A 113,562-nucleotide genomic window follows, 5' to 3' on the forward strand; every position below is an offset into this window, starting at 1 on the left:
CAAAACTCTATGCCTGTCTTTTTTCACCCGCCCATTACTGGGGATTCCTCAGCGCGCTGGCGGGCTTTTTTTCGCCAAAAGAGATCGGCGCTGGCTGATTATTGCTCAACCACGCGCGGCAATCGGCATCTGGCAAGAGAAAATTATGCAGCGGGTCGTGATGAGGACTGAAAGAGTTTATGGCAGTAGGGACAAATGAGTTGCGCACCTTTTTGGACTCGGCTGAAGCTGTGTTCTGAATCCTGGGAGCAGTTAGGGCAGGAGCATTTAACGAGATAATTACGGCGAGTTTTAGCGTCTTTGCGTTCTGACATATGATATTTCCTGATTTAAGAGCGTATGACCATACAGCATTCTACAGAAAATAGCTCTAACTCATTCTTCGCAGCGGTGGTTCAGGCTGTGAGCGGCAGGACGAAAAAAAAGATCCAGCGGAAGCGTGCAGGAGAGGATTTTTCCCCTTTTTTTGTGATTAACATCACTCTTTAAAATAAAATCAATTTATATCAATTAATTAGCGATCATCGATTTTGGCGCGTAGAGAACGTTTTTCTCCATTTTTCCCGGAATAGAGTGAAAATAGGCAAAATTTTCTTCCTCGTCTGATATACATTTTAATAGTGATTGAAGGGCGCAAATCACGCTGTTAATGATGAAATAGCTATTCCTTTTTGGCTATTAAACGGAGTTTTGGCTGTTGTTTTATTCGCCAGCTTCGCCGAAGGCGTCAATAAAAAATAACGATCTTTTATGTCTAATAATAATTTGAGTGTACTCTATGAAAACCAAAACTAAAGATATTGCAACTCTGGCGGTACACGCTGGAAACCAATCCGATCCGGTAACTAACGCTATATTTACGCCGATCGTCACGGCCAGCTCATTTATTCAACCTAATCTTTATGAAGGCGGCGATTTTTGTTATTCCCGGGTCTCTAATCCAACGCGTCAGGCTTATGAATCGGCGCTTGCCGAGCTGGAAGGCGGCATTTACGCCACCGCCACCGCATCGGGAATGGCGGCCACCAATATCGTGATGGAACTCTTGCCCAAAGATGCCCATATTATCGCCATGAAAGGCGTCTATGGCGGAACCTGGCGGCTGTTCGAAAAATTAAAAACGCATACCACCGGCGCCACGATTTCCTATATCGATTTGAATGATGAGCAAAGCCTGATGGCCGCTATTCAGGAAAATACCGCTTTAATCTGGATTGAAACGCCGACCAATCCCTTACTGGAACTGGTCGATATCGCGAAAGTGTGCCGTATTGCTAAAGCACGCGCCATTACTACCTGCGTCGATAATACCTTTGCCAGCGCCTGGAATCATAAACCGCTTGAAATGGGCGCGGATATGGTCATGCTCTCTACCAGTAAATATGTCGGCGGACATTCAGATTTAATTGGCGGCGCGGTAATCACCAATAATGAAACGCTGGCATCGAAGCTCGACTTTATTAAAACCACCATCGGTTCCATTGCCTCGCCATTCGATGCCTATCTTGCTCTGCGCGGTATGAAAACGCTGGATCTGCGCATGGCGCGTCAGTGCGGCAATGCGCTGCGGGTGGCTGAATATCTGGAAAACCATCCGGCGATTGCCAGCGTCTATTATCCCGGCCTGCCGTCGCACCCGCAGCATGCGCTGTGCAAAAAGCAAATGCGTTCAGGCGGCGCGGTGGTAACCGCAACGCTGAAGGGGGATATCCAGAGTCTGAAACGCTTCATCGGCGGTCTGCACTATTTTGTGCTGGCGGAATCGCTTGGCGGGGTGGAGAGCATGATCAACCATTCGGCTTCTATGTCCCACGGGTCGATGTCAAAAGAAGAGCGGGAGGCTATTGGGATTTACGACACGACGCTACGTTTCTCCGTCGGTATTGAACATATCGATGATTTGCTGCAAGACCTTGACAGCGCCTTCGCCGCGATGGGCATCGCACAGGATAATCATCATGCATGACTATGGCATCTGGACGATTATTACCCCGCTGGTCACCATTATTCTGGCTATCCTGACTCGCCAGGTGATCCTTTCCCTGCTCACCGGCATTTTCGTTGGCTACGCGGTGATTAACCACAGTATTATCCAGGGCGTTGGCGCCACCCTGAACGGGATTATCGAAACCTTCGCTTCCGCCGGTAATGCGCGAACGATTGTTTTTATGGTGATGATCGGCGGTATTATGCGGCTGATTGTGGTGACCGGCGGCGTGCGGAAACTGGTGCAGTTTCTGTCGGAAAAAAACGATTTCGTCACCAATAAAAAATCGGTCCAGCTGCTGGCGATGCTGGTGACATCGTTGATTTTTATCGAGAGCTCGATAAACCAGCTGATCGCCGGGGCCTCGACGAAAAACCTTGCCCGACGCTATAAAGTCTCACCGGAAAAGATGTCCTATATTATCCAGACATCCTGCGTCTCCGTCTGCTCGTCGGTGATGATCAACGGCTGGGGGGCGGCGATGATGGGCGTTATCGGCGTACAGATTGCGCAGGGGTACCTGACCGGCGAGCCATTTGAAGTCCTGGCAAGCTCAATGATCTGGAACACGATGGCCTGGTTTTCATTAGCCTCGGTGCTGTTTTATATTCTCTCCGGCTGCAGCTGGGGGCCAATGAAAAAGGCGGAGGTGAAGTTTGAAACGATCCAGACCGAAATAGAACAAGAGCATGGCGAAGAGGAGGCGGACTCGGTAATTGACCATCCGGCCTGCAATTCATTGCTGAACTTCTTCATTCCCATTCTTTCCACTGTCTTAATGGTTCCGGTTGTTCTGTATATTACCGGCGACGGACAATTCTCAAAAGGCAGCGGCTCGATGTCGGTCTACTCCGGCGTTATGTTTGGTACCATCGTCTCTTTTATCTGGTTCCGCGCGCGCGGTATTCTGAACGTTGAGAACTTTTTCAAAGAGCTGTATATCGGCTACGCCAGCATGGTTAAAATTAGCTCAATCATGATCCTGGCTTTCCTGATGGGGCATATTTCAGCGGAGCTGAATACCGGGCAGTATATCGCCTCCATTACCTCCGGCGTTATTCCATCCGGTTTCGCGATCGGCTTTATCTTTCTGATTGCCGCGGTGATGTCGCTGGCCACGGGCACCTCATGGGGGACCTTCGCCATTATGATTCCGATTGGCGTTCAGCTGGGCGTCTCAATAGGTATCGACCCGCACTTTATGATCGGCGCGGCGATTTCCGGCTCAATTTTTGGCGACATGACTTCCCCTATCTCCAGCGATGCCATCGTGGCCTCGATGGCGACCAGCTGCGACCATATTGAGCATATTCGTACCCAAATGCCTTATGCGCTGGTGACGGGTAGCCTGGCGCTCGTTGTTTATTTAATTGTCGGTTTTACGCTTTAACCTACAGATTTAAGGACGCAGGGCGCGCAGGGAGGCGCCCGACCGGTAAAATGGGCGTGTTAAAGGCGTTTTTATGTCCGTCCCTGGAGAGAGGCAGGTAAAAAAACCGGCAGAGCTGCCGGTTTCGTCGTTAGATCTTACAGGCGTCGCCGCAGTCATCGTCGGCAACAACGGCCTGCGCTTTTTTATCGGCCTCTTCAAGGCGCTCAGCGTTGCGCTCTTGCGCTTCTTCCAGCCCGCTAAAGACGAGGTTATCGAGATCAATTTCCATACGTTACCCACTTAAGTTCAGTTTTGACCGTGAGCAAGTATAGGCAAAACGCCGGGGGGATGCACCCGGTGTGAACCCGTGTAGCACATAGCGATAAGTGCGGGTGTGTTATTGCGTGCTGTCGGGAGCGAGCGCGGGTCGGGATCCTACTAATAATAATAGTTGAAAGCATGTTTTATAACCTGCCGGCGATTATTATAGTCGCGATCAAATTATTTATTAAACGAATCGACAACGAGCGCTGGGTTAGACATTGACTTGTATAAAATATGCTAATATTGACCGGCTTATGGATGTATCTATGGATTATGGTCAATGGTCTCGACAACAGCAGTAGCCGCTATCAAAGAATGGCGGAAAACTAATAAATTTATTTGTCACGTTAAACTCAACTATAAAAAGGTATTGCGGAAATGCAGAGAAATATCTTTAATAGGAGGAAAATATAAGGAATATCAGACGTTATGTGAAAATTACGCTTGCGCAAAACTAACAGGAGCAACCGAGGGGCTGGTTAACTTTGAAGATAAACCCTTTAAGGCCTATTTAAATAAAAAGATGTCAAAAAGAGCGAAGCTCAATATTGCTCATGGCGCTTTGAATTTTATAGAGAAAACCTTTCTTCACGAGGCGTTGCCGCAGCTGTACGATATGAAAGCATTTGGTCGTTCGCTAATCACTATTGCGCTGAAAAACGGTACCTGCATTGATGTGAAGCTGCTGGCATCGCCTTTTCAGGAGGAGGGGGAGCTGATGCTATTAATGTTCCTGGGTGATAAACGCGTCTACAGTATCTGTTTTTCCTGCACCGAAGATGGCCGGGCCTGGATTGGCGGCATCCAGGGTGGGAAAGACATTGATAATGAAGAAGTGAAAGCGCTGACCAAGGAGCTTTACGGCATCCGACCTAAGAACTTAATTATCACGCTGCTGTACGGTTTTTTGTCGCATTTCAATATCAAGGAGATCTATGCGATCGACAGCCATTACCATGTTAAAAGCGACAGAGTAAAAACCAGCTATTCTGAGCTTTGGCTGGAAATTGGCGGTGAGAAGCATCGTCGCGGCTGGTATAAATTACCGGCGAACGAGATAAAGAAAAGCCTGGAAGAGGTTAAAAGCAAGCACCGGAGCCAGTTTATCAAGCGAGAAGGCTTGAAAGAGCTGGCCCAGCTGGATATGGCCGCCGCGCTACGCGACATTAGCGTGGATCGTCACTGCTGATTATCCTCGTTTCGCATTTGCCGGTGGGCAGGGGGCTGCCCACCGGCAATGGCGGAGTCAACGCAAGCTGAATGCGGCCGGCGCCTTCATCGCGGTGGCCGCTCGGCGAAAGACGTTATTCACTAAGCTTTAGGCTGGGAGGCAGTTGATTCATCGTCACCAGAATCCCTCGATGGAGCTGAATAGCGCCCAGCTGTTTTAATTTGGCCAGGGTTCTCATGACCCCACTGCGCGACAAGAAGGTTCTCGACAGAATATAATTGGCGGCGGTGATTTTATTTTTGATCGCTTCCGGTTCATTATTTAATTCTATAAGCTGATGAACGATGATTTCATAACAGGAAAGTTTAGAAACCTTAAAGCAGTGGGCGTAGACTTTGGCCGACGAATATTCCAGAAGTCGTGAGACATTTTCCCATAATTGCTGTTCGGCGATGATCTTATGCGCCTCGTTAATTGATATCAGGCCAATAGAAGATGTTTCCTGGGTGCGCAGGTAAATATGCCGAGAATAACGTAGCTGACTATTCATGCCAAAGATGAATGGACTCGTTTCGGAGTTGATGATGAGTCCATCGTTGTTGCGATATAAAGACATCGTGCCACGGAACAAAACCAAGCATTGATGCTGGTTTTCTTTTACTATGCCGATGTTTCGTCTCCCATCCATTAACATTTGGTTACATTTGGGTGCCAGGCAGCGAATGAGTTTATCAATGTCGTCTATGGGTTTGGTGATGGTCCGGAGCAGATCTGTGTCATGTTGCACACGAGGGATTGTTTCCATGCTTATGATTTCCTTATAAAAAAGAGAACTCCCAAAAAACAGCAAACTGTAGCCAAAACATTATCGATGACGCTGAGGGGGCGAATAAACCCCCAATGAGTCTACACATAGACTTAAAAAAACTTGCCGCCTCATCAGACTTAAGATAAATATTAATAGCATAAGCTTATAAATCTCCTTATTTACATAACAGCTAAATCTATTTGGTTTTAATTTTATCGATGTGGCATTTGGGCTATTCCTGATATTTGATATTATTGGGCGGTAGCGTTTATGACTATTAACAGTGTTCAGGACTTGCAGTTATCAAGGATTGCTCGACAGTGGATTGCCAGTAGCCATGAGCAGAGTCAATACAGGAGCCGAATCTCAGGGGCTCCATTGAAGAAACCGTCAGGTTGGCTATGAAAAAACGAAAATATTTAAGTAAAAAAGAGGTGCAGGCATTAATTGATGCTTCGCAGCAGCAGGATGGCTCGCTGCGTGATTATTGCATGCTCCTCATGTGTTTTATTCACGGACTGCGCGTAAGTGAATTACGTTTTTTAAAAGTGAGCGATATTGATTTATCCAGCCAGCGGATCGCCATTCGGCGTTTAAAAAATGGCTTTTCAACTATTCATCCTCTTCAGCCCCGTGAACAGCTGGCGTTAAGCCAGTGGCTGGTTAAGCGCACGAGCTGTTTAAACGCCGATCTTCCCTGGCTGTTCCTGTCGCGAAAAGGCACTCCGCTTTCCCGACAGCACATTCACGTTATGATGCGAAATTATGGCGTGCAGGCCGGCATTGCCGTTCCGGTACACCCGCATATGCTGCGCCACGCCTGCGGTTATGCGCTTGCGGAAGAGGGCGTTGATACACGCCTGATTCAGGATTATCTCGGCCATCGCAATATCCAGCATACCGTCTTGTATACGGCGAGCAATCCGGCGCGCTTTAGCTCGATTACCCTCTGAAGCCGGAGTATCTGGCTCGATAAGAGCCAGATACCCTTTAGTTATAGGTAAAGTTCATAACGACCATCGCGCTGATATGACCCGCGGTGGCGTCCCCTGCGACGCTAAATACGCGCGCGCGCATATCGAATATGGCCTGACGGTTATTATCGACGTCGACGGCAATAGATTTTCCGCTGCCTGCATTAATTGAACCGGTTATACGCTGAAGTTCTATCGCGACATTGCGTGAACTGTCCGGGCTGCTCACGTTGGCATATAAATCAGGGTCAGCTCCGTCGACAGGGCCTGTAAAGTGAGCGGTAACGCTTGATGTTCCTACAGGGCAGTGGCTCAGCGTGACGTAAAATTCTTTCCACTCGGAGTAAGAGTTGGCCGCGCTAAGCCGGCGGCTGGGAATATTTTGTCCGAGATCGATATTATAAATACCGTTGTTTTCGACGGTGCAGGAAGACGCAACAATATCGCCGTTGATATAAAGAGTGACATCCGCAGCATAAGCGGGTAATGACGACGAAATCGCCGTAAATAACGTTATGACGGCCGGGCTGGCGATAATTCTCATTATCGACTCCTTAAGTAAGCAGTGAGAAACGAGAGCGGGATAAACTCAGTTGTACATCATCGTTAAGGTGGCCACCGCGTTGGCGTGGCCGGGATGGATCTCCGGCGTGTTCTGGTAATAGCGAAAGGTGAGCGGCAGGGTTATCGATGCGCCAGCCTCAGGGATGGTGCCGACCGGGAAAAAACGATCGAACTGGACGGGCGAGCCGTTATAAAGCACCTGAACGCCGACCCCCTGGGCTACGCCGGTTTCATTGCTTAAGGCCACTACGCCGAGCGTCGGGGAGAGATAACCTTGACTGCTTATTGACGTATTCACGGCGACCTTATCGTCGCACCGCACCGGAATTGACAAACTCTGCTCGCCGCTGGTGCTGCCCGGACCAGAGAATTGGCCCACCGGAACAGCACCCATGTTGACAGTTAACGTCGAGGGGACGGTGCAGCTTACCGCTTTATAAACAATATCTCCGGCATAGCCGATATAGTTTTGCTGCCCCTGGCTGCCGATGCCCAGACCGGTATCATAGACCCCCATACCAAATTTGGTTTGCGCGACATCGAGAGTGCCGCTCGTTGCCGTATCCCCCGTTTTTACCAGCGTTAGTGTGACCGTATATCCAAAGGTCATGCTGGCGTCGCGGGAGATATACCCCAGCGCCTGCGCGCGCGTATCGCAATCGCTGCCGATACCACTCACCCTTTGGCCGGCGCTATTTTGCAGCGCAATACCGATGCCTTCGACGCCGGTTTCATAGACCCCCGGAAACCCCGCGACTTCTTCGCCGCTGCCGTAATAGCAGGCGATAATGGGGTGCCCCGGGGTGACATCCGCCCAACCGCTGCGGCCTTTGCAGTTTCCGTTAAAGGTGAAGACCCGCTGCGTGCCGGGAATATCGCTGCCTACCGGCAGCGCCCGCGATACCGCGATCTGCGCGAGCTGCTGGGTAAACGGCGTGGGCGGAGAACTGGGACAATAGTTGTTCTCCGCGTGGGCAGCGCTGGCGATCAGAGTAACCAGCATAAGGGGGACGTTGACTCGTTTCATATCGTCATGCTCCTGCTATAAACACTGTGCATTAAGGTTGATGATCCCGCTGGCGCTTTGCGTCAGGCTGTAATTCACTCTGCACCGGCCATCAGGGTCGTGACTCCAGCTAACCTCCAACTGACCCGCGTCTTTTAGCCCCGTCAGATAAACCTGTCCTCCATCGCCTACGATGAAGCTTTTTGGCGTCGGGGAGGCGGGATCGATAACCGTTGCGCCGAACGGTACCGACGCGCCGTTGCGTTTTCTCAGGGTCATCAGGACCCGTTTACCGAGGCTGGTTTCATAGCTGGCCTTCACCAGCGCGCCGCGCGTGGGGATGACCGTCTGCGTTGCCAGCGCCAGTTCGGCATCATCGGCCAGGGTTTCGGTATTCAGCGTGAGATCGTTTTTGCGATAGGGGCTGAGGTAGGGGACGACGGTATAGCCGAAGCGATCGGTTTTGACGCCTGACTGCCCAAGCACCGCTACGTTTTGTGCGCCGGGCGCGGCGATCAGCGCCATCGTTTCGCCGAGGGGCTGGCTAAAGGTGAGGCCGTTGCGATGCGCCACGATCCCGCCCTGCAAGCCATAGTTAACGCGTTCGCTGTAGCGATCGCGGGCGTAGCCGACGAGGGTCTCGGCGTAAGAGGCGCGCCAGTCGGCATTAATCCCGCTATTGCTTCCCTGGCCCTGAGAACCATAGCCCTGCATGACGCTCCAGCTCAGATTGTTATCGGCCAATAAGGTACCGCCCAGGCTCAGATTATTGGTGGTATTCCCCTGCTTACTGGTATTCATCATGTAGCTGACGTAGGTGGGATGGCCGCCGAATAATTTCTCCAGAGGAATACTCATGGTGAGCGCAAACAGCCCATCGCGGTCGTAGATGCGCCCGGAGCGCTGGCCGTAGCGTTCCGCAGAGTGAATGTTATAGCTGTAGCTCAGACCGAAACTGATGCCTTTATACGAACCGTTGTAGCTCGCGCTATATGACTCCATGCGTTTGTTTGTATCCCAATAGTCTTCCACGATGGCGCTAAGCGCGAGGTTGCCTGGTATCTGAAACAGGTTCTGGCTGACGGTTAACTCGGCGCGGTTGCGCCTGCGTTCCGGCATCACGTAGCGCCGCCCATCGCGCCAGGTATTAAGAACGTCCTGCATATCCCAGTAGCCGCTGGTGGCATAGCGATAGCCCGCGAAGGTGAAGTTAGTCCCGGTCTGCACCAGGTTTTTGCTGTAGCGAATACGCCAGGATTGGCCTTCTTCTCGCGGTCGATTTTTTTGCTGCGACCAGGCCTGGGTGATATCGGTGGATAGGGCGCCAATGGAGCCCAGGTTTTTACCTATGCCCAACGCTAACGCCTGGTATCTGTTACTGAACTGGCCGCCGCCGTATACGGTGTAGCCGGCGGGAAGGCCATAAATCGCCGTGCCGGCGGCCAGCGGGGCTTTATCGATGCCGTTGTCATAGGCGCGGTAAACGCCGGTGGTCATGGCGTATTTTAACCGGCCTTCGCGCTGCAGCACCGGGACCGAGGCGTAGGGCACCACGAGGAATTGTTCGCTGCCGTCAGACTCTTTGATGGTGACGTACAGATCCCCGGAACCGCCGGTGGGGTACATATCGGTGATTTCGAAGCTGCCGGGCGAAACGTAGGTCTGATAAATGATGTATCCGTTTTGTCGGATCGTGACCTGGGCATGGGTACGGGCGATCCCCCGCACTACGGGGGCATAGCCGCGCAGGCTCTCCGGCAGCATATCGTCGTCAGACGCCAGCTGGCCGCCGCGAAACGGAATACTGTCGAAAATATCGGAAGGCGTGGTGCTATCGCCCAGCGTCAGCCGGCTCTTCAGCGAGCGTATATCGCGCTGGGCGTAGGTATAAACGGTATCCCATTTTGTTGAGGTGCCGCTTTCACCGTTCTGGCTGTTGCGGTTCCAGGTGGTGTAATTACGCAATCGCCAGGGACCGATATTAAGACCGGGGCGTAAATTAATGTACTGCGCGTTTCCGCCGCCGCCGCCGCCTTTTTTGTCCCGGTTGTTGGCGCCGCTGACGCTGTAATTGACCAGCGCCGCCGGAATGCCGTCATCCCACCGCGCCGGATCGACCCAGCCGCGCGCGGCGTTGGTAAGGGAAGATTGGGGAAAACTTAACAGCAGCTGCTGGTGCGAGAAACGAAAGTCGGCGCTGGCCTGAGGAATCGCCGACAGCCTTGCGCAGCTGGCATCGGGCTGGCCTAACGTCGGATAACGCTGGATCATGACGCCCCATGAGGCCAAATCGTTCAGGGACAGGCAGGGCTGTAATGTGTTCTGTCCCTGCGCGTTTTGCTGTATGCGGAACTCAACGTCCCGGGTATCCACCTTGCTGTCATTGACATAAATATCCACCCTGTAGCGTCCGGGCTGCTGCCCGCCATGCTCCTCGAAGGCGGAGAGATCGGTGGTGGCCAGCCCGCCTGCGCCGGTTTCCAGATGGGCGGGGTTGAACCGTTCCCGGGCGTTAGCTGAGGGGCTTATCCCCACAATCAGGGCAATCTGGGTGGCGATAAGGTAAGCTAAATTCAAGGGCGAGTCGCTTGAGGTTCTTTTGTTCATCCTGAAATGCTCCTTAGCTGACGGCAAATCGCCGCAGCGCAAACCGTCGGCAGCGGCGGGTTAGCGAACCTGCGTGTGGCTTTTTCCCACGCCGCCAAAGTCGCTAATGATTTTCCATGACACCAGGCCGGTCACCTTGCCAGGGGTAGCAAACGTGGCTGAGCTCATTGGTGCGACAAAGGTGGCTTCGGTAATGGGATGATTGCCCACCGTGACCTCGTTGAAATTCATGTAAAACGGCGTCGGATTCGATACCGTTAGCCTGCTGCCCGTCAGGCTCCATTTCAGCTTATGGGTCACCTCTTCCGGGATACCCTTCAGCGTTTTGGGACGATAAATAAGCTTGAGGCGCGTTCTTACGGCGATTTGCAACGTGTTCGCGTCTTCCGGGGCGGTATTTGTCGGAATAGCTTTGACGTTTAGCCAATAAAGCGACTCGCGATCGGTAGGGAGCTGGCCGCCGGTATTGACGATCCGCAGCAGGTTTTGCTGATTGCCGTCGAGGCGGAACAGCGGCGGGGTAATAATAAACGGCGGCCTGGCCGGATCGTTATTGCGCGGCTCCACCCACGACTGGATCAGATATGGGCCGGTATCCGAATTGCTGACGCTTAAAGAGGCCTCTTTTTTGCCGCCGTCAAAAATCAGTCGCGTGCCGCCAATTGTGACGCCGCCGCTTTCTGTCGCCGCCGCTAATTCGCTCGCCAGCACCAGGAGGAGAAGGGGAAATATTCTATATCCTTTATGCATGATAGCTATTGACTCCACAAATACGAAAAGGGACGGACCGGCCGCTGCCGGTCCGCGGAAATAACGCCAGCGCAACAGAAATACGCCGACGAAATATCCGTTAGTTGTAATTGAGGGTAAATGTGCTGGTAGAGTTAGCGAACCCTGCGTTTACGGTGCTTGATGTCGCATAATAGCGGGCGACGAAAGCGAGACTATTTCCGCCCGGCTGCAGCGGGTAAGCGGACGAGGCGGTATATAATGGAACGACGACGTTTTTATTATCCATTAACTGGATCCCGACGCCCTGTGCCACGCCAGGCTCTTGGGTGAGCGCCAGAATAGTGCCGACGCTGCTATCCGCCGTGCCGTCGAATTTTACCGTGGCCGACTTAGCGGATTTCGGGCAATCTTTCAGGGCAATAATAAATTTGGTCGCCGAGGCCGTGGAGCCCGCGCCGTTGAAGGCTTTGTTGGAGACATTCCCCATCATAACCGACAGCGGGTTGGTCATATTATTGATCACGGTACAGGCGCTATCGGTGATGGAGCCGTAAAAATTAATACGGCCATCATCCGCGAATACGGAGGCGGACATGACACCGGCTAACAGACCAACAGCAATAAGACTCTTGTTCATAAGGTAGTCCTTATATGCAATATAGAAAGGTAATAGCTTCACAGAAATAAATTTCTCATGAGCCTTTATTAATCTGATAGCCAGATGTCGTGCTGAAATAGATTCAGTGACGCTGAGGTTTATTTCTGCAGAAGACATTTTGTATCAAAGTGTCATGTTTAGTTTTATCTATTTTGTTTGTTGATTTTTTAGATGTAGATGCCAAGGATGGCGATTTTTGCAATATTAAAAACCATAAATTCAGGATTGGATGGTAAATAATCTGGTGTTTCGGAGGGTGACGTCTGAGGTTTGGGGTTGCTGGAAAATGCGCGTTAGATTCTAATCTATTGATAATTAATGTTTTTAATTTTTCGAGATGCGAAAAACCTTACGGGTTGACAGGTTATTAGCGATTTATTATGTTAGTGACAATCTGATACATTATGTCAAGTAAGAAATATATTGGTTATCGCGTCACCATATATTTTTAAATCTTGCAGCATTGCTCGCAGTATAAAGCACCGTATGCTGAATATTTCTGTGACCGAGATAATCCTGAATTAGCCGGGTATCCATGCCCTTATCGGCCAGCGAAAAACCGCAGGCGTGGCGCAGCATATGCGGATGGGCCGCAATCCTTAAACCCGCACTTTGGCTATAGTGGCTAATCAATACGTGGATCCGCTGACGCGATAGCGGCGTTCCTTTTTGCGAAAGAAATAGCCAGTCGCTGTCGCTGTTGCGATAGTTTTTACGCACCGACAGCCATTCACGGATAAACGTCATCTCGCTGGAAAAGAGAGGATGCGTTGTGGAAAACCCATTTTTAAGCCGTTTGACGTAAATTGAGTGGTTATGCAAGTCAAGGTCAGATAGCCGCCAGTGGCGAATTTCGCTGACGCGGCAGCCGTGAATGAAGCACATCCAGATTAAACAACGATCCCTCTCCGGGTTCGCTCCCTTATACGCCTCGTTGATGATTTTTTTTATCTCAGTTTCGGTGAGATATTTTCGTTTATTCATGTTTACTCTCCTGAACAGCCATGAAATTTTTCCCCTTCAGGTGTCAAGGCGAATGGCTTCGCCCGATGTAAGCGGTCAAATGAACGCGCCGGGTATGATTAAACAGCGGGGGGAGGATAGCAAGACGATCGGACTGATTCGCCTGGATCGAAACGCGCTTAACAGCGGATGCAACGCGGGCTTTGCGGCTTTCGTTATAACCCATCATTCGTTCAACTTACTTTTATAAATTAAAAAATTTTAAACATTTAATGCCTGATAGTTTTACATTATTTTTACAAATACATATAATTCCTTACGTTCTTCGCTCTGTCCGAGAGCGTCCAACCAACATGATATGCGGTATGCGCTTTTATTGGTCTGATAACGCGCTGTTTATATGAGATGTTTTGGTTTTTTCGACTGACGTCGTATGGGATGAAATATGGACGAACAACAAGGTAGCGGTAGGGGCCTGTTCTTTACCGTTTACCGGGTACTTTTTGCATTACTGAGCTTTGGCACTGGACTCTTTTTCACTATCTGGGGGGGCAAACTCCTCTCTCTCGGCGGCAGCGCCTGGTATCTGTTAGCCGGTCTCGCTTATCTGCTTATCGCCGTCGGCTATCTTGTCCGCAGCCGCTATGTCCTGCCTTTTGCCATTCTGACTTTCCTGTTGACCCTTTGCTGGGCGCTGTATGAAGTGCAGCTCAGCTATTGGGGCCTGATCCCCCGGCTGGTCGTTCCCGCGCTGATGCTGATGCTGGCGCTGTGGCTGGCGGCGACGCTGCCGATCCCGCCTGCGCGCAGACGCTACGCCAACTGGAGCGCCTCGGCGATTTTTCTCCTGCTGCTGGCGACGCTGGTTTCCGCCTTCTACCCGCACGGCGGTATTCATCACGGCGTGGTGAAAGCGAGCGACGACAGCACGCCGACCCTGGCTGCCAAAAGCGATAACTGGGCGTTCTTCGGCCGCGATGCCTCCGGCACCCGTTTTGCGCCGTACGATGAGATCACGCCGCAAAACGTCAAAAACCTGAAAGTCGCCTGGACGTATCACACCGGCCGCCGGCTAACCGGCGCCGGGATTGGCGTCGATGAAAATACCCCGCTGCAAATTGGCGACACGCTGTACTCCTGTACGCCGCTGAACGTGGTTACGGCGCTGGATGCGGATACCGGGAAAGCGCGCTGGCGTTTTGACCCGCACGCAAGTACCGCCGAACACGTCACCTGTCGCGGGGTCGGCTATTACGATGTACAAAGCGATGATTCGCTGAGCGCAGAAGAGAAGGCCAGCCCGGCGCTGCAGCAGTGCCCGCAGCGTATCCTGGTGTCTACCGTCGACGCCCGTTTGATCGCCCTGAACGCCAAAACCGGCGAACTGTGCGATGACTTCGGCGATCACGGTAGCGTCGATCTGAAACAGGGTATGGACAATACCGAAAACAGCAAACGCTACCACCCGACCTCAACGCCGGTGATTATGGGGCATATTGCGGTGCTCGGCGGCTGGGTGCGCGATATCGTGCACGGTGAACCGTCCGGGGTGGTACGCGCGTTTGACGTACGTAACGGAAACGTGGTGTGGGCGTGGGACGTCGGCCAGCCGGAAAACGTTACCGACCCGGTAAAAGGTCGCGTCTATACCCTCGAAACGCCGAACGTCTGGACGGTGCCGGGCTTTGACAAAGAGCTGAACCTGATTTATCTGCCGACCGGTAACGGTCCGCCGGACTACTGGGGCGGCGATCGCAACGCGGCCAAAGAGAAATACGGATCTTCCGTGGTGGCGGTGGACGCCAGCAGCGGCGAGACGAAGTGGGTCTTCCAGACCGTGCATCATGATATCTGGGACTATGACCTGCCGTCGCAGCCGGTACTGTTCCATATGAAAAACGAGCGGGGCGAAGAGGTTCCGGTTCTGATCCAGACCACCAAAACCGGGCAGATTTACGTACTCGACCGGCGTACCGGTAAGCCGGTGACCCGCGTGGAAGAGCAGCCTGTCGCCCATGACGGCGCGGAAGGCGAGCATCTCTCCGCCACCCAACCTTTCTCCACGGGCATGCCGCAGCTGGGCGTCGAGCCGCTCACCGAGAAATCGATGTGGGGCGTGACGCCGTTCGATCAGCTGATGTGCCGTATCGACTTCAAAGCGTCGACTTATCTTGGCATGTACACGCCGCCGTCAGAGAAGCCGTACATCGAGTGGCCAAGCCTGCTGGGCGGCATGAACTGGGGCGGTATCACTATCGATGAGCGCACAGGAACGCTGTTCGTCAACGATATGCGGATGCCGTTGAGAATGTCGCTGGTGCGCAAAGAGGATATGGCGAAATATAAAGTCTCCACCGACGAGGTGCCCGGCTTTATGGGAACCGTGCGGCCGCAAATTGCCGGGCCATACGGCGGCGTGCGGATCGATATTTTGCAGTCGGCGCTGGGCGTTCCCTGTAATACCCCGCCGTTTGGCACCATGAGCGCCATTGACCTCAACACTCGCCAGCTGTTGTGGCAGGTGCCGATGGGGTCGGTGGAGGATACCGGTCCGCTGGGGCTGAAAACGCACATGCATATCCCGCTGGGTATGCCGACGCTGGGCGGCCCGACGTCAACCGCTTCCGGACTGGTGTTCTTCGCGGGAACTCAGGATAACTACCTGCGCGCGCTGGATTCCGCCACCGGTAAAGAGCTGTGGCGCGCTCGTCTGCCGGTTGGGGCAGTGGCGGCGCCGCTGATCTATAAATCACCGAAAAGCGGTAAAGAGTACGTGGTGATCTCCGCCGGGGGCGCCAGCCACTCGCCGGACGTGGGCGATGATATTATTGCCTTCGCGCTGGAAGAGTAGCCGCAGCCGTTTCGCTCTTGCGCAAGTAACCGCCCCCTGTGGGCGGTTTTTTTATGGTCCGAAGGCTGGCCGGCGCTAAACCGCGTGACAGGCGACGTGGTGGCCGTCGGCGACCTCCCTTAATAGTGGAATATCGCGACGGCAGCGGTCGCTGGCCTGCGGGCAGCGGGAGGAAAAGCGACAGCCGGAAGGCGGCCGGGACGGGTCGGGAATTTCACCTTGTACCACCGCGACCGGCTCGCTGTCCGGATCGAGGGTCGGTACCGCCGCCAGCAGCGCCCGGGTGTAGGGATGCAAAGGCCGGCTGAATAGCGCATCGCGGCTGGCGGTCTCCACCAGTTGCCCGAGATACATCACCGCCACGTCATCGCAGAGATGTTCTACCACCCCGAGATCGTGGGAGATAAACAAAAACGTCACCCCATGATCGTCGCGCAGATCGGAAAACAGATTAATAATCTGCGCCTGAATCGACACATCGAGGGCCGAAATCGGCTCATCGGCAATAATAAAATCCGGGTTTAAGATCAGCGCCCGGGCAATGCCGATGCGCTGACGCTGGCCGCCGGAAAATTCGTGCGGGAAGCGGTTGTAATGCTGCGGCGCCAGCCCGCAGATGCGCATCACCTCAAGGGTTTTATCATACAGCTCCGCCCGGCGACAGAGCTTGTGCTCCAGCATCGCCTCGCCAATAGCGTCGCCGATGCGAATGCGCGGGTTTAACGAACTGTAAGGGTCCTGAAACACCAGCTGGATTTTAGGCCGCAGCGCGCGCATTGCCCGCGGCGGCAGTTCGGCAAGTTCCTGACCGCGAAACTTGACGCTGCCGGCGGTCTTCTCATACAGCCCCAGCAGCGTGCGGCCAACGGTGGTTTTCCCGCTGCCGGATTCGCCCACCAGGCCAAAAATCGTTCCCCGGCGAATCTTAAAGCTCACGCCATCCACCGCCCGCAGTACGCCGGTCTGCTGACCGAACAGCCCATCGCGCAGCGGGAAGTGTTTTTTCAGCCCATCCACTTCAATCACGTATTCATGACTCATGTCACGGACTCCGAAAGTTCACTGTAAAAGCAGGCGGCCTGCCGGTCTTGCCCTGACAGCGGCGGAATGCTCTGTCGGCAGCGCGCGGTGGCTTTTGCGCAGCGCTCGGCAAAGGCGCATCCGGCGGGAAGGGCGGCGAGGTCCGGCACCTGGCCGGGGATTGAATAGAGGCGTCGGCGCCGCGCCCCCGGCACCGGCCGCGAGGCAATCAGCCCCTGGGTATAGGGATGCTGCGGGTGACGCAGAATCGCGGCGGTCGCGCCCTGCTCGACGATACGCCCGGCGTACATCACCACAACGTGCTCGGCCATCTGCGCGATAACCCCGAGATCGTGGGTAATCAGCATCATCGCCATCCGGTTGGCCCGCGCCTGGTCGCGCAGCAGGCGCAGGATCTGCGCCTGCACGGTGACGTCCAGGGCGGTTGTCGGCTCATCGGCAATCAGCAGCTTCGGCTGGCAGCTCAGCGCCATGGCAATCATCACCCGCTGCAGCATGCCGCCGGAAAGCTGATGCGGATAGCTGGCCATCAGGCTATCCGCGCGCGCCAGCCCGACATCCGTCAGGCGCTGGGTAGCGTGCTGCCATGCGGCCTTCGGCGGCTCGCCGCGGTGGCGAATCAGCGGTTCGCAGAGCTGCTCGCCGACGGTGAGTACCGGATTCAGGGCGGTCATCGGCTCCTGAAAAATCATCGCCAGCTGATTGCCGCGCAGGTCGGCCATACGGGCGTTTTTCAGCCGCAGCAGGTCCTGGCCCTCAAAAAGAATTTCCCCGCCGTCAATGCGCGCCGCCTGCGGTGGCAGCAGACCCATTAACGACATGGCGGTGACGCTTTTGCCGCAGCCGGATTCGCCGACCACGCCAACAGTCTGCCCGGCGCGAATAGTGAACGACACATCCTGTACCGCGCGTACCCGGTTTTTGTCGGCGGCAAAAGAGACCGAAAGCTGATTAAAGGTGATTAATGCGCGACTCATTTCAGCCTCTGTTTCATTTTAGGGTCCATGGCGTCGCGCAGGCCGTCGCCCAGCACGTTAATGGCGATGACGGTGATAAAAATGGCGATCCCCGGCGGCATCCACAGCCAGGGCCGGCGCTGAAAGTCGATCAGGCTATTAGCGGCGTCCATCATATTGCCCCACGATGGCGTCGGCGGTACCACGCCAAGCCCGAGGTAGCTGAGCGCCGACTCGCTGAGGATGGCGTTCGCCACCGCCATGGTCGCCATGACCACCAGAATCGGTACCGTATTCGGCAGCAGATGACCAAACAGACGGCGTCGCGCCGACAGTCCCAGCACCTGGGTCGCCAGCATAAAGTCGCGCTCGCGCAGGGAGAGACACTGCCCGCGTACCAGACGCGCCAGCTTCGGCCACTCCAGCAGGCTCAGCATAATCACCACCATATAGATGCGTGAGTCCGGTGAGAAATCGAGCTCCGAGAGCATCGCGCCCGCGACAATCAGCAGCGGCAGGCCGGGGATAGTCATCACCAGATCGGCAAAACGCATAATAAGTTTATCGGTCAGGCCGCCGGCGTAGCCCGACAGCGCGCCGAGCAGATAGCCAAGGGTGACCGACAGCAGCATGGTCAGCAGGCCGATGATCAGCGAAATGCGCCCGGCCAGCAGCAGGCGGGTGTAAATATCGCGACCGAGAAAGTCGGTACCCAGCCAGTGTTCCGCGCCGGGCGGCCTGTTAATCATCAGCGCGTCGGTGGCATCGTCTTTCCACGGCGACCACAGCGGCCCCAGTATGCACCAGAGGGCCATTACGACCAGCAGCAGCAGGCACAGCATCGCCAGGCGATTGCGGCGCAGCGCCTGCCAGGCCTGACGCCAGGGGGATGGGGTCACCTGCGCCAGCGCCGGGATTTCCGCCTTGCGCAGGCGTCGGTTAGCAGAAAACAGAGAGCTGAGCATCAGGACCTCACGCGAATGCGCGGGTCGACCCACGCGTAAAGCACATCGGCAATCAGGTTGCCAAGAATGGTCAGCACCGCCAGAAACAGGGTGAAACCCATTAACACCGGGTAGTCGCGGGCGGCCAGCGAATCGATATGAATATGCCCGGCCCCCGGCCAGTTAAACACTTTTTCGGTGATGATCGCCCCGGAGAACAGCCCCGGCAGCTCGAAGCCGAGCAGGGTGATGATCGGCAGCAGGGCGTTACGCAGGGCGTGCTTGAGGATAACCGTGCGTTCGCGCAGCCCTTTCGCGCGGGCGGTGCGGATAAAATCCATTTTCACCACGTCGAGCATGCTGGCGCGAAAATAGCGGGTCAGGCTGCCCGCCTGGAGCATCACCAGCGCCAGTACCGGCAGCACCAGATGGGCGGCGACCTGCAGCACATACCCCCAGCCGCTGTCGTCGCTGCCGGTATTAGTCATGCCGCCCACCGGCAGCCAGTGCAGGTCGACGGCGAACCACTTGATGAGCAGCAGACATAGAAAAAAGGTCGGGAAAGACATGGCGGCGAACACCGCGACGCTCACCAGATGATCGAACGCAGAATTGGGCTTCAGCGCTGAGACCACGCCCACCGTCAGGCCAATTCCCCAGTAAAATACCAGCGCCACGCTGGCCAGCAGGAAAGAGTTCCAGATGTACTGGTTGAGCAGCTGGCTGACCGGGATCTGGTACTGCAGCGAAAACCCGAGATCGCCGCGCAGCAGCTGGCCGAGCCAGTGGATATAGCGGGTGAGCAGCGGCTGATCCAGGCCGTAAATGGCTTTCAGTTCGGCGGCGCGGGCGGCGGTGAGGGTGATATTGCCGTCGATAAAATCGCCCGGCGTTTTGGCAAACAGCATAAAGATAATAAAGGAGGCCAGCAGCAGCATCGGCAGCGTTTGCAGCAGCCGTCTCAGGATGAAATTTCTCATGACATTCTCACGTCAGCCGCCGGTCATCCCGGCGGCCGGGGATTTACTTAACGATTTCGACATCCGGCAGGCTGCCGGTCAGGCCGTTGTAGATATCCGGTTTGAAGCCGGTGACCCGGGCGCTGCTCGCCGAGAGAATTTCACGGTAGCCGAGAAGGATCACCGGCGGGTCCTGCGCCAGTACCTGATACAGCTGGTGGTAGATAGGCTTACGTTTCTCGACGTCGAGCACCGAGTTACCTTCGGTAATCAGCTTATCGACCTGCGGGTTGTTATAGCCGGACTCTTTCGCTTCCGCGCTGTAAAAATCCCACACGCCATCATGCGGGTCGTTAAGGGTGCTGGTGCTGAACGACGCCAGATCGTAATTACCCGACTTACGCTGCGCCATCAGGGCGTTGAAATCGACGACCTGCGGTTTTAACAGGACGCCAATCTGCTGCCAGTTCTCTTTGGCGATGGGGATCAGCGCATCGTTGAGCACTTTCTTGCTCACCAGCAGCGTTAACTCCAGGCGTTTGCCCTCTTTAACGCGGATACCGTCCGGCCCCGGTTTCCAGCCGGCTTCGTCAAGCAGCTTTTTCGCCTGCGCCGGGTCATAGTGATACGGGTTTACCCCGTCGGCGTTCCAGGCCCAGGAGATCGGCGCGATAGGCTCAATCGCCACCTTGCCGTAGCCCTGGTAGACCACATCAATCAGCTTCTGGCGGTCGAGGCCGTAAATCAGCGCCTGGCGTACCTTCACGTCCTTCAGCGCCGGGCGGCGGACGTTAAATTCCACCTGGCTGTAGTCGCTGGAGCCGTAAAGGTTGATGTTGGCAAAGCCGAGCATTTTCAGCTGTTCGATATCGTCAGGACGCGAGGTAAAGGCGTCGTAGTCGGTTTCGCCCGTCTGGAAGAGCTGGAAGTTGGTTGACGGGTTGGTCACGCGATAGATAAAGCGCGGGGTGGGCGGCGTACCGCGATAAAAATGGCTGTTGGCGTGGAAACGAATCTCCTGGCCGGGGATGTATTTGTCGTAAACGTAGGGACCGTTGCCCAGCGGTTTGCCGTGCAGGGTGCGCAGATAGTCGAGGTTGCCGCGCTGGTAGCCTTTGCCGTAATAGGCTTTGGAGAGTACCGGACCGCCAATTTTTGCCAGCGTCGTCGCGCCCGGCTGGGTGGTGGTCACCTGCAGCGTTAAGGGGTCAAGCACTTTCAGACCGCTGACGCTATCGGCTTTCGCCGCTTTGTACTCCGCGCCGCCGGCAATATTGGCGAGCGTGATATCGGTATCGCCGTCGTATTTCGGATCCAGCAGCACGGTAAGGGTAAAGGCGACATCGTCGGCGGTCAGCGGCGAACCGTCGCTAAAGGTCAGGTTGGGGCGCAGCTTGATGGTGTAGACCTTGTTATCCGGACTCACCGTCCAGCTTTCGGCGAGGCCCGGCACAAGATTGCCGTGGCTGTCCCAGTCGATCAGGCGAGAGAAAATCACGTTGGTGACGTTCTCATCCCAGCCGTTGACGAAGAAGTAGGGGTTAAAAATGCCCTGCGGCTCGGAGATGCCGGCCACGACGGTATCTTTGCGCAGCTTCGCGGCGGCGGGGATCTGGCTGGCATCGCTGGCCGGGGTGATCCCTTCTTTTAAAATGTCGTCGGCGATGGTGACCGAAGAAAACGCCACCGCGCCGCCGAGCAACGCGATTTTCAGAGCAAGCGCGAACCGCGTCTGTTTGGTTTTTAACCCGTGCAGTAGTCTGGACAAAAGTGCTCCCTCATCAAAGAATTGCGTAAAATATTTACAAATCATGACGAAAGATAAGAGGCGCACCGCGCACTGTCTAACACCGAAAAGCTATGGCTTATAGCGATTTAGCATTAGCAATAATTCAGCATTAATCTGTCATTTTTGCGCTAAGCGCCAGCATTCTCTGCTGTTTACGGGGTGAAGGGCTGCCATCCGGCCGCAATGCCGCGGTAAGCAGTATGTAGCGTGCGGCGATCGCGGGCAGCCCCGTGACGTAAGCCAAATGTTTATGGCGTCTGCCAGAGGGTCTCCGGCTCGGCGAACCCCTCTTCGACTCGGGCAAAGAAGCGGCTGGCGTGCAGGCCGTCAACAAAGGCGTGATTGAATTTGCCCGCCACCGGGATAATGCCGTTTTTCAGCTTGCCCCAGGTGAGGGCGGGCACCGCCGCGCCGACGTAATACTCCGCGTGAGTGATGGCGCTGAAATGCAGCCACGGCAGGCAGCTGGCGCAGAAGAAATTCTCGCCGTTGACGATAAGCGGCGCCGGCGCGGTATGTTTCGCCGCTTCAATGTTCGGCGTGGCGGCATGGCTGAAGGCGGCAAAATCGGCGGCGTTGTCGCACCAGACCTGGCGAAAGCCTTCCTGGGCGGTCATCACCGGCGTCATTACCGCCAGCTGGTCATATTCGATAATATCGTCGCCCAGCAGCCGCTGTTTCAGCTGCGGCACCCCGTTCGCCGCGCGAACCAGGGCGTAGAGCGCCAGCTGGAAAAACGAGACGCCGCGATCTTTCGCGCACTCATATAGCCGCTGCGCCTCGACAGGAACGCAGAGATTAAAGCTGGGGTTGGCAAAACCGCGATAAAAATCAAAATGATCTTTTCGCGGCCAGTTTTGTTTGTCGATTACGCGATAGTTGGCCACGGGCGTCTCCTGTTGAGTCAGTGCCTGATACTATGCGACGATTTCAATCAGGTTGCCATCGGGGTCTTTAATCACCGCTTCATAATAGCCATCGCCGGTGGTCCGCGGCGGCGAGACCAGAATCCCCTGCGCGGCGGCGCGGTTTGCCAGCGTATCGACCTTTTCAGCGCCGCCAACGGTAATCGCCAGGTGTACCCAGCCGGTGTGGTTGTTATCCGCCGTCTGCGCGACAAGCCCCGGCTTGGTCATCAGCTCAATGGCAATGCCGTCGCCAATCTTGACAAAAAAGGACTCAAAGCCCGGGTTGGTTTGGCTGCAGTACTTCTCATTAATCTCGCCGTCGAAGAAGGCCACCCAAAAGCGGGCCTGTTGCTCAAGCTGGCGGGTCCATAGGGCGATGTGGGCAATTTTCATAGCAAACCTCTTTATAGGGTGTATTGACAGTCAGGGTCTGAATGCACGATCATGCACTTTGTTGCTCGATAAAGATTTTATCAGGAGTTATTTGTGCTCGATTATGCTGCTTTTCCTAAACAACGACAAGCGCTTATTTGCCAGATCCTGCAGGAGAACGGCAGGGTGGTTTGCGCCGAACTCGCCAGCCGCCTTAACGTCTCCGAGCATACTATTCGCCGTGATTTACATGAACTTAGCCGCGAAGGGTACTGTAAAAAGGTCTACGGCGGCGCGGTGATGACCCTGCCGGAGGCGGGGGACTATAGCGAGCGCAAAGAGAAAAATACGGCGACAAAAAGCAGGATCGCGCAGAAGTGCGCAAAGCTGGTGAAGCCCGGCGGCTGCATTTTTATCGATACCGGCACCACCAACCTGGCGATGGCGGAAGCGCTGCCGGCGGAGCTGGCGTTAACGGTGGTCACGAATTCTCCCGAGATCGCTGCCGTACTGCTCAAAAAACCGCTGTATGACGTGGTGATGCTTGGCGGTCAAATCCAGCGGGCCAGCGGCGGCTGCGTGGGCGCCTCCGCCGTGGCGCAGATTCAGGGCATGCTCTTCGATCAGGGATTTATCGGCGGCTGCGCCATGGCGCCTGAGTCCGGTCTGACGGGCTTTGACTACGCCGACTGTGAATTTAAAAAAGCGGTGATAAAACAGTGCAGCGAAATCATCGTCGGCCTGACCTCGGATAAAATCCCGGCGGTGGCGCGCTTTGTGGTGGTCGAAAGCAGCGCCATTGACGTGCTGGTGGTCGAGGAGAATATCAGTCGCGAATATCGCGACGCGTTTAGCGAACACGATATTCGTATTTATACCGTTTAAACGGTTTGCTGGCCTACTTTGACAGCGAAGTGGCAATCAGGCGTAGGCCGAGCGCGCCCAGCACCGTGGCGGTGACGATATCGATCTTACGCTTCATGCGCAGGTAGACGCTGCGCGGACGCGCGGAAGAGAGCACCAGGGCCACCAGCGAATACCAGCTGACGTCAATCAGGAAGCTCATCAGCGGCACGATATAGTAAAAGGCCAGCGGGATACGCTCCGGCAGCAGGGCGGTAAAAATAGAGGCGAACACCAGCGCCGTTTTTGGGTTGCTGAGCTGGGTATAGAGGCCATCGCGGAAGGTTTTCAGCAGGGAATGTTCCGCCGCCATGCCGCCTGCCGCAAAATCCATCGGCTGCGCCGCGCCGCGGTAGATTTTATACCCCAGCCAGAGCAGATAGAGGCCGCCCGCGACCTTCAGGCCAATAAACATTTCCGGCACTGCCGTCAGCACTTTTTGCAGCCCCATCATGGCCATAATCGAAAAGATAGTCGCCCCCGTCCCGGTTCCCAGCGCGGTGACCAGACCATGCATCCTTGAGCGCGCAACGGCGTTGCGGGCCACGTAAATAAAGCTTGGGCCGGGGCTGATCACGCCCATGATGAGTACGGCGGCAATGGCCATCAGGCTGGATAAAAACATAAACGCTCCTGGTTGATGTTGAGCGCTAAAGTCGCATCCGGCTCCCGCTCATGATTGTTTCACCGTCAAAAAATAAACAATCTTTAGCGCGCTGTCACCCGACTTTACGGCGCGATGTTTCATCGCCTGTTCGAATAACGATTCCCATTTCGCGCGTCGGTGATAAACTGGCTAAATGTGATCTTTGTCATATCGTCATTAAAACAGAGAAAAGAGACACTGCTATGCAACATATCATTGAGGGCTTCCTCAACTTCCAGAAAGAGATTTTCCCGCAACGTAAAGAGCTCTTCCGCAGCCTGGCCTCCAGCCAAAATCCTAAAGCGCTGTTTATCTCTTGTTCCGATAGCCGCCTGGTGCCGGAGCTGGTGACCCAGCAGGAGCCGGGCCAGCTGTTTGTGATCCGTAATGCCGGGAATATCGTGCCCTCTTTCGGTCCTGAGCCGGGCGGGGTTTCCGCGACGATCGAGTATGCCGTCGTGGCCCTGGGTGTGACCGATATCGTCATTTGCGGCCACTCCAACTGCGGCGCGATGAAAGCCATCGCCACCTGCCAGTGCCTGGACCCCATGCCTGCCGTTTCCCACTGGCTGCGCTACTCCGATGCGGCGAAAGCCGTCGTGGAGAAGAAAACCTGGGCCAACGAGACCGATAAAGTCAACGGTATGGTGCAGGAAAACGTTATCGCCCAGCTGAACAATATTAAAACCCACCCGTCGGTTGCCGTGGGTCTGCGGGATAGCACGTTGCGTCTGCACGGCTGGTTCTACGATATTGAAAGCGGTGACATTCGCGCTCTGGATAAAAACAGCAAAACCTTTGTGTCGCTGTCGGAAAACCCTGACGTTTATTTCGAATAAACTTCTCTTTCAGGGCACGGAAGCCCTGAGATGCTCACCTCCTGCCATAAATTCCCTGTCTGCCATACTCATTACGGCTCCCTGAATGATTTCTTAAGGAGAAGTGATGATTAAGCTGTGCGCAACCTGCGGGACGTCCTACGATGATCGCGGCAACACCCTGAACCATTGTCGTATCTGTGAGGATGAACGCCAGTACGTCCCGGCCAGCGGGCAGGTCTGGATCAAGCCAGACGATCTGACCGAGACGCATACGAATACGTGGCAGCAGCATAACGATCGGCTGTTGAGCGTCAGGACGGTACCGAAATTTGCAATCGATCAGCGCGCGTTTCTGCTGCTAACGCCGCAGGGGAATATTCTCTGGGACTGCATCGCCAATCTTGATGCCGCCAGCAAAACGCTGATTACCGCCCTGGGCGGGATAAACGCGATCGCCATCTCCCATCCTCATTACTACACCACGATGCAGGACTGGGCCGACGCCTTTAATGCGCGAATTTATCTCCACGCCAGCGATCGCGAATGGATTATGCGCGATAGCCCGGCCATCACGCTATGGGAAGGAGATGCGCTGGAGATCCTCCCGGCGGTGCGGCTGCTGCGCCTGGGCGGCCATTTCGCCGGAGGAACCGTTCTGCACTGGGCGAAAGATGACGGTATTATGCTGGCGGGCGATATTATCCAGGTGACGCCGGGGGCGCGCGCTGTTTCGTTTATGTGGAGCTATCCCAATTTGCTGCCGTTGGCGGCCGCCAGCGTGGAGAAGATCGTTGAACGTCTGGGCGATACGCCTTTCGGGGCGCTGTACGGCGCCTTTAAGGGGCAGAACGTCCCCAAAAATGCCCGGCAGATCGTTCTGGACTCAGCGCAGAAATACCTCGCCTGTCTTAAGACGACGGCGCACCGCTGAGAGGCGCGCCGCCGCGCGGGATTTACAGCACGCCGTCGCCGCCGTCGGAGCACCATACCTGGCCGGAGGTGAAGGAGCAGGCATCAGAGGCAAGGGTAACGTACAGCGGCGCAATCTCTACCGGCTGCCCGGGACGCCCCAGCGGCGTATCGGCGCCGAACTGACGCACCTTCTCATCCGGCTGGCCGCCGCTTGACTGCAGCACCGTCCAGTAGGGACCGGGGGCGACCGCGTTTACCCGGATACCCTTCGGCCCCAGCTGTTTGGCCAGCGATTTCGTGAACGCCACCAGGCAGGCTTTGGTTTGCGCGTAGTCCAGCAGGATGGGGCTCGGCTTAAAGGCCTGGACGGATGAAGTATTAATAATCGCGCTGTGTTCTTTAAGATGTCGCAGGGCGGCTTTGGTGATCCAGAAGGCCGCATAAACGTTGGTTTTGAAGGTGGCGTCAAAGTCGGCGGTGGTGAGTTCTTCCAGTGATTGGCAATATTGCTGGCGTCCGGCGTTATTGACCAGAATATCCAGCCCGCCGAGTTCGCTGGCGGCCTGTTCCACCAGGGTTTCGCAGAAGGATTCGTCGCGCACATCTCCCGGAATCGCGACGGCTGTACGTCCTTCGGCCTGAATCAGGGCAATCACGGTTTCCGCATCGGACTCCTCTTCCGGCAGATAGTTTATCGCCACATCGGCGCCTTCGCGGGCGAAGGCGATCGCGACCGCGCGCCCAATCCCGGAATCGCCGCCGGTAATCAGGGCGCGTTTACCGGCGAGCCGACCGGAACCGACATAGCTCAGCTCACCGTGATCCGGCTGCGGCTTCATCTCTTCGGCAAGACCCGGAGGCGATTGCGGCTGGTCAACAAAGGGGGGACGGGGATACTTCGCGGTATTGTTAGCGTTGTCGCTCATACTGACCTCCTCGTGTTAAAAGAGTAAGCGTAGTTGCCTGGTCAGCCTGCCGTGGAATATTGAAGAATAATTGAACGGCTTCGCTGTTATAATTTTGGCGCTTTGATTCCTCTCCCATCGGTAATTTACTGATTGCCGGGAAACTTTTCAAAATGAGAGGCGCCAGCGGCGTTTGGCATTTTAGGATTATTCTATCGCAAGCCTGACGGTATATTTAGCGCCTTTTTAATGCTGCCCGGCGCGCATATTTACGCGGGCGGTGAAGTCGTAAAAAATATTTCCCGGGCGATTCATCAGGTACGGAACTTGTGAAAATGAACATCAGCAACCAGACTTATTAAGACAAGACAAAAATATGCCGGAGGTATGGTTGATGAAAAAATTACTGCCCGTTATTTTCTGTGCGCTGATGGCTCAGGGCGTTTATGCCGCGGACGACGGGGGATTTAAAAAAGATGCCGCTCCGCCGCCGCCGCATAAAATTGACGATGGCTACCGCGGGACGGAGGACGGGCGAATTATGACCGTGCGCCAGGCCCTGGAAATGCACGATGGGGCAACCATCTCATTACGCGGCAATCTTATCGAGCAGCACGGTAACGACCGCTACAGCTTTCGCGATAAAACCGACACCATCGCAGTGATTATCCCCGCCGCGGTTTTTGATGGCCGCGAAGTGAAGCCCGATCAGATGATCAGCATCAACGGCAGCCTCGATAAAAAAATGACGCCGCCGGTAGTGCGGGTGGACCGGATCCAGAAATAACCGCTCAAGCAGGAGGAATTGATGTCCGTACAGCATCCAGCCGACCCGGATAAGCGGGGCCGTCATCCGTCGAAAGAGGACCCGCGCGAGCAGGGGGAAGTGCCGCGTAAAAGAGACGACAGCGAAGATCATAAAAAAGATCCCTGGCATCCCCAGCCTGAAAAGCGTTAAAAATAGCCGCCCGTCAACGGGCGGCTATTTTTCTTTCCTAAAGATCGAGCGGGGATAAACGCCTGCGCGAGCGGCTTGCCGGCTGGGATATCGCTTTCGCTATCGCCGCGCCGATCTCCGCGCAGGCGGTGATACCCTGAACGAAAGGCTGATCGTGCATCAGCCAGGGAATGGCGGCGAACGCGATGCGCCCGCGTACTTCGGGCGGTTCCCGCAACGTATAGTCGTCTCCGACCTCAGGAATCTCTTCTCCGGTCGCCAGCAGCTGCTCCCTTAAATGCGGGAAGGGAAGATCTTTATTTTTCAGCGGCTTTTGCCCTCTGGCATCAATAAATACATCAAACGTATAGCGATTTTGTTCGCTGGTAATCACCGTTTTTTCCTGCTCTACCGCCATCTCATAGTCATGCCCTAAGGCGAGAATACTGATGACGCCCGCTTCGCGCAGCGCCAGCAGCCGGCGGATAGACTCTGAAGGAATGGCGGCATAGCAGTCGATAAAGACCCGCGCAAGACCATTTTTGAAACGCTCCCGGTCATGGTCATTAAGGTGAGGCACCATCGCCTGAACGGCTTCATGCAGCCGCAGGATCGCGTAGCGCCAGGGAACCGTATATCGCGCGCGTTTGTTGCGCTCAACCTCTTCAAGGTTATCCAGCGCCCAGTGGAACGGATTATGCTGCTGGCGTTTAGCAAACCACGCCTCGCTGAAGCTGTCGGCGTTAAGGCTGTGAAGGGCGATATTTTCGCTCCATAGGGGGTCGGCAAGCGTGATTTCCTGCGCCACCAGCTCAAAGACGCGATCGAGCAGACCGTCGCTGCCCGCGGCGATGGCTTGTTCCATCGCGCTTTCGCTGACGATGCTCAGCGGCTCCCAGGGAATGGGGCAGTAAAAATCCGCTTCCGGCAAAATGCCGGAGCGCGACATCAACGTGATGCTTAGCGCCTCGCTTGCCTTGTCCAGCCTGAAGGCGAGGGCGTCATCGTCGGACCCGATAAACCGACCGTGCTGGACGGCGACGGCCATCGCGGCGTCAATTCCGCTTAGCGAGGTGCCCATAATGCCCACCCGGCAGGGGGGAATGCTGGCCTCCATGAGGCCAGACCACGGGCTGGGAAACCAGGTGCGGGTCGACTCTTCTTCATCGGGCCAGACGTGTCCGGTGGCGATTACCGCGAGGTCAAAGGCTTCGGCGACCGGCTCATCCTCAACCCACAGTCTGACCCCTTCTTCGGTCGCCTGCAGGTCGCTGACCCGACAGGACTCATTGACCCGGATGCGAAAGCCCTGCTCCCTGGCCTCTCCGACCAGCGCAAGAAACTGGTCGCGAAAGTATTCACCCAGCAGGATGCGCGGTAAAAATTGACGATCGTGCAAAGCGTCATAATCCACGCCGTAGCGCGCAAGGCGCGTACGGCTCTGGGCTTTCAGCCAGTCGAGATAGCTGCTCTGAATGGGGGGGATTTCAATGCTGGCGATATTGGCCAGCATCTTGCGCGAATTCTCTTCATCGCTGTAGGGCATGCCCACGCCCGCTTCCTCGGCCTGCTCGTAAATTGACACATCCAGCGGCTCGCCCTGTTTGAGTAGTGAGAACAGGGTATAAATTCCGGTTGGACCTGCGCCGATAATGGCAATTTTCTTCATAATGACTGACCCGCCGTTGTTGTTATCACATTTGTTGTCGGTGGCCTTCCGCCAGTTGAAAAGCTCCACGATAGATCATTTCCGGGTAACGGAAATCTGGCCCAATAATTGTGGTTCAAAATGAGGAAGAGGGCCAATTGCTGGCGCGCCTCTTCCTCGGGGTTAGTCAAAGAGGCAGGCTTTCAGAACCAGGTTTCGAGCTGGGCGCCGAAGAATAGCGTCCCCGCGCTATGGTATCCGGCGCTGCCGAAGGTGTCCGTCGAGGAGTAGTCATCCAGCGATTTGTCCCAGCGCATCCAGGTGGCAAAAAAGCGGATTTCCGGGCGTTCAAAGAAGTCCGTCACGTTCTGCATCTTGAAAGTAGGGGCAAACGTCAGCTTGTAATAGCTGCCGCTGGCAGCTCTGTTGCCATTAAAGCCTTTCGGATCGATATCCATATACTGATAGCTGGTTTCGTACTGCAGGGCGAAGTTCTGATTAATCTGCTGAATTATTCTCGCGTTCAGGGTCACCCAGTCGTAATGGTCTGAATCGATATAGCGGCTATTGCTGCTTTGGGCGACGATCAGCGGCGCGAAGCTCAGCCTGTCGGTGAGGGACGTTGTCCCGTAAGAGGCAAACTTGACGGTCCATGCCGGGTTTATCAGATAGCCGTCGGAGCCCGGGCCGCGAACCTCCGCTCCCAGCGCGCGGCCATAAAGCAGGGCCGTTTTGGTACTGCCGGGACGCAGGCCGTAGAAGCTGTCGCCATGGTACGCCAGCATGGTGTTGAACCCCTGCGAGGCCGCTTTATCCGACGCCAGGCCATCGTTAATGCGTTTATCGTTGTCCTGCGAGTATAACCCGTTGAGCATCCACTGCCAGCTGTCCAGCCGGTTATTCAGCGAGAAGGTGTAGTTTTGAATATAGGTGTTATCCGCGCCGGTCATGTTGTTATATTCAACGTTGTCCATCGTATCGATATCGTTGAAATTACGCCCGTATACGGCGAGATTGGTTTTGATATCGCCCCACAAGTTCACGTCATAAATACCGGCGCCGGTACCGATTAAATTCATCATATCGGAATCAAGCCAGTGAATATCAAAGTTATCCCGGTCTTCACGCTTGCCGGCCCACAGCGTGGCCTGTTTAAATGCGCCGCTAAACGAAGGCATATCGCTCATTTCGACAAACGCCTGCCGTACGTTCATCTGACCGTTGAATGAACTGTCGGTATTATACGTTTTATCCCACTCGGCGATTTTCATGTAATAACGCAGCTGGCTGTTATTATCATATTTTCGCCGGTAGTTGATATCGGCGGTTACGTAGGTATCTGATTCATTGCCCAGGCGCCCGACGCTGCCGCCGGTACTGCCCGCAGGCGTCAGAGAGGGGCCTACGGTGCTGGTGGTGCCTTTGCTGGTCAATATTCCGCTGCGCGCGTAGCCGCCGAATTTAATCTCCCGATCCTTCTCTTGTGCGATAAGAGGCTGCGACGGTTTGCTTTTTATTCGCGCCAGGTCTTGCTCGGTTTGCTGTTCGACAAACTGTAATCTTTCTTGCGCGCGCGCCGCGTTTTTTTCGGCGCTGGCCGCTCTTTTTTCCGCAGCGTCTATTTTTCGCGTCGCATCCTGTAATTGGATGCGCGACTGTTTTAATTCGGCCTCAAGCCTTTCGAGTCGGGCGTTAATTTCATTCAGGGTCGTATCCGCCGCAGCGGCGGATGCTGGCAAAGCCAGCGCGCAGAGCGTAAGCATATAGGCTTTCATCATTAATACCTGTACAGGGGTAGCTGTGCTCTGGACGCGCGGGCGCAGAGCACAGGTTACTGTGCCATTAAAATGGGATGTTTATTGGGGTGTTAAATTAATAGTTGGGCTTTATTTTTTTCAGGCCTCTTTGGTCGCTTTATCGGTTTTGACAAAAATGAACGTGATAATAAAGGCAAAAATAAAGACCGCGAGTCCGACGGTAATATAGGTAACAAACTGATAGCGATCGTAGAGATACATCAGCGGCGACAGAAGGACCGCCAGACCGTATGAGTTCGCTTTTATCGACAATAGCGACAGCACCATGCCGCCCAGCGCCGAGCTGGTGAGCATCACCATTATCGCCCGTAGCCCGGATTGCATCACGATACCGAATAAAGCCGGTTCCGAAACGCCTAATAGCTGAGTAATGGTCGCGGAAATCCCGGCGGTTTTAAACGCGATATTTTTCGCCTTTAGTGAAATAGCCAGACATACGGCGGCGTTGGCAAAGCCGTACATCGCGCACACCGTAATTAATGGATTAAACCCGGTACCGGCAATCAACGAGGTTTCAATCATAATAAACATATGATGCATCCCGGTCATCACGGCAATGGGATAGATGAAGCCGATTAACAGACCGCCAATACCCGCAGGCAACGTCAGAAATTGCTGAATAGCCATCACGGCATAATGTTCAAACGCATGCACCAGCGGCCCTAAAACCAGTAAAGCGATGGCCACCGCAATCAGGATGACGATAAACGGCGTAAAAATCAGATCCATCGAGTTGGGCATCACCCGGCGGAAAAAAATTTCCAGCTTAGCGCCGATAATGCCGGTGACCAGGGCGGTCAGAATAGACCCCTGATAGCCGACCAGAGGAATAAAACCCAATACATAAATCGGGCTGCTGTTGCCGTACGCCACGTCATAGGCGTTCGGCAGCGCGGGGGAGACCAGCATCAGGCCGATTAAGAAGCCGATAATTGGCGTACCGCCAAATTTCTTAAACGCCGACCAGCAAATAAACGCCGCCAGAAAGGCGAAAGCGGTGTCGCAAAGCACCGTGGTCAGCGTTTGCAGCGCCACTGGAACCTGATGAACGCTGCCGCCAAACCACGCCTGGACGGTATCGTTAAAAATGACCCCCTTCAGGCCGAGAAACAGGCCGGTGGCCCCGAGTACCGGGACAATTGGTACAAACACGTCCGATAAATTGCGAATTCCCCGCTGTAACCGGCCCGTACTCTGCTTCGTCATTTCATCCTTGCTGATTTCGGCAACCTGGAATTCGTTAACAAACGCCTGGTAAACCTTATTGACGATCCCGGTTCCGAGGATTATCTGATACTGGCCAGCATTAAAAAATACGCCTTTGACTTCGCTAATATTGCGGATTTTATCATCATCAATTTTCTGTCGATCTTTTACCTGTAAACGTAAACGGGTGGCGCAGTGGGTGGCTGAGGCAATATTTTCCTTGCCGATGATATTCACGATCTCAACGGCGATATTTTTATAGTTGTTCATATTTGACTCATTCCTTAACGAGAAGGGTTTGATAGGGTTTCAGGGGAGTCTCAGCGTCGGCATAATTATTGAGGACAATCTCACCCGCCGGGAGCGTAAAGGGCAGAGGCTGTGCGCTTAAATTGGTTATCGAGATAAAACGCTCGGTCGCCGTTCTCCGTTCGTAGGCAATGATGCGATCGTCAACGTCTTCTATGGCGGCGAATGAACCATAGATCAGCGTTTGCGGATAGTGCTTATTTCGCAAGGCGATCATCTTCTGGTAAAACGCGAATACTGAATCCGAATCGTTTATCTGGCTTTGCGCGTTGACGCTGAAGTCAGCTGCGGAAAACGCCAGCCAGGGCCGCGCGCCCCGGTTAAATCCGCCGTTGGCGCTATCTGACCACGGAAAGGGCGTTCGCGAATTGTCCCGCGAGCGCTGGTTGATAAAGCCTAACGCCTGCTGTTCAGAGAAACCTTCCGCCAGGGCGCGGTGGTAGTTATCAATACTGGAAATATCGTCAAATTCCGCGATCGATTGTCGGCGGAAATTTTTCATCCCCAGCTCCTGGCCCTGATAAATAAACGGCGTTCCGGCCATAAAGAAGTACATCGCGGCCAGCGCTTTGGCACCGATGTCATTTTGATAATCCGCGTCGCGGATAAGCTTGGACAGCGCGCGGGGCTGGTCGTGGTTTTCAATAAACGTCGTTCCCCAGCCGGCCTGGCAAAAGGCCCGTTGGCTGGCAAATAGCGCCTCCCTGAATTCGCGAACGTTCCAGTCGCGCTGCTTAAACCATTCAGAACCGTTTTCGACATCAATATCGGCGGCGTGAAAATCGAAAATCATATTAAAGTAGCCGTCTGGCCCAATATAGCTGTCGTACTCTTCCAGAGGCACGCCCGGCGCTTCGCCCACGGTTACGCAGCGGTGACGACGGAAAGTGCGCTCTTTTAGCTCATGGAGAAAGCGCTCGATGCCCGGACGGTTGCGCGATTTCGCTTTAATCGATGCCAGACCATCAATACCGTCTGCGGGCAGAGAGGCGTAGTCCTGATCTTTTTTAATAAAGGTAATTGCATCGATGCGAAAACCGGCGATGCCTTTATCCAGCCACCAGTTAATCATGGCGTAGATTTCCTCGCGCAACTGCGGGTTTTCCCAGTTGAGATCCGGCTGCTTTTTATGAAAAACGTGCAGATAGTAGCACTCCTCGCCAGCGACTTTTTCCCACGCGCTGCCGCCAAAAATCGATCGCCAGTTATTGGGCGCGCCGCCCGCCGCGGCGGGTTTAAAGATGTAATAATCACGATATTTCGATTGAGGGTCGGCCAGCGCGGCCTGAAACCAGGGGTGTTCATCGCTGGTATGGTTAACCACCAGGTCGACCATTACCTCAATGCCCAGCTCGCCAGCCTGTTTAATCAGGTTATCAACGTCCTGCATCTGGCCTAAATCGGGATTCACCGCATAGTAGTCCGCGATATCGTAGCCGTTATCTGCTCCCGGCGAGCGGTAGAACGGCGAGACCCAAATCAGGGTGATGCCCAGCGTTTTCAGATACGGCAGTTTAGCGATAATACCCGGGATATCGCCAACGCCATCGTTATTGCTGTCATAGAAGCTTTTTGGGTACACCTGATAAATAACCGATTCTTTCCACCATGCGCTTTGTTGTGATTGATTCATCATTTCTCCTGAGTATGAAATCGATACCATATTGAGTGAAAAAAAATTACGCCGAGGCTCTGATAACCAGTTCCGATTTCAGGTCTTCCTCGTCATAGCGATACTGCGTGTGGTTGATCAGGGACAGCAGGCGTTCTACAGAGATGCGGCCCAGCTGCTCAATGGGCTGGCTAACGGTAGTGAGCGGAATATGCACCATCTCCGCCACGGGAAGGTTATCAAAGCCCATGACCGCCAGTTCGCCGGGAACGCTGACGCCGTGGGCCGATAGCGCGGAAATCAGGCCGCAGGCGACCTCATCGCTGCCGGCGAAAATCGCATCGGGACGTTCGCTTTTCGTCATCTGCAGAATTTGCTCAGCCAGGCGCTGCCCGTCGCGCCAGGTGTGGACATGACGAAAAATAAACCGCTCGTTAACCGCCTGCTGTCCGTCTTGCATAGCGGCAATAAAGCCGCGGTTCCTTCTGCTGCCGTGGCCCTTTTGCTGGAATGCGCCACCGGTGGAGTAGGCGATTTTTTTATACCCTTTGTTAAGCAGCCAGCTGACGGCGTTATAGGTTGCCAGTTCATCGTTCATTCTGACGACGGGCAAAGTGGTATTATCTATGCTGGTGTTGCACAGCAGGATAGGGCCATATTTCTGATATTGCTCAATGACGTCTTTGTCACTCTCAACGGCGCATAAGATCAGCCCGTCGATGATTTTTTTCTTCAGCAGATCGAGACAGTTTTCTTCTTCGCCCGCGCTATTGTGGTTCTGGACGATCAGCACCGAATAGCCGTTTTTTCGTGCCGTAACTTCAAGGGCGTCGACCAGGCTGGCAAAAAAAGGGTTGGTTATCCTTGAGATAAGCACGCCAATCCGGTGGGTTTTCACCCCGCGCATCTGCTGCGCGACGGTGCTCGGCTCGTAATCCAGCTCTTTCATGGCCGCGAGGATTTTTTCCTTTTTATCTTCAGAGATATAAGGATGATTGTTGAGGAAGCGGGATACCGTCGTGACCGACAGGCCGGCTTTTACAGCGACGTCTTTTATGGTTGCCATGGTTCTTATGAAATCGATATCACATGGGCATAAAATATTTTCGCGCAGGAGCCGGGTCAACCTCATTTTTATAAAACATGACCTGACTCACAATAAAGTTAACGACACGCCTGCTGAGCGGTACGGATGTTGTCGCGGGCAACGGCCTAAGCTCGAGACAACATCCGTGCACCCGCCGCGCTAAATGGAAACATCTTCCTCCGGATGGAGGCGGGGGAGATGCTCAACGAATAACAAGCGAGATGTCCCGTTTAGCTATTATTCCGGCTTTGGCGCGACGAACTTGACATATTAAACCGGGTTGCTATTTCTTAAACTGGCGCTCCGATAATAAGCGCAACGGTGAGGTGAAAAATGGCAAGTGAAAAAGAGAGGCTGCCCGGGATTAAAGAGAACGAATTTTTTCTTAATTTTGAATGCGCTGCCCGCCAGATAGGCCTCGGAATATTATTGGCGATCATACTGGCAGCCCTTTTGGGACTCTTTTCTGGAGGATATTTTAGCACTGCCGAAAAAACAACTGCGCAGCGCAATTTAACGGTGGCCTATGACCGCTTCGGTCGTTTACAAACTGAATTCAGGCTAAAGATTACCGCCCATCCGCGGGTCGCGGATAAATATATTTTTAGCCTTGGGGGGGATTTTACCTCTTCTTTTGAACCAGGCAGTATCTGGCCCCGGCCAGACAGGATGTACAGTCAGAACGACCGGCTCTTTCTGGTCTATAATGATTTGAAAAGCATGAATAATTTTTCTATATGGCTCTACGTTACGCCCACCCGCCCAGGTAAGTTGAACCACTCTTTGCAGCTAAACGGCGAACCCGAAATCCGCTTCTGGCAATTTATTTATCCTTAGGAGGATGCGATGGAGATGGTCTTGCGTGCGTTAGCGATATATTTAATTTTGCTGGTGGTGTTTAAAATCGCCGGCCGCCGGGCACTATTACAAATGACCAGCTTTGATCTGATTTTATTACTTATTATCAGCGAGGCTACCCAGCAGGCGCTGCTGGGGAACGATTTTTCGGTGACCGGCGCAATGCTGACGATTATGACGCTGGTGGTCGTGGATATGCTTTTCGGATTAATGAAGAAATATTCCGCTGGCGCAGAGTCAGCGCTTGATGGTTGCCCGGTGATTTTAGTCGAAAATGGCGTGCCGTTAATTGACAAGCTGAAAAAAGTGGACGTCTCCTGTGATGATATTCTGGTCGCCGCGCGGCAGAATCAGGGTATTACGGAATTAAGTAAAATCAAATATGCCATACTGGAACGGAATGGCCACATTTCTATTATTCCTGCTGAGAGTTAAAAAGGTCTTTTTATGTCAAATAACCCTTATAACCAGGCGAAAACCACCGGCGAGTTGACTAAACAGGTCGCCAGCGCGCTGATTGACCGTCGTTTACGCTTAACCACCGCGGAATCCTGCACCGGCGGTAGCCTGGCGGCAGCGCTGTGCGCGGAAGCGGATACGGCCGCATTCTACGATATTGGTTTAATCACTTTTAGCGATCGGGCGAAACAGCAGCTTCTCGACGTCAACGCCTCAACGCTGGAAAAATATAGCGCCGTCAGTCGGCAGACCGTTGAAGAGATGTCCACCGGCGCGCTGGCGCGTTCCGGCGCGGATATCAGTATCGCCATTAGCGGATACGCGGGGCCGGACGGCGGCGATGACGGGACGCCTGCGGGGACCGTCTGGTTCGCGTGGAATTTTCGCGGCAGTATCGACGCGCATAAAACGCTGTTTTCCGGCGAGTGCCAGGATGTTGTGGAGAAAGCCGTACGCTATTCACTGGCGATGCTCATCGAGAAACTGCCCGGCTGGCAGAGCGCATAACGCTTTTATTGCGGAGGTTTATATGGCAGTCATGGCGATCACTGGCGGTACTGCGGGAGTCGGTAAAGCAACGGCCCTGCGCTTTGCACGGGCAGGCTATGACGTCGGCATTATTGCCCGCGATGGCCGAAGCCTTGAGGCGACGAAGCAGGAGCTCCTTCGTTGCGGCGTTCGGGTGCATACCGTGCAGGCCGATGTGGCAAATGCCGATGCGCTCTTGACCGCCGCCGGCGAAATCGAAAATCGACTCGGAGCTATCGAGGTATGGGTCAATAACGCGATGTGTGCGGTGCTGGCGCCTTTCAGAGCGATGACCCACGACGAATTTAGACGGGTAACCGAGGTCACCTACCTCGGCTACGTCAACGGGACTCGCGCCGCGCTGGCGCTGATGACGCCCCGCGATCGCGGAGTGATTATCCAGGTTGGCTCCGCGCTCGCCTATCGCTCCATTCCGCTACAGTCCGCCTACTGCGGGGCAAAGGCCGCGATTCGGGGTTTTACCGATGCGGTGCGTACGGAGTTGATGCATGAAAATAGCGGCGTGAGTATTGCGATGGTACAGATGCCGGGGCTGAATACGCCGCAGTTCGAGTGGGCGCGCAATAAGTTTGCCTGGGCGATGCGCCCGGTGCCGCCGGTATTTCAGCCGGAAGTGGCCGCCCAGGCTATCTTCAACGTCGCGCGCCGGCCCGTACGCGAACTCTGGGTAGGGAGCAGCACGATTCAGTCCATTATTGGGCAATTTCTTTTCCCGGGCTTCCTTGACCGGCTGATGGTCAAAAAAGCGTGGGAAGGGCAAATGACCCGGCGCTTGAATGCCGACGACCGTCAGGACTATCTCGAACAGCCGGTCAGCGGATTGCATAAAACGCACGGGCGTTTTTCCTCTGAGGCGAAATATCGCGCCACCGCCATCACTTCCGGCGTGCCGGGAAAAGCGCTGCTGGGCGGCGCGGCAGCGGCGGGGTTACTTTTAGCAAAATGGTTTATCTCGCGTAAAAAACGCTAACGCAGCGCGCTACTGTTGGTCCAGAACCATCGATAGCCATATGCGCTAATCTCCAGCTTAGCGTGCTTACCGGGAGTGAGCGCGTCCGCGTAGGTTTTGTCGGCCAGGCAGGGCGTCCACACCGCCGCATAGATCCCTTTCGCGGTAAAACGCAGCGGTTTATCACTGAAATTAAGAAAGGCGATGACGCTGCGCTCGTGGTCATCGTAGCAGATTCCGAGAATCGCCTGCCGATCGGTGCTAATGATGCGGAAAGGCGCAACGGCGATTTCCGGGAATTCTGACCGCGTATTGGCGATATCAATAATACGGTGCAGGAGAGAATGGCGGTGCAGCAGAGAATCAGCGACGTTGACTTTCTGATAGCGAAACGGTCCCCGGTCGATCATGGGAGCCACAAACGTCTGCGGATCGGCTGCGGAGAAGCCGCCGCCCGCTGAACCGGCCCACTGCATCGGCGTACGCACCGCGTAGCGCTCTTCCAGTGCCAGGTCGTCACCCATGCCGATCTCATCCCCGTAGCGCATGATCGGTACGCCGGGCAGTGAAAAAAGCACGGCATGACAGAACGCCAGCCGCCGCCGGTCGCCGTTCAGCATGGGCGCCAGCCGACGGCGAATACCGCGCTGATAAACGTTCATCTCCTTATCCGGCGCGAAGGCATCCAGCACGGTCTGCTTGTTCTTGTTACCGATCCCTTCAAGATCCAGTTCATCGTGGTTGCGCAGCCAGTTTGCGAAGCAGCAGGCGTCAGGAGGCACCACCATTTTCTTGATGGCGTCGATCAGCGGGTGGGCGCTCTGGCTGGCGAGGCTGACGTAAAAATATTTGTTCAGCCAGAAGTTAAGTACCATATTAAGTCGGTTATTATCGCCAAAATAGTCGCGATACTGCGCCACCTCAACGTCGACTTCGCCGAGCAGTATGGCCTGCGGATTATGTCGTTCAACCAGCCGACGCAGATGTTCCAGGAGCCATAGCCCGCGTTTCTCCTCGCCGCGTCCGGCCTGTTTCGTCAAATGCGAGGCGGCATCCAGACGAAAGCCGGAAACCCCCAGCTTCAGCCAAAAGATAACGATATTTTCGACCTCTTTGATCACCGCGGGAGAGGCCAGATTGAGATCGGGTTCATGGCGGTAAAACATATGGCGAAAATATTGCCCGGCGTCGTCATCCCACGACCAGATGCTCTCTTCGACGCCGGGAAACATGGGCGGCGTATCGTCATCATCGCTATCTGCCCACAGATAATAGTCGCGGAACGGCGAGCGACGGCTGCGCCGCGCTTGTTGAAACCAGGGGTGAGCGTCGGAGGTGTGCTGGATCAGCAATTCAATAATAACCTGCATGCCTAATTCGCGGGCCTGCTCGATAAAAGCAATGATATCCGCCAGTTGGCCAAATCGCGGATCGACCTGCAGATGGTCGCTGACATCGTAACCCTCATCCAGAAACGGCGTCAGGTAGAAGGGCGTTATCCAGATCACCGTCGCGCCCAGCCGGCGAATATAGCGCAGCTTCGCGGCGATCCCGGCGATATCGCCGCAGCCATCGCCGTTAAGATCGTAAAACAGCGCTGAATCAATCTGATAGATAATGGCCCGCGTATGCCAGTCAGCCATAGCCCACCTCAGTGATAGCCTTCATTTCCGGAAACTTTGCCGCGGAATACGTAGTAGCTCCATGCGGTGTAAACCAAAATCACCGGAATGATAAGCAGGGTTCCTACCAGCATAAATAGCTGGCTGGCCGGCGGCGCGGAGGCTTCCCACAGCGTGATATGCGGAGGGATGATATTGGGCCACAGACTGATGCCCAGGCCGCTGAAGCCGAGAAAAATAAGCCCAAGCGTCAGGAGGAAAGGGCGGGCGTGGCTCGCGGGATGAGCGCTCAGGCGCCAGATCCACAGGCTAAAGACGAGTACCAGAATGGGAACGGGCACAAACCAGTAGAAATTAGGCAGGGTAAACCAGCGTTCAGCAACGGACGGCCAGCCCAGCGGCGTCCAGACGCTGACCACGGCGATAACCGCCATCAGCGCCAGAAGCGTGTGACGGGTCAGCTCACGCATGCGCTGCTGCAGCGCGCCTTCGCTTTTCATGATAAGCCAGGTGGTGCCGAGGAGCGTATAAGCCACCACCAGCCCTAAGCCGCAGAACAGGCTAAAGGGCGTCAGCCAGTCCAGCGCTGAGCCGATGAACCTGCGGTCGGCAACCTCAAAGCCGCTGATGACCGCGCCCACGACTATCCCTTGGCTAAAGGTGGCCAACAACGAGCCGCCCACAAATGAGTAATCCCAGAATTTTTGATGAGAGGGGGTGGCCTTAAAACGAAATTCGAAGGCGACGCCGCGAAAGATCAGGCCAATTAACATGGCGGTGAGCGGAATCGTTAGCGCATCGGTGATGACGGCGTAGGCCAGCGGAAAGGCGCCGAATAGCCCCGCGCCGCCCAGCACAAGCCATGTCTCATTGCCGTCCCATACCGGGGCGACGCTGTTCATCATCACGTCGCGCTCGTTGGCGTTGGGCACAAAGCTGAAGACGATTCCGATGCCGAGATCGAAGCCGTCCATAACGATATACATCAGCGTGGCAAACACTATGATGACAAACCAGATAACGGGGATATCGATGCCCATTAGCGAGTCTCCTCTTCAGGCACAGCCTCTGCGGCGGAAAGGGGGCGAGCCGGCGTACCGGAGGTTGTCGATGTCAATTCGCTGACGGGCTGAGGCCCTTTCTGAATCAGCCGGATAATGTAGTAATAACCTACGCCAAACACCGAACAGTACACCACGATAAAGACCAGCAGGCTGACGATCATTTGCGCTGTGCTGTGGAGAGAGACCGCATCCCGGGTGCGTAATAAACCATAGATGACCCAGGGCTGGCGTCCCGCTTCGGTCGTGATCCATCCGGCCAGCAGCGCCAGCAGCCCCGCCGGCCCCATCGCCAGCGCAAACCACTGAAAGGCGCGGGAGTGAAAAAGACGCTGCCGGTAGCGAAGCCACAGGCTCCATACGCCGAGGGCAATCATCAACACGCCCATGCCGACCATGATGCGGAAAGACCAGAAGACGATAAGGGAGTTTGGCCGATTCTGCGGCGGAAAATCTTTCAGCGCCGGGACCTGCTTGTTCAGGCTATGGGTGAGGATCAGGCTGCCAAGCGCAGGGATTTCCAGCCCGTATTTGGTGCGCTCTTCATCCATATCGGGCACGCCAAACAGCAGCAGCGGGGTGGCTTCTCCGGGTTTGTTCTCCCAGTGGCCTTCTATGGCAGCGATTTTTGCCGGCTGATGTTCAAGCGTGTTGAGCCCGTGCATATCGCCAACGATAGCCTGGACCGGCGCGACCAGCAGGGCCATCCACATCGCCATGGAAAACATTTTACGTATGGCCGGCGTATCATTGCCCCGCAGAAGATGCCAGGCGGCGGAGGCGCCGACGAACATCGCGCTGCTGAGAAAAGCGGCAATCGCCATATGGGACAGACGATAGGGGAAAGAAGGGTTAAAGATAATCGCCAGCCAGTCCTGGGGAATGACATGACCGTTTTCAATGGTAAAACCCTGCGGCGTCTGCATCCAGCTATTTGACGCGAGGATCCAGAAGGTTGACATCAGCGTGCCCAGCGCCACCATGCAGGTGGTGAAGAAGTGCAGGCCGGGAGGAACTTTGTTCCAGCCAAAGAGCATAACGCCTAAGAAACCGGCTTCGAGAAAAAAGGCGGTGAGCACTTCGTAAAGCAGCAGGGGACCGGTAATACTACCGGCAAACTGTGAGAAACCGCTCCAGTTGGTGCCGAATTGATAAGCCATGACCAGGCCTGAAACCACGCCCATCCCGAAATTAACGGCAAAAATTTTCAGCCAGAAATTATACAATGAGCGCCAGACGTCATCTTTTGTCCGCAGCCACATCCCCTCCAGCACCACCAGATAGCTGGCCAGTCCGATGGTAATCGCCGGAAAAAGGATATGAAAAGAGACGGTAAATGCGAACTGCAGCCGAGCCAGATTAAACGCGTCGAGTTCAAACATATTCCGGACCCCATCACAGAACCCCCCCCGAATTGAGCAGGGGGAAGTGATTAACAGCAGGTTATCGAGGACCAGGGCTTTTCTTGCCTGCGCCGAGCTCTGCGCCGGTCAGAGGATCGCCATCCGGGTCGGATTGGGTTCGTTCCGCCATGGCTTTGGCCAGGGCCTTTTGTTTGGCCGTTAGCTTAACGCTGGCGCCACCCTCTCCGCCATCCACTGCAGGCTGTGGATTTGCCACATATTCGAAGTGCCTATCGCTATTCCAGCTACCGCGAATGTCGTCGCCCTCTGACATATTGTAGTAGGTGCTGGCGTATTCAGGGACGGGCGGTAATTTTCCCGGCGGATAGTTATTTCTGATGGACTGGAGCGCTTTTTCGAAAGAGAGCTGATGAGCGGCTTCCCGGGTCATCAGAAAGGCCAGCGCATCCTTCACTCCGGGGTCATCAGTGACGTTGATCAGGCGCTCATAAATGATTTTGGCCCGCGCCTCGGCCGCCACGTTGGAGCGTAAATCCGCGGTTGGCTCACCAATCGTATCAATATAGGCAGCGGTCCAGGGCACCCCGGCGGAGTTGGTCAGCGGCGTGCCTGCGCCATATAGCAAAGAGGTGATATGGCTGTCGTTACCGTTAGCGGTAAGCGAGCGGTACAGGTCGGCTTCGTTTTCCGCGCCTTCCGCCAGGGCGCCTTTGGCCCCTTTATTGAGCATGCCAACCAGCGAGCCGATAATTTCAAGGTGGCTCAGCTCTTCGGTGGCAATGTCCATCAGCATATCTTTACGGCCCGGATCGTCATCGCTCAGGCCCTGAGTAAAATACCGGCATGCGGCGGCCAGTTCGCCCTGGGGACCGCCGAATTGTTCCAGAAGAAGGTTCGCCAGTCCCGGATTCGGCTCGGCGACCCTTACGGTATACTGAAGCTGCTTAACGTGTCGGAACATAGGCTCTTATCCTTATTGCTTATTTTTTCGCTTCAACGCCTTCGGCTTCAGAGCGCAGAAGGAACTCTTCCGTTGTTTGCGGAATATGTTTCAGCAGCCAGTCGGCCATGGCCCGCTCTTCTGCCAGAATCGATTCGATGGCGGGGATTGAGGCGGTGTCGCCGGCTTTATTCGCGGCGGCAAGCAGGGAGGTATAACAGGCAATTTCAAACTGCTCAAATACATAACCGCTAATTGACCCTTTAACGATTTCATCGGAAGGGAACATCCCGCCAATGGATTGGCCCAACGCGGCCATTTTGCTCATGGAATCCTTCAGCACCGAGCGTGATATATTATTACGATCCAGAATCTCCTCCAGTACCGTAATTTGGCGTTTGGTTTCAGTTACGTGCTGTTGAATTCTGCTGCGCAGGTCAGGATAATTATCGATGCGGCTCGCCATGGATTCCAGCATAGATTCTGCCTGCTTTTCCATTGCATGCGCATCGCGTAGCCAGTCGTGATAATGTTCAAGATAATTCATAATCAACTCCTTAATATTGGTTTACCATCTGGCTATTTATTTTGGGCGTCTTTATTAATATTGCCGACCGCCAGGTCAGTTAATTTAAGGTCGGTTGATTTTTCTTCTTCTAACGTTTCCGCTAAAAGTTTAACCGCTTTTTTATAGCCAAGCTGTTCTGCTAAAGTGGCGAGAGTGCCGTAGCTGGCAATTTCATAATGTTCAACCTTTTGCGCAGCGGCAATTAATGCCGCATCCCGCACTTCATTTTTCTCCGTGCTCTCAATAACTTCGTTAGCTTCTTCAATCAGCCCCTCCATCGCCACGCATTTCATCCGTTTAATTTTGATATCAGGCTCTTGCTCGACAATTTGATCGATACGTTCAATTTGCCCCTGAGTCTCCTCCAGGTGGGCCTTGAACGCGGCGCTAAGCTGTTCGCTGGACGCCGCTCTGGCGAGTTTCGCCAGGCCGCGGGTTAATTGTTTTTCTGCGCTATACGTATCCGATAAAAGATGAATAAAAACGTCTTCTATGCTCTTCATATTCATATTAATTACCTTTATAAACGGAGAATAACTGCGAGTCCGCAGACTCGCAGGTTACTCTTTTAGTTACAAGAGAATGAGGCGATTAATATCAGGAATTATCAGATTTACGCCCGCCGCCATGGCTATTTTGGCCGCCTTTCTTACCGGCCTCAGATGCGCGCTGCGGATCGTTTTTAAAGTTACCACCGCTGTGCTGACCGCCTTTACGTCCTGCTTCAGATGCTTTATCACGGTCTTCAGCGAAATTACCGGAACCACCACGATGTTCTGCCATATTTTCATACCTCTGTTGTTGAGTTTATGTCAGGAAGATACGCTTCAGGTACGTATCCGTTGTCGTTCAGAAATTAAATTTAGTCGTTATTTTTGAACAGTCAAACCAGTTTGTGGTGATATTTTTTGAAATACTCTGAATTGCGCTGCTTTTACCGTTTCGCTTGTTTTTAATGAATGTCAGCATAACGGGTTATGATCTAACGAAAGATTTTTATTCGCGAGGGAATATAGGCGGGGCCGCTGCGTTAATAAATGCAGCGTAGACGCGGCGCAGGGCTTTACGTCAATTTACATAAGCGCAGGAAATAAGTTGTCGGGATGGTGAAAGATATTAAGGACACGACCGGGAAAAATCAGAAAATAGCGTATTGCCAGTGCTGAGAGTAATTTTCGGATATTTCAATGCGGGAGATAAAAGGCACCAGATCACGAGGCTGTGAAATGGTGCGTCCGAGTGGACTCGAACCACCGACCCCCACCATGTCAAGGTGGTGCTCTAACCAACTGAGCTACGGACGCATTATGGTGCGTTTAATTGGACTCGAACCAACGACCCCCACCATGTCAAGGTGGTGCTCTAACCAACTGAGCTATGAACGCAATGTTGCAGTGGCAACGGGGACGCATATTAGCGGGAGGGAGGGGTTGTGGCAAGAGGCAAACGTCACTTTTCTTCCAGATTTCTCACGATCGCAGAAGTTTTATCCATATTGGTTATATTTTACTGATGCAAAAGAATATTTCTTCACCAGCTTGAGAAAACGGCGCTGAATCAGCGCCGTTGGATAGCGACTTCTCTTCCGTGACGGGCTAGCGCGCCGCGCGTTGTAAAATGACGCTGGAAGGCTGACGCTGCAGGAAACGCATGCGCAGCATCATCATTACGGCGGCGGAGGTGAGGCCAATAATAAAGCCGCACCAGAACCCGGCGGGGCCCATGCGCGGTACCACGATATCGGTCAGCGCCAGCAGGTAGCCGCTCGGCAGTCCCAATACCCAGTAGGCGGTAAAGGTGATAAAGAAGATGGAACGCGTGTCTTTGTAGCCGCGCAGAATCCCGCTGCCGATCACCTGAATGGAGTCGGAAATCTGGTAGATCGCCGCCAGCAGCATCAGCTGGGACGCGAGGGTAACCACCTCGGGATTATCGTTATACAGCAGCGCGATTTGCTTGCGCATCAGAATGGTGAAAACCGCCGTGAAAACGGCCATGCACACCCCGACGCCGACGCCGGTTCTGGCTGAGGTCTGGGCCTCCAGCGTGGAACCCTGCCCGAGACGGAAACCGACGCGAATGGTCACCGCTGCCGCCAGCGAGAGCGGTAAGACGAACATCAGCGAGCTGAAGTTGAGGGCTATCTGATGCCCGGCGACGTCAACGATCCCCAACGGCGAAACCAGCAGCGCCACGACGGCGAAGAGCGTCACTTCGAAAAACAGCGCAAGCGCAATCGGCAGGCCCAGCTGTACCAGACGCTGAATGACGGCGAAATCCGGTTTGCTGAAGCGCTCTGTGTGATGAATATCGCGCATCGAACGCGCGCGGCGCACCCAGAAGAGCATGCTGAAAAACATAACCCAGTAAACCGATGCCGTCGCCACGCCGCAGCCGATACCGCCGAGCTCCGGCATACCAAAGTGGCCGTAGATAAAAATGTAGTTCACCGGAATGTTGACCAGCAGACCGATAAATCCCATTACCATACCCGGCTTGGTTTTCGCCAGGCCTTCACACTGGTTGCGAGCGACCTGAAAGAACAGATAGCCGGGCGCGCCCCATAGCAGCGCCCGCAGGTAGCCGACCGCCTTCTCTGCCATCGCCGGGTCGATGTTATGCATTGAGCTGATAATGTAACCGGCGTTCCACAGCACAACCATCACCAGCAGGGAGACGAAGCCAGCCAGCCAGAACCCCTGGCGTACCTGGTGAGCGATACGCTCGCGACGGCCGGAACCATTCAGTTGGGCAATAACGGGCGTCAGGGCCAGCAGCAGGCCGTGGCCAAAGAGGATCGCCGGTAGCCAGATAGAGGTGCCGATGGCGACGGCCGCCATGTCGGTGGCGCTATAGCCACCCGCCATCACGGTATCGACGAAGCCCATGGCGGTTTGCGCCACCTGGGCGAGTATAACGGGTATAGCCAGTGCTAATAACTGACGCGCTTCAATAAAATACTTCTGCACGTAAACACCTTTATATTGTTGTTATTGGAGGACTAAAAAAGCCGCCATATGTGGCAGCAAGAAGAAAAGCAGAGGGATTTGCCAGACTATTGTAGCGAGGATTAGCCATTTAGCCAGTGAAAAAATTCCACTGCACGTTGTGCGCTGGCAACCTGTTTTGCCACCTGTTATTGTTCGTCATAGCCTAAAACGGTACTGATACCGTCACGAATTTATACAGGAGCAAAATATGTTTACCGGTATTGTGCAGGGGACCGCCAAAGTGGTGGCGATCGATGAAAAACCTAACTTTCGCACCCACGTCGTGGAGCTGCCTGAGCATATGCTGGCGGGGCTCGAAACCGGGGCTTCCGTGGCGCACAACGGCTGCTGCTTGACCGTCACCCATATAGACGGCGCGCGAGTGAGTTTTGACCTGATGAAAGAGACCCTGCGTATAACTAATCTGGGCGAGGTTGGCGAGGGCGACAGCGTTAACGTTGAGCGCGCGGCGAAATTCAGCGATGAAATTGGCGGTCACCTGATGTCCGGCCATATTATGACCACCGCGGAAGTAGTGAAAATTCTCACCTCGGAAAATAACCGCCAGATCTGGTTTAAGGTTCAGGACCCGACGTTGATGAAATATATCCTCTATAAAGGCTATATCGGCGTAGATGGGATTAGCCTCACCGTCGGTGAAGTGACGCCAACCCGCTTTTGCGTTCATTTAATTCCGGAAACGCTGCAGCGCACCACGCTTGGGGTGAAAAAGCTGGGCGATCGGGTGAATATTGAAATCGATCCGCAGACTCAGGCGGTCATCGATACCGTCGAGCGCGTGCTGGCGGCGAAAGAGGAGGCACTGAAAACGGCGGCCGAGTAAAAAATATCCCCGCCGATGCGGGGATATTTTTAGCGGGCCACGCGCAGGCCGTGTTCGGCCCCGCGAGAAAAAACCACCTGCCAGAGCTGAATATCGCGCGCGCGGAAAGCGCCAGCGCAGGCATTCAGATAATAGCTAAACATACGTTTGAAGCGTTCCGAGTAGTTGTCGGCGATTTCCGGCCAGCTGGCGAGGAAGCGCTCATACCAGGCCATCAGCGTCGTGTCGTAGTCGGCACCAAAATTATGCCAGTCTTCCATAACGAAATGCGATTCGCTGGCTTCGGCAATATGGCGCACCGACGGCAGGCAGCCGTTAGGGAAGATATATTTGTTAATCCACGGGTCAACGCTATGATCGGTTTTTTTCGAACCGATGGTATGCAGCAGGAAACGACCGTCGGGTTTCAGATTACGATCGACCACATCAAAATAGGTGGCGTAATTTTTAGGCCCGACATGTTCGAACATGCCGACGGAAACAATACGATCGAAGCTTTCGTGCAGGTCGCGATAGTCCTGGAGCAGGATGGTAACGTCGAGGTCCGCGCAGCGCTGCTGCGCCATTTTCTGCTGCTCTGCCGAGATGGTCACGCCAACCACGCTGACCTGGTAATGTTTGGCCATGTAGTAAGCCAGCCCGCCCCAGCCGCAGCCGATATCCAGCACCCGCATCCCTGGCTCAAGCTCAAGTTTACGGCAGATCAGATCTAATTTTGCCTGCTGCGCGTCATCGAGAGTCTGCGCGTCTTTCCAGTAAGCGCAAGAGTACTGCATATAGGGGTCGAGCATGCGGCTGAAGAGATCGTTACCTAAATCGTAATGCTCTTTACCGACAATCCAGGATCGTTTTTTACTTTGCAGATTGAATAAGCGTGCGCTGGCGATACGCAAGGTATCTTTGAAATGATGGGGAAGCTGATTTTCCAGACCGGCGCGTAAAACTTTATGGAAAAATATATCCAGCCGCTCACAATCCCACCAGCCGTCCATATAGCTCTCGCCTAACCCCAGCGACCCTTCCTGTAAAACGCGCTTAAAAAAGAGAGGGTTTTTAATTCGCAGGTCGGAGGGAGCAGGACCATTAATTTCAATGCCCGCACGGCCTAATAATTCAGCTGCAATTCGGTACCAGTCATCATTTGGTACACTTACTTCTTCTATACACGATGAACTCATAGCTTCTCCATCACGCCCAAGTGATCAGAACCTTAAAACAGCGTAGACGCTTTTTTGGCTTTGTGAGAAATCTCACGGATAATCCGTGAGGCTGCTATCCGACGTAGAACAGAGGAAGGGAGATAACCCTTGCCGAAAGGCCTTCCATGGTGAAACGGGATGCATCCTGCTCCCGTTAAAATCAATTAGTTTTCTATTTATGTGACGCCGGATCCAGTATAGGCCGCTAAAAACAGGCTTTCAACAAAAATATCTTAGCAAGCTAATTACTGGATCTTAGCACTATCAGCACATTACCTTAAGCATGTGACGATTTTGTTGCCAGATGCGCGGCTTTGTGCTGCATGCGGTAGCCCATCCCGGCCAGCACGATGGAGACCAGCATCACGCTGGTGGTCGTTTGCAGCGGGGTGGCAATCAGCGTCGAGACCAGCAGGCTGGTAAGGAAACAGAGGCCAAGCTGCAGGGTGTTTTGCAGCGCAGCGGCGCGACCGGTCGCCTGCGGGAATGGCTTCAGGGCCTGCGCGACGACGATAGGGTAAATACCGCCATTTACCACCGCCATGGCGCAGAACGGAATCATCAGACCAACGAGCGTGGCGTTTTCCCGCAGGCCTACCAGCCAGGTAGCGGCGACGCTGAGGGCGAAAATAGCCAGCAGCCAGGGCAGAATTTGCTGGCCCTGCCATTTTTGCAGCGCCGCGCGGCAGCCATAACCGCCCACCAGAAACGCGATAGTTTGCGGAACGTAGCTCAGGCCGATAACGGTCGGGCCATAGCCCATTTCATGAAGAATAAACGGCGACCCCGTCAGCCAGGCAAAAAAGCTGGCGGAACAGGCGGCGTAGATGAGCACGTTACCGCTATACTCGCGCGAGCGCAGCAGGGTGAGAAACGTGAGCTTCTGCTGGGCTCTGGCAACCGGTTTGTTCGCTGGCTTCAGGCGCAGGGCGGGCAACATCAGCAGCAGGGTAATCGCGAACAGCACGGCAAAAATAGCCTGCCATTCAAAATGGACCAGCAGCCAGCTGCCGAGCAGCGGCGCCAGCGCCGGCGATAAACCGACCAGCGGCATAATGGCGGCGAAAATCCGGTTGGTTCTTTGCGCTGGATAATAATCGGTGACCATCGCCTGCCAGGTCACCGCGGCGGCGCAAACCCCCAGGGCCTGAATAAATCGCAGCGCGAGCATCAGGTTGGCATCGCGAACCCACAGCATCCCCAGACAGCCGATAGCAAAAATGGCCAGCCCGCTCAACAGCACCGGCTTGCGGCCATAGCGATCGGAAAGGGGCCCCCAGAAAAGCTGGCCCAGCGCAAAGCCTGCCAGGAACAGGCTCAGGCTGGCGCTGACGGAGGCCGCAGAAGTGTTCAAATCTTGTTGCATGGCGGCGAAAGCCGGAAGATACATATCGGTCGCCAGAAAGCCCAGTACGCTGAGTCCAGCCAGCCAGACTAAAAATCCTTTCCCAGGTTGTTGCATCATCTTCTCTTTTTATTGTTGCAGGTACGATGGCGCAGAGTGTAGGGAGTGCATTAAGGCTTGTGAAACGCTAATATTTGTCAGGTGAATTCAAAAATTTTGCAGGCAGAAAATGTGGTCCGAATACTCGCTTGAAGTTGTCGATGCTGTCGCCCGTAACGGCAGCTTTAGCGCCGCAGCGCAGGAACTGCACCGCGTACCCTCGGCCGTCAGCTATACCGTGCGTCAGCTGGAGGAGTGGCTGGCGGTACCGCTGTTCGAACGCCGTCATCGTGATGTGGAATTAACGCCGGCCGGCGTCTGGTTTTTACAGGAGGGGCGTTCTGTTATCAAAAAAATGCAGATCACCCGCCAGCAGTGCCAGCAGATAGCCAACGGCTGGCGCGGGCAGCTCTCTATTGCGGTGGATAATATCGTTAAACCCACGCGCATGCGGCAGATGATCGTTGATTTCTATCGTCATTTTGATGACGTCGAACTGATTGTTTTTCAGGAGGTGTTCAACGGCGTCTGGGATGCGCTCGCCGACGGTCGCGTGGAGCTGGCCATCGGCGCGACGCGCTCAATTCCGGTAGGGGGCCGCTACGCCTTTCGCGATATGGGAATGCTGAGCTGGGACTGCGTCGTCGCGAGCCACCATCCGCTGGCCAAAATGGCCGGGCCTCTGAGCGATGACGTCCTGCGCAACTGGCCGTCGCTGGTCAGGGAGGATACCTCGCGCTCGCTGCCGAAGCGGACCACCTGGCTGCTGGATAACCAGAAGAGGGTGGTGGTGCCGGACTGGGATGCCTCAGAAACCTGTCTCTCAGCCGGACTGTGCGTCGGTATGGTACCCGGGCATTTAGCGCGCCCGTGGCTTGATAGCGGCGCATGGACGGCGCTGGAGCTGGAGAACCCCTTCCCGGACGCCGCATGCTGCCTGACGTGGCAGCAAAGCGATGCCTCGCCGGCGCTGCTATGGCTGCTGGATTACCTTGGCGATAGCGAAACGCTAAACCGGGAGTGGCTGCGGGCGCCGGAATGACCGACGCCGCGGGAAAGGTTAACGGCGATAATCAACAAACGGGCCATCGGCCACGGAACGGCGCTCGACCAGGCGAGGGTGGACTTCAATCGACTGCGAGATTTCACGCTTATTAACGATGCGGTCCAGCAGCATGTTAAACGCCGCTTCGCCAAGAGAGTCTTTAGGCTGATGAATGGTGGTCAGCGCCGGGCTAAAGTAGCGGGCGTTGCGCACGTTATCATAACCGATCAGCGAAATATCCTGCGGCACGCGCAGACCCATTTCATCCGCCGCGCAGATGGCGCCCATCGCCATAATATCCCCGCCGCAGAAGATGGCCGTTGGGCGAGGGTGCTGGCCGAGAATCTGCTGCATGGCGCGGTAGCCGGATTCCGGCTCAAAATCGCCCTGCACAATCCAGTTTTCCGGAACGCTAATCTGCGCCTCTTCCATCGCTTTCATAAAACCTGCCAGCCGGCCTGCGCCGGTGTTACGCTCCAGCGGGCCGGGGATCACGCCGATATCGCGATGCCCGCGTTCAATAAGGTAGCGCCCGGCGATATAGCCGCCTTCAAAGGCGTTATCGACAACCGAGTCGGTGAAGTCGGCTTTTGCCTCGCCCCAGTCCATCACTACCATCGGAATATGACGATACTCTTCCAGCATGCTTAACACCGACTCCGGATATTCGGAGCACATCACCAGCAGGCCGTCTACGCGTTTCTGCGCCATCATTGACAGATAGGCGCGCTGTTTCTCAGGGTCGTTCCACGCGTTGCCGAGGATCAGGGTGTAGCCCTTCTGGAAGCAGCTCTTCTCGACGGCTTCGATAATCTCAGCGAAATAGGCCGCTTCGCTGCTGGTTGCCAGCAGACCAATAGATTTGGTGTGATTGACCTTCAGGCTGCGGGCAACGGCGCTGGGGGAGTAATGCAGTTCTTTTATTGCCGCCCACACCGCATTGCGCGTCTCTTCCGCAACGAATCGGGTTTTGTTAATCACATGTGACACTGTTGTAGTGGAAACGTTTGCGCGCTTCGCTACATCTTTAATAGTTGCCATTACTTCTCACTCCAGACCTTGACCTGATCGTCTGTTTATCGGTACGTAAACGTTTGCCTGTACACACCCTGGCGCCAAAATTGAGCATGGCATCACGTCGGGAAAACGACACAGAACGACAGGAAGGGGTCAATGGCCGATACGCTTTCAAATTAGCGTGGGATTTTGTCCGATCTTGGGGCAAAGGGGAAGAGCAAAAATGTGCATCACTCTAAATCTCGGAAGATTTTTACGCTATTCTGTGTAAAAATGAGCAAGCTCACTTTTCATGTGGGGATAATCAGGGGGAAAAATTGATGGATACAAATTTAAAGTTTTCGCTGACGACGACGATTATTGTTCTTGGTTTGATTGTTGCCGCAGGTTTGACCGCCGTACTGCACTAATTATGCGATAAGGGAGGGGCCGCTCTCCCTTTCTCTCCGCCATTATTATCATTTTCGCAAAAATCTTTTGCCATTTCGTTCACTTTTGTTTTTCTGTGATTGATGTCATGCTTTTGACTTCTGAAGAGATGCCGTCGCGGAAGGCGGCCTGATGGAGTCCCTGCATGAAAATCAATTTTCCCCTGCTCGCGCTGGCGATCGGTGCCTTTGGTATCGGCACAACCGAGTTCTCCCCGATGGGGCTATTACCGGTTATCGCTAAAGGCGTGGACGTTTCGATTCCGGCGGCGGGAATGCTGATTAGCGCCTATGCCATCGGCGTGATGGTCGGCGCGCCGCTGATGACTCTGCTGCTCTCCCACCGCGCGCGCAGAAATGCGCTGATCTTTCTGATGGCGATTTTTACCCTCGGTAATGTACTCTCTTCCATTGCTCCGGATTACACCACGCTGCTGCTGTCGCGCATTATTACCAGCCTTAACCACGGCGCCTTCTTCGGCCTGGGTTCGGTGGTGGCGGCGAGCGTTGTGCCAAAACACAAACAGGCCAGCGCGGTGGCGACGATGTTTATGGGGCTGACCATCGCGAATATCGGCGGCGTTCCCGCGGCGACCTGGCTGGGCGAAACCATCGGCTGGCGGATGTCGTTCCTTGCAACGGCGGGGCTGGGCGTGATCGCGATTATCGGTCTGTGGTTTTCTCTACCGAAGGGCAGCGCCGGCGAGCGCCCTGACGTCAAGCAGGAGCTTTCCGTGCTGATGCGTCCGCAGGTGCTGTCGGCGCTGCTGACGACGGTACTGGGGGCAGGGGCGATGTTCACGCTTTATACCTATATTTCTCCCGTTTTGCATACCATCACCCACGCCTCCCCGCTGTTTGTGACCGCCATGCTGGTGCTGATTGGCGTCGGTTTCTCGCTGGGTAACTACCTTGGCGGTAAGTTTGCCGACCGTTCCGTTAGCGGTACGCTGAAGGGCTTTCTGCTGCTGCTGATGGTTATCATGCTGGCGATCCCGCTGCTGGCGCAATCGCAGGTGGGCGCGGCAATCAGTATGGTGGTCTGGGGTGCGGCGACCTTTGCGGTGGTGCCGCCTTTGCAGATGCGCGTGATGCGCGTCGCCCACGAAGCGCCGGGGCTGTCATCATCGGTCAATATTGGGGCTTTTAACCTCGGAAATGCGCTGGGCGCGGCGGCGGGCGGCGCGGTCATCTCTGGCGGCCTGGGCTATGCCTTTGTCCCGGTGATGGGGGCGATTATCGCGGGCGTGGCGCTACTGCTGGTGCTGTTCAGCGGCCGGGCGCAGCCGGAAGAGGCGTTCGCCAACCGTTAATATTGCGTGAAGTCATACAATAACCGCAGAAGCTGAAAGGCTTCTGCGGTTTGCTTTTATGCAGCCAGATTAGCAGCAACAAACTTCCAGTTTACCAGCGCCCAGAAGTGCTCCAGATAGTTCGGACGGGCGTTACGGTAGTCGATGTAATAAGCGTGTTCCCAGACATCCACGGTCAGCAGGGGAGTCGCGTCGCTGGTCAGCGGCGTACCGGCGTTGCTGGTGGAGACAATGGCCAGGCTACCGTCGGCGTTTTTCACCAGCCAGGTCCAGCCTGCGCCGAAGTTTTTTACCGCTGCGTCGGTGAATTTGGCTTTGAAATCAGCGAAGCTGCCGAAGGACTTAGCAATAGCCGCCGCCAGTTCGCCTTGCGGTTCGCCGCCGGCGTTCGGCGCGAGGCAGTTCCAGTAGAAGGTGTGGTTCCAGACCTGAGCGGCGTTGTTAAAAACGCCGCCATCGGAAGAACGCACGATCTCTTCCAGGGTTTTGCCTTCAAACGGAGTGCCTTTGATCAGGTTATTCAGGTTGGTGACGTAGGCCTGGTGGTGTTTACCGTAGTGGTATTCCAGGGTTTCTGCGGAAATGTGCGGCGCCAGGGCGTCTTTTGCATATGGTAATGCAGGTAATTCGAACGACATTGCTACTCTCCTTTTTATAGTTTGCCTGCGTAATAACCATGTATTACGCAGGGTAATAATAGTAGCAAATTAAAAGATGTGGCAAAAGAGAGAGTTACCCTGCCGCCGCAGCGACAAGGCACAATTAGCGAATGGTTTTCGGCGTCATGACGCGACGCGCGCCAACGTAGTGGCGTACCCAGTAATCGTCGCTTAATGAGGTGATCTGAATATCGCGGCCGGTACGCGGAGACTGGATAAATTTGCCGTTGCCAACGTAAACCCCGACGTGATCGGCAGTGCCGCGCCCGCGGGTGCGGAAGAAGACGAGATCCCCGCTTTGCAGCTCGCCGCGATCCACCGGACGGGCGTCGCGCAGGTGATACATCTCATTGGCGGTGCGCGGAATGTGAATTTTAACCAGGTCCTTATAGGCGTAATAGACCAGACCGCTACAATCAAACCCGGTACGCGGAGAGGTGCCGCCCCAGCGATAGGGTTTGCCAATCTGATCCATCAGCTTGGACATGGCGGTGCTTTGCGCCTTTTGTACCCGAGCTTTATGCGCGTCGGCGATGGTCAGCTGCGGCTCGTCGGCAACCGGTTTGCAGCGGGTTTTATAGCCTTTACGCACTACGCACTTTTTCTGCACGCTTGCGGTTGCCATCTTGTTTTCCGCTATCGACCTTGTCGAGCTGGCGCACAGTTTTTTATAGCCTTTGCGCAGAACGCATTTTTTTGTGGCGCTGGCAGTCTGGCGTGACGCGGTTGATTTGCTGCGGCTGGCGGTCGACGTTTTCTTGCTGGGGGTTTTGGCGGTGGTTTTACTTTTAGAACTGGCTGCTTTTTTCTTACGCTCTGCGGTCGTGCCCTTGGCCGGATGCGCTTTTGGCGTGGCCGAAGCGTGCGTATGCCCGGAAGCATGCGCCAGCGGCGTAAGTGAAATAGATGTGAAAAGTAATGCACAGAGCGAAATCGCGATTTTGTTAAGACGCGCCACTGAGCAATCCCCTGATTAAATTACAGACATATACAGATGCCTGACGATGAATGACAAACCGCATCGATTCTAAAGCATAAAATCGTGGAGAGTTACTACTCTTTTGTATCTAACGTCTCGTTTGGTTAACATTTGCAAAAAAATGCTTCCGTCAGCGGTACCCGCGCGTGAAAAACGCGCAACGCGTTGCCGCGTATAGCAATAAAATGATATTTTTAAGGCAACTTATGCCGACAGAAGATAAAATGTGGCAAGTGAAAAAAATGTTATTATCGGTCCTGCGCCCAGGGCGCTACAATGACAAATTACTGCCGTAAAGAAGTTTAAGGAAGCACGACAATGAGCACGACTTTAGAAAAAATCCAACGTCAAATCGCTGAAAACCCGATCCTGCTGTACATGAAAGGGTCGCCGAAGCTGCCAAGCTGCGGTTTCTCCGCTCAGGCCGTTCAGGCGCTCTCCGCCTGTGGCGAACGTTTTGCCTACGTCGATATCCTGCAAAATCCGGACATCCGCGCAGAGCTGCCGAAATACGCTAACTGGCCGACCTTCCCGCAGCTGTGGGTTGACGGTGAACTGGTCGGCGGCTGTGACATCGTGATTGAAATGTATCAGCGCGGCGAACTGCAGCAGTTGATCAAAGAAACGGCCGCGAAGTACAAGACTGACGAACCGAAAGCAGAGTAATTCGGCTGCCAATAAAAAAGCGACTTCCGGTGAAGTCGCTTTTTTTATCGCTTACTCTTCGGCCACGGGTAATGGCCAGCCGCCGAGGCGCTTCCAGCGGTTGACGATTTCGCAGAACAGTTTGGCGGTTTGCTGGGTATCGTAAAGCGCCGAGTGTGCCTGGGTACCATCAAATGCCATTCCCGCGGCAATACAGGCTTTCGACAGCACCGTTTGACCCAGCGCCAGGCCGCTCAGAGCCGCGGTATCGAAGGTCACGAACGGATGGAAGGGGTTACGTTTCAGGCCAGCCCGCTCTGCCGCCGCCATGGTAAAGCTGTGATCGAACGTGGCGTTATGCGCGACCATAATCGCGCGGCTGCAGTCGCTCTCTTTCATTCCCTTGCGGACCATTTTAAAAATCGCGTGCAGCGCATCGTATTCGCTCACCGCGCCGCGCTCGGGATCGTTAGGGTTAATACCGTTAAAAGCCAGCGCTTCGGGCTGCAGGTTGGCGCCTTCAAAAGGCTCAACATGAAAATGCAGCGTTTCGTCCGGCATCAGCCAGCCTTCCTCATCCATTTTCAACGTAATAGCGGCGATCTCCAGCAGGGCGTCGGTTTTGGCATTAAACCCGGCGGTTTCAACATCGATTACCACAGGATAAAAACCGCGAAAACGGTCGCACAGACCATTAAGTTGAACGTTCTCGGACATCAGATTCTCTTAGCTGGAAAAAAGTAGCGCGCATTATGGCAAATTTTGCCGCGGCTTGCAGCAGGAAGGGGATAAAACAGCAGGCACCGCGGGTGCCCGCAGCCGATTAGTTGCCGAGGCCTTTTCCGGCGTCTTTCTCTTCAATCAGTTCAATTTTATAGCCATCCGGATCTTCGACGAAGGCGATGACGGTGGTGCCGCCTTTGACCGGGCCGGCTTCACGGGTCACGTTGCCGCCGTTCTGGCGGATACGCTCGCAGGCTTCGGCCGCGTTTTCAACGCTGAGCGCGATATGGCCATAAGCGCTGCCGAGATCGTACTTATCAACGCCCCAGTTATAGGTCAGCTCAATCACGGCGGTATCGCTCTCTTCGCCGTAACCCACGAATGCCAGCGAGTATTTATACTCAGTGTTTTCGCTGGTGCGCAGCAGTTTCATGCCCAGCACGTTGGTGTAAAACTCAATAGAACGTTGCAGGTCGCCAACGCGCAGCATGGTGTGAAGTAAGCGCATAATGTCCCCTATGCAGTTTATTTTGATACATCAGAGCGTTGAGTATAGCGGCGATAACCCGCCGCTATCAATGGAGGGATTACAGGGTAGGGTAATCGGTATAACCTTCCGCGCCGCCGCCGTAGAAGCTTTCCGGACGCTGCGGATTCAGCGCGGCCTTCTTCTGCAGGCGCGCGACCAGATCCGGGTTGGCAATATAGTCGCGACCGAAGGCCACGGCATCGATCAGGCCTTTACCGATCAGATCGTTTGCCTTTTCCACCGTGTAGGCGCCAGCGCCGATAATAGCGCCCGGGAAGCGGTCGCGGACTTTCTGACGGAATTCATCGCTGTACGGTTGGCCGCCAGCCCAGTCCGGCTCGGACATATGCAGGTAAGCAATACCGCGTTTGGCCAGCGCTTCGATGAGATAGAGCGCGTCGGCTTCTTCATTCGGGCCATTATCGACGTTCTGGAAGCTGCCGATAGGCGAGACGCGAATCCCGATACGGTCGGCGCTCCACTCTTTACTCGCCGCATCAACCACTTCCAGCACCAGGCGAGCGCGATTTTCCACGCTGCCGCCGTACTGGTCAGTACGATGGTTGGAAGAAGGGGAAAGGAATTGGTGCAGCAGGTAGCCGTGCGCGGAGTGCAGTTCGACAAGGTCAAAGCCGGCATCGCGGGCGTTGCCTACCGCCTGGCGGAAATCATCAACGATCCCCGGGATCTCGGCGGTTTCGAGCGCGCGCGGCATCGAGGTGTCTACGCGAATAGCGTGGCCGTTTTCATCACGCAGCGAGGTACGGGTGCCCGCGCTAATGGCCGATGGCGCAACCGGCGCGGCGCCACCCGGCTGGATGCTGCTGTGGGAAATGCGCCCGGTGTGCCACAGCTGAACGGCAATACGCCCGTTTTCAGCGTGTACGCCGGCGGTGATTTTTTTCCATGCGGCAATCTGCTCCGGGCTGTGCAGGCCCGGTGCGCCCGCGTAGCCTTTAGCCTGAGCGGAGATCTGGGTGGCTTCGGAAATAATCAGACCTGAGCTGGCGCGCTGGCGGTAGTATTCGCCCATCAGCGGGGTAGGAATATCGCCCGGTTCAATGCTGCGCAGACGCGTCAGCGGAGCCATAAACACGCGATTCGGTACGGTTACCGCACCCACTTTCAACGGGGTAAACAACTTTGATTCTGACATAATGACTCCTGAGTAGACCGGTCGTCTTGAAACGGGGTAAATAAAAACGCCTGTTAAACGGCAGGCGCAGCAATAATACGTTTGGCGTGGGCAAGGGCGCTTTCCAGCGGCGTTGCGCTACGCGTAATTTTAGCCTGCAGATTCGCCCCCAGCCACAGGGAGTAAAGCACCTGCGAGAGCGTTAAGGCGTCGCCGTCAAACGCAAGGCTGCCCTCCTGACGGCCTTTCTCCAGCGCATCGCCGAGGAGAACGATGATCTGGCTGGCGCCTTTATCCATCGCGGTGCGCATATCTTCCGACAGATCGCAGACCTCTGCCGACAGCTTCACCGTCAGACAGCCGCTGATGATGCCCTGCTGGCAAAACTGCGTCAGCGTATGCTGATAGTAGGCCAGGAGGCGATCGCGATAGTTCCCCTCGCCGTGGTCAAAATGATCGACCAGGCGCTGAAGATATCCGGCGTAGTGATGGTCGAGCAGCGCAACGCCAAAGGCTTCTTTAGAGCGAAAATAGTGATAGAAAGAGCCTTTCGGCACCTCCGCTGTTTTCAGCAGTTCGCTCAGACCCATACCGGTAAACCCCCGATGCATGCAGAGCTGCTCGCCGGTGGCCAGGATATGTTCGCGGGTGTTACATTCACTGTGCTTGTTCATGGCGCTCACTGTAATAGACCGATTGGTCTAATGCAAGTCATAATTAAAAATGCCGCCTGGCGCAGAGGCTGATGAACAAAATTTGCGTACGGCGGATGAAACGTCTTCAATAAAGAAAGAGATGAGCGGCAGGAGAGGCGAAGTGGCTGAACAACTGGAATTCTTCCCGGTACAGAGTCCGTGCCGGGGGATTTGTCAGTCTGATGAACGCGGCTACTGTCGGGGGTGTATGCGTAGCCGCGACGAGCGTTTCAAGTGGCAGAAAATGAGCGATGCGCAAAAGCAGGATGTTTTGCGTCTGTGCCGTCAGCGGCTACTGCGCAAATTACGCGCAGCTAAGCAGGATAGTGCGGAAGAACCGCAGCAACCCTCACTGTTTTAAGCCTAAAATTGCGTATACTCAGGGCACTTTTTTATTGAGGAAGCTGTTATGGTTCAGCGTATTGCTATGGCTCCGCAGGGGCCGGAATTCTCTCGTTTTGTGATGGGCTACTGGCGTCTGATGGACTGGAATATGTCCGCTCAGGCGCTGGTGGGCTTTGTTGAGCAACACCTGGATCTGGGCATTACCACCATCGATCATGCCGATATTTACGGTGACTATCGCTGCGAGGCTGCGTTTGGCGAAGCGCTAAAGCTGGCGCCGCATCTGCGCAGCAGGATGGAAATTGTCACCAAGTGCGGGATTGCCACGAAAGCGCGGGCGGAAAACACCATCGGCCACTATATTACCGACCGCGACCATATTGTTCTCAGCGCGGAGCAGTCGCTGCGTAACCTTGCCACCGACCATATTGACCTGCTGCTGATTCATCGTCCGGACCCGCTGATGGATGCGGATGAAGTGGCGGAAGCCTTCCTGGCCCTTCACCATAGCGGCAAGGTTCGTCACTTCGGCGTATCGAACTTTACCCCCGCCCAGTTTACCCTGCTGCAGTCGCGCCTGCCGTTTACCCTGGCGACCAACCAGGTGGAAATTTCTCCGGTTCATCAGCCGCTGCTGCTTGACGGTACGCTGGATCAGCTTCAGCAGCTGCGTATTCGCCCGATGGCCTGGTCCTGCCTCGGCGGCGGTCGTTTGTTTAACGACGACAGCTTCCAGCCGCTGCGCGATGAGCTGGCGCGCGTTGCTCAGGAGCTGAATGCGGAGAGCATTGAGCAGGTGGTGTATGCCTGGATCCTGCGCCTGCCGTCGCAGCCGTTGCCGATTATTGGCTCAGGGAAAATAGAGCGCGTGCGTTCCGCGGTGGTGGCCGAAAAGCTGAAGATGTCCCGCCAGCAGTGGTTCCGTATCCGCAAAGCGGCGTTAGGTTACGACGTTCCGTAAACCCCATCACCTCCGCAATGGCCTACACTTAGTAGCGACAGAGCCATTAAGGAGGTGTTATGCAACGATGTATTCTCGCCATACTTACCCTGGCCGCGTGCGCAGGCGCGCAGGCGGCCAGTGAAAGCGTCGATATCAATCTTGTCACCAGCCAGAGCGTCGGTCAGGCTATCGGTAGCGTTAAAATCAGCGAAACCGCGAAAGGCCTGGAATTTACGCCAGACCTGAAGGCGCTGCCTCCCGGCGAGCACGGCTTCCATATCCACGCCAACGGCAGCTGCCAGCCCGCGATTAAAGAGGGTAAAGCCGTCGCCGCTGGCGCAGCAGGCGGGCACTACGATCCGCAAAAAACCGGTAAGCATGAAGGTCCCGACGGCGCCGGTCACCTCGGCGATCTGCCGTTCCTGGTGGTCAATAACGATGGTAAAGCAACCCAGCCGGTGGTCGCGCCGCGCTTAAAAACGCTGGATGAGGTTAAAGGGAAGGCGCTGATGATTCACGTGGGGGGCGACAATATGTCCGATAGCCCGCAGCCCCTTGGCGGCGGCGGCGAGCGGTTCGCCTGCGGCGTGATTAAGTAGTTCTTTCCGTTAAGGTGCCGGCAATGGGCGCCTGCTCCAGCTGCGACAGCGCGCACCACAGTCGCCAGATAACCGCCGCCAGCTCTTTGGCCGCCGGTTGGTGGTGGTGATTAAGCGCGTCGCAGATGCGCTGCAGCTCCTGCAGCGTCGAGGCGAGTGGCCGCTGCTGTACCCCGCGCTCGCTCATCACATCCCGCAGCAGGCTGATGCATAAATCGCGCACCTGCGATAGCGGGTCGGAACGGGTTTCCCACTCGCGAAGCTGCCACACCACGTGGGAACAGTTGAGCAAAACCACGCCCCAGCGCAGCAGCCAGCGGCGCGCCAGCGCATCCTGGCTATTGCTGAGCTGGCTGATGTGGTGATAAACCAGCGATTCAAATTCATGCTCGCTATGCTGCGGGCGGCGGCTTAGCTGGTCGACAAAGTGACGCCGTAACGCACGGATATGACGGCGGCTTTTACGCGCGTCTGAACCCGGGCTGATGATGGCGAACGCCAGCCAGGCAAGGCCGACGCCGATGATTTTGCCCAGATTATCGTTAAGAAACGATGCGTAGTCGTAGACCGGCGGGTTGGTCACCGAAATAAACGACCCCATAAAGACAATCAGCTGCCCCCACAGTCCGGCGAGCTTAGGCATCTGGAGTTTCAGCAGCTGCATGGTGGTCAGCAGGGGAAACAGAAACAGCAGGAACTGCCATAAATCGGTTATCTGCACCATCAGGCCAAACTTCACCACAAAGCTAAAGAGTGAAAGCAGGATCAGGGTACGCATCAGCAGCGTTAGTGACTTAAACGGCGAAGGAGAGACCGAATAGAGCACGCAGCAGATCGCCGCCAGGGTCAGGGCTGCGGCGCAGGCCTGCCATTGGGTGCTAATTCCCCAGGCGCCGACCATCACCAGCGCGCAAAAGGTGCGTACGCCGTTCCATAAGGCTTCGGCCTGATCGGTATGGCGAGCCAGCGCTGGCGCGGAAGGTACGTTAAATTCGGTTATCGCGCTGGCGTTTTCGATGCGCCTGAGCCAGCGGCTGCTCTCCAGATAGAGACGACAGAAGTAGCGCAGACGCTTCCAGAAGGCGATATGCCGGTAGTCAGCGTCCGCGGGGGGCGCCAGCGGAGCGATGATGCGGGCAACGCTCAGGGCGTCGGCGTTGGCATGAGATAACTCGTTGAGCAACGACTCCAGTATCTCGCGGGTGCGGGCGGGCGCGGTGGGCCAGTTGAGCAGCATTCGCCGCAGGCTCGAAATCACGCTGGTCATTCGCAGCTGTTGATGCAGCAGGTAGTTCAGCAGCGGATTTTGCCGACGAAAGCGATAGTGGCTCCAGAAGGCCTGAATGCGCAGCAGATTCATGGTCAGGATTTGCCCGATCACGCTCTCGTGCGCGGTGCGAATGGCATCGGTCGTTTCCGGCACCCACAGCAGGCTGGCGTGTTCCAGCAGGCGCGCATGCATGTTTTTCAGCGCCGTCAGCAGCGTAGCGCCATCGGAGGTGCTCGGTAAGATCATCATCATCAGCCCGCCGCACAAAATACCGACGATGACTTCGCAGACGCGCGACTGGGCGATGGTCCACAGTTCGTTCGCGTCGGTGATATTGATAACCGGGAAAGCGATAATCGCGCAGGTGTAGCCCGCAAGCTGGAAAGCGTAGGCGACGTTATTGGTAAACATCGCGCAGGCCCACGTGCAGAGGGCTATCCACGCCGAAATGCTGAACAGAAACAGCCACGGATCGTTGAGCGTATGCCCGGCCAGCAGCAGCGCCGCGCAGGCGCCGAGCAGGCTGCCGGCAATACGCCCGAAGCTTTTGCTGATCACCCCGCCGACGGTGGGAAAGCTGACCACCGCGGCGGAGGTCATCGCCCAGTAGGGTTCGTCAAGATTCAGCCAGTAGGCGACGCTCAGCGCCAGGCACATGGCAATCCCGTTACGCAAGGCATAGCGCCACTGCGGACGGCTGGCCTTAATCCACGGGAGCGAGCGCCACGTCAGAGCCTGCAGCTTCATTATTGCGCGCCGATGGCTACGGTGCAGGTGGTACCGGAGACCAGGATGGTATCCGGCGGCAAATGATCAAACTCAATACGCACCGGTACGCGCTGGGCAAGTCGGACCCACGGAATATTCGGTTTAATGTTCGCCACCAGATCGCCGCCGCTCTCCACGCTCTGGTCGACGATGGCGCGTCCGATGCTGCTCACGTGACCCTGTAACTTCTGCTTGCTGCTATAAAGAATGATCTGGGCGCTGTCGCCGGGACGGATATTGCGCAGTTTCGTTTCTTCAAAATAACCCACCACGTAGAAGGAGCGGCTGTCCACGAGGGCGAAAACCGGGTGGCCAACGGCGGCGTAGTCGCCAACCCGGGTTGAGAGATTGGTGACCCAGCCGTCAACCGGCGCTTTTATTTCCGTCTGCGTGAGCTGCCATTGGGCGTGATCGAGGGTGGCCTGCGCCACGCCAACCACGGCCTTAGCGGCTTCGAGGTTGGTCGTGGCGGTATTCAGCGCGGTGTTGGCGTTTTCTAAATCTTCTGCCGAGATAAAGTTCTGTGAAAGATGACGCCGACGGCTGGCATCGCTGGCGGCTTTTTTCTGTTCTGCCTGCGCGCGGGCGACTTCCGCTTTAGCTTTAGCAAGCTGCGCCCGGGCGTTGAGCAGGGCGATTTTATAAGGCGTGTCATCGATTCTGAACAGCACGTCTCCCGCTTTAACCAGCTGGTTGTCGCGCACGTTGAGCTGCAGGATGCTGCCGGAAACCTGGGGCGTGACGCCAACCTGCTCGGCGCGGACCTTGCCGTCGCGGGTCCACGGGGATTGCGTGTAGTAATTCCAGACCAGCCAGGCGGCAATAATAGCCAGCGCGGCGACCAGCAGCGTGGATAAGTATTTTAGTTTCTTCATGTAATGAACATTACCAGATAGTCAGTAAAACCAGCGCCAGACAGACGGAGAGCGCAAAGAAGGAGAGGTCCATTAGCAGGGGATGCCAAATCTCGCCTGCATACATCCAGTCCCGCAGCTGGCGGTGGATAATCAACCAGATAAAAAAGCCCAGCAAAACGGCTTTAAAGACGGGAGGGAAATAGACAGAAGCGCCGAACACCAGGTCCTGGAGCGACAATCCGGCAGTGTTAAGACTCAGTTTCACAAGCAAAAATCCTTTGCCGTTGCAGGAAGAATGTTCAGGTTATGCGATTATTCACATTGTAAATCATTGTTCTGATTTTAGTGAATCGGGTAATTCATTTGTTTTGGTAATTTAAATGCTGCACACTATTCTAAAATCAGTATAATAACTTAGCAAGCTAATTATAAGGAGATGAAATTGGAATCGCCACTTGGTTCTGATCTGGCACGTTTGGTGCGCGTCTGGCGCGCGCTAATCGACCATCGCCTGAAACCTCTGGAGTTAACGCAGACGCACTGGGTCACGCTGCATAACATTCACCAGCTGCCGCCTGAACAGTCGCAGATTCAGCTGGCGAAAGCCATAGGTATTGAGCAGCCGTCGCTGGTTCGCACGCTCGACCAGCTGGAGGAGAAAGGGCTTATTTCTCGCCAGACCTGTGCTAACGATCGGCGGGCAAAACGTATCAAGCTTACCGAAAAAGCCGAGCCTCTGATCAACGAAATGGAAGAGGTTATCGGCAAAACGCGTGATGAGATTCTGGCCGGCGTATCTAAGGAAGAGGTGGAAACGCTGCTTAATTTGATTCGTAAACTTGAACACAATATTCTCGATCTCCAGGCAAAAGATTGACCTTAGCGAGGCCTTGAGGACTCTCAAGGCCTCTTTTTTGTTTATTCACGCCAGACCACTACGCGGTTACGCCCGCTGTTTTTCGCTTCGTACATCGCGGTATCCGCGCGCTTAACGCACTCTTCTGCCGAAACGTGCGCATCCTGCGTGGTGAACACGCCCATACTGATGGTCATTCTCTCCGGTAATCCCTCCTGCTTCTCGCTGACCGACAGGCGGATACGTTCGGCGATTGCCAGCGCTTCGTTGGCGCCGATATTCACCAGCAGCACGGCAAACTCTTCCCCGCCGATACGCGCGGCAATGTCCTCCTGGCGCACGTTGTTCTGCAACACGCTGGCAGCAAACTGAATCATCTTATCTCCCTGCACGTGACCGTAGGTGTCGTTGATGCGCTTAAAGCGATCGAGGTCGCAGACGATGACCGACAGCGGCTGTGAAGCGGAAGCCTTCGACAACCGCTGAGTCAGGGTGTCATAGAAATAGCTGCGGTTATACAGCCGGGTCAGGGGATCGCGAATCGAGTTCTGGTAAGAGCGGACGTATCTTTCGTTTGATTCACGATAGAGTATAAAAACGTCACCAAGTAGAATTAAAATCAGAAACAGGGTGCTCAGCGTTTCAAAAAGCCGCGCCTGGTTCCAGGAGTGAGCGTTACCGCTAACCGTGGAGAGCAGCACCAGCAGCGTAAAGATATAGGCGGTACAAAAAAAAGCGCCGCTGTACCAGAATATATTACGCAGCCGAGTCAGGCCGATCAGTAAAATCAGCGTTAATGACCATATTATAATTAATAGCCAGCCAATGCGATTATGCCATAGTGGCGTAAAGGTGTAGGTTAGATTGTCAATGAATTCAATGCTTAGCAACGGCGAGTTGCTTGAATGAACCCACGATAATATGAGCGTTGCGCTGATAAAAATAAAACAACTACTGAGCACCGCACCGTGAATTTTTCTTGAGTGGCCGGTAATGTGTCGGATTCGATATAAAACAATTGAGGTTATAAATAAAACAGCCATCATCACGTTGCGGAAAAAATAAAAAACCAGCGCGTCATTTTGATTGATCTCGCGCCCCTGAGCACAGACCAGCCAGTCGGGATAGCTGCCTATCGTTCCCAGCATCAGCAGGGCCGAGCAGGTAAACGCGAAGGCTATCGGGGCCAGGTACAGTTGATTTTTATCACACAGATATTTCATGCCCATAAAGCAGGCAATCATAATATGAAAGCCCATCAGTGAAATAGTCAGCACGGGGAAAAGCATGGATGATGTTGTAGAAATACGATGAATTAATGAGGTGGTAATAAAATTAACCACAGCAATGGAAAGACTGCACGCGATAGCGTAAATAAATATCCGATAGGGTAAGCTTTTTATATTAACGCGCATAGTCAACATCCCTGAAAAATGCGAAGGTAAAACGACAAGATAGTCGTGAATGCTTTTAAATAATACTGACTGGAGAATACGTGATGGTGGCGGGCAGAATATTGCGCGGGCGCAAATTAGTGTGTGTATAAAAGAAAAATATAAATATATATGAATTATTTATTTACGCTGGGAAAATAATGCGTATTTTATATCAATAAGCGGCCCGTCCGGGCCGCAGAGAGAAGATTTAGCGCGGGGAGACCGTCACCTGGCTGCCGCTGCCGGCAATGGCTACGCGCTGGCCGACGGAGAACGGCGTGCTGCCTTGCTTCTGCACTACCATGATGGTGTTACCGTCATCTTTGCGGATTTCCAGCTCAACGCCCTGAGTTTTGTTCATCGCGCCCTGTACGCCCTGACCGGCTACGCCGCCGGCGACAGCGCCTGCCGCCGTTGCCAGGGAGCGACCTGTGCCGCCGCCAATGGTGTTACCGAGGAAGCCGCCGAGCACCGCGCCGCCGATAGCGCCGATGGCGTTGCTGTCATCTCCGCCCTGAATCTGCACCGCACGGGTATGCACAATGGTGCCGTAGGTCACGCTCTGGACCTGTTTGGCTTCAGATGCGGAGTAAACATCGCCGGACAGGCCGCTGCTGCTGACGCAGCCTGCAAGCGTAAAACCAATCATCGAGACAGCCAAAACACGTAAAATCATTTATGAATCTCCTGTTCACCAAGAAGCGTTCTGTTGAACTTCCTTGTAGCCAATTATATGGCATTTAAGCGTCTGCTGGCATAGCAGATGCAACGACTATACAAAAAATAATAATCAGAGTCGTCTCAACCTAAACTAAACACAAGTTCTTTACCCTAAGAACCGGCAGCGCTGCTTGTATTGTTAAAAAGTATTATAGCAGCGTAGCTTTGCCCCCTCGTTTATGATGGAGTGTGGGGATATACGAGAGTCATGGAATGAAGGAAAGCGTATGAAATCAGGCCGCTTTATCGGCGTTATGTCCGGCACCAGCCTTGATGGTGTTGATGTTGTTCTCGCAGCAATTAATGAAAATCTGGTTGCCCAGCAGGCCAGCCTGACCTATCCCATCCCCATCGCGATTAAAGAAGATATCCTGGCCATCTGCCAGGGGCAGCCGCTGACTCTCTCGCAGCTGGGGCGGCTCGATACGCGCCTGGGACGCCTATTTGCCGATGCGGTTCTGGCATTGATGGCTCAGGAAAAGCTCAAGGCGGCGGACATCATCGCTATCGGCTGCCACGGCCAAACGGTCTGGCATGAGCCAGCAGGCGATGCGCCGCATACTCTGCAGATTGGCGACAATAACCAGATTGCCGCGCATACTGGCGTGACGGTGGTCGGGGACTTTCGCCGTCGCGATATGGCGCTCGGCGGGCAGGGCGCGCCGCTGGTCCCGGCGTTCCACCACGCGCTGCTGGCGCACCCGGTTGAGCGTCGAATGGTTCTCAATATTGGCGGGATCGCCAACCTCTCTTTGCTGGCGCCAGGTCTGCCGGTGCGCGGCTACGACACCGGCCCGGGCAACATGCTGATGGATGCGTGGGTCTGGCGTCAGTGCGGTAAACCCTTCGATAAAGACGCACAGTGGGCCAGCGAGGGTAAAATTGTGCTGCCGTTGCTGCAGGATATGCTAAGCGATCCGTGGTTTGCGCTGCCGGCGCCAAAGAGCACCGGTCGTGAATACTTTAACTACGGCTGGCTGTCGCAGCATCTGGCGCGTTATCCGGGGCTTCGCGCCCAGGACGTTCAGGCGACCCTTGCGGAGCTGACCGCCGTCAGCATCAGTGAACAGGTGCTGCTCAGCGGGGGATGTGAACGTCTGCTGGTATGCGGCGGCGGGGCGCGCAATCCGCTTCTGATGGCCCGTCTGGCGGCGCTGCTGCCGGGAACGGAAGTATCGACGACCGATGAGGCGGGGATCAGCGGTGATGATATGGAGGCGCTGGCTTTCGCATGGCTGGCGTGGCGGACGCTTGCCGGACTACCCGGCAATCTCCCTTCCGTGACCGGCGCGTCGCAAGCTTCCGTGCTTGGCGCGATTTTTCCCGCCAATCCGCCGCAAAATCAGAGTTAACTGAAATCACCCGCGCCGGTTTCTTCGTAAACTGGACAGCGTTGAGGGAGGGCGTTATGCCTTCCCGGACCGGGAAAGTCGAAGGCAAATTGATGAAAAAAATTCTTATTCTTGCTGTACCTTTTATGCTGGCGGGCTGTAGCTATTACAACCAGTTTGTCGAGCGGATGAATACGGACACCCTCGAGTATCAGTGTGACCAGAAACCGTTGACCGTCCATCTCAATCATACTCGCCAGCAGGTCAGCTTTATTTACGATAATCAGCAGCTCAATTTACAGCAGGGGCTCTCCGCTTCTGGCGCGCGCTATACCGATGGCGTTTACGTCTTCTGGTCGAAGGGCGATAGCGCCACCGTCTATAAACGGGACCGTATCGTGCTGGAAAACTGTCAGCTGCAAACCGCCAAACGTTGAGATTTCAGCCATGGGGGCGCACAATAACGCTACCCTTTGATTATTTTCTCAATTGCCATGTCTGATAACGACGAATTGCAGCAAATCGCGCACCTGCGCCGTGAGTATACCCGTGGTGGCCTGCGCCGCCACGATCTTCCCGCCGAACCTCTGGCACTCTTTGAGCGCTGGCTGCGTCAGGCCTGTGACGCAAAGCTCGCTGACCCAACGGCGATGGTTGTCGCGACCGTCGATGAAAACTCGCAGCCTTACCAGCGCATCGTGTTGCTCAAGCACTACGATGAGAAAGGCCTGGTGTTCTATACCAACCTCGGCAGCCGCAAAGCCCATCAGATTGAAAAAAATCCCCGCATCAGCCTGCTTTTCCCATGGCATATGCTGGAACGTCAGGTGATGGTTATCGGTAAAGCGGAACGCCTTTCAACGCTGGAAGTGGTGAAATATTTCCATAGCCGTCCGCGCGATAGTCAGATTGGCGCATGGGTGTCGCAGCAGTCCAGCCGTATCTCGGCGCGTGGCATCCTTGAGAGTAAGTTCCTCGAGCTTAAGCAAAAATTCCAGCAGGGCGAAGTGCCGCTGCCGAGCTTCTGGGGCGGATTCCGCGTCAGTATCGAACAGATGGAGTTCTGGCAGGGCGGCGAGCATCGTCTGCACGATCGTTTTCTCTACCAGCGGCAAAACGGCGGCTGGCAAATCGACCGACTGGCGCCATAAAGGACGCAAAAATGTTGTGTTAAGCGCTGGTGCATCGTGGCCCGGCGCTTTATTCTATACGCTTCATTTTTCAAGCTGCATCTTTGTTAGCTGCGCCTGCCTGGCTCTGTCGCTTACCTGAGTAAGTTCCCTGGGCTTTCACATGCTTGCCGCGGCGACGCAGCTTGAATAATTTTGCGTAGATATTTTTTTCGCGTCTGGCGAAAAGTCGTGTACCGGCAGAGGTGCAGTCGTTTTATAGATGGAGAATTTGATGGCAAGCAGTAACTTGATTAAACAATTGCAGGAGCGGGGGCTGATAGCCCAGGTGACGGACGAAGAAGCGTTAGCAGAGCGACTGGCGCAAGGCCCGATCGCGCTCTATTGCGGCTTCGATCCCACCGCTGACAGCTTGCATTTGGGGCATCTTGTTCCATTGTTATGCCTGAAACGCTTCCAGATGGCCGGCCATAAACCGGTTGCCCTGGTGGGCGGCGCGACCGGTCTGATTGGCGACCCGAGCTTTAAAGCCGCGGAGCGTAAACTGAACACTGAAGATACCGTGCAGGAGTGGGTAGATAAAATTCGCAAACAGGTCGCGCCTTTCCTCGACTTTGATTGCGGTGAAAATTCTGCCATTGCCGCCAACAACTACGACTGGTTTGGCAGCATGAACGTGCTGACTTTCCTGCGTGATATCGGCAAGCACTTCTCGGTAAACCAGATGATTAACAAAGAAGCGGTGAAGCAGCGTCTGAACCGTGACGACCAGGGCATCTCTTTTACCGAGTTCTCCTACAACCTGCTGCAGGGTTACGACTTTGCCTGCCTGAACAAGCTGCACGGCGTGGCGCTGCAAATCGGCGGTTCTGACCAGTGGGGCAACATTACCTCCGGTATCGACCTGACCCGTCGTCTGCACCAGAACCAGGTCTTTGGCCTCACCGTTCCGCTGATCACCAAGGCGGACGGCACGAAATTCGGTAAAACCGAAGGCGGCGCAGTGTGGCTGGATCCGAAGAAAACCAGTCCGTACAAGTTCTACCAGTTCTGGATCAACACCGCGGATGCCGACGTTTATCGCTTCCTGAAGTTCTTCACTTTTATGGACATGGCTGAAATCAATGCCCTGGAAGAAGAAGACAAAAACAGCGGTAAAGCACCGCGCGCCCAGTATGTGCTGGCCGAACAGGTGACCCGCCTGGTGCACGGTGAAGAAGGTCTTGTGGCGGCAAAACGCATTACCGAGAGCCTGTTCAACGGTAACCTGAGCGATTTGAGCGAAGCCGATTTCGAACAGCTGGCGCAGGATGGCGTGCCGATGATCGAAATGGATAAAGGCGCCGATCTGATGCAGGCGCTGGTGGATTCTGAACTGCAGCCGTCCCGCGGTCAGGCGCGTAAAACCATCGCATCCAATGCGGTGACCATCAACGGCGAAAAACAGTCCGACCCGGAATACGTATTTGTTGATGCCGACCGTCTCTTTGGTCGCTACACCTTACTGCGTCGCGGTAAGAAAAATTACTGTCTGGTCTGCTGGAAGTAATTGCGTAAAGGCAGGGGCGTGGGAAACCGCGCCCCTTATTTTTTGCTCTCAGGTAATCAAGATGAAGAATATCCTCGCCATCCAGTCCCACGTTGTGTTTGGCCATGCGGGCAACAGCGCCGCTGAATTTCCGATGCGCCGCCTTGGTGCCAACGTCTGGCCGCTTAATACCGTACAATTCTCCAACCATACCCAATACGGAAAGTGGACCGGCTGCGTGATGCCGCCAGCGCATCTGACGGAAATTGTTCAGGGGATTGCCGATATTAACCAGCTGCAGCGCTGTGACGCGGTATTAAGCGGATACCTGGGATCGGCGGAACAGGGCGAACATATTCTTGGCATCGTGCGTCAGGTGAAAAGCGCCAATCCGGCCGCGAAATATTTCTGCGATCCGGTCATGGGGCACCCTGAAAAGGGCTGTATCGTAGCGCCCGGCGTCGCGGAGTTTCATGTACGCTATGCGCTGCCGGCGAGCGATATTATTGCGCCAAACCTGGTTGAGCTGGAGATCCTCTGCGGGCATCCGGTGGCGAACGTTAACGAAGCGGTGCTGGCCGCGCGCGAGCTGATTGCACAGGGGCCGGAAGTGGTGCTGGTGAAGCATCTTTCGCGGGCCGGGCTGAGTATGGATCGTTTTGAAATGCTGCTGGTCACCGCGCAGGAAGCCTGGCATATCAGCCGTCCGCTGGTGGATTTTGGCATGCGCCAGCCGGTGGGCGTCGGCGATGTCACCAGCGGGCTGCTGCTGGTTAAGCTGCTGCAGGGCGCGGGACTGCGCGATGCGCTGGAGCACGTGACCGCCGCGGTGTATGAAATCATGCTGGCGACAAAAAATATGCAGGAGTATGAGCTACAGGTTGTGGCGGCTCAGGATCGCATCGCGCAGCCGGAGCACTACTTCAGCGCCACGCAGCTTTAAGAGGCGTGAGAACAACTTGCCCGACCTGCGTCGGGCAAGCATCGGCTTCACTTCAGCCCTTCAGCCTCGAGGGCGGCGGCTACCGCAGGCCGCGCGGCAACGCGCTTCATCCAGGCTGCAATATTGCTATAGCCTTCCATATCCAGCTTCACGGCGTACGCCCAGCGCAGCACGGTAAACAGGTAGCCATCGGCGATAGTGAAACGGTGCCCGTTAATCCACTCTTTATCTTCCAGGCATTCGTTCACGTACTGCATTTTTTTGTCCAGCAGCGCGCGAGCGACAGGTTTGTAATCCTCCGGCGTATCCGGGCGAAACAGCGGGGTAAAACCTTTATGCAGCTCCGTCGCCACGTAGTTTAGCCACTCCAGCGTCTGATAGCGGGCAATGCTTCCCACCGGCGCCAGCAGCTGGCGGTCCGGCACGCGATCGGCGATATATTGCATAATGGCCACGCCTTCCGTCAGCAGCACATCATCGTCCAGCAGCAGCGCCGGTACCTGACCCTTCGGGTTGATCTGCAGATAATCATCCCCGTTTTCGAGACGTTTTTTCATCACGTCAACGCCCTGCAGGGTGAAGTCCAGCCCGCTTTCGCGTAGCGCAATATGCGAAGCAAGAGAACAAGCGCCGGATTTGTAGAACAGTTTCATCGGTAACTCCTCGTGGCTGCGGTTTCCTGTATGTTAGTCCGCTCAGGGGTAAAAAAAAACCGCTAACAGCGCGTTAGCGGTTTAAATTTATGGGTTTTCCCGGGGAGCTTAAGCCGTAGCGGTATCGCTGGCTTTTGCCGTTTTATCGTCGTCCTGGGTCATACGGTTCAGCTTCGGCGCCGTCATGAGCATCAGGATGGCGATAATGCCGGTGGCGACACCGATATGCAGGAACACGCGACCGTAAACTTCCAGCGACATCAGCGGGTCAGTCACGTTATCCGGCACCGCCATCATGTTCGCCACGTAGCCGCCGATCAGGTTGGCGCCAGCGGTAGTCAGGAACCAGCTACCCATAATGAAGCCCATCAGGCGCTGCGGAACCAGCTGTGCCACCATCGCCAGACCCAGACCGGAAATCATCAGTTCACCGATACTCTGCAGGCCGTAGCTGATCACCAGCCAGCTGACGTTTACGATGCCCGCATCGCTGGCGAACTTAGCGCCCAGCGGCAGGACAAGGAAGGCGCCGGAGCACAGGACCATACCAATAGCAAACTTCATCGGCATCGGCAGGGTATCGCCCATCTTGTTATAAATGGCGGCCAGAATCGGGCTACCGATAATGATCCAGAAAGGGTTCAGCGCCTGGTACTGCTCAGGCTCGAAAGCGATGCCCAGCAGAGAGTGTTCAACGTTGCGAATCGCAAAGAAGTTGAGGGAGGTTGGCATCTGGCTGTACAGAACGAAGAAGATAATCGCCTGCAGCATCAGGATGAAAGCGACGATCATTTTGCGACGGGCCGCGCCCTGCATCGCGAAGGCTTCTTTAGCGAAAATAACGATGATGCCCAGCGCAACCACGCCCAGCGCCATACGTGCAATACCCTGGTTGTGCAGCAGCCAGGTTGCAATCGCGATGAGAACCACCACGCCAACGATAGTCGCCAGCAGCTTGCCTATCTGCAGCGGGGCGAAGTCAGGCTTCGAGCCGTACTGTTTAACCCAGCGCTGGCAGAAAGTGAAGTTGACGATGGTGATCACCAGGCCGACAAAGCTCAGGGCGAAAGCGACGCTCCAGCCGAACTTCGCCGCCAGCCATGGCGTGGCCAGCATAGAGAAGAAAGAACCGATGTTGATGGACATGTAGTACATGGTAAATGCACCGTCCAGACGCGGGTCGTTCTTTTCATAGCAGGTTGAGAGCAGGGAAGAGGGGTTAGCCTTAAACAGGCCGTTACCGACGGCAATCGTCGCCATACCTATATATACGATGCCTGCATCTTGCCCTGACCACGCCACCAGGCCGTAGCCGATAGCCAGAACGATTGCGCCGAGCATGATGACGCGCTTAGTGCCAAGCACCTTGTCGCCCAGCCAGCCGCCAATCGCCACCAGACCGTAGACCAGGGCGCTAAAGGAGGAGAACAGAGTAATAGAGTCCGCTTCTGACATACCCAGCTGTTTAACCAGGTAAACGGCCATGATCCCTTGCAGGCCGTAGAAACCAAAACGTTCCCACAGCTCAATAGAGAAGATGAGATAGAACGAACGTGGTTGTTTGAAAGCGTTTAAACTTACGCTTTCTGTTGGTTTATTGTTTGCAGTCGACACAAATACCTCTTTTTTTACATCCCATATTAACGGGGGGTGTTCGGGGCGCAATCTTCTCAGACCGCCGCCTTTATAGTTATTCTGGAGGGAAAACGGCAGGTAATGTTCACTATCCTGCCCCTTCAGGCAATAGCTTTGCAATAATCTGTTACACATATTCCATGCGGCATAATACACCGCCTACTCAAATGTTATTCAGAGTTAAATTTCAAGGTTTAGCCAAAGGGAGAGTTTTTATCTGTTGGAATCCGAAGTTTTTCGCATAATGGCGATATGTTCGGCTGTATGCGCTTGCATCCAGTGATATAGCCCGTAATCCTAAAAATTGATGGGTTATTGTTTTGGTATTTAACTTAAGGGTATTTGAATCAGCAGGTTTGCACGCAAAAGCGTTAACATTAAATCAACAATAAATTGACCAGGTGATCTCGATCACAAATGTATAGAAATTTTGCCTCTAAAAAAAATGAATAAGCTGGCCGATGATTATATAACCGCATAATCACCCGCAACAGCGCGAAAATGATGGCGTGAATGTCGATGAAGGCGGGGGAAAAGCAGCGTCATCACCCTGATGGATAATGACGCGATGCGTGTTCAGAGATCGACCTTCTCTTTGTACTCGCAAAGGTCTTCTATCAGGCAGGAGCCGCAGCGCGGTTTGCGGGCAATACAGGTATAACGACCGTGCAGGATTAACCAGTGATGGCAGTCGACTTTAAATTCCGCTGGAACCACCTTTAACAGCTTTTCTTCGACCTGTTCAACGTTCTTACCGGGCGCAAATTGTGTACGATTGCAAACGCGGAAGATATGCGTATCGACGGCGATTGTCGGCCAGCCGAAGGCGGTGTTGAGTACCACGTTCGCGGTTTTACGGCCGACGCCGGGAAGCGCCTCAAGGGCCGCCCGATCTTCCGGCACTTCGCCATTGTGCTGCTCAAGCAGGATACGACAGGTCTTGATGACGTTTTCTGCTTTGCTGTTAAACAGGCCAATAGTCTTGATATACGACTTCACGCCCTCAACGCCCAGCGCCAGCATGGCCGCCGGCGTGTTGGCGACCGGGTAGAGTTTTGCCGTCGCTTTGTTGACGCTGACGTCGGTGGCCTGCGCCGAGAGCAGGACGGCGATCAATAATTCAAACGGCGAGTGAAAATTCAGCTCCGTGGTGGGGTGCGGGTTGTTATCCCTGAGCCTGGTGAGGATCTCCAGGCGTTTACTCTTATTCATTCCAGGCTTTTCCCGTCACATCAGACGGCGCAACGACATCGGCTTGTACCGCTTTAGCTTTGCGCTGTTTGCTACGTTCATCGATAAGGTATTTTACCGCCAACATCATACCGAGGCCAATAAATGCCCCCGGCGGCAGCATCGCCAGCAGAAACGGCGTATTGGTATGAAATACTTCAATGCGCAGAACTTTAGCCCAGCTGCCGAGCAGGCTATCGGCACCGTCAAACAGGGTACCGTTGCCGAGAATTTCCCGCATTGATCCGAGCACAAACATCGCACAGGTGGCCCCCATGCCGATGGAAAAACCATCCAGCGCCGACAGCGCCGGGCCTTTTTTCGCGGCAAAGGCCTCAGCGCGCCCAACCACGATACAGTTGGTGACAATCAGCGGGATAAAGATCCCCAGAGACTGATAGAGGCCGAACGCGTAGGCGTTGATCAGCATCTGCACGACGCTCACCACCGAAGCGATGATCATGACGTAAATCGGAATACGGATTTCCGCCGGCGTCCAGCGGCGCAGGCTGGAAATGGTCAGGTTCGTCAGGGTGAGCACCAGCGTCGTCGCCAGCCCAAGGCCAAGGGCGTTGGTGGCGGTCGAGGTCACGGCGAGTAGGGGACACATCCCCAGCAGCTGAACCAGCGCGGAGTTGTTTTTCCACAACCCCTGAACAATAACGTCTTTTACTTCGCTCATGATTTAGTCTCCACAGGGAGTGAATGCGGAAATCTGCGCGGGCAGCGTTTGTGCGTACAGGCCGGCGCGCTTGACGGCATTGACCACCGCGCGCGGGGTAATGGTGGCCCCGGTAAACTGGTCGAAGTCGCCGCCGTCTTTTTTCACGGCCCAGTGGCTGTCGTTTTGCCCATGAATCACTTTACCGGCAAAGAGGGTGATCCAGTCGGAAATTCTGAGTTCGATTTTATCGCCCAGCCCCGGCGTCTCATGATGTTCGGTGACGCGGGTACCCAGCACGGTACCTTTAAAATCGGCGGCCACCAGCAGCTGAATGGCCCCGGAATAGCCGTCCGGTGCGGTGGCTTCCATCACCGCAGCCACCGGTTTTTCGCCATCCTGAGCGATCCAAACCTTGTGCTGGCCTTTTCCCAGCGCCGGGGCGGTAACTTGATAACAGCTTTTCAGCAAGTCGTTGTTATAAAGATTAGCCGGCATAACCTGGTCAAATAAGGCTTTTTGCTGCTGGGCAGCCTGGTCTTCAATGGTGCTTTTGGTCAGCTCGTTAATCGCGGCCGTCAGCCCGGTAGACCCCGCCGCAAAGAGGGCCAGCGTGATGCCGTGTTTACGCATGCTTTGTAACATGTTCGGGTCCTCAGCGGTGGCCGTACGCGCGCGGGCGCGTATAGTAATCGATCAAGGGAACGGTAATATTGGCCAGCAGAACGGCAAAGGCCACGCCATCCGGATAGCCGCCAAAGCTGCGAATTAGCCATACCAGTAATCCCGCCAGCGCGCCGAAGATCAGGCGTCCGCGATTGGTGGTGGAGGCGGTTACCGGATCCGTCAGAATAAAGAACGCGCCCAGCATGGTGGCGCCGGACAGCAGATGAATCAGCGGCGAGGCGAGGCTTTCCGGGGAGAACAGCCATCCGAGGGTAGCGCAAACGGCAAGGCTCAGCAGAAAACTGACCGGAATATGCCAGCGAATGGCTTTCTGCCATAACAGGAACAGACCACCCGCCAGATACGCCAGGTTAACCCACTGCCAGCCGAGGCCGGCGAGCGCGCCGCCGTAGACAGGATACTGGAGAATCTCTTCAACCGCGTGACCGGCATGAAGCGAGGTTTTGAAGGTATCCAGCGGCGTGGCCTGGCTGATACCGTCAATGCCCATTCGCAGGCTGTTCATGTCTCCACTGCTCGCCGTATGGCCTGTGAAAATCATCCGCAGCGCGTCGCTAAATCCGGGAACATTGGCGGCTATCTCATGCGGCGGGAGCCACGAAGTCATCTGGACCGGGAAGGAGATGAGCAGGACGACATAGCCGATCATCGCCGGGTTAAAAGGATTATGACCCAGACCACCGTAGAGCTGTTTAGCGATGATCACCGCGAACGCGGTCCCCAGCACCACCATCCACCAGGGAGCAAAAGGCGGAATACTGATGGCCAGCAGCAGGCCGGTCAGCAGCGCGGAGTTATCGGCGAGGATCGCGGGAATATTTTGTTTGCGCAGTTTAAGGATGGCCGCTTCGGCTCCCCACGCCGTGATGGCGGCAAAGATAATTTGCAGCACGGTACCCCAGCCGAAAAACCAGGTCTGAACCGCGATGCCGGGCACGGCGGCGAGCAGCACCAGCAGCATAATCCGCGAAGTCTGGCGCTGATTGTGGGTATAAGGGGAACTTGCGATTCTGAAAACCATTTAATCCTCGTTAACTGCCTGCCGGGATGCTTTCCGGGCCTGAACGCGGGCGATTGCTTCAGCGACTGCCGCTTTGCGGGCGTCATCATTGGCTGCCGACGGGGGAACTGCTTGTTGCTGTTGTTCTGCTTTACGCGCTTTAGCCCGGGCGATGGCGGCCTCAACGGCGGCCTTGCGCGGGTCAACGGCGGCGGGCTGCTCCGCTGGGGCGTCTTCCGCAGGAACCGCCTGCTGTTGGGCTTTACGCGCTTTAGCCCGGGCGATGGCGGCCTCAACGGCGGCCTTGCGCGGGTCAACGGCGGCGGGCTGCTCCGCTGGGGCGTCTTCCGCAGGAACCGCCTGCTGTTGGGCTTTACGCGCTTTGGCCCGGGCGATGGCGGCCTCGACGGCGGCTTTGCGCGGATCAACGGCGGCGGGCTGCTCCGCTGGGGCGTCTTCCGCAGGAACCGCCTGCTGTTGGGCTTTACGCGCTTTGGCCCGGGCGATGGCGGCCTCGACGGCGGCTTTGCGCGGGTCACTGGCGGCGGGCTGCTCTGCTGGGGCGTCTTCCGCAGGAACCGCCTGCTGTTCGACTTTGCGCGCTTTGGCTCGGGCGATGGCGGCCTCGACGGCGGCTTTGCGCGGGTCAAGGGCGGCGTCAGATGACGGCCCGGCGACGTTGCTTTGTGCCTGTTGCTGAGCTTTGCGTGCCCGGGCCTCGGCCTTGCGGGCTTCGCGGGCGGCAATGGCTTCGCTGTTATCCGGTTTGGCGCCGGAGAGCACGATAATCGGCTGCGCCGCGTCACGCTGCTTTTCCCGTACCCGGGCAAGGGCGGCGTTAATCGCGTCCTGATCTTTCGCCGCGGGCTGGACCGCGGCCTGCTTATGCCGTTCAAGACGCGCGGCTTTATCGCGCTCAAGACGCGCCTGACGGGCCTCAAAGCGTAATTTCGCCTCCGCCGCGCGTTTCTCTTCCTGAGCAAGCGCGTAAATCTCCGCTTTTTCCTGGCGGAAGTACTGCACCAGCGGGATATTGCTTGGGCAGACCCAAGCGCAGGCGCCGCACTCAATGCAATCCGCCAGGTTATGGCTGGTGGCTTTGTCGTGCTGCTGGCCTTTGCTGAACCAATAAAGCTGCTGCGGCAGAAGATCGGCCGGGCAGGCGTCCGCGCAGGCGCTGCAGCGGATGCAGCCTTTTTCCTCTTCCGGCTCGCCCATTTCGCTCGCCGACGGCGCCAGCAGGCAGTTGGTGATTTTCACGACCGGCACGTCGAGCCACGGCAGGGTGAAGCCCATCAGCGGCCCGCCCATAATTACCATAGGATCGCCGCTTGGACAGAAACCGGCATCGTTGAGCAGATGGCTGACCGGAGTGCCGAGGCGCGCCCAGACGTTGCCCGGACGCGAGATCGCTTCCCCGGTCAGGGTGACGACGCGCTCGGTCAGCGGCTCGCCGTCGATTACCGCGCGTTTCACCGCATAGGCGGTGCCGACGTTCTGCATCAGCACGCCGATGTCAGAGGAGCGTCCGCCGTGAGGCACCTGCTTGCCGGTGAGGATCTGCGTCAGCTGTTTCGCTCCGCCGGAGGGATATTTCGTGGGGATCACGCGCAGGGAAATACCGTGCGTGTCGGCTAATACCGCGCGCAGCATCGAAATCGCCTGCGGTTTATTATCCTCGATGCCGATCAGTACCTGAGCTGGCTGCAGAATATGGGCAAGGATGCGAATACCCTCGACGATCTGCGCCGCGCAATCCTGCATCAGACGGTCGTCGGCGGTAATATAGGGTTCGCACTCGGCGGCGTTGATAATTAGTGTGTCGATTTTGTCGCCGCCGCCGCGCAGCTTGGCGCCGGTCGGGAAACCCGCGCCGCCCAGTCCGGCCACGCCAAACTGGTGAATACGCTCAATCAGCGCTTCGCGGGATTTATTCTGGTAATCGTTCCAGCCATCGCGTTCAATCCAGCGGTCTTCGCCATCGGCATCAATAATCACGCTCATTTCCGCCAGCGCGGAAGGGTGGGCGGTAGAGTGGGGAGCAATGGCCGCCACCGTACCGGACGTCGGGGCGTGCACCGGCAGCATTCTGCCCCAGCCGCGCGTTAACGGCTGGCCGCGCAGGACGCGATCGCCAGGCTGAACGCAGAGCTCACCTTCAGCGCCAATATGCTGTTTTAGCGGAATGACAAAACGCTGCGGCAGTGAAACCTGACGCAGCGGGGTACCGTTGGACTGGGTTTTCATTTCTGGCGGATGGATGCCGCCGTTGAAGTCCCAGACTTTATCTTTGCGAAAAGCGGAAAATAACTTAAACATGTTGTTCCACGGGAATAATGCGTACCGGGATGGTCTGAAGATCCCATTTCCAGGTTTCTGTCGTCGGCGCCACCGGGCGCAGTTCAATACATTGCGTCGGACAAGGCGCGACGCAAAGATTACAGCCGGTACAGAGATCGCTCATCACCGTATGCATGGCGCGCGTGGCGCCGACGATGGCATCGACGGGACAGGCCTGAATGCATTTTGTGCAGCCGATGCAGTTCGCCTCGTCGATCACCGCCAGCATTCGCGCCGGTTCGGCTTCCTGCGCATCGCCGTCTGTCGGCTGCGGATCGACGTTCAATAGCTCGGCGATTTTCAGCATCACCGCTTCGCCGCCGGGGGCGCAGCAGTTGATTTTCTCGCCCTGGGTCCCCACCGCTTCAGCGTAGGGACGACAGCCAGGATAGCCGCACTGGCCGCACTGGCTCTGCGGAAGCAGGGCATCAATTTTTTCCACCACCGGGTCATCTTCCACCGCAAAGCGGCGGGAGGCGTACCCCAGAATTAAGCCGAAAATTAGCCCCAGCAGGCTAATGGCGACCACGGCTATCCAGACAGCGTTCATTACAACTTCACCAAACCACTAAAGCCCATAAAAGCAAGGGACATTAAACCTGCGGTGACCAGTGCAATCGCGTTACCGCGAAACGGCGCGGGAACATCCGCTACCACCAGTCGCTCGCGAATGGAGGCGAAAAGCACCATAACCAGCGAAAAACCGACCGCGGCGGCAAAACCGTACAGCGCCGATTGCAGGAAATTATGCCCAAGGTTAATGTTGAGCAGCGCCACGCCGAGCACCGCGCAGTTGGTGGTGATCAGCGGCAGGAAGATGCCCAGCAGGCGATACAGCGCCGGGCTGGTTTTACGCACGACCATTTCGGTAAACTGCACCACCACGGCGATGACCAGGATAAAGGCCAGCGTACGTAAATAGACCAGATCCAGCGGGATAAGGATCCAGGTATCAATTAACCAGGCGCAAATAGATGCCAGCGTCATCACAAACGTGGTGGCAAGCCCCATCCCCATAGCGGCTTCCAGCTTTTTGGAAACCCCCATAAACGGGCACAGTCCAAGAAACTTCACCAGCACGAAGTTGTTAACCAGGACAGTGCCAACAAAGAGCAGTAAATAATCAGCCATCATTCGACCTGAAATAGAAAAAGCCGTCTATTATCGAATAAATCGATACCGGCGACAACAGGTTAACTGTGTGGTTATTACGGATTCACAAAGGTCCGCTTAACCCGTTGAGAACGCCTGAAATAGGGCGCAAGCAGCGCTGCGGCGAGGAGAGGGAAAAGCAGCTGGCGCAGCGCGAGCGCGTCGGAAATAGGGGAAAAGGCAAAGGCTTTTACCGCCAGCAGAAGCGTGATCAGCAGCCAGATAATGTAGTGCTTCGGTACCCCTTTCCGCCGTTTAAAGAAGGCGATGGTCAACCACAGCGTGTAGTACCACATGGCGATCGCAAAGGCTAAGGAGGCGATCCACAGGGCGAGATGTTCGATACTCATCGCGCTCAGCAATGTGTAAGTCTGGGAAGACATCAGGGCATCAGCAAAAAACAGCAGCGACAATGAGGCGCTAAGCAGGGCTACCAGGAGCCATGCCAGCGGTGCCAGAAGCCATCCGCCAATACGTTCCACAGAGTCAGAAGACATTATTACTCCAAAATTCAACGCCAGTTATAAATAAAAGCAGGGCGGAAGTATAAGCAACTGGCGTGAATGATGACAGTCTTTATTGCACGTAGCGCCAGACGGACTTGGGCACTTCGCCGATGTTGAACAATTTGCCGCCAGAAACCAGCTCCGCCCGGCGATGGTCGGCCGCGCGATACATGTTGACGATCTCTTCGTTATCGGTCAGGGAATAGTTAAGGTGATCAAAAAGTTTTTCCAGACTTTCCAGCGAACTGATTTTACGAAATTTTAATAAGTAGTCCTGAACGGTCATTTGCGTATCCATTTTATAATCGGAATAAATTAAGTTGAATATACCCATACTGAGTAAACCTGTTCTCAACCGGCAGTTCCTTTCTAAGATAAACTGTATGCAATTATTTCGGTTGTAAATACCGGTGACAAGAACAGATGATGTTTCCGGCCTGGTAAAAAGAAATTTAAGAGTATTCCAGAACTGAATCAGGCGCCGGAAGGCGCCTGGGAGAGAAGATTAACGCTGTTCGCCTCGGCTGGCAATAACGTTTTGGTACCAGAAAAAACTCTTTTTCCGTTTACGCGCCAGATTTTGCTGGTGATCGACATAAACGAATCCGTATTGTTTTTTATAACCGTTCAGCCAGCTCAAAAGATCAATAAAGGACCAGGGGTAGTAGCCGCGCACGTCGGCGCCCTGTTCCAGCGCTTTTTCCAGCGCGGTAATATGGCTACTGAGATAGTCAATCCGCGGGTCGTCGACGATTTCGCCATTGATAATCGGGTCTATTGCCCCCAGGCCGTTTTCGGTGATGTAGATCGGAATATCACCGTAGCGCGCTTTAATCATCATGATCCCGTCGGTTAAGCCCTGAGGCCAAATTTCCCAGCCCCATTCGGTATAGGTGCTTTGCGGGTTACGCACGAAGTGGAAGAGCCCATCCACGCCCGGCTCGCCGCCGGTCGGTACTTCAGGAGGCTGCGCCGACACGGTTTCACGGCGATAGTAGTTCAGGCCGATAAAGTCACAGCGGTTGTCACGCAGCAGCGCGTCGTCTCCCGGTTCAAAGACCGGAACCCCCCACAGCGCCCGGGTCTGCTGCAGTAGCTCTGCGGGATAGCCGCCTTTTAATACCGGATCGTAGAGCCAGTGGGTATGGATGGCGTCCGCCATCTCTGTCGCCCGCTTATCTTCCTCACTGTCGGTTAATGCGGTGTGCGGCTGCAGCACGTTGACAAACCCTATCTCCCCCGCCACGCCCATTTCACGAAACGCTTTCACGGCCAGCGCATGGGCGATAAAGACGTGATGGCAGGCCTGAATGGCGCGCGCCGGATCGCGCACCGCAGGAGGATGGAGGCCGTTAATGTAACCGTGGCCGATAAAGACGATAGTCTCGTTAAAGGTTGCCCACAGTTTGACCCGGGAGCCAAAACGTTGATAGCACAGGCGAGCGTACTCAGCGAAGGCTTCCGCGGTACTGCGCGCCTCCCAGCCGCCTTCATCCTGCAGCGCCTGGGGAAGATCCCAGTGGTACAGGGTAATCATCGGTTCAATGTTATGCGCCAGCAGTTCGTCAATCAGGTCGCTGTAGAATTGGACGCCAGCCTCGTTCACTTCACCGCGGCCGCCAGGCAGCAGGCGGGGCCAGGAAATAGAAAAGCGATAGCTTTGCAAACCCATTTCCGCCATCAGCGCTACGTCTTCGCGAAAACGATGGTAGTGGTCAACGGCGACGTCACCGGTCGTCCCCTGATAGGTGGTGCCCGGAAGGTGGGAATAAATATCCCAGATAGAAGGGCCTTTGCCGTCGGCATCGTGACCGCCTTCAACCTGCCAGGCCGCTGTCGCGGCGCCCCATAAAAAGTGTTGCGGGAATTTGGACATGAAGAAACTCCTTATCGATTGATAAAGAGAGTGTAATAAAGGCATATGCAACTATGCAACCGGTTTCAGAAACCGGTTGCATAGTTGCGAAGCGGGTCACTGTTTATTTCGACAGCGGCTTCGTCTGAACAGCATCAACGGCAGGCGGGGACTGGTAGTTATCAATATGATGAGCGATAACTAAAAGCAGGGCCGAAACGCCCAAAACAATCCAGCCAATAAGTTCTACAATACGGTTAAAAACGTTTTCCATAACTCTACGGCAAATGGTGAAACCAGACTGAAATGGTACTCAACGACTGAAGTAACGCAAGTGTTACATGATCTTAGCTGCGCAAATGGCGTAAAGCTGAGCAACCGGTGCAGGGGCAAACGCGTCGAAGATGCGTTCAGAATCGCGGTGTTAGTGCGGCTGCGACATTTCGTTAAGGGGGCAGAAAAATGAGTGACCCTATCCGGGTAGGTTTAATCGGGTACGGCTATGCGAGCAAAACCTTTCATGCGCCGCTGGTCAGCGGTACGCCGGGGATGACGCTGGCGGCGGTCTCGAGCAGCGATGAAACGAAAGTGCTGGCCGACTGGCCTGCGGTGAAGGTGGTGACCGCACCGCAGGCGCTCTTTAGCGACCCCGATATCGATCTGGTGGTGATCCCCACGCCCAATGATACCCATTTCCCGCTGGCGAAAGCTGCGCTGGAAGCGGGCAAGCATGTAGTGGTGGATAAACCGTTTACCGTGACACTGTCACAGGCTCGCGAGCTTGAGGCCATTGCCAAAAGCGAGGGGCGACTGCTGTCCGTGTTCCATAACCGCCGCTGGGACAGCGATTTTCTGACGGTGAAGTCGCTGATTAACGAAGGCCTGTTAGGGGAAGTCGGCTATTTTGAGTCGCATTTCGACCGCTATCGACCGCAGGTACGGCAACGCTGGCGCGAGCAAGGTGGGCCGGGCAGCGGCATCTGGTACGATCTTGCCCCGCATCTGCTGGACCAGGTGGTAAATCTCTTCGGTCTGCCGGTGAGTATGCAGGTCGACCTGGCTCAGCTACGGCCTGGCTCCCAGTCCACAGACTATTTTCATGCGGTGTTGGCCTGGCCGCAGCGTCGCGTGGTGCTGCACGGAACCCTGGTGGCCGCGGCGGAAACGGCGCGCTTTATCATCCACGGTTCGCGGGGAAGCTATGTGAAATACGGCCTTGATCCGCAGGAAGAACGGCTGAAAAGCGGCGAGCGCCTGCCGCAGGAGGATTGGGGGTACGATATGCGCGACGGGCTGCTGACGCGTGCCGAAGGCGAGGAAATCACCGAGGAGTCGTGGCTGACGCTACCGGGCAACTATCCGGCCTATTACGCCGCCATTCGCGATGCGCTTAACGGCATCGGCGTTAACCCGGTTCCGGCAAGCCAGGCGATTCAGATTATGGAGCTGATTGAGCTTGGGCTGGAGTCGGCCAGGCATCGGGCGACGCTGTGCCTGAATTAGGCCGACCTGACGAAACGCGCTGGCCAGGCGCTGATTGAGCTTCCCCCCGTGCTGGCACGGGGGAGAAACATCAAGCCTGCTGCACGCGCTGGATCAGCGCCGCTTTTTCCTGGGCGCTTAAAAAGGCGAGCTCCAGACCGTTTCTCTGCGCCTGGCGAATTTGCTCGCGGCTTAAACCGGCTGCCGGGGCGGCGACGGTGTATTCGTGGATAATATCGACGCCCTGAACGGCGGGGTCGTCGGTATTGATGCAGGCCAGCACGCCGTGTTCAAGGAATGTTTTCAGCGGATGCTCGGCCAGGGATGGCACGGTGCTGGTCTGAATATTAGAGGTCAGGCAGGACTCAATCCCGATTCGCTGCGCGGCGAGATAATCCATCAGCGCCGGATCCTGCACCGCCTTCACGCCGTGGCCGATACGCTCGGCGCCCAGTTCGCGAATCGCCTGCCAGATGCTTTCCGGACCAGCGGCTTCGCCCGCATGTACGGTGATGCGCCAGCCCGCATCGCGCGCGCGGCTGAAGTGATCCATAAACAGATTTCCCGGGAAGCCGAGCTCATCCCCGGCGAGGTCGAGGGCGGTGATGCCATCGCGATGGGCGAGCAGGGCCGCAAGCTCCTCTTCGCAGGCCGCTTCGCCAAAGGTGCGGCTCAGAATGCCGATCAGGCGGGCCTCAACGTTAAAGTCGCGGCTGCCTTCTTTAACGCCGGCGATCACCGCTTCGACTACGCCCGCGACCGGCAGCTGGTGGGTCATCGCCATATAGCGCGGAGAGAAACGCAGTTCAACGTAGTGCAGGCCGTTGCGAGCGGCATCTTCGAGGTTTTCATAAGCGACGCGGCGGCAGGCTTCCAGCGAGGCCAGCACCTTTACGCCCCAGTCCAGCTTAGCGAGGAAGCTGACCAGATCAGGCTCATTGCTGGTGACCTGTACATGAGGACGTAAGGTGTCGAGGGTGTCTGCCGGAAGGGCGAGGTTGTACTGGCGGCCAAGATCGAGAATGGTTTGGGCCCGGATATTACCATCAAGGTGGCGATGGATGTCGGTTAATGGCAAAGTTAAATCAATCATGGTCGCACTCTTTTTTTAGTTAAAGTGCGCGTCATTGTACATCAGAACGATAAATGGTTAAAAGCGGAGAAAATTACCGAACAATACAAGGGAAAACGGTGAGGGAAGGGAAGATTGCCCTCTCAAAGGGAGCAATGACGAAATCGCTCATAGCAAAACGCTATTAATCATAGACAATCAGTATTTAATTTCGCGCCCGAGATTTTCTATAGTCTCAGGCGCTGGTTTTCCTGCAATGAATGGCAGGCAATTTTAAAAAGGACTCTGGGAATATGATCTTCACGTTAAAAAAAGTCGCGGTACCGCTGGTTGTCGCAGGCTCGCTGCTGCTGGCCGCCTGCAAACCTGGCGAGCAGGACCCCAACCACATCAAAGTGGGCATAAGCGCAGGCGTTGACCAGGAAGTCTGGGCGGTGGCGCAAAAAGTGGCTAAAGAGAAGTACAATCTCGACGTTGAGGTGGTGACGTTTAATGATTTCGTCCTGCCCAACGAGGCGCTGAACAATGGCGATCTTGATGCTAACGCTTTCCAGCATAAGCCCTATCTGGACAAACAGATCCAGGAGCGCGGCTATAAGCTGGTTCAGGTTGGCACCACGTTCGTTTATCCGATAGCGGCCTATTCGAAGAAAATCACGTCGGTTGCTCAGCTGCCCGATGGCGCGCAGGTGGCGGTCCCCAACGATCCAACTAACCTCGGCCGCTCTCTGCTGCTGCTACAAAAGCAGGGGCTGATTACGCTGAAGGACGGCGTAGGTCTGCTGCCCACCTCGCTGGATATTATTAACAACCCGAAAAAGCTAAAAATCGTCGAAATTGAAGCGCCGCAGCTCACCCGCGCGCTGGACGACCAGCAGATAACCATGGCGATTATCAATACCACCTTCTCAAGCCAGGTCGGGCTGTCGCCGTCGCGCAACGGCCTGTTTGTGGAAAGCAAAGATTCCCCTTACGTGAATATCTTCGCCAGTCGTATCGAAAATAAAGACAGCGAAAAGGTGAAAAACCTGGTGAAGGCCTACCAGAGCGATGAGGTGGCCGCGGCAGCAGAGCAGCTTTACAAAGGCGATGCGGTTAAGGGCTGGTAATCGTTGACGTTTTCAGGCCCGTGACGCGCGGGCTAGCGCATGTGATGCGGAAGACAGCCGGTAGCCCACTACCGGCTTTTTTCTGGCTATTTTTGAATCAAATAGCGGATGGTTGGCCCATCCTGCTGAATGTCGAGCACGGTATAGCCGTGGTTTTTGGCATCCAGCGGGATGTTGTTAATCGACTGCGGACAGTCGCTGACCACTTCCAGAATCTCGCCTTTCTTCAGCGAAGGCATGGCTTCGAGCGTGGCGATGGCCGGATAGGGGCAGGGTTCGCCAACCATATCGAGGCGATAATCGGGGACCAGAGTTTTCATGCGCTTTCCTTAACGGTCGAGGGGGCGAGAGACTGGCGGCGGAAAAACCGTTTTTCCCAGCCAATCACCAGAATCAGCGCGATCAGCAGCAGGAGATAGGTCACCAGCAGGCCGCCGAATGGCCCGAAGGTCGCCAGCAGGTTGATTTTATCCCAGCTTGTGGCCAGCGCCGGAGAGAGCCCGTCCCAGTAGTAGGCGAGGATCGTTGAACCGATAACGTTGCCCAGCCCGACCCACCAGTAGTGCACCTGACCTTCCACCGCGCGGTACATCCAGCCGGTTTCGCAGCCGCCCGCCAGGACGATGCCAAAGCCAAACAGCAGGCCGCCGATAACCGCGTTGGGCCCCGCCCACATGATTTTCGGCTCCATACCCAGCTGCACGTAGCTGAAGATCCCAATAGCGCTGGCGGCCATGCCGAAAATAATCGCCTTCGCCATATTGGTACGTCCGGTGATCCACATATCGCGAAAGGCGGAGGTGAAGCAGATCTGCGCCCGTTCGATGAGCAGGCCAAATCCGACGCCAAACAGCAGCGCCAGGCCGAGCTTCGGCCGATCGGCCGCGGTGAGCAGGCCCCAGGCGATCATGGCGAAAAAGACCACCATGCCGAGACGGAACCGGCGCCGCGCCTGGTCAGGTTTTTGCGTCAGCGGCGAGGCCTGGGACACTTTCTGCATTTTTACCGGAATACGGAAGATGGGCAGTAAGGTAAAGCGCGCGCCGAACCAGGTTCCGATAGCGGTAGCGATGGCAAAGAACCAGGCGTGCAGGGAAAACTGTGGGATACCGGTAAAAAATGCGGCCAGATTGCAGCCCATCGCCAGACGGGCGCCGAAACCGGCGATGATTCCCCCGGCGACGGCCTGCAGAATGCGGATCCGGCTGCGGGGGAAGCGCAGCTTGACGTTATTCGCCCACAGCGCGGCGGCGAAACAGCCGCCGAACATGCCGATGATCATCATGCCGTCGATACGGGTGAGCGGGGTGCCCTCGAGATGAATGAGCTTATAGTAGCCCCACTCTTCGCTGTGCACGCCGACGAGCTGCAGCAATTGCCCACCCCAGCGGGTGAATTCGCCGGTGACGGCCCAGAAGGTGCCGGTAATGCCAAAGTAGTAGGTTGAGAGAATACCCGCGGCGATAACGGCGGGGACGGGCGACCAGAATTTAATCAGCCACGCCTGTTTGAACTGTTGCCATGTCATGAAGATGCCTCTGAACTCAGAAGGTATATTACCCGTAGCGGGTAGAAGAGGGGCGATAATACGCTGCTTATTAATGTAAAACGCTCGATGGGATCAAATTGAACGATAAAGAGAATATCAAAGGCCACGCTTGGGTGGCCTTTTACGCCTGCGGATCCGCGGTCAGATATTGATGACGGATATTGCGATTAATTAAAGCCCAGGCGAATAAGGTTTAGCGGGCAATATAACCCCTGATGTCCGTCTATTTCCACACAGTCCGCCCGGCGGAGCTGCTCCGCGGTTTTACCCTCGGCGTGGATGGCTTTGATGACGCCCGTCGCGCCGCTGTCGGCCACCATAACCATGCTGCCGGTAGCGATAGCGTTACGGTTACGATCGTAGGTGTTCATATTTTTTCCTCCTGGTGAATATTTTGACGGGAATTAAAAACGGCATTTAAATACACCTTTGTGAAATAGCGTTTTTTGAGTCTCGTCAAAATATCGTTTTATTGTGCCGGGAGGACGGATGAGTGAGCGGAGAGTCAGCGGTAGCGGACAGGCCGCTACCGCGTTGGCGGCCAGCGAAAACAGTTAGCGCAGCGAGCCCAGGGCGGCAATTAATCCCTGCACGCCTTTTTCCAGCTTTTCACGTGGGCAGCCGGCATTCAGGCGGACAAAACCCTTACCCTCATCGCCGTAGGTGTCCCCTGGCATAATGGCGACCTTCTGTTCCTCAATAAGTGCTTTTTGCAGGGCGCGATCGTCCACCGCCAGCGGGCGCAGGTCAATCCACGCCAGGTAAGTCGCCTGCGGCGGCTGCCAGTTTAGCTCGGGAAACGCCTGATTCAGTTCGCGCGCGATGTAGCGCATATTCTCCTGCAGATAGCCGCGCAGGGCATCCAGCCAGGCGGCGCCCTCGCGATAGGCGGCGATATGCGCCACCAGCGCCGGTACGGAAGGGGAAGAGAGGCCATCGCGGGCCTTAAGCGCGTGCAGATAGCTTTCGCGCGCCGCGGGATCGTCAATCAGCCCGTATGCGCCGGTAAACGCCGGAATGTTGAAGCTTTTCGATCCGGAGGTGAACAGCGCCCAGGGGCTGCGCGCCACCTCGCACCACGGGGTGTGCTGATGTTCGTCCCACACCATGTCCATGTGGATCTCGTCGCTAATTACCTTTACGCCGTGCTTCTCGCACAGCCGCGCCATGGTTTCCAGCTCTTCGCGGGTCCATACCTTGCCGGTGGGGTTATGCGGACTGCACAGCAGCAGCACGGTATTACGCGGCTGAGCCAGTACCCGTTCCAACTGCGCCATATCGCAGCGCCACTGATGGTTGTCGAGGGAGAGGGGAACCGCCGCGACGCGCCGCTGGTTGCCTTCAATGGTTTTATAAAAGGCATCGTAGGCCGGAGTGTGTACCACAATACCGTCACCCGTTGCCGACCACTGACGAATCATCTCCGCCACCATATAGATAACCGACGGCCCGTAAACAATTGCTTCGCGGTCGATTGGGCTATGAAAACGGCTGGCGAACCAGTGGCTCACCGCGCCGAGGAATTCATCGTTTTTCCAGCGGCTGTAGCCAAAAACGCCGTGCGCCAGGCGTTTGCTGACGGCATCGATGATGCAGGGGGCGGTGGCGAAATCCATGTCGGAGATCGTAAAGGGCAGCAGGTCGGCCGCGCCAAAACGGTCGGCGACGTAATCCCACTGGGTGCACCAGGTGCCGTGACGGTCGACCGGCGTTGAAAAATCAAACATCTGCACTTCCTTCATCATGTCCCCCTCCTGTTCGGAGGGGGCGGAGCCTATGCTTCGACGGTATTCATCAGGACAGCCATTTCATCTTTTACCGACTGCACCTGCGGGCCAATCACCACCTGCAGGTTGTGCTGGTTAAGCTGCACCACGCCGATGGCGCGATTCGCTTTCAGCGCGGCGCTGTCGACTTTGCTCATGTCGTTAACCGACAGACGCAGGCGGGTGATGCAGTTATCGAGCGAAACGATATTTTCCGCGCCGCCGAGCGCCGCCAGAATCGCCGGAACGTTATAGCCTGATTTTCCGGTCACGCCGGTGACGGCCTTTTCGAAAGCGCTATTGGTTTCAATATCGCGTCCCGGGGTTTTCAGGTTAAAACGGGTGATAGCGAAACGGAAGATACCGTAGTAAACCGCAAACCAGATGGCCGCGACCACCGGTACCAGATACCACTTGGTTGACAGACCGTGCAGAATGCCGAACACCACAAAGTCGATAACGTTGCCGTCGGTGTTGCCGATAGTCACGCCCAGAATGGCCATCATGGTAAAGCCCAGTCCGGTGAGGAGCGCGTGGATAACGTACAGCACCGGGGCGACGAACAGGAATAAAAATTCCAGCGGCTCGGTCGTGCCGCCTACCACGCAGGCGATAACGCCGGAAATCAGCAGCCCCTTAATTTTATGGCGGTTTTCCGGGCGAGCGCAGTGGTACATCGCCAGCGCCGCTCCCGGCAGGCCGCCGAGGAAGGCCGGCATTTTGCCTTGCGAGAGGAAACGGGTCGCGCTTTCGGAGAAACCGTGGGTGGTTGGGCAACTGAGCTGGGCCTGGAAAATCGTCAGCGCGCCGCTGACGCTATGGCCGCAAACGTCCATGGTTCCGCCCGCCTCGGTAAAGCGGATCAGCGCCACCAGAATATGGTGCAGGCCGAAAGGCAGCAGCAGGCGCTCTCCGGTACCGAAAATCATCGGTCCGAAATCTCCCGCGCTATTGATGACGTGACCGAGGGCATTAATCCCCATGGCGAAGACGGGCCAGATCAGCGGAATGACCAGACCGACCAGGCCGAGAACCACGGTGGTGATAATCGGTACAAAGCGGGTGCCGCCAAAAAAGGCCAGCGCGTCGGGCAGGCGGATATTGTGAAAACGCTCATGCAGCACCCAGACGATGATCCCGGCGATCACCGCGCCGAGGATCCCGGTGTCGATCGATTGAATGCCGATAATATTCTGGATGTTGTTCGCTTTGAGGACGGCGGCATCGGTGGTCGGCAGAATGCCTTTGGCCGTCAGCCAGAAGTTAACCGCCAGATTCATCACGGCATAGCCGACAAAACCGGCAAATGCGGCGACGCCTTTGTTTTCCCGGGCCAGTCCTAGCGGAATAGCGATACAGAACATCACCGGCAGAAAGCTGAAGGCGAAGGAGCCGACTTTGCCCATCCAGATGAATACGGCCTGCAGCAGCGGCACGTCCAGCCACGGCAGGAGCGTCAGGACATCATGGCTGCTCAGAGAGCTGCCGATCCCCAGCATGATCCCGCAAAAGGAGAGCAACGCCACGGGTAACATGAAGGTTTTCCCTAACTGCTGGAAAAACTCCCACAGGGTAATTTTGGTTGCTGTTTTCGCCGTCATAACACGAATCCTGGTTCTTTAAGTTATCGGTAGGATGTAACGCCACGGAAAGATAAAACGTTTTACCAAATTTTAGTGCGATAAAAATCACATATTCCGGCGATAATAACGTTTATAAAGAGAGTATCTTGATAAAACGTTTTATCGACAGCCAAAGGGAGTCGGCCTGCAGTTATGGCTATCGCGAAAAAAATCACCATTAATGATGTCGCCCAGGCGGCGGGCGTGTCGGTCAGTACGGTATCGCTGGTGCTGAGCGGCAAGGGGCGTATTTCGTCGGCCACCGGCGAGCGCGTCAATCATGCCATTGAACAGCTGGGCTTCGTGCGCAACCGCCAGGCGGCGTCGCTGCGCGGCGGCCAGAGCGGCGTTATTGGCCTGATCGTCAGCGACTTATCGAAGCCTTTCTACGCGGAGATGACCGCCGGATTGACCGACGCGCTTGAGTCGCAGGGCAGAATGGTGTTTCTCACCCAGGGGGGGCACAGCGGTGAAAAAATGCTCCAGCGTTTTGATACCCTGGTGGCGCAAGGGGTCGACGGCGTGGTGATTGCCGGGGCGATCGACCAGGGAGCGGAGCTGCGCGATCGCGCGGCGCAAGCTGGAATGCCGCTGGTGTTTGCTTCCCGCGCCAGCTATCTCGACGATGTCGACCTGATCCGCCCGGATAATATGCAGGCGGCGCAGATTGTCACCGAGCACCTGATCCGCCGCGGCCATCAGCGCATTGCCTGGCTGGGAGGGCAGAGCTCGTCCCTGACGCGCGCCGAACGGGTAGGCGGCTACTGCGCCACCCTGCTGAAGTATGGCCTGCCGTTTCATAGCGAGTGGGTGCTGGAGTGCGAGTCGAGCCAGAAGCAGGCGGCAGAGGCGATGGCGGCGCTGCTGCGGCAAAACCCAACGATTAGCGCGGTGCTGTGCTACAACAGCGTGATTGCCACCGGGGCGTGGTTTGGGCTGATGCGCGCCGGGCGCCAGAGCGGCGAAGCTGGCGTCGAAAGCTATTTTGAACAGCGGGTCGCGCTGGCGGCCTTTGCGGAGTTACCCGAGGAGGCGCTGGACGATCTGCCGCTGACCTGGGTGACGACGCCCGCCCGGGAGCTGGGACAAAGCCTCGCGGAGTGTATTTTACGGCGTATGGAAGAGGGACAGGGCGCGGCGAGAAACCAGATTATTTCTCCCCGACTGATTACCCGAAAATAGCCCCTGGGCAGGGGCTATTTGCCGTTTATTGCTGCGGCGCGGCGGGTGGCACCACGTCTTGCGGCGCGTCATCTTGCGGCTGAGTTTCCTGCGGCGCTGCGGGTTCAGAGACGGCGGGAAGCGCTAAACCGAACATTCCGGCAAACTCATCCAGCGGCATTTTCTGTCCGTTCAGCGTAACCTGGCCGTCAGCGTACTGCAGGCTTGAGGTGATGGCGTTATCTTCCATGGTGGTGATGCGGAACATCTGCCCCATCGCCGCCAGGCCTTTCACCTGCTGATCCGCAAGCTTAGCGGCGTCGGCGGGCTGATAGCCTTCCAGCCCGGCAATCTGGGTCATAAACGCCGTCGCCATATCCACCGGGATCACCAGCTTGCCGTCGAGCGATTTAACGCTACGATCCACTTCATCCGCCAGCGTCTGCGGCGGCGTGGTGGTCAGCGACGGGTCTTTGAGCAGAATCGAAAGATTCAGGGTGGTTTCCCCCTTCGCATTGCGCCAGCTCAGCGGCGAAATGGTCAGAGACGGGCTGCCTTTCAGCATCATCGGCAGCGCGCTAAAGAAGGTCTGCGTCAGCGCCTGCTGATAGAGCTCAGGATTCTGCGCCAGCTGCGGATCCGCCATCAGCGCCTGCGCTTCAGCGTTGTATTTTTGGCTGAACTGATGGAAGGCTTCGCCATCAATATTGTCCAGCTTCAGCGTCAGCCGGCCGCTACCGATATCCTGATTTTGCAGCTTGAGGCTATTGACCGTGTAGTCCAGCTGGCTGTTAATACCTTTACCGTCGGCAGTCAGCGACGAATTGCCGTCAATTTTCATCCCTTCGAACAGCGCCAGCTCTTTGCCTTCAACGCCAATCGCCAGCTTGTCCAGCGAGATAGCCTGTTTACCGATACGCTCGTTGAAGCTGGCCATTTCGGTAGAGCCGTCGGTTTTCAGGTTATTAAAGGTGAGCTGAACTTTCTGGTTGTACTCGTTAACCGCGTTAATCTGCCCGCTACCGGCTTCGCCGCTCAGGCTGAGGGTTTTCCCTTCGCGGTCAGCGTCCAGCTGGAACTGTCCGCCGCTGAAGGTCACCTTCTCATCGCCTTTCGCGTAATCAAGCGGGTTGAGCACAATAGCGGATGTGTTGTCGCCGCTATAAGCGATACGGGTATCAATGGTGAACGGCGTTTCGCCTTTAGCGATGTCGAACAGCGCCTTGCTGGCGTCGTTATTGGTCAGGGTGGTTTTGACGGACGCCATCGCCGGGGCGAGGTTAAAGGATTTGAGCGAGGCCAGCGGGAAAGGGCCGTGATCGACGACTTCATCAAACACCAGCGACTGTCCGGCGGCAAGCCAGCGGGGCGCTTTGCCGGCAGCAGGCTTCAGCACCAGCTGTAAATGGCTGCGGAACAGTCCGCGCTGATAGCCCTGATACGTCAGCTCCACGCCAGCCTGCGGCGCGCTGCTTTGCAGCTGAGCATTAGCCTGCTGCACCATGTCGGCAATGCGGCTTTCCAGCTGCTTCCCCGTATACCACGCGCCGCCCGTCCAGACGACGCCCAGCGCAATGATAACTCCTGCTGCGACCAGCGATTTTTTCATAGCATTTGTCCATAAATGAAACCAGGCGGATCGGGCCGCCTGGTTGTGTTGTCATGATGGGTGAAAGTCTAGCAACTGTGGCTAAAAAGTTCAGTAACTTACTGGAGCTTATTAAACACGCGCGCCACGCGGCCGCGGCCGCTAACCTGCACCGGTGATTCATTACAGCCGATAAACGCGGATTCACCCGGCTTCAGCGTCAGGCGCTGTTCGCCTTTGGCAATCGTCGCCTCACCCTCGACGCAGAACAGGATCGCCGCGCTCTGCTGGGCGATGGTTGACGCCTGCGCTGACAGGTCGTGCAGCGAGAAGGCAAAATCGTCAACCGGGATGGGGAAGTCCAGCTCCGCGCCGTGAATTACCGGCTGGGTCAGCAGTTGGCCCGCGGGTTTTGGCTCAAATTTGACGTTCGCCACCAGTTCCGGAATATCGATATATTTCGGCGTCAGGCCCGCGCGAAGCACGTTGTCAGAGTTGGCCATCACTTCCAGCGCCACGCCCTGCAGGTAGGCGTGCGGGGTTTCCGCAAACAGGAACATCGCCTCGCCGGGATTCAGTTTGACCACGTTGAGCAGCAGCGGAGAGAAGAGGCCGCTATCGTCCGGGTAGAACTCGGCGATCAGGCGGATAGTCTGCCAGGGCTCACCCTGTTCGCTGTCCAGCGCCGCCTGCAGCGCCCGTAAGGCGTGCGCTTTTTCATCGCCTTTCATGTTCAGCAGGCTGGCGAACAGCTGGCTCAGATGCCCGGCGTCAGGCTGCGCAAGGAACTGGGCAATCGCCGGATGCGCATCGGCAACCGGCTGCAGCAGGGTGACGATTTCGGCAAACTCGCGGAAGGCGTTCATGGCGAGGAACGGCGTTAAGGCGAAAACCAGCTCCGGCTTGTGGTTCGGATCTTTATAGTTACGTTCGGCGGCATCAAGCGGGATCCCGGCAGCGTTCTCTTTGGCAAAACCGATTTCCGAGGCCTGCTTGTTGGGGTGGACCTGGATAGAGAGCGGCTGCGCGGCGCACAGGACTTTGAACAGGAACGGCAGTTCGCCAAAACGCTCGGCGACTTTCGCGCCAAGCAGGGTTGCTTTATCGCTTTCGATCGCGTCGCGCAGAGAGCGCGGCGTCCCGCTATTATCCACAATCTGCGAGCTGCTTTTGGGATGGGCGCCCATCCACAGCTCCGCCATCGGCAGGTTGTCCGGGTTAGCAATCCCATAAAGTTCGGTTAAGGCGGTATGGCTTCCCCAGGCGTAGTTTTGCACTGAGTTAATGAGCTTTTGCATTCTCAATCCCTGTTTCCACTTAATAGTCATGGCACTATTAAACCAGCAATCGACCGATAAGCAACCGGCGCGAAGAAAAAGTCGTCCTTGTCTCAGTTTTTGTTAAAAAATTGTGTAAAATCGATCGACTCGCTTTTCCACGGGCAAATGGAGTGTCTGCCTGAAATATAATCAGCTAAGCAGTAAGTGAGAGCACAATGTCGAATAAACCGTTTGTATATCAGGATCCTTTTCCACTGAAAAAGGACGATACCGAGTACTACCTCCTCAGCAGTGATTACGTCTCCGTCGCCGAATTCGCCGGCCAGGAAGTTCTGAAAGTTGAACCTCAGGCGCTAACTTTACTGGCACAACACGCTTTCCACGACGCCTCCTTTATGCTTCGCCCGGCGCACCAGCAGCAGGTGGCCGATATTCTCAACGACCCGGAAGCCAGCGAAAACGATAAGTACGTGGCGCTGCAGTTTCTGCGCAACTCGGATATCGCCGCCAAAGGCGTGCTGCCGACCTGCCAGGATACCGGTACCGCGATTATTACCGGCAAAAAAGGCCAGCGCGTGTGGACCGGCGGCGGCGATGAAGCCGCGCTGGCGCAGGGCGTTTATAACACCTATATCCAGGATAACCTGCGCTATTCGCAGAACGCGCCGCTGGATATGTATAAAGAGGTCAACACCGGCACTAACCTGCCTGCGCAGATCGATCTTTACGCCACCGACGGCGAGGAGTACAAATTCCTCTGCATCGCCAAAGGCGGCGGCTCGGCGAATAAAACCTACCTGTACCAGGAAACCAAAGCGTTAATTACCCCGGCGAAGCTGAAAAACTATCTCGTCGAAAAGATGCGCACTCTGGGAACCGCCGCCTGCCCGCCGTACCATATTGCTTTCGTCATTGGCGGCACCTCGGCGGAGTCCACCCTGAAAACCGTTAAGCTGGCCTCAACCAAGTACTACGACGGCCTGCCGACCGAAGGCAACGAACATGGTCAGGCCTTCCGCGATATTCAGCTGGAACAGGAACTGCTGGTGGAGGCGCAAAACCTCGGTCTCGGCGCGCAGTTCGGCGGCAAATACTTCGCCCACGATATTCGCGTCGTGCGCCTGCCGCGCCACGGCGCCTCCTGCCCGGTGGGCATGGGCGTCTCCTGCTCGGCGGATCGCAATATCAAAGCCAAGATCAACCGCCAGGGGATCTGGATTGAGAAACTGGAGAGCAATCCGGGCAAATATATTCCCGAGCATCTTCGTCAGGCCGGCGAGGGCGAGGCGGTCAAGGTCAACCTCAACCAGCCGATGAGCGATATTCTGGCGCTGCTGTCGCAGTACCCGGTGTCGACCCGCCTGTCGCTGAGCGGGACGATTATCGTGGCCCGCGATATCGCCCACGCGAAGCTGAAAGAGCTCATCGACAGCGGTGAGGCGTTGCCGCAGTACGTCAAAGACCACCCGATCTACTACGCGGGCCCGGCGAAAACGCCGGACGGCTACGCGTCCGGCTCCCTTGGCCCGACTACCGCTGGCCGCATGGACTCCTACGTCGACCTGCTGCAGGCGCACGGGGCGAGTAAAATCATGTTAGCCAAAGGCAACCGCAGCCAGCAGGTGACCGACGCCTGTCATAAACACGGCGGTTTCTACCTCGGCAGCATCGGCGGCCCGGCGGCGGTACTGGCGCAGCAGAGTATCCGCAGCCTCGAGTGCGTGGCGTACCCGGAGCTGGGGATGGAAGCCATCTGGAAAATTGAAGTCGAAGACTTCCCGGCGTTTATCCTCGTGGATGACAAAGGCAACGACTTCTTCCAGCAAATCCAGAGCTCGCAGTGCGCCCGCTGCGTGAAATGATTTCAGCCGCCCTTCGGGGCGGTTTTTTTATGCCGCTTAGCGGCACGAACCACCAAAACAACTTATAAATCTGACCCATACTTTACCCTTTGAGCAGGTGAGCTTTGTCGCTATTACGCACGTTGAATCCAAGGAGAAAGTCATGACAACGTATCGCAGTGAAAAAGACTCAATGGGCGCTATCGATGTGCCTGCCGACAAGCTATGGGGCGCGCAAACCCAGCGCTCGCTGGAACATTTTCGTATTTCGACGGAAAAAATGCCGGCCGAGCTTATTTATGCGCTGGCGCTGACCAAGCGCGCAGCGGCGAAGGTGAATAACGATCTCGGCCTTCTGGCCGCGGAGAAAGCGCAAGCGATTATTCAGGCCGCGGACGAAGTGCTGGCAGGCAAACATCCGGACGAGTTTCCGCTGGCTATCTGGCAAACCGGCTCCGGCACGCAAAGCAACATGAATATGAATGAGGTACTGGCCAATCGCGCGAGTGAACTGCTGGGCGGGGCGCGCGGGATGGAGCGTAAGATTCACCCCAATGATGATGTCAACAAGAGCCAGAGCTCTAACGACGTGTTCCCGACGGCGATGCACGTGGCGGCGATGATTGCCCTGCGGGAGAAGCTGATCCCGCAGCTCAACGTGCTGAAGCAGACCCTGAACAATAAAGCCGTTGCCTTCAGCGATATTGTCAAAATCGGCCGCACCCATCTGCAGGATGCGACGCCGCTGACCCTCGGTCAGGAGATCTCCGGCTGGGTAGCCATGCTGGAGCACAATTTAAAACATCTCGACCATAGCCTGCCGCATCTGGCCGAGCTGGCGCTGGGCGGGACGGCGGTGGGAACCGGGCTCAATACCCATCCGGAATATGCGGTACGCGTCGCCGCCGAGCTGGCGGCCTTAAGCGGCCAGCCGTTTGTCACCGCGCCGAACAAGTTTGAAGCGCTGGCGACCGTTGATGCGCTGGTGCACGCGCACGGGGCGCTGAAAGGGCTGGCCGCTTCGTTGATGAAAATTGCCAACGATGTGCGCTGGCTAGCCTCCGGCCCGCGCTGTGGGATTGGCGAAATTGCGATCCCGGAAAATGAACCGGGTTCGTCGATTATGCCTGGCAAGGTGAACCCGACCCAGTGCGAAGCCCTGACCATGCTGTGCTGTCAGGTGATGGGCAACGATGTCGCGGTGAATATCGGCGGCGCATCGGGCAACTTTGAGCTCAACGTCTATCGCCCGATGGTGATCCACAACTTCCTGCAATCGGTGCGGCTGCTGGCTGACGGGATGGCGAGCTTTAACGAGCACTGCGCGGAAGGCATTGAGCCGAACCGTGAACGCATCAGCCAGTTGCTGAATGAGTCGCTGATGCTGGTAACCGCGCTGAATACCCATATCGGCTATGACAAAGCGGCGGAAATTGCCAAAAAGGCACATAAAGAGGGGTTAACCCTGAAAGCGTCGGCGCTGGCGCTCGGCTACCTGACGGAAGCCGAGTTTGACCGCTGGGTGCGCCCGGAAGAGATGGTGGGCAGTATGTCTACTCGCTAGCCAGCCACAGGTGCAGCCGCGGAATCAGTAGCCTGAGCGACTGCGCCTGCGGTTTGTAGCGATACTGCACGTTATCGGCGTCATAGTTCAGGAGTTCACCGAGGTCCGGCACGCTGACGCCCTTCGTGCCGGATATCAGCGCAATCATCGGTCCCGGACAGGCGTATTGCACCTGTTTTTGTTCCCCGCTGTACCAGACCCTGGCGATGGGCTGCACCTTCACCGGCCGCTTTATTTTCAGCTTTGCCCGCTGCGGCAGGGCGGCAATATCCTGATACTCTCGCTCCAGCTTGCTTTGCCACTGCTCGCGGGTCCACGGCGGAACCGCCCGGGGCGACTGAAGGCTTTTTTCCAGCTGCATGAGTACCCGATCGCGGGTGAGATTTTTAATTACGTGCTTATTGGCCCAGCCGAAGCGGATGGTGCTCGGATCGAGGAGGGGAGTTAGCGTGCGATAGGCGCTCAGCGTAATCAGTCCCGGCAGGTGGCGATGGACCCACTCAAACCGCGCGGCGGCAGGCAGCCCGGAATCCACGGTGATAATCTTCTCGAAGCGCGCTTTGAGGGTGTTGATATGGGTGATTTTGTCTAAGAGTTCAGCCTGTTCGCGGGCGTCAGTTTGCAGACAAATCGCGCCGGGTAAACGCACGGCGGCTTTGCTGCTGCGGGTTTCCGACTGCTGCTGGATAAACAGATGACTATAGTGCCTGAGCGCCATCTCCAGCGCGGTTTTGCCGGTGTGCTGAACCACGTTGATGCTCTCCAGCGGCTGGTGTTCTGCGTCTTTACTCACCGGCGGCAGCTCAAAGACGCGGGCGGCCAGCAGGCGGCACTGGCTCAGGGCGTGTTTTAGCGCCTGTAGTTCATGCTCGAGCTGGCGAAAGGTGTCGTTCAGACGTTCAACAAGGTCATAGCTGGCCATATTCCCCACCTTAGTTACAACATACTTAGAGATTTTTTAACTATAGCAGGCCTCAGCTTTTGCGCAAAGGCGTATCAGGCGGAGGTAAAATCCGGCAACTGATGATAGACCGGCCAGCTAAAGCAAAAACAGGCCCCGCCCAGCGAACTCGCTTCGCAATGCACTTCCCCGGCCATTGCCTGGGCGATGCTGTGGACGATAGCTAAACCGAGGCCACAGCCGCCGGTCGCGCGATCGCGGCTCGGGTCGAGGCGTACGAAAGGCTCGAACACTCGCTCACGTTCATCAGGCGCAATTCCGGGGCCATCATCTTCGACCCGCAGCGTCGCGCGCGAAGCCTGCAGCGTCAGGCTGATCTGAATACGCTGGTTACTGTAGCGCAGGGCATTGTTCACCAGATTATCCAGCACCCGTTCCATTAAGCGCATATCCAGCGCGCCGTAACTCCCGGCCACGACGTCGGTTAGCGCAATCTCGCGCTGGGGATTAACCGTCTGTATATCTTCCACGTGATCGCGGATCCACGCCGGGAAATTGGGGGTCGTCAGCTTCAGTTCGTTCTGCGGGCGGTCAAGCCGCGCGTAGGTCAGAAGTTCTTCAATCAGCGCCTCCAGCTGGCCGATATCGCGGTTCAACGCCTGCGATTCGGCTTCGGTGAGGTTCTCGCTCATTTCCAGGCGATAGCGCAGGCGCACCAGCGGGGTCCGCAGCTCATGGGCGATGCCATCGATCAGCTGTTTTTTGCTGGCGATAAGCGCGTTGATGTTATCGGCCATCTGATTAAACGCCACCCCCAGCCGCGCGAAGCTGGACATGCTGTCGAAATGAATGCGTTCAGTAAGATGTCCGTCGCCGAAGCGCTGGGCGGCGGTCTCAATACGCAGCATCTCCTGCCAGTGAGGGCGCATCCAGATAAAGACCGGAAAGGCCAGCGAGATGGCGATAAAAGCCATCAGGGCCAGATCGAGCAGGCGCATCTCATGCAAAAAATAGAGATACGGCACCGGACCGACGGAGAGCACGTAGTGGCTGCGCGGGATCCGCTGGATAAAGGTGTACTGATCGTCGAGGGCGACGATATCCCCGGCGCGCAGATGCTGCATCGAGTTTTCCGAGAGCTTGAATTTGCTGATGGGCTCGATATGCAGATCGAAAGAGAGATTGAGGTCCAGCTCTTTGAGCGTTTTGCTCCAGTCGCGCGGCGGGATCTCCCGCAGCTCGCTGCGCATCAGATACAGCGAACTTTTCATCAGATCGTCCAGCGACTGACGCCCTGCGCGTTCGGCGGTGAATTTGTACACCAGGCCCACCATCATGGTCATGACCAGGAAGCAGACGAACAGCAGGAGGTAAAACTGCACAAACAGCTTTTTCATTAAATCTCACTCAAAATCAAAAGGTTAAATTCCTGCTTTTACCTGCAGGGGCACTGCGGGGGCATTTATCCAGGCGCAATCTACGTGAAAAAGCCTTGTTGCGTTTTATGCCCATTTGATTTGCTATGAAAGCAGGGTTCGCTGCGGCTGACAACATCCGGCACGCATAAGTATGATGGTGTGGGTTGAAGCCAAATCAGAGAAGAATGTAATGTACCTCGGTCGGCGCCGATGTGCGAAGCGTTCTCTGTTTTAATCCGTTTTATTCCACCCTCATCCCGGTAGGCTGAACAGGTGTACTTAAAGGAGAATAGAAGCATGCATCTTGAACGACACAGCATTGAACGCGTCGGATGGTTGAGGGCTGCTGTACTCGGGGCTAACGATGGTATTGTTTCGACAGCGAGCCTTGTTCTTGGCGTTGCTTCTGCTAATACGGGCTCTTCCGGGGTTTTACTTGCGGGCATTGCCGGGTTGGTCGCGGGGGCGATGTCGATGGCAGCGGGGGAATATGTTTCCGTCTCATCTCAGGCCGACACGGAAAACGCGGCTCTCGCTCAGGAAAAGAGGGAACTGGAAACAGATTATCAGGGAGAAGTACGCGAGCTGACTTTACTTTATGTGCAACGCGGACTCGAGCCAGAGCTTGCCCAAAAGGTTGCCGAACAACTCATGGTGAAAGATGCTCTGGACACGCATGCCCGCGAGGAGCTGGGACTGACGGATACCAATTCTGCGCGCCCCCTGCAGGCTGCCGTTTTCTCGGCGCTGAGTTTTTCCGCTGGCGCAACGTTGCCTTTAGTCGTTGCATGGCTTTCTCCAGCAACGCTGGTTTTTCTCTTTGTTATTCTCTCCTCCCTTTTTTCACTGGCTGCTCTTGGCTATATATCTTCAATTGTCAGCAGAGCCTCTCCTGTCAGGGCTATCGGCAGAATTACTTTCTGGAGCACCCTGGCGATGTTTTCGTCGATGGGAATAGGTCATCTTGCCGGGCAGGTATTGTTTTAATAGATGGCTTAACTCGCAGAAAAGAGAAATATCTGGCGTGTGGTGGGCTGAAAAATGAGTGATTTGTATCGCGTGCGCGGGACTTATTCCTAACCCATTGTCATTTTTTCAGGCGCACTTCCGGCGCGGAGCGAACATTCACTCGCGCACAGGCAGCGGTCAGGGAGGCAAAAGATTTAAATCTTTAGTGCGGCAAGGATGGCGGCCTCCATTTTCTCCGGGGTGGTGAACGGCGCGAAACGCGTGAGAGGGGTGCCGTCGCGACCGATCAAGAACTTCGTGAAGTTCCATTTGATCCGCCCGCCCAGTACGCCGGGTAACTCATCTTTCAGGTAACGAAACAGCGGGTGCGCGCCGGCGCCGTTGACCTCCACTTTCTCGAACATCGGGAAGCTTACACCGTAATTGATCCGACAGGTCTGCTCGATGTCATCGACGCCGCCGGGCTCCTGCTTACCAAACTGGTTGCAGGGGAAACCAAGCACTATCAGCCCATGGGCAGCGTATTTCGCGTAGAGCGCTTCCAGCCCTGCATATTGTGGCGTGAAGCCACAGTGGCTGGCGGTATTGACTACCAGAACGAGCTTGCCAGCATAGTCAGCCATTGAGATGGGCTGGCCGTGCAGGCTGGTGGCAGTCAATTGGTAAAAGGTAGTCATATCGTGTTCCTCAGTGCAGCGCCCGTTGCGCGTCTTTATCGCTGGATTGGTTCATATACTGAAAGAACATTGAAAAGAGTCGTTCGTCTCAGGATTGCTTTCCCAGGTCTGCCTTTCTGGCGCGATACCATGCGGCAAAATCAACGGAGACCATCGGCCGGGCATAAAAATATCCCTGAACCTCATCGCAGCCCAGGCTGCGTAAAATCTCAACCGTTTCGAGATCCTCGACGCCTTCGGCAAGGACGACGTAATCGAGCTGCTTGAGGAGCCTGATAACGTTGTGCACAATAATGCGGCTGGCTTTCTCATGGACTATATGCCTCACAATAGACCGGTCGAGTTTGATGATGTCCAGCGGGATTTGCCGCAGGTAATTAATGTTGCTGTATCCCGATCCAAAGTCATCCAGAGAAATTTTAAACCCGCGTTTTTTGAGCATGTCCAGTCCGTTCAGCGCGGCCGGACTTTCAAGCATCTTCTCAGTCTCCAGACACTCCACCCCCAGCAGGGCTGGGTCAAGACACGCCTCCCGCAGTTTCTGCTCAAGCTCCTCAGCGAAATCGGGTCGAGAAAAATCGCTGGCGGCGAGATTAATTGAGACGGGAAGAGAAAGCCCCCGATCCCGCCAGTCACTCAGCTGCGCGATAGTATGATCGATAACCCAGGCCGAGAGTTCGCGCATCAGGCTAGTCTTTTCGACCAGCGGAATAAATTCACCTGGCAGCACTTCGCCATTGATAGGATGCTTCCATCTTATCAAGGCTTCAGCGCCCGTCACGTCTCCCGTCGTCAGCGAAATTTTTGGCTGAAAGACCAGATATAACCCCTGGTTTCCCTGCAGCGTTTGCCTGAGTTCGGTGAGCAGGCTGAAATCTCGCTTCTTGCGGATGTCCAGTGCGTCATTATAGGTCGTAAAACGGTGCTCCTGGCTTATCGCTTCATGCAGTGCGCTCACCGCGCGCCGCAGAATTTCATTTGGCGTCAGGGAGCTATCGCAAATACCGGAGTCACCCATGTGAATATTCAAATCCAGGGGAACGTCCGGGCCGATCCTGGCCTGGGTTCCCTGAAGCCGTAGTGCTATACCCTCCAGTGACAGCGCCATGGGTTCCGGGGTGAAAAAGGCAAAGCGTCCCACCGCCACGGCGTAAAGTTTGCTCGCCATGGGCAGGCGCGCCTGCAGCGCGACGGTCATGTCACGAAGCAAATTCTCTACCGCCAGCATCCCCAATGAGCGGGCCATCTCGTAGGCAAATGGCATATCAATGCAGTCAATAATGACCAGCCTGAAAGTACCCTCCGCCGACACCTCAATGTCCTTGAGCAGGCGCTGCCGATTGGGTAAAAGCGTGACGACGTCGATATACCCCACTGAGTGCCAGGAGGCTAAGAAATCCGATATCAGCTCGGCCAGCGCCTTAAAAATAGCGATCTGCTCATCTGAAAGTACCCTGGGTTGCGTATCTAAGATACTCAAGGTACCCACGGTCACTCCGTCGCGGGTTTTCAGCGGGCATCCTGCATAAAAGCGAATGAATGGCGCTTCTCTGACCGCCCGATCGCGATGAAAGATCGGGTGCTGATGCGTATCAGGACAAAGGAAAGTCTCACCCTGTTTCAGGGTCTGTTCGCAAAATGCTCCGCCCAGGCTGGTGTCCGTGGGGGCGATATTCTGAGCGGATTTGATGTACTGCTTTTCATCGTCAAGGATTGACACAAAACTCATTGGCATTTTTAGCAACTGGCAGACCAGATGAGTGTATTTTTTTAACGCTTCGTCTCGCCCTTCGTCCGCGTTTTTTAACAGGTCAATCGCCGCGCGTCTTTTGCTTTCATCGCTGCTGAGATCGTTCAACATATAGATGCTCCCGTGCAGTAGATATTGCGGTCATCCCAACCCACTGAAGGTGTGAATCTCTATACTCACGACGGGTGTCGATACTGGCCAGGCGCCAGCGCTATCACTCCACAGTAGAATGTTTTCCGTTGATTGTCTGCAAAGAGTATCACCCGCCCGGCAAGTCGTGAGGCGGGCCGCGCGGTGAAGCGCGGGTTTTGCGTGGGAAAAGCAATTTCACCCCCTGTTTTAAAATAATTAACAGGAGGTTGAATTGGCTCTGACGGCTAACTCCGCACAAACAGCTATTCCATCGCCACATGCCTGAATTAGTTGTCCCAGGCGTGCGGGGCGAACAGGTAACCTTTATTGCGTACCGTTTTGATACGATATGGCTCAGTCGCATTATCGAGAAGCTTTTTACGCAGCCGCGAGATGGCGACATCGACGCTGCGGTCCATACCATCGTAGCTGACGCCGCGCAGATTTTTTAATAACGCGTCCCGATCCATAATTTGTCCAGCATGGGTCGCTAACTCCCACAGGAGATCGAAATCCGCAGTGGATAAGGCGACGCTTTCGCCGCCGAGCATCACCTGTCTATTCACCGGGTCGATACTCAGGGAGCCAAAAGCGATCGCTTTATGCGGGGTGAGCGAGGAGGGGACGCTGCCGTCCGGCACGGCGATATGCTGGCGCAAATGCAGGCGCAGGCGAGCTAACAGCACCGCGGGCGGCGTGGTTTTCAGGATATAATCGCTGGCGCCCATTTCGAGTGAGAGAATATGGTTCATATCGCTGTCCAGTGAAGTGAGCAATACGATTGGCCCCTGCCACTGGCCGCGTAAATCGCGGCACAGCGTCATACCGTCTTTACCCGGCAGCATGATATCCAGCAGCACCAGGTCCGGCTTTTCGCGCGCGATAACCTCTTCCGCCCGATCGCCGCGCGGTTCTACCACCACGTCCATATCGTGTTTGCCAAGGTAGGCCGCAATCAGTGCGCCGACCTCAGCATCATCCTCAACGAAAACAATTTTATTCATATTGTGTATGCTTGCACTCATCTTTTAATCGCTTGAATCTCTTTACCTGCATCGCGGCTGAGGTGGCGCATTCAGTATCTGAAGTCAGGTGCCTATTCATTCGCTACCGCCATTGTAAACCATCCGGACATTAATATGAGCTATATATTAGCCATGAAATTCGCTATGATTCCCGGAGCTGCGGTTCAGGACTATTTTTTGCGGAGCCAGACAATGATTCAGATACGAGCAGAAGCATTGCGCATTAAGGGAACAGGGTGCGGCACAATGTGGGCACGGGCTGTCAGGACAGCGCGTGCCCACATAGAAAATAAGTACCGGTACGCTAGCGCGAATGATGGGGAAGCCTTATTGCGGCCTCTTTTGCCTGGCGCCGTAGGGGCACAAGGCGAACTTGCAGAGGCTTCTTCGATTGCAGATGAGCAGCATAGGGTTCTGATTACCGGGGCATTCAATATTCTTTGAAAATGTTGACCATAAATTTTCCGTATAGGGGAATGCATGAATAACCTGTAAATCGCCGGGCACACCATTAATGAAAACTTCATTTTGTGTGATGTTAATAACCGAACCAATGCTCAAAAAATAATCCCCACTATACCAAATAATTAATTTCAGATTTTTGGCACTTGCCGCAACTGAAAAACCTGTTCCTGTTACAGGACATACAAGGCTATTTTCAATATTCCACTGCATGCTTGACGCTCTCCGGTAATTTACGAGCATTTTCGCGTTGATGAATATATTTTGATTAAGTTCATGGCCATTTTTACTTTGCGTGAAGCAGGTCCGAACATGGAGATTCCTTTAACTGGTTCTTATGCTGATTAATATAAAATAATAACAATTAGATGAGTGTCTAATACTAGTAATGATAATAGCAACAAGTAAAAGATTCGAAAAACTGGCATGAGCTGAACTAAATGGCTGCATTGAGGGTTGTGAACAGAATAAAATTCTGTTCTGGATATCAGGAACAGATCGAAAGATTGTGAAATCATATAATTACGATCATATCTACTACCGCGCCTGTTATTAACGGCAAAGTATGCTTCCTTATGAAATCGGTTTTATATTGATGTAAATCAAAATAATTGGTTTTATTTAGCCATTTTATTAAAAAATGGCTATGTGCGCTTATTCAGGATTTGCGCAAAAAGAATAATTTCAAAATAACCTCTTATGATAAAAATCAACCATATCAATTAACCACTTTTACTCTATTTTGCCAGTATTGATTTGAATCATTTAGTGCAAAACAATAGCTGCACTGAAACGGTGCGGTTATTGAGCTGGGTATTTTGTAAATGCCCGTCAGTCAAACGCTCGAGGCTTAAAATCTGTGTAAATACGCGAGGAAGAGACGCGCCGAAAATAGGCTAATTTGATTTGTATCTAAAAATACGAAAAATAATATGTTATACGTATAACTCAACAATCAGAAAAAACATTCTCTTTTTGATTTAATGAATGTATTTAGCCGAAGAGTTTTTAAGGCAGCAAAAACGGCTCTCGAATAACGCGCTCCACTTGCCAGGGATATCATCCATGCGAACGGTTATCGCCAGGAGCGGATATTCGGCATAGGGGGGGCGGCAGTGATGAGACCGCTAAAAAATAGGTCTTTTGCTTCTACACGGTATCGGCCGCTCTTGCGCGTTTATAATTGTCGGCGCTTCCGTTATGCTGCGGGGTCTTGTTGTTTAAATGTTAAGGCTAAAGGAATGGGGTTGTTGATAAAAGCGCTGCTCGGCGCGCTGGTCGTTGTCCTGATTGGCGTGCTGTCTAAAACGAAGAACTACTATATCGCCGGGTTGATTCCGCTCTTTCCGACTTTCGCCCTGATCGCGAACTATATCGTTGCCAGCGAGCGGGGGATCGAAGCGCTGAGAACCACCATCGTATTCGGGATGTGGTCGATCATTCCGTACTTTATCTATTTGCTCTCGCTATGGTATTTCACCGGCGTTATGCGCCTGCCGTTCGCTCTGGCAGGCGCAGTGGGGTGCTGGAGCCTCTGCGCGTGGCTGTTAATTATCGGCTGGAGCCGTTTCCACTAGCGCAGATGGCGGCCGCCGTCGACGGCAAATGAGCGACCGGTCACGTAGCGGCTGCTGAACAGGTATTCGATCAGGTCGCTAATCTCTTTTTCACCTGGCGCGATTTTCATCAGCGATTTATCAAGCGCCTGCTTGCGGTATTCCGCGTCATCGCCTTCGTTAAATAAAATCAGCGAAGGGGCGATAGCATTGACCTTAATTTCCGGCGCCAGCTTGCGGGCGAACGAGCGGCTCATATTATCCAGCGCCGCTTTGCTGGCGGCGTAGGCAATGTGTTTGTCGCTGCCGCGCTCCACAACGTAGTCGGTGATATGGATAATGTCGCTGGCCGCATGGCCGTGGCCGCGCAGCAGGCTCTCCAGGGCATGGTTGAGCAAGTAGGGGGCGTTGACGTGAATTTGCATCATGCTGGCGAGCACCGTGGTTAACGGCACCCCGGGCTTTTCCGCCATCCAGCCGCTGGCGTTATGGATGATGGCGCGCAGACCGCTGCCGGCGTGCGCCTTCACCTCTTCGGCGAACGCCAGAATGCTATCGTCAGTGCTGAAATCCGCGTGCAGACAAACGGCGCCCGCTTCACGTAGCGCGTCGATGGCGGGATACCAGGTGCGGTAGCTGATAATAACGGGCTGCTGCCGGGCCAGAAAATGGCGGGCCAGGGCGAGGCCGATACGACGGCCCCCACCGGTAATCAGGATTGGACGAGGCTGGATGTCAGCCATGGGTATCTCCTTTGAGTTCAGCGGCAGGGTAACCGCTTACCCTACCAACATCCACGTTGCCGGTACGGCGGCAACCAGCAAAAAACCAATTAATGCCAGGTCACGGCGTTTGAGCGGGCGATCGTGCTGGTGTGTACGACGGGCATACAGGAAAACCAGAAGACCCGGAGCGTAAAGTATCACTGACAACAATAAATGCACAGGGCCGGACGCATATAATAACCATAAGCCATAAATACAGGCACCGACACCGACGGCCTTGTGTAGCGGGCGCTCAGCAATCTTCAGCAAAAATGCGCCGACGAGAAAGTAGGGCACCAGGATCATCTCAGAGGCGATGGTCAGCAGCGTGTTGTAATCTGAGCCGGTAAGCCAAATCAATACCAGCGAAGCCTGTACGCTGACGTTGGTGAGCCATAGCGAAGCCGACGGGGCATTGTTTTTATTGGTCCGGGCAAACAGGCGCGGGAAGGCTTTATGCGTTGCTGCCAGATAGGGCACCTCCGCCGCCATAATGGTCCAGCTCAGATACGCGCCGCAGACGGAAATAATCAGCCCGGCGGCAATAACAATCTCCCCCCATGAGCCCATCATGTTGACCATCAGCCCGGCCATTGAGGGGTTGCGTATTTCCGCCAGCTCGCTACGCGGCACGACACCTAACGAGAGAAGCGTCACCAGCAGATAGACCGCCAGCGCGGAGAGTACTGCCAGCAGCGTCGCGCGGCCAACATCCTGTTTATTACGCGCGCGTGCGGAAACAACCACCGCGCCTTCGACGCCGATAAAAACCCACAGGGTGATCAGCATGGTGTTTTTCACCTGCTCCCATACCGGTACGCCCAGCGCCAGGCCGCTGAAATCCAGGCGGAATGTCTCCATACGAAACGCGATGGCGGCCAGCGCGATAAACGCGCCGAGGGGCAGCAGTTTGGCCAGCGTCGCGGCCAGGTTGATACCCGCGGCCGTTTGTACACCGCGCAGCACCAGGAAATGGACAATCCACAGCAGGACGGAGGCGCCGACGATGGATTGCCAGGTGTTGCCGTCGCCAAACAGGCGCAGCTCGGGGGTATCGGTAAAGAAGCTTAGCGCAGAGAAGACGATAACCAGATAGGAGACATTGGCAACAACCGCGCACAGCCAGTAGCCCCAGGCGGAGCAGAAGCCTATCAACTCGCCAAAGCCTTCCCGGGCGTAGGTAAAAATACCGCCGTCGAGTTCGGGGCGAATGCGGGTGAGCAGCAGCATGGCAAAGGCGAGGAACAGGATCCCCACGCCGGTGATACCCCAGCCGATAAGCAGTGCGGAAGGGCTGGCGACGGCTGCCATATTTTGCGGCAGGCTGAATACGCCTGCACCCAGCATTGAGCTGAGAACCAGCGCGGTCAGGGCGCTAAGGCCCAGTTTCTTTTCCATTGCATTCCCGAGGTGACAATCATCAAACTAAGAATATTTATTTGGCGAAATCGCATAAAAATGGAGGATTGCGCTAAGGCGCGGGATTTTACGGAGTGTTTTGTATGCATGCAATGGCGAGAAATGAAAAAAAGAAAAAAGGCGGCAGATCGCCGCCTTTTTGTTCAGCTCAGACGCCGTTACTTATACAGGTCGGCGCTGATGGTGATGTTGCCACCGCGCTCCTGCCACTGGCGGGTAATATGGTAGTACTTCGCGCCTTTCTTCGCCGCGCGCTTAGCCGTCTGGTAGGAGATTTCCGTCATGTTACCGTAGTTACCGGTGAACTTGATGCTGTCGTATGGCACCATCTGCGCGGCGGTGATTTTGTTCACTTCCTCGACTTTGGTACCGTCCGGCAGAGTGACGGTGTAACGACCGCCTTTAGATGATTGCGTTTCAAAGAAGCGGCCTACGCCGGTGCCGGAACCGACCGCTGCGGTGGTCGCTACGCCCGGGATCTCCACTTTCTTCGCGGCTTCTCCGCCTTCGGCCAGCGCAGCGCGACCGGCTTCTGAATCTGCCGGGATAGCGTCAGGGCTTTGCAGAACGCGTTTTTTGGCATCGGCTTTGTAGATATAGGCGGTGATTCGCTGGTTGCCGCCCTGGTTGGCATCAACCTGGCGCACGATAAAGAAGGAGGCGGCGCCCTTGGCCTTAGCGGCTTTGGTGATGGCGTCGTTAACTTCCGGCTGGCTGCGGTAGAAGCCCTGTACGGTGACGGTATCAAACGGCTCCAGCTCGACGGCCTGGTCCTTCGGTAATTCCATTACGCCGTTAATCACACGATTTTTCGGCGCGTCGGCCTGCGGGGCATTTTCTTTATAAAAATCGGCCGTTACGCGCAGGTTGCCGCCGCTGCCAAAATCAGACGTGTCGACAACATAAAAGGATGCTGCGCCATCTTTGTCTGCTTTACGGGAAACGGCCTGCACCGCGTCGCCAATGGCGTTAAAACGGCCGGTAACCACTACGCGATCGTAGGGCTTCAGCGCTGCCGCCTGCTCCGGAGTCAGCTCGGTCGCTGCATGGGCAGACAACGCGGTTGTAGCCAGAAGAGCAGACGCCAGGAGTGAGTTCTTAAGCTTCATAAAAATAATCCTTTGCCTTGCGCAAACCATGTACTGGTATTGTTGTTGACTGAAAACATTTGATTATTGCATTTATCGTGAGTGACTGTCTGCGTCAATTTTCAGTTGTCGCCCTAAACGTATACTGCAGAAATATAACATTTTTCGATATGTTGAAAAAACAGCCGCTTGACCAGCAAAATCGATAATCGATATCACTTTCATAAGTTAACGTAATGTTAATGCGATGATCAAGACGGCGATAAATGGTGAATTAACCCCTCTGCCAAGCGGATTATCAGGCGCTGGCATAAAAATAAGGTAAATATTGCTGCCTGGCACGGTTAGCCGTGCGTTTTACCAATAAAATCAAAATTTCTTTTTTATTGCTGTAGATCACAATCGGTATTTTCAGTAGGTTATAAAAAGTTTGTTACTGTTTTATTTTTTCAGACATATGTTGGAAGGCACGTTCATCCGCCTTCGCGACGGTCGTTTGTAAGAAAAGTAAACCATCATCAAAAACCGATGGAAGGGAAAACTATGCGTATTGGTGTACCAAAAGAGAGACTAGCCCTGGAAACCCGGGCCGCCGCCACGCCGAAAACGGTGGAGCAGCTGCTGAAACTCGGGTTCAGCGTCGCGGTAGAAAGCGGAGCAGGTAAGCTGGCCAGTTTCGACGACGAGGCCTTCGTTCAGGCTGGAGCGGAGATCGTTAGCGGTGATGACGTCTGGCAGTCCGACGTCATTCTGAAAGTGAACGCGCCCGATGACGAAGAGATCCTGCTGCTTAATCCCGGCACGACGCTCATCAGCTTCATCTGGCCGGCGCAAAACCCGCAGCTGATGGAAAAACTGGCGGCGCGCAACATCAACGTGATGGCGATGGATTCAGTGCCGCGTATTTCGCGCGCTCAGTCGCTGGATGCGTTAAGTTCGATGGCTAACATCGCCGGCTATCGCGCAATCGTTGAAGCCGCCCACGAGTTTGGCCGCTTCTTCACCGGGCAGATCACCGCGGCAGGTAAGGTTCCTCCCGCGAAGGTGATGGTTATCGGAGCCGGGGTTGCCGGTCTGGCGGCCATCGGCGCGGCTAACAGCCTCGGCGCAATCGTCCG

Annotated in this window: 111 protein-coding genes and 2 tRNA genes (1 of these 113 only partly in view); 36 read left to right on the top strand and 77 right to left on the bottom strand. The window is 55.4% G+C overall.

Features of this window, described 5'->3' with window-relative positions; all coding sequences use genetic code 11:
- Window positions 1–143: 143 nt before the first annotated feature.
- Window positions 144–314 (bottom strand): YnfU family zinc-binding protein, encoded by a 171-nt coding sequence (locus tag SIK97_RS05110; RefSeq protein ID WP_213220741.1) that lies wholly within the window; start codon window positions 312–314, stop codon window positions 144–146.
- Window positions 315–778: 464 nt separating this feature from the next.
- On the opposite strand from SIK97_RS05110, the gene SIK97_RS05115 reads away from it, so the two are divergent.
- Window positions 779–1,966, top strand: coding sequence for a trans-sulfuration enzyme family protein (locus tag SIK97_RS05115; protein ID WP_057173434.1), 1,188 nt, complete (start codon window positions 779–781; stop codon window positions 1,964–1,966).
- Complete coding sequence (locus tag SIK97_RS05120) at window positions 1,959–3,377, top strand: Na+/H+ antiporter NhaC family protein (protein WP_057173433.1); 1,419 nt, start codon at window positions 1,959–1,961, stop codon at window positions 3,375–3,377. Before SIK97_RS05115 ends, SIK97_RS05120 begins: the two co-directional genes overlap by 8 nt.
- Before the next feature lie 130 nt (window positions 3,378–3,507).
- Here SIK97_RS05120 and SIK97_RS05125 read toward each other — a convergent pair whose 3' ends face one another.
- Window positions 3,508–3,648: a hypothetical protein gene (locus SIK97_RS05125; RefSeq protein WP_004851627.1), complete on the bottom strand. Its 141-nt coding sequence runs from the start codon at window positions 3,646–3,648 to the stop codon at window positions 3,508–3,510.
- A gap of 315 nt (window positions 3,649–3,963) precedes the next feature.
- Here SIK97_RS05125 and SIK97_RS05130 point away from each other — a divergent pair, with 315 nt between their 5' ends.
- On the top strand, window positions 3,964–4,872 hold the full coding sequence (locus tag SIK97_RS05130; RefSeq protein ID WP_057173432.1) for a DUF535 family protein: 909 nt from the start codon (window positions 3,964–3,966) through the stop codon (window positions 4,870–4,872).
- Between the two features lie 115 nt (window positions 4,873–4,987).
- Here SIK97_RS05130 and SIK97_RS05135 read toward each other — a convergent pair whose 3' ends face one another.
- Window positions 4,988–5,659, bottom strand: coding sequence for a helix-turn-helix domain-containing protein (locus SIK97_RS05135; protein ID WP_025105875.1), 672 nt, complete (start codon window positions 5,657–5,659; stop codon window positions 4,988–4,990).
- A 404-nt stretch (window positions 5,660–6,063) separates the two neighbouring features.
- Between SIK97_RS05135 and SIK97_RS05140 the strand changes: the two genes are divergently transcribed.
- Entirely contained in the window at window positions 6,064–6,615 is a 552-nt protein-coding gene (locus SIK97_RS05140; RefSeq protein ID WP_014838689.1) for a tyrosine-type DNA invertase, read from the top strand.
- 37 nt (window positions 6,616–6,652) lie between these two features.
- Here SIK97_RS05140 and SIK97_RS05145 read toward each other — a convergent pair whose 3' ends face one another.
- The 6 genes from SIK97_RS05145 to SIK97_RS05170 form a co-directional block, all read right to left on the bottom strand.
- Window positions 6,653–7,180 (bottom strand): fimbrial protein, encoded by a 528-nt coding sequence (locus tag SIK97_RS05145; RefSeq protein ID WP_057173431.1) that lies wholly within the window; start codon window positions 7,178–7,180, stop codon window positions 6,653–6,655.
- 45 nt (window positions 7,181–7,225) lie between these two features.
- The gene (locus SIK97_RS05150) at window positions 7,226–8,227 is read right to left on the bottom strand and encodes a fimbrial protein (RefSeq protein ID WP_025105873.1); all 1,002 of its coding nucleotides are present in this window, start codon (window positions 8,225–8,227) and stop codon (window positions 7,226–7,228) included.
- Between the two features lie 15 nt (window positions 8,228–8,242).
- Window positions 8,243–10,813 (bottom strand): fimbria/pilus outer membrane usher protein, encoded by a 2,571-nt coding sequence (locus SIK97_RS05155; protein WP_048262250.1) that lies wholly within the window; start codon window positions 10,811–10,813, stop codon window positions 8,243–8,245.
- Between the two features lie 60 nt (window positions 10,814–10,873).
- A complete protein-coding gene (locus tag SIK97_RS05160; RefSeq protein WP_025105871.1) occupies window positions 10,874–11,563 on the bottom strand; it encodes a molecular chaperone in 690 nt (229 codons plus the stop codon).
- A 100-nt stretch (window positions 11,564–11,663) separates the two neighbouring features.
- Window positions 11,664–12,182 carry a fimbrial protein gene (locus SIK97_RS05165; protein WP_057173430.1) on the bottom strand — a complete coding sequence of 173 codons (519 nt, stop codon included), beginning with the start codon at window positions 12,180–12,182 and terminating at the stop codon, window positions 11,664–11,666.
- Between the two features lie 456 nt (window positions 12,183–12,638).
- Complete coding sequence (locus SIK97_RS05170; RefSeq protein WP_032749775.1) at window positions 12,639–13,187, bottom strand: tyrosine-type DNA invertase; 549 nt, start codon at window positions 13,185–13,187, stop codon at window positions 12,639–12,641.
- 424 nt (window positions 13,188–13,611) lie between these two features.
- On the opposite strand from SIK97_RS05170, the gene SIK97_RS05175 reads away from it, so the two are divergent.
- Window positions 13,612–16,017 carry a membrane-bound PQQ-dependent dehydrogenase, glucose/quinate/shikimate family gene (locus SIK97_RS05175; RefSeq protein WP_048262248.1) on the top strand — a complete coding sequence of 802 codons (2,406 nt, stop codon included), beginning with the start codon at window positions 13,612–13,614 and terminating at the stop codon, window positions 16,015–16,017.
- 75 nt (window positions 16,018–16,092) lie between these two features.
- On the opposite strand, the gene SIK97_RS05180 is transcribed toward SIK97_RS05175, so the two are convergent.
- From SIK97_RS05180 to SIK97_RS05210, 7 genes are all read right to left on the bottom strand, one after another.
- Window positions 16,093–17,058: an ABC transporter ATP-binding protein gene (locus SIK97_RS05180; RefSeq protein WP_025105867.1), complete on the bottom strand. Its 966-nt coding sequence runs from the start codon at window positions 17,056–17,058 to the stop codon at window positions 16,093–16,095.
- Window positions 17,055–18,035, bottom strand: a complete 981-nt coding sequence (locus tag SIK97_RS05185) for an ABC transporter ATP-binding protein (RefSeq protein WP_057173429.1) — start codon at window positions 18,033–18,035, stop codon at window positions 17,055–17,057. The genes SIK97_RS05180 and SIK97_RS05185 overlap by 4 nt, the downstream gene beginning before the upstream one ends.
- Window positions 18,032–18,979: an oligopeptide ABC transporter permease gene (opp4C, locus tag SIK97_RS05190; protein ID WP_004851599.1), complete on the bottom strand. Its 948-nt coding sequence runs from the start codon at window positions 18,977–18,979 to the stop codon at window positions 18,032–18,034. The genes SIK97_RS05185 and opp4C overlap by 4 nt, the downstream gene beginning before the upstream one ends.
- Window positions 18,979–19,938 carry an ABC transporter permease gene (locus tag SIK97_RS05195; protein WP_025105864.1) on the bottom strand — a complete coding sequence of 320 codons (960 nt, stop codon included), beginning with the start codon at window positions 19,936–19,938 and terminating at the stop codon, window positions 18,979–18,981. Before SIK97_RS05195 ends, opp4C begins: the two co-directional genes overlap by 1 nt.
- Before the next feature lie 43 nt (window positions 19,939–19,981).
- Window positions 19,982–21,685: an ABC transporter substrate-binding protein gene (locus tag SIK97_RS05200; RefSeq protein ID WP_057173428.1), complete on the bottom strand. Its 1,704-nt coding sequence runs from the start codon at window positions 21,683–21,685 to the stop codon at window positions 19,982–19,984.
- 269 nt (window positions 21,686–21,954) lie between these two features.
- Window positions 21,955–22,593 (bottom strand): CatA-like O-acetyltransferase, family 1, encoded by a 639-nt coding sequence (locus tag SIK97_RS05205; protein ID WP_032749769.1) that lies wholly within the window; start codon window positions 22,591–22,593, stop codon window positions 21,955–21,957.
- Window positions 22,594–22,623: 30 nt separating this feature from the next.
- A complete protein-coding gene (locus tag SIK97_RS05210) occupies window positions 22,624–23,007 on the bottom strand; it encodes a VOC family protein (RefSeq protein WP_025105857.1) in 384 nt (127 codons plus the stop codon).
- 93 nt (window positions 23,008–23,100) lie between these two features.
- Here SIK97_RS05210 and SIK97_RS05215 point away from each other — a divergent pair, with 93 nt between their 5' ends.
- Window positions 23,101–23,871 carry a DeoR/GlpR family DNA-binding transcription regulator gene (locus SIK97_RS05215; RefSeq protein ID WP_004851588.1) on the top strand — a complete coding sequence of 257 codons (771 nt, stop codon included), beginning with the start codon at window positions 23,101–23,103 and terminating at the stop codon, window positions 23,869–23,871.
- 13 nt (window positions 23,872–23,884) lie between these two features.
- Here the strand turns inward: SIK97_RS05215 and SIK97_RS05220 are convergent, their stop codons facing one another.
- Window positions 23,885–24,514 (bottom strand): LysE family translocator, encoded by a 630-nt coding sequence (locus tag SIK97_RS05220; protein ID WP_057173427.1) that lies wholly within the window; start codon window positions 24,512–24,514, stop codon window positions 23,885–23,887.
- A gap of 224 nt (window positions 24,515–24,738) precedes the next feature.
- Between SIK97_RS05220 and SIK97_RS05225 the strand changes: the two genes are divergently transcribed.
- A complete protein-coding gene (locus tag SIK97_RS05225; protein WP_004119381.1) occupies window positions 24,739–25,374 on the top strand; it encodes a carbonic anhydrase in 636 nt (211 codons plus the stop codon).
- Window positions 25,375–25,480: 106 nt separating this feature from the next.
- A complete protein-coding gene (locus SIK97_RS05230; protein WP_025105856.1) occupies window positions 25,481–26,287 on the top strand; it encodes an MBL fold metallo-hydrolase in 807 nt (268 codons plus the stop codon).
- Window positions 26,288–26,309: 22 nt separating this feature from the next.
- Here SIK97_RS05230 and SIK97_RS05235 read toward each other — a convergent pair whose 3' ends face one another.
- A complete protein-coding gene (locus SIK97_RS05235) occupies window positions 26,310–27,194 on the bottom strand; it encodes an SDR family oxidoreductase (protein ID WP_057173426.1) in 885 nt (294 codons plus the stop codon).
- A gap of 373 nt (window positions 27,195–27,567) precedes the next feature.
- Between SIK97_RS05235 and SIK97_RS05240 the strand changes: the two genes are divergently transcribed.
- Window positions 27,568–27,960, top strand: coding sequence for a YdeI family stress tolerance OB fold protein (locus SIK97_RS05240; RefSeq protein ID WP_025105854.1), 393 nt, complete (start codon window positions 27,568–27,570; stop codon window positions 27,958–27,960).
- A 21-nt stretch (window positions 27,961–27,981) separates the two neighbouring features.
- Window positions 27,982–28,131: a hypothetical protein gene (locus tag SIK97_RS05245; protein WP_004851580.1), complete on the top strand. Its 150-nt coding sequence runs from the start codon at window positions 27,982–27,984 to the stop codon at window positions 28,129–28,131.
- 37 nt (window positions 28,132–28,168) lie between these two features.
- On the opposite strand, the gene SIK97_RS05250 is transcribed toward SIK97_RS05245, so the two are convergent.
- The 5 genes from SIK97_RS05250 to SIK97_RS05270 form a co-directional block, all read right to left on the bottom strand.
- Window positions 28,169–29,779: an FAD-NAD(P)-binding protein gene (locus SIK97_RS05250; RefSeq protein WP_057173436.1), complete on the bottom strand. Its 1,611-nt coding sequence runs from the start codon at window positions 29,777–29,779 to the stop codon at window positions 28,169–28,171.
- Between the two features lie 182 nt (window positions 29,780–29,961).
- Complete coding sequence (locus SIK97_RS05255) at window positions 29,962–31,536, bottom strand: carbohydrate porin (protein ID WP_032749761.1); 1,575 nt, start codon at window positions 31,534–31,536, stop codon at window positions 29,962–29,964.
- A gap of 117 nt (window positions 31,537–31,653) precedes the next feature.
- Complete coding sequence (locus SIK97_RS05260) at window positions 31,654–33,051, bottom strand: PTS transporter subunit EIIC (protein ID WP_047723713.1); 1,398 nt, start codon at window positions 33,049–33,051, stop codon at window positions 31,654–31,656.
- A 7-nt stretch (window positions 33,052–33,058) separates the two neighbouring features.
- A complete protein-coding gene (locus SIK97_RS05265; RefSeq protein WP_239692893.1) occupies window positions 33,059–34,726 on the bottom strand; it encodes a glycoside hydrolase family 13 protein in 1,668 nt (555 codons plus the stop codon).
- A 43-nt stretch (window positions 34,727–34,769) separates the two neighbouring features.
- The gene (locus SIK97_RS05270; RefSeq protein WP_004851570.1) at window positions 34,770–35,768 is read right to left on the bottom strand and encodes a LacI family DNA-binding transcriptional regulator; all 999 of its coding nucleotides are present in this window, start codon (window positions 35,766–35,768) and stop codon (window positions 34,770–34,772) included.
- A gap of 354 nt (window positions 35,769–36,122) precedes the next feature.
- Here SIK97_RS05270 and SIK97_RS05275 point away from each other — a divergent pair, with 354 nt between their 5' ends.
- The 4 genes from SIK97_RS05275 to SIK97_RS05290 are packed head-to-tail and all read left to right on the top strand — an operon-like array spanning window position 36,123 to window position 38,625.
- Window positions 36,123–36,626, top strand: coding sequence for a hypothetical protein (locus SIK97_RS05275; RefSeq protein WP_032749758.1), 504 nt, complete (start codon window positions 36,123–36,125; stop codon window positions 36,624–36,626).
- Between the two features lie 9 nt (window positions 36,627–36,635).
- On the top strand, window positions 36,636–37,082 hold the full coding sequence (locus SIK97_RS05280; RefSeq protein WP_025105847.1) for a DUF421 domain-containing protein: 447 nt from the start codon (window positions 36,636–36,638) through the stop codon (window positions 37,080–37,082).
- 12 nt (window positions 37,083–37,094) lie between these two features.
- Window positions 37,095–37,613, top strand: coding sequence for a 2-oxo-tetronate isomerase (locus SIK97_RS05285; RefSeq protein WP_009653693.1), 519 nt, complete (start codon window positions 37,095–37,097; stop codon window positions 37,611–37,613).
- A 22-nt stretch (window positions 37,614–37,635) separates the two neighbouring features.
- On the top strand, window positions 37,636–38,625 hold the full coding sequence (locus SIK97_RS05290; protein ID WP_032749757.1) for an SDR family oxidoreductase: 990 nt from the start codon (window positions 37,636–37,638) through the stop codon (window positions 38,623–38,625).
- Here the strand turns inward: SIK97_RS05290 and SIK97_RS05295 are convergent.
- The 10 genes from SIK97_RS05295 to mdtK form a co-directional block, all read right to left on the bottom strand.
- Window positions 38,622–40,247 (bottom strand): alpha-amylase family protein, encoded by a 1,626-nt coding sequence (locus SIK97_RS05295; RefSeq protein ID WP_032749756.1) that lies wholly within the window; start codon window positions 40,245–40,247, stop codon window positions 38,622–38,624. The two genes, SIK97_RS05290 and SIK97_RS05295, sit on opposite strands and share 4 nt — an antisense overlap.
- Window positions 40,248–40,255: 8 nt before the next feature.
- Entirely contained in the window at window positions 40,256–41,266 is a 1,011-nt protein-coding gene (cydB, locus tag SIK97_RS05300; RefSeq protein WP_025105844.1) for a cytochrome d ubiquinol oxidase subunit II, read from the bottom strand.
- Window positions 41,266–42,669: a cytochrome ubiquinol oxidase subunit I gene (locus tag SIK97_RS05305; RefSeq protein WP_014229613.1), complete on the bottom strand. Its 1,404-nt coding sequence runs from the start codon at window positions 42,667–42,669 to the stop codon at window positions 41,266–41,268. Before SIK97_RS05305 ends, cydB begins: the two co-directional genes overlap by 1 nt.
- Before the next feature lie 61 nt (window positions 42,670–42,730).
- Window positions 42,731–43,612 (bottom strand): manganese catalase family protein, encoded by an 882-nt coding sequence (locus SIK97_RS05310; protein ID WP_075594675.1) that lies wholly within the window; start codon window positions 43,610–43,612, stop codon window positions 42,731–42,733.
- Window positions 43,613–43,631: 19 nt separating this feature from the next.
- Window positions 43,632–44,138 carry a ferritin-like domain-containing protein gene (locus SIK97_RS05315; RefSeq protein WP_009653688.1) on the bottom strand — a complete coding sequence of 169 codons (507 nt, stop codon included), beginning with the start codon at window positions 44,136–44,138 and terminating at the stop codon, window positions 43,632–43,634.
- 32 nt (window positions 44,139–44,170) lie between these two features.
- On the bottom strand, window positions 44,171–44,668 hold the full coding sequence (locus SIK97_RS05320; protein ID WP_014229611.1) for a ferritin-like domain-containing protein: 498 nt from the start codon (window positions 44,666–44,668) through the stop codon (window positions 44,171–44,173).
- 88 nt (window positions 44,669–44,756) lie between these two features.
- Window positions 44,757–44,942, bottom strand: coding sequence for a general stress protein (locus SIK97_RS05325; protein ID WP_004136767.1), 186 nt, complete (start codon window positions 44,940–44,942; stop codon window positions 44,757–44,759).
- A 444-nt stretch (window positions 44,943–45,386) separates the two neighbouring features.
- Window positions 45,387–45,463: transfer RNA gene (locus tag SIK97_RS05330), tRNA-Val, on the bottom strand.
- 4 nt (window positions 45,464–45,467) lie between these two features.
- Window positions 45,468–45,544: transfer RNA gene (locus SIK97_RS05335), tRNA-Val, on the bottom strand.
- A 210-nt stretch (window positions 45,545–45,754) separates the two neighbouring features.
- Window positions 45,755–47,128 carry an MdtK family multidrug efflux MATE transporter gene (mdtK, locus tag SIK97_RS05340; protein ID WP_014229610.1) on the bottom strand — a complete coding sequence of 458 codons (1,374 nt, stop codon included), beginning with the start codon at window positions 47,126–47,128 and terminating at the stop codon, window positions 45,755–45,757.
- Between the two features lie 229 nt (window positions 47,129–47,357).
- Here mdtK and SIK97_RS05345 point away from each other — a divergent pair, with 229 nt between their 5' ends.
- A complete protein-coding gene (locus SIK97_RS05345; protein WP_032749754.1) occupies window positions 47,358–47,993 on the top strand; it encodes a riboflavin synthase in 636 nt (211 codons plus the stop codon).
- Window positions 47,994–48,022: 29 nt separating this feature from the next.
- Here SIK97_RS05345 and cfa read toward each other — a convergent pair whose 3' ends face one another.
- Both cfa and punC read right to left on the bottom strand, forming a co-directional pair.
- Window positions 48,023–49,171 carry a cyclopropane fatty acyl phospholipid synthase gene (gene cfa / locus SIK97_RS05350; protein ID WP_014838673.1) on the bottom strand — a complete coding sequence of 383 codons (1,149 nt, stop codon included), beginning with the start codon at window positions 49,169–49,171 and terminating at the stop codon, window positions 48,023–48,025.
- Window positions 49,172–49,469: 298 nt separating this feature from the next.
- The gene (gene punC / locus SIK97_RS05355; protein ID WP_032749752.1) at window positions 49,470–50,654 is read right to left on the bottom strand and encodes a purine nucleoside transporter PunC; all 1,185 of its coding nucleotides are present in this window, start codon (window positions 50,652–50,654) and stop codon (window positions 49,470–49,472) included.
- A gap of 112 nt (window positions 50,655–50,766) precedes the next feature.
- Between punC and punR the strand changes: the two genes are divergently transcribed.
- Window positions 50,767–51,678 (top strand): DNA-binding transcriptional activator PunR, encoded by a 912-nt coding sequence (punR, locus tag SIK97_RS05360; protein WP_004851483.1) that lies wholly within the window; start codon window positions 50,767–50,769, stop codon window positions 51,676–51,678.
- Window positions 51,679–51,696: 18 nt separating this feature from the next.
- Here the strand turns inward: punR and purR are convergent, their stop codons facing one another.
- Window positions 51,697–52,722: an HTH-type transcriptional repressor PurR gene (purR, locus tag SIK97_RS05365; protein ID WP_004851481.1), complete on the bottom strand. Its 1,026-nt coding sequence runs from the start codon at window positions 52,720–52,722 to the stop codon at window positions 51,697–51,699.
- A 296-nt stretch (window positions 52,723–53,018) separates the two neighbouring features.
- Here purR and SIK97_RS05370 point away from each other — a divergent pair, with 296 nt between their 5' ends.
- Window positions 53,019–53,108, top strand: coding sequence for a YnhF family membrane protein (locus SIK97_RS05370; protein WP_049082851.1), 90 nt, complete (start codon window positions 53,019–53,021; stop codon window positions 53,106–53,108).
- Between the two features lie 164 nt (window positions 53,109–53,272).
- A complete protein-coding gene (locus SIK97_RS05375; protein WP_004851479.1) occupies window positions 53,273–54,439 on the top strand; it encodes an MFS transporter in 1,167 nt (388 codons plus the stop codon).
- 56 nt (window positions 54,440–54,495) lie between these two features.
- On the opposite strand, the gene sodB is transcribed toward SIK97_RS05375, so the two are convergent.
- Both sodB and SIK97_RS05385 read right to left on the bottom strand, forming a co-directional pair.
- Window positions 54,496–55,077: a superoxide dismutase [Fe] gene (gene sodB / locus SIK97_RS05380; RefSeq protein WP_004851476.1), complete on the bottom strand. Its 582-nt coding sequence runs from the start codon at window positions 55,075–55,077 to the stop codon at window positions 54,496–54,498.
- A gap of 124 nt (window positions 55,078–55,201) precedes the next feature.
- On the bottom strand, window positions 55,202–56,056 hold the full coding sequence (locus SIK97_RS05385; RefSeq protein WP_057173423.1) for a C40 family peptidase: 855 nt from the start codon (window positions 56,054–56,056) through the stop codon (window positions 55,202–55,204).
- A gap of 339 nt (window positions 56,057–56,395) precedes the next feature.
- On the opposite strand from SIK97_RS05385, the gene grxD reads away from it, so the two are divergent.
- Entirely contained in the window at window positions 56,396–56,743 is a 348-nt protein-coding gene (gene grxD, locus SIK97_RS05390; protein WP_004102692.1) for a monothiol glutaredoxin 4, read from the top strand.
- 51 nt (window positions 56,744–56,794) lie between these two features.
- On the opposite strand, the gene rnt is transcribed toward grxD, so the two are convergent.
- The 4 genes from rnt to SIK97_RS05410 all read right to left on the bottom strand — a co-directional run bounded on the left by rnt (window position 56,795) and on the right by SIK97_RS05410 (window position 59,783).
- Complete coding sequence (gene rnt / locus SIK97_RS05395; RefSeq protein WP_049071466.1) at window positions 56,795–57,439, bottom strand: ribonuclease T; 645 nt, start codon at window positions 57,437–57,439, stop codon at window positions 56,795–56,797.
- Between the two features lie 106 nt (window positions 57,440–57,545).
- Entirely contained in the window at window positions 57,546–57,953 is a 408-nt protein-coding gene (gene gloA, locus SIK97_RS05400; protein WP_004119471.1) for a lactoylglutathione lyase, read from the bottom strand.
- A 79-nt stretch (window positions 57,954–58,032) separates the two neighbouring features.
- Window positions 58,033–59,130 (bottom strand): alkene reductase, encoded by a 1,098-nt coding sequence (locus SIK97_RS05405; protein WP_004851469.1) that lies wholly within the window; start codon window positions 59,128–59,130, stop codon window positions 58,033–58,035.
- A gap of 53 nt (window positions 59,131–59,183) precedes the next feature.
- Window positions 59,184–59,783 carry a TetR/AcrR family transcriptional regulator gene (locus SIK97_RS05410; RefSeq protein ID WP_014229601.1) on the bottom strand — a complete coding sequence of 200 codons (600 nt, stop codon included), beginning with the start codon at window positions 59,781–59,783 and terminating at the stop codon, window positions 59,184–59,186.
- Between the two features lie 121 nt (window positions 59,784–59,904).
- Here SIK97_RS05410 and SIK97_RS05415 point away from each other — a divergent pair, with 121 nt between their 5' ends.
- From SIK97_RS05415 to sodC, 3 genes are read left to right on the top strand one after another with little or no spacing between them, the layout of a single operon-like run.
- Window positions 59,905–60,165, top strand: coding sequence for a DUF1289 domain-containing protein (locus SIK97_RS05415; protein ID WP_192845381.1), 261 nt, complete (start codon window positions 59,905–59,907; stop codon window positions 60,163–60,165).
- 48 nt (window positions 60,166–60,213) lie between these two features.
- Entirely contained in the window at window positions 60,214–61,110 is an 897-nt protein-coding gene (locus tag SIK97_RS05420; protein ID WP_009654772.1) for an aldo/keto reductase, read from the top strand.
- Between the two features lie 59 nt (window positions 61,111–61,169).
- Window positions 61,170–61,691, top strand: a complete 522-nt coding sequence (gene sodC, locus SIK97_RS05425) for a superoxide dismutase [Cu-Zn] SodC (RefSeq protein ID WP_004119475.1) — start codon at window positions 61,170–61,172, stop codon at window positions 61,689–61,691.
- Here sodC and SIK97_RS05430 read toward each other — a convergent pair.
- From SIK97_RS05430 to SIK97_RS05440, 3 genes are read right to left on the bottom strand one after another with little or no spacing between them, the layout of a single operon-like run.
- Entirely contained in the window at window positions 61,684–63,708 is a 2,025-nt protein-coding gene (locus SIK97_RS05430) for an FUSC family protein (protein WP_025105834.1), read from the bottom strand. The two genes, sodC and SIK97_RS05430, sit on opposite strands and share 8 nt — an antisense overlap.
- Window positions 63,708–64,604 carry an HlyD family secretion protein gene (locus SIK97_RS05435; RefSeq protein WP_014229597.1) on the bottom strand — a complete coding sequence of 299 codons (897 nt, stop codon included), beginning with the start codon at window positions 64,602–64,604 and terminating at the stop codon, window positions 63,708–63,710. The genes SIK97_RS05430 and SIK97_RS05435 overlap by 1 nt, the downstream gene beginning before the upstream one ends.
- Window positions 64,605–64,614: 10 nt before the next feature.
- Window positions 64,615–64,851 carry a DUF1656 domain-containing protein gene (locus SIK97_RS05440; RefSeq protein WP_004851455.1) on the bottom strand — a complete coding sequence of 79 codons (237 nt, stop codon included), beginning with the start codon at window positions 64,849–64,851 and terminating at the stop codon, window positions 64,615–64,617.
- Between the two features lie 171 nt (window positions 64,852–65,022).
- Here SIK97_RS05440 and slyA point away from each other — a divergent pair, with 171 nt between their 5' ends.
- A complete protein-coding gene (gene slyA / locus SIK97_RS05445) occupies window positions 65,023–65,463 on the top strand; it encodes a transcriptional regulator SlyA (protein ID WP_016810099.1) in 441 nt (146 codons plus the stop codon).
- Window positions 65,464–65,504: 41 nt separating this feature from the next.
- Here the strand turns inward: slyA and SIK97_RS05450 are convergent, their stop codons facing one another.
- Together SIK97_RS05450 and slyB are read right to left on the bottom strand one after the other, a co-directional pair.
- Window positions 65,505–66,857, bottom strand: coding sequence for a GGDEF domain-containing protein (locus SIK97_RS05450; RefSeq protein WP_057173422.1), 1,353 nt, complete (start codon window positions 66,855–66,857; stop codon window positions 65,505–65,507).
- A 229-nt stretch (window positions 66,858–67,086) separates the two neighbouring features.
- A complete protein-coding gene (gene slyB / locus SIK97_RS05455) occupies window positions 67,087–67,554 on the bottom strand; it encodes an outer membrane lipoprotein SlyB (protein ID WP_004851450.1) in 468 nt (155 codons plus the stop codon).
- Window positions 67,555–67,825: 271 nt separating this feature from the next.
- Between slyB and anmK the strand changes: the two genes are divergently transcribed.
- From anmK to pdxY, 5 genes are all read left to right on the top strand, one after another.
- A complete protein-coding gene (anmK, locus tag SIK97_RS05460; protein WP_032748924.1) occupies window positions 67,826–68,950 on the top strand; it encodes an anhydro-N-acetylmuramic acid kinase in 1,125 nt (374 codons plus the stop codon).
- Between the two features lie 92 nt (window positions 68,951–69,042).
- Window positions 69,043–69,366, top strand: coding sequence for a C-type lysozyme inhibitor (mliC, locus tag SIK97_RS05465; RefSeq protein ID WP_014229593.1), 324 nt, complete (start codon window positions 69,043–69,045; stop codon window positions 69,364–69,366).
- 57 nt (window positions 69,367–69,423) lie between these two features.
- Window positions 69,424–70,080 (top strand): pyridoxamine 5'-phosphate oxidase, encoded by a 657-nt coding sequence (gene pdxH / locus SIK97_RS05470; protein ID WP_004851446.1) that lies wholly within the window; start codon window positions 69,424–69,426, stop codon window positions 70,078–70,080.
- A 253-nt stretch (window positions 70,081–70,333) separates the two neighbouring features.
- Window positions 70,334–71,608 (top strand): tyrosine--tRNA ligase, encoded by a 1,275-nt coding sequence (gene tyrS / locus SIK97_RS05475; protein ID WP_004851444.1) that lies wholly within the window; start codon window positions 70,334–70,336, stop codon window positions 71,606–71,608.
- Between the two features lie 61 nt (window positions 71,609–71,669).
- Window positions 71,670–72,530 (top strand): pyridoxal kinase PdxY, encoded by an 861-nt coding sequence (gene pdxY / locus SIK97_RS05480; RefSeq protein ID WP_009654806.1) that lies wholly within the window; start codon window positions 71,670–71,672, stop codon window positions 72,528–72,530.
- Window positions 72,531–72,577: 47 nt separating this feature from the next.
- On the opposite strand, the gene gstA is transcribed toward pdxY, so the two are convergent.
- The 13 genes from gstA to blr all read right to left on the bottom strand — a co-directional run bounded on the left by gstA (window position 72,578) and on the right by blr (window position 84,523).
- Window positions 72,578–73,183, bottom strand: coding sequence for a glutathione transferase GstA (gene gstA, locus SIK97_RS05485; protein ID WP_004851441.1), 606 nt, complete (start codon window positions 73,181–73,183; stop codon window positions 72,578–72,580).
- Window positions 73,184–73,291: 108 nt separating this feature from the next.
- Complete coding sequence (gene dtpA / locus SIK97_RS05490; protein ID WP_319610925.1) at window positions 73,292–74,797, bottom strand: dipeptide/tripeptide permease DtpA; 1,506 nt, start codon at window positions 74,795–74,797, stop codon at window positions 73,292–73,294.
- Between the two features lie 597 nt (window positions 74,798–75,394).
- Complete coding sequence (gene nth / locus SIK97_RS05495) at window positions 75,395–76,030, bottom strand: endonuclease III (RefSeq protein ID WP_004851438.1); 636 nt, start codon at window positions 76,028–76,030, stop codon at window positions 75,395–75,397.
- Window positions 76,023–76,730 carry an electron transport complex subunit E gene (locus SIK97_RS05500; RefSeq protein ID WP_057173421.1) on the bottom strand — a complete coding sequence of 236 codons (708 nt, stop codon included), beginning with the start codon at window positions 76,728–76,730 and terminating at the stop codon, window positions 76,023–76,025. The genes nth and SIK97_RS05500 overlap by 8 nt, the downstream gene beginning before the upstream one ends.
- A gap of 3 nt (window positions 76,731–76,733) precedes the next feature.
- On the bottom strand, window positions 76,734–77,354 hold the full coding sequence (rsxG, locus tag SIK97_RS05505) for an electron transport complex subunit RsxG (RefSeq protein WP_004851434.1): 621 nt from the start codon (window positions 77,352–77,354) through the stop codon (window positions 76,734–76,736).
- A 10-nt stretch (window positions 77,355–77,364) separates the two neighbouring features.
- Window positions 77,365–78,417: an electron transport complex subunit RsxD gene (gene rsxD / locus SIK97_RS05510; protein ID WP_057173420.1), complete on the bottom strand. Its 1,053-nt coding sequence runs from the start codon at window positions 78,415–78,417 to the stop codon at window positions 77,365–77,367.
- Window positions 78,418–80,715, bottom strand: a complete 2,298-nt coding sequence (rsxC, locus tag SIK97_RS05515) for an electron transport complex subunit RsxC (protein WP_057173419.1) — start codon at window positions 80,713–80,715, stop codon at window positions 78,418–78,420.
- A complete protein-coding gene (gene rsxB, locus SIK97_RS05520; RefSeq protein WP_004851428.1) occupies window positions 80,708–81,286 on the bottom strand; it encodes an electron transport complex subunit RsxB in 579 nt (192 codons plus the stop codon). Before rsxB ends, rsxC begins: the two co-directional genes overlap by 8 nt.
- Window positions 81,286–81,867, bottom strand: coding sequence for an electron transport complex subunit RsxA (gene rsxA / locus SIK97_RS05525; protein WP_004102633.1), 582 nt, complete (start codon window positions 81,865–81,867; stop codon window positions 81,286–81,288). The genes rsxB and rsxA overlap by 1 nt, the downstream gene beginning before the upstream one ends.
- 77 nt (window positions 81,868–81,944) lie before the next feature.
- A complete protein-coding gene (locus tag SIK97_RS05530; protein ID WP_004851426.1) occupies window positions 81,945–82,385 on the bottom strand; it encodes a DUF2569 domain-containing protein in 441 nt (146 codons plus the stop codon).
- A gap of 79 nt (window positions 82,386–82,464) precedes the next feature.
- Complete coding sequence (gene ydgT / locus SIK97_RS05535; protein WP_004134363.1) at window positions 82,465–82,680, bottom strand: transcription modulator YdgT; 216 nt, start codon at window positions 82,678–82,680, stop codon at window positions 82,465–82,467.
- 219 nt (window positions 82,681–82,899) lie between these two features.
- Window positions 82,900–84,270 carry a GH1 family beta-glucosidase gene (locus tag SIK97_RS05540; RefSeq protein WP_049101149.1) on the bottom strand — a complete coding sequence of 457 codons (1,371 nt, stop codon included), beginning with the start codon at window positions 84,268–84,270 and terminating at the stop codon, window positions 82,900–82,902.
- A 103-nt stretch (window positions 84,271–84,373) separates the two neighbouring features.
- Window positions 84,374–84,523, bottom strand: coding sequence for a division septum protein Blr (blr, locus tag SIK97_RS05545; protein ID WP_014229585.1), 150 nt, complete (start codon window positions 84,521–84,523; stop codon window positions 84,374–84,376).
- A gap of 188 nt (window positions 84,524–84,711) precedes the next feature.
- Between blr and SIK97_RS05550 the strand changes: the two genes are divergently transcribed.
- Window positions 84,712–85,752 carry an oxidoreductase gene (locus SIK97_RS05550; RefSeq protein WP_014838658.1) on the top strand — a complete coding sequence of 347 codons (1,041 nt, stop codon included), beginning with the start codon at window positions 84,712–84,714 and terminating at the stop codon, window positions 85,750–85,752.
- Window positions 85,753–85,822: 70 nt separating this feature from the next.
- Here the strand turns inward: SIK97_RS05550 and add are convergent, their stop codons facing one another.
- The gene (add, locus tag SIK97_RS05555; RefSeq protein ID WP_025105823.1) at window positions 85,823–86,824 is read right to left on the bottom strand and encodes an adenosine deaminase; all 1,002 of its coding nucleotides are present in this window, start codon (window positions 86,822–86,824) and stop codon (window positions 85,823–85,825) included.
- A gap of 272 nt (window positions 86,825–87,096) precedes the next feature.
- Between add and metQ the strand changes: the two genes are divergently transcribed.
- Complete coding sequence (gene metQ, locus SIK97_RS05560; protein WP_004851417.1) at window positions 87,097–87,912, top strand: methionine ABC transporter substrate-binding lipoprotein MetQ; 816 nt, start codon at window positions 87,097–87,099, stop codon at window positions 87,910–87,912.
- Between the two features lie 86 nt (window positions 87,913–87,998).
- On the opposite strand, the gene yedF is transcribed toward metQ, so the two are convergent.
- The 5 genes from yedF to malX form a co-directional block, all read right to left on the bottom strand.
- Window positions 87,999–88,232 (bottom strand): sulfurtransferase-like selenium metabolism protein YedF, encoded by a 234-nt coding sequence (gene yedF, locus SIK97_RS05565; protein WP_004102619.1) that lies wholly within the window; start codon window positions 88,230–88,232, stop codon window positions 87,999–88,001.
- Window positions 88,229–89,440 (bottom strand): selenium metabolism membrane protein YedE/FdhT, encoded by a 1,212-nt coding sequence (gene yedE, locus SIK97_RS05570; protein WP_025105821.1) that lies wholly within the window; start codon window positions 89,438–89,440, stop codon window positions 88,229–88,231. The genes yedF and yedE overlap by 4 nt, the downstream gene beginning before the upstream one ends.
- Before the next feature lie 188 nt (window positions 89,441–89,628).
- Window positions 89,629–89,832: a putative selenium delivery protein YdfZ gene (gene ydfZ, locus SIK97_RS05575; protein WP_004851411.1), complete on the bottom strand. Its 204-nt coding sequence runs from the start codon at window positions 89,830–89,832 to the stop codon at window positions 89,629–89,631.
- 183 nt (window positions 89,833–90,015) lie between these two features.
- Entirely contained in the window at window positions 90,016–91,188 is a 1,173-nt protein-coding gene (locus SIK97_RS05580; protein WP_032719254.1) for a MalY/PatB family protein, read from the bottom strand.
- Window positions 91,189–91,235: 47 nt separating this feature from the next.
- Window positions 91,236–92,828: a maltose/glucose-specific PTS transporter subunit IIBC gene (malX, locus tag SIK97_RS05585; protein ID WP_049103411.1), complete on the bottom strand. Its 1,593-nt coding sequence runs from the start codon at window positions 92,826–92,828 to the stop codon at window positions 91,236–91,238.
- A gap of 174 nt (window positions 92,829–93,002) precedes the next feature.
- On the opposite strand from malX, the gene SIK97_RS05590 reads away from it, so the two are divergent.
- Entirely contained in the window at window positions 93,003–94,031 is a 1,029-nt protein-coding gene (locus tag SIK97_RS05590) for a Mal regulon transcriptional regulator MalI (RefSeq protein WP_004851407.1), read from the top strand.
- 25 nt (window positions 94,032–94,056) lie between these two features.
- Here the strand turns inward: SIK97_RS05590 and SIK97_RS05595 are convergent, their stop codons facing one another.
- Both SIK97_RS05595 and manA read right to left on the bottom strand, forming a co-directional pair.
- Entirely contained in the window at window positions 94,057–95,619 is a 1,563-nt protein-coding gene (locus SIK97_RS05595; protein ID WP_014838654.1) for a YdgA family protein, read from the bottom strand.
- Window positions 95,620–95,717: 98 nt separating this feature from the next.
- Window positions 95,718–96,896, bottom strand: coding sequence for a mannose-6-phosphate isomerase (gene manA / locus SIK97_RS05600; RefSeq protein ID WP_014229579.1), 1,179 nt, complete (start codon window positions 96,894–96,896; stop codon window positions 95,718–95,720).
- Between the two features lie 197 nt (window positions 96,897–97,093).
- Between manA and fumA the strand changes: the two genes are divergently transcribed.
- Window positions 97,094–98,740: a class I fumarate hydratase FumA gene (gene fumA / locus SIK97_RS05605; protein ID WP_014229578.1), complete on the top strand. Its 1,647-nt coding sequence runs from the start codon at window positions 97,094–97,096 to the stop codon at window positions 98,738–98,740.
- Between the two features lie 142 nt (window positions 98,741–98,882).
- Window positions 98,883–100,283 carry a class II fumarate hydratase gene (fumC, locus tag SIK97_RS05610; protein WP_057173418.1) on the top strand — a complete coding sequence of 467 codons (1,401 nt, stop codon included), beginning with the start codon at window positions 98,883–98,885 and terminating at the stop codon, window positions 100,281–100,283.
- Here fumC and tus read toward each other — a convergent pair.
- Together tus and rstB are read right to left on the bottom strand one after the other, a co-directional pair.
- Window positions 100,273–101,205 (bottom strand): DNA replication terminus site-binding protein, encoded by a 933-nt coding sequence (gene tus / locus SIK97_RS05615; RefSeq protein WP_057173417.1) that lies wholly within the window; start codon window positions 101,203–101,205, stop codon window positions 100,273–100,275. The genes fumC and tus overlap by 11 nt on opposite strands.
- 74 nt (window positions 101,206–101,279) lie before the next feature.
- A complete protein-coding gene (gene rstB, locus SIK97_RS05620; protein ID WP_014229576.1) occupies window positions 101,280–102,581 on the bottom strand; it encodes a two-component system sensor histidine kinase RstB in 1,302 nt (433 codons plus the stop codon).
- Window positions 102,582–102,899: 318 nt separating this feature from the next.
- Between rstB and SIK97_RS05625 the strand changes: the two genes are divergently transcribed.
- Complete coding sequence (locus tag SIK97_RS05625; RefSeq protein WP_032748939.1) at window positions 102,900–103,589, top strand: VIT family protein; 690 nt, start codon at window positions 102,900–102,902, stop codon at window positions 103,587–103,589.
- Window positions 103,590–103,765: 176 nt separating this feature from the next.
- On the opposite strand, the gene SIK97_RS05630 is transcribed toward SIK97_RS05625, so the two are convergent.
- From SIK97_RS05630 to iraM, 4 genes are all read right to left on the bottom strand, one after another.
- On the bottom strand, window positions 103,766–104,248 hold the full coding sequence (locus SIK97_RS05630) for a glutathione peroxidase (protein WP_057173416.1): 483 nt from the start codon (window positions 104,246–104,248) through the stop codon (window positions 103,766–103,768).
- An 88-nt stretch (window positions 104,249–104,336) separates the two neighbouring features.
- A complete protein-coding gene (locus SIK97_RS05635; protein ID WP_057173415.1) occupies window positions 104,337–106,109 on the bottom strand; it encodes an EAL domain-containing protein in 1,773 nt (590 codons plus the stop codon).
- Window positions 106,110–106,417: 308 nt separating this feature from the next.
- The gene (gene rstA, locus SIK97_RS05640; protein ID WP_004851385.1) at window positions 106,418–107,134 is read right to left on the bottom strand and encodes a two-component system response regulator RstA; all 717 of its coding nucleotides are present in this window, start codon (window positions 107,132–107,134) and stop codon (window positions 106,418–106,420) included.
- Between the two features lie 348 nt (window positions 107,135–107,482).
- On the bottom strand, window positions 107,483–107,830 hold the full coding sequence (gene iraM / locus SIK97_RS05645) for an anti-adapter protein IraM (RefSeq protein ID WP_014229571.1): 348 nt from the start codon (window positions 107,828–107,830) through the stop codon (window positions 107,483–107,485).
- Between the two features lie 1,028 nt (window positions 107,831–108,858).
- On the opposite strand from iraM, the gene SIK97_RS05650 reads away from it, so the two are divergent.
- Window positions 108,859–109,194, top strand: a complete 336-nt coding sequence (locus SIK97_RS05650) for a GlpM family protein (RefSeq protein WP_014229570.1) — start codon at window positions 108,859–108,861, stop codon at window positions 109,192–109,194.
- On the opposite strand, the gene folM is transcribed toward SIK97_RS05650, so the two are convergent.
- From folM to ydgH, 3 genes are all read right to left on the bottom strand, one after another.
- Window positions 109,191–109,916 carry a dihydromonapterin reductase gene (folM, locus tag SIK97_RS05655; RefSeq protein WP_014838648.1) on the bottom strand — a complete coding sequence of 242 codons (726 nt, stop codon included), beginning with the start codon at window positions 109,914–109,916 and terminating at the stop codon, window positions 109,191–109,193. The two genes, SIK97_RS05650 and folM, sit on opposite strands and share 4 nt — an antisense overlap.
- 36 nt (window positions 109,917–109,952) lie before the next feature.
- A complete protein-coding gene (locus tag SIK97_RS05660) occupies window positions 109,953–111,335 on the bottom strand; it encodes an amino acid permease (protein ID WP_014229568.1) in 1,383 nt (460 codons plus the stop codon).
- Window positions 111,336–111,514: 179 nt separating this feature from the next.
- Window positions 111,515–112,465, bottom strand: coding sequence for a DUF1471 family protein YdgH (ydgH, locus tag SIK97_RS05665; protein ID WP_032748948.1), 951 nt, complete (start codon window positions 112,463–112,465; stop codon window positions 111,515–111,517).
- A gap of 522 nt (window positions 112,466–112,987) precedes the next feature.
- On the opposite strand from ydgH, the gene pntA reads away from it, so the two are divergent.
- Window positions 112,988–113,562: the 5' end (the start) of a Re/Si-specific NAD(P)(+) transhydrogenase subunit alpha gene (gene pntA, locus SIK97_RS05675; RefSeq protein ID WP_004851372.1), read on the top strand. It continues 955 nt past the right edge of the window; the window shows 575 of its 1,530 coding nt (coding positions 1–575); it begins with the start codon at window positions 112,988–112,990; its stop codon lies off the right edge, out of view.

It is taken from the genome of Klebsiella sp. JN_Kp126, assembly GCF_033843325.1.
Classification (GTDB): domain Bacteria; phylum Pseudomonadota; class Gammaproteobacteria; order Enterobacterales; family Enterobacteriaceae; genus Klebsiella; species Klebsiella michiganensis.

Coding starts and splice junctions, on each gene's coding strand:
- SIK97_RS05155 (WP_048262250.1), bottom strand. CDS start 10,813: ATGAACAAAAGAACCTCAAGCGACTCGCCCTTGAATTTAGCTTACCTT.
- SIK97_RS05635 (WP_057173415.1), bottom strand. CDS start 106,109: ATGTTGAACGATCTCAGCAGCGATGAAAGCAAAAGACGCGCGGCGATT.
- ydgT (WP_004134363.1), bottom strand. CDS start 82,680: ATGACCGTTCAGGACTACTTATTAAAATTTCGTAAAATCAGTTCGCTG.
- punR (WP_004851483.1), top strand. CDS start 50,767: ATGTGGTCCGAATACTCGCTTGAAGTTGTCGATGCTGTCGCCCGTAAC.
- nth (WP_004851438.1), bottom strand. CDS start 76,030: ATGAATAAGAGTAAACGCCTGGAGATCCTCACCAGGCTCAGGGATAAC.
- blr (WP_014229585.1), bottom strand. CDS start 84,523: ATGGAAAACGTTTTTAACCGTATTGTAGAACTTATTGGCTGGATTGTT.
- rnt (WP_049071466.1), bottom strand. CDS start 57,439: ATGTCCGAGAACGTTCAACTTAATGGTCTGTGCGACCGTTTTCGCGGT.
- SIK97_RS05595 (WP_014838654.1), bottom strand. CDS start 95,619: ATGAAAAAATCGCTGGTCGCAGCAGGAGTTATCATTGCGCTGGGCGTC.
- SIK97_RS05290 (WP_032749757.1), top strand. CDS start 37,636: ATGGCAGTCATGGCGATCACTGGCGGTACTGCGGGAGTCGGTAAAGCA.
- purR (WP_004851481.1), bottom strand. CDS start 52,722: ATGGCAACTATTAAAGATGTAGCGAAGCGCGCAAACGTTTCCACTACA.
- pdxH (WP_004851446.1), top strand. CDS start 69,424: ATGTCTGATAACGACGAATTGCAGCAAATCGCGCACCTGCGCCGTGAG.
- SIK97_RS05285 (WP_009653693.1), top strand. CDS start 37,095: ATGTCAAATAACCCTTATAACCAGGCGAAAACCACCGGCGAGTTGACT.
- SIK97_RS05165 (WP_057173430.1), bottom strand. CDS start 12,182: ATGAACAAGAGTCTTATTGCTGTTGGTCTGTTAGCCGGTGTCATGTCC.
- SIK97_RS05145 (WP_057173431.1), bottom strand. CDS start 7,180: ATGAGAATTATCGCCAGCCCGGCCGTCATAACGTTATTTACGGCGATT.
- iraM (WP_014229571.1), bottom strand. CDS start 107,830: ATGCAGTGGAATATTGAAAATAGCCTTGTATGTCCTGTAACAGGAACA.
- SIK97_RS05245 (WP_004851580.1), top strand. CDS start 27,982: ATGTCCGTACAGCATCCAGCCGACCCGGATAAGCGGGGCCGTCATCCG.
- malX (WP_049103411.1), bottom strand. CDS start 92,828: ATGACGGCGAAAACAGCAACCAAAATTACCCTGTGGGAGTTTTTCCAG.
- rsxB (WP_004851428.1), bottom strand. CDS start 81,286: ATGAACGCTGTCTGGATAGCCGTGGTCGCCATTAGCCTGCTGGGGCTA.
- manA (WP_014229579.1), bottom strand. CDS start 96,896: ATGCAAAAGCTCATTAACTCAGTGCAAAACTACGCCTGGGGAAGCCAT.
- SIK97_RS05140 (WP_014838689.1), top strand. CDS start 6,064: ATGAAAAAACGAAAATATTTAAGTAAAAAAGAGGTGCAGGCATTAATT.
- SIK97_RS05415 (WP_192845381.1), top strand. CDS start 59,905: ATGAGCGGCAGGAGAGGCGAAGTGGCTGAACAACTGGAATTCTTCCCG.
- cfa (WP_014838673.1), bottom strand. CDS start 49,171: ATGAGTTCATCGTGTATAGAAGAAGTAAGTGTACCAAATGATGACTGG.
- add (WP_025105823.1), bottom strand. CDS start 86,824: ATGATTGATTTAACTTTGCCATTAACCGACATCCATCGCCACCTTGAT.
- SIK97_RS05180 (WP_025105867.1), bottom strand. CDS start 17,058: ATGAGTCATGAATACGTGATTGAAGTGGATGGGCTGAAAAAACACTTC.
- SIK97_RS05110 (WP_213220741.1), bottom strand. CDS start 314: ATGTCAGAACGCAAAGACGCTAAAACTCGCCGTAATTATCTCGTTAAA.
- sodB (WP_004851476.1), bottom strand. CDS start 55,077: ATGTCGTTCGAATTACCTGCATTACCATATGCAAAAGACGCCCTGGCG.
- SIK97_RS05280 (WP_025105847.1), top strand. CDS start 36,636: ATGGAGATGGTCTTGCGTGCGTTAGCGATATATTTAATTTTGCTGGTG.
- SIK97_RS05305 (WP_014229613.1), bottom strand. CDS start 42,669: ATGTTTGAACTCGACGCGTTTAATCTGGCTCGGCTGCAGTTCGCATTT.
- yedF (WP_004102619.1), bottom strand. CDS start 88,232: ATGAAAACTCTGGTCCCCGATTATCGCCTCGATATGGTTGGCGAACCC.
- SIK97_RS05130 (WP_057173432.1), top strand. CDS start 3,964: ATGGTCTCGACAACAGCAGTAGCCGCTATCAAAGAATGGCGGAAAACT.
- SIK97_RS05255 (WP_032749761.1), bottom strand. CDS start 31,536: ATGATGAAAGCCTATATGCTTACGCTCTGCGCGCTGGCTTTGCCAGCA.
- SIK97_RS05260 (WP_047723713.1), bottom strand. CDS start 33,051: ATGAACAACTATAAAAATATCGCCGTTGAGATCGTGAATATCATCGGC.
- SIK97_RS05275 (WP_032749758.1), top strand. CDS start 36,123: ATGGCAAGTGAAAAAGAGAGGCTGCCCGGGATTAAAGAGAACGAATTT.
- anmK (WP_032748924.1), top strand. CDS start 67,826: ATGAAATCAGGCCGCTTTATCGGCGTTATGTCCGGCACCAGCCTTGAT.
- SIK97_RS05115 (WP_057173434.1), top strand. CDS start 779: ATGAAAACCAAAACTAAAGATATTGCAACTCTGGCGGTACACGCTGGA.
- SIK97_RS05540 (WP_049101149.1), bottom strand. CDS start 84,270: ATGTCCAAATTCCCGCAACACTTTTTATGGGGCGCCGCGACAGCGGCC.
- SIK97_RS05195 (WP_025105864.1), bottom strand. CDS start 19,938: ATGAGAAATTTCATCCTGAGACGGCTGCTGCAAACGCTGCCGATGCTG.
- SIK97_RS05450 (WP_057173422.1), bottom strand. CDS start 66,857: ATGCGCGTTAATATAAAAAGCTTACCCTATCGGATATTTATTTACGCT.
- SIK97_RS05170 (WP_032749775.1), bottom strand. CDS start 13,187: ATGAATAAACGAAAATATCTCACCGAAACTGAGATAAAAAAAATCATC.
- SIK97_RS05240 (WP_025105854.1), top strand. CDS start 27,568: ATGAAAAAATTACTGCCCGTTATTTTCTGTGCGCTGATGGCTCAGGGC.
- metQ (WP_004851417.1), top strand. CDS start 87,097: ATGATCTTCACGTTAAAAAAAGTCGCGGTACCGCTGGTTGTCGCAGGC.
- opp4C (WP_004851599.1), bottom strand. CDS start 18,979: ATGCTCAGCTCTCTGTTTTCTGCTAACCGACGCCTGCGCAAGGCGGAA.
- yedE (WP_025105821.1), bottom strand. CDS start 89,440: ATGACATGGCAACAGTTCAAACAGGCGTGGCTGATTAAATTCTGGTCG.
- slyA (WP_016810099.1), top strand. CDS start 65,023: ATGAAATTGGAATCGCCACTTGGTTCTGATCTGGCACGTTTGGTGCGC.
- SIK97_RS05135 (WP_025105875.1), bottom strand. CDS start 5,659: ATGGAAACAATCCCTCGTGTGCAACATGACACAGATCTGCTCCGGACC.
- mliC (WP_014229593.1), top strand. CDS start 69,043: ATGAAAAAAATTCTTATTCTTGCTGTACCTTTTATGCTGGCGGGCTGT.
- rstB (WP_014229576.1), bottom strand. CDS start 102,581: ATGAAAAAGCTGTTTGTGCAGTTTTACCTCCTGCTGTTCGTCTGCTTC.
- SIK97_RS05125 (WP_004851627.1), bottom strand. CDS start 3,648: ATGGAAATTGATCTCGATAACCTCGTCTTTAGCGGGCTGGAAGAAGCG.
- SIK97_RS05320 (WP_014229611.1), bottom strand. CDS start 44,668: ATGAATATGAAGAGCATAGAAGACGTTTTTATTCATCTTTTATCGGAT.
- sodC (WP_004119475.1), top strand. CDS start 61,170: ATGCAACGATGTATTCTCGCCATACTTACCCTGGCCGCGTGCGCAGGC.
- SIK97_RS05175 (WP_048262248.1), top strand. CDS start 13,612: ATGGACGAACAACAAGGTAGCGGTAGGGGCCTGTTCTTTACCGTTTAC.
- SIK97_RS05235 (WP_057173426.1), bottom strand. CDS start 27,194: ATGAGCGACAACGCTAACAATACCGCGAAGTATCCCCGTCCCCCCTTT.
- SIK97_RS05550 (WP_014838658.1), top strand. CDS start 84,712: ATGAGTGACCCTATCCGGGTAGGTTTAATCGGGTACGGCTATGCGAGC.
- ydfZ (WP_004851411.1), bottom strand. CDS start 89,832: ATGAACACCTACGATCGTAACCGTAACGCTATCGCTACCGGCAGCATG.
- SIK97_RS05530 (WP_004851426.1), bottom strand. CDS start 82,385: ATGTCTTCTGACTCTGTGGAACGTATTGGCGGATGGCTTCTGGCACCG.
- SIK97_RS05650 (WP_014229570.1), top strand. CDS start 108,859: ATGGGGTTGTTGATAAAAGCGCTGCTCGGCGCGCTGGTCGTTGTCCTG.
- fumC (WP_057173418.1), top strand. CDS start 98,883: ATGACAACGTATCGCAGTGAAAAAGACTCAATGGGCGCTATCGATGTG.
- SIK97_RS05250 (WP_057173436.1), bottom strand. CDS start 29,779: ATGAAGAAAATTGCCATTATCGGCGCAGGTCCAACCGGAATTTATACC.
- SIK97_RS05220 (WP_057173427.1), bottom strand. CDS start 24,514: ATGTTTTTATCCAGCCTGATGGCCATTGCCGCCGTACTCATCATGGGC.
- gstA (WP_004851441.1), bottom strand. CDS start 73,183: ATGAAACTGTTCTACAAATCCGGCGCTTGTTCTCTTGCTTCGCATATT.
- SIK97_RS05580 (WP_032719254.1), bottom strand. CDS start 91,188: ATGTTTGATTTTTCAACGCCGGTCGACCGTCACGGCACCTGGTGCACC.
- rstA (WP_004851385.1), bottom strand. CDS start 107,134: ATGAATAAAATTGTTTTCGTTGAGGATGATGCTGAGGTCGGCGCACTG.
- SIK97_RS05405 (WP_004851469.1), bottom strand. CDS start 59,130: ATGTCAGAATCAAAGTTGTTTACCCCGTTGAAAGTGGGTGCGGTAACC.
- ydgH (WP_032748948.1), bottom strand. CDS start 112,465: ATGAAGCTTAAGAACTCACTCCTGGCGTCTGCTCTTCTGGCTACAACC.
- SIK97_RS05660 (WP_014229568.1), bottom strand. CDS start 111,335: ATGGAAAAGAAACTGGGCCTTAGCGCCCTGACCGCGCTGGTTCTCAGC.
- SIK97_RS05230 (WP_025105856.1), top strand. CDS start 25,481: ATGATTAAGCTGTGCGCAACCTGCGGGACGTCCTACGATGATCGCGGC.
- SIK97_RS05210 (WP_025105857.1), bottom strand. CDS start 23,007: ATGAAAATTGCCCACATCGCCCTATGGACCCGCCAGCTTGAGCAACAG.
- SIK97_RS05150 (WP_025105873.1), bottom strand. CDS start 8,227: ATGAAACGAGTCAACGTCCCCCTTATGCTGGTTACTCTGATCGCCAGC.
- SIK97_RS05270 (WP_004851570.1), bottom strand. CDS start 35,768: ATGGCAACCATAAAAGACGTCGCTGTAAAAGCCGGCCTGTCGGTCACG.
- SIK97_RS05630 (WP_057173416.1), bottom strand. CDS start 104,248: ATGACTACCTTTTACCAATTGACTGCCACCAGCCTGCACGGCCAGCCC.
- tus (WP_057173417.1), bottom strand. CDS start 101,205: ATGGCCAGCTATGACCTTGTTGAACGTCTGAACGACACCTTTCGCCAG.
- pdxY (WP_009654806.1), top strand. CDS start 71,670: ATGAAGAATATCCTCGCCATCCAGTCCCACGTTGTGTTTGGCCATGCG.
- gloA (WP_004119471.1), bottom strand. CDS start 57,953: ATGCGCTTACTTCACACCATGCTGCGCGTTGGCGACCTGCAACGTTCT.
- rsxD (WP_057173420.1), bottom strand. CDS start 78,417: ATGGTTTTCAGAATCGCAAGTTCCCCTTATACCCACAATCAGCGCCAG.
- grxD (WP_004102692.1), top strand. CDS start 56,396: ATGAGCACGACTTTAGAAAAAATCCAACGTCAAATCGCTGAAAACCCG.
- SIK97_RS05410 (WP_014229601.1), bottom strand. CDS start 59,783: ATGAACAAGCACAGTGAATGTAACACCCGCGAACATATCCTGGCCACC.
- folM (WP_014838648.1), bottom strand. CDS start 109,916: ATGGCTGACATCCAGCCTCGTCCAATCCTGATTACCGGTGGGGGCCGT.
- SIK97_RS05160 (WP_025105871.1), bottom strand. CDS start 11,563: ATGCATAAAGGATATAGAATATTTCCCCTTCTCCTCCTGGTGCTGGCG.
- SIK97_RS05225 (WP_004119381.1), top strand. CDS start 24,739: ATGCAACATATCATTGAGGGCTTCCTCAACTTCCAGAAAGAGATTTTC.
- SIK97_RS05310 (WP_075594675.1), bottom strand. CDS start 43,612: ATGTTCCGACACGTTAAGCAGCTTCAGTATACCGTAAGGGTCGCCGAG.
- punC (WP_032749752.1), bottom strand. CDS start 50,654: ATGCAACAACCTGGGAAAGGATTTTTAGTCTGGCTGGCTGGACTCAGC.
- SIK97_RS05345 (WP_032749754.1), top strand. CDS start 47,358: ATGTTTACCGGTATTGTGCAGGGGACCGCCAAAGTGGTGGCGATCGAT.
- SIK97_RS05430 (WP_025105834.1), bottom strand. CDS start 63,708: ATGAAGCTGCAGGCTCTGACGTGGCGCTCGCTCCCGTGGATTAAGGCC.
- cydB (WP_025105844.1), bottom strand. CDS start 41,266: ATGGGCATCGATATCCCCGTTATCTGGTTTGTCATCATAGTGTTTGCC.
- SIK97_RS05315 (WP_009653688.1), bottom strand. CDS start 44,138: ATGAATTATCTTGAACATTATCACGACTGGCTACGCGATGCGCATGCA.
- SIK97_RS05375 (WP_004851479.1), top strand. CDS start 53,273: ATGAAAATCAATTTTCCCCTGCTCGCGCTGGCGATCGGTGCCTTTGGT.
- SIK97_RS05325 (WP_004136767.1), bottom strand. CDS start 44,942: ATGGCAGAACATCGTGGTGGTTCCGGTAATTTCGCTGAAGACCGTGAT.
- SIK97_RS05420 (WP_009654772.1), top strand. CDS start 60,214: ATGGTTCAGCGTATTGCTATGGCTCCGCAGGGGCCGGAATTCTCTCGT.
- SIK97_RS05435 (WP_014229597.1), bottom strand. CDS start 64,604: ATGAAGAAACTAAAATACTTATCCACGCTGCTGGTCGCCGCGCTGGCT.
- SIK97_RS05120 (WP_057173433.1), top strand. CDS start 1,959: ATGCATGACTATGGCATCTGGACGATTATTACCCCGCTGGTCACCATT.
- SIK97_RS05185 (WP_057173429.1), bottom strand. CDS start 18,035: ATGAGTCGCGCATTAATCACCTTTAATCAGCTTTCGGTCTCTTTTGCC.
- SIK97_RS05295 (WP_032749756.1), bottom strand. CDS start 40,247: ATGGCTGACTGGCATACGCGGGCCATTATCTATCAGATTGATTCAGCG.
- SIK97_RS05590 (WP_004851407.1), top strand. CDS start 93,003: ATGGCTATCGCGAAAAAAATCACCATTAATGATGTCGCCCAGGCGGCG.
- SIK97_RS05500 (WP_057173421.1), bottom strand. CDS start 76,730: ATGAGCGAAGTAAAAGACGTTATTGTTCAGGGGTTGTGGAAAAACAAC.
- rsxC (WP_057173419.1), bottom strand. CDS start 80,715: ATGTTTAAGTTATTTTCCGCTTTTCGCAAAGATAAAGTCTGGGACTTC.
- SIK97_RS05265 (WP_239692893.1), bottom strand. CDS start 34,726: ATGATGAATCAATCACAACAAAGCGCATGGTGGAAAGAATCGGTTATT.
- tyrS (WP_004851444.1), top strand. CDS start 70,334: ATGGCAAGCAGTAACTTGATTAAACAATTGCAGGAGCGGGGGCTGATA.
- rsxG (WP_004851434.1), bottom strand. CDS start 77,354: ATGTTACAAAGCATGCGTAAACACGGCATCACGCTGGCCCTCTTTGCG.
- rsxA (WP_004102633.1), bottom strand. CDS start 81,867: ATGGCTGATTATTTACTGCTCTTTGTTGGCACTGTCCTGGTTAACAAC.
- SIK97_RS05370 (WP_049082851.1), top strand. CDS start 53,019: ATGGATACAAATTTAAAGTTTTCGCTGACGACGACGATTATTGTTCTT.
- SIK97_RS05625 (WP_032748939.1), top strand. CDS start 102,900: ATGCATCTTGAACGACACAGCATTGAACGCGTCGGATGGTTGAGGGCT.
- fumA (WP_014229578.1), top strand. CDS start 97,094: ATGTCGAATAAACCGTTTGTATATCAGGATCCTTTTCCACTGAAAAAG.
- slyB (WP_004851450.1), bottom strand. CDS start 67,554: ATGATTTTACGTGTTTTGGCTGTCTCGATGATTGGTTTTACGCTTGCA.